The sequence below is a fragment of the Nodularia sp. LEGE 04288 genome (assembly GCF_963896525.1).
Classification (GTDB): domain Bacteria; phylum Cyanobacteriota; class Cyanobacteriia; order Cyanobacteriales; family Nostocaceae; genus Nodularia.
Window position 1 is genome coordinate 1 of the sequence record NZ_CAWQOY010000077.1, and the last position, 88,856, is coordinate 88,856.

Annotated in this window: 84 protein-coding genes, 1 tRNA gene and 1 pseudogene; 36 read left to right on the plus strand and 50 right to left on the minus strand. The window is 41.4% G+C overall.

Translation table 11 applies throughout. The annotated features are described in order from the left end of the window. Positions 1 to 72 precede the first annotated feature (72 nt). Positions 73 to 951, minus strand: a complete 879-nt coding sequence (locus AACX33_RS05365; RefSeq protein ID WP_194000554.1) for a universal stress protein — start codon at positions 949 to 951, stop codon at positions 73 to 75. A gap of 59 nt (positions 952 to 1,010) precedes the next feature. Between AACX33_RS05365 and AACX33_RS05370 the strand changes: the two genes are divergently transcribed. The 3 genes from AACX33_RS05370 to AACX33_RS05380 all read left to right on the plus strand — a co-directional run bounded on the left by AACX33_RS05370 (position 1,011) and on the right by AACX33_RS05380 (position 5,744). Continuing rightward, positions 1,011 to 1,205 (plus strand): hypothetical protein, encoded by a 195-nt coding sequence (locus AACX33_RS05370; protein ID WP_194000556.1) that lies wholly within the window; start codon positions 1,011 to 1,013, stop codon positions 1,203 to 1,205. A gap of 76 nt (positions 1,206 to 1,281) precedes the next feature. Further along, positions 1,282 to 2,025: a DUF561 domain-containing protein gene (locus AACX33_RS05375; protein ID WP_194000558.1), complete on the plus strand. Its 744-nt coding sequence runs from the start codon at positions 1,282 to 1,284 to the stop codon at positions 2,023 to 2,025. Between the two features lie 158 nt (positions 2,026 to 2,183). Continuing rightward, on the plus strand, positions 2,184 to 5,744 hold the full coding sequence (locus tag AACX33_RS05380; RefSeq protein WP_194000885.1) for a hybrid sensor histidine kinase/response regulator: 3,561 nt from the start codon (positions 2,184 to 2,186) through the stop codon (positions 5,742 to 5,744). Between the two features lie 85 nt (positions 5,745 to 5,829). Here AACX33_RS05380 and AACX33_RS05385 read toward each other — a convergent pair whose 3' ends face one another. From AACX33_RS05385 to AACX33_RS05395, 3 genes are all read right to left on the minus strand, one after another. After that, positions 5,830 to 6,720 carry an ABC transporter permease gene (locus AACX33_RS05385; protein ID WP_194001090.1) on the minus strand — a complete coding sequence of 297 codons (891 nt, stop codon included), beginning with the start codon at positions 6,718 to 6,720 and terminating at the stop codon, positions 5,830 to 5,832. Positions 6,721 to 6,768: 48 nt separating this feature from the next. Next, the gene (locus AACX33_RS05390) at positions 6,769 to 7,851 is read right to left on the minus strand and encodes an extracellular solute-binding protein (RefSeq protein ID WP_194001088.1); all 1,083 of its coding nucleotides are present in this window, start codon (positions 7,849 to 7,851) and stop codon (positions 6,769 to 6,771) included. A 76-nt stretch (positions 7,852 to 7,927) separates the two neighbouring features. Continuing rightward, a complete protein-coding gene (locus AACX33_RS05395; RefSeq protein WP_194000883.1) occupies positions 7,928 to 9,058 on the minus strand; it encodes an ABC transporter ATP-binding protein in 1,131 nt (376 codons plus the stop codon). Between the two features lie 221 nt (positions 9,059 to 9,279). Here AACX33_RS05395 and mrdA point away from each other — a divergent pair, with 221 nt between their 5' ends. Beyond that, positions 9,280 to 11,088, plus strand: coding sequence for a penicillin-binding protein 2 (mrdA, locus tag AACX33_RS05400; protein WP_194000881.1), 1,809 nt, complete (start codon positions 9,280 to 9,282; stop codon positions 11,086 to 11,088). Positions 11,089 to 11,786: 698 nt separating this feature from the next. Here the strand turns inward: mrdA and AACX33_RS05405 are convergent. The 16 genes from AACX33_RS05405 to AACX33_RS05480 all read right to left on the minus strand — a co-directional run bounded on the left by AACX33_RS05405 (position 11,787) and on the right by AACX33_RS05480 (position 29,471). Then, the gene (locus AACX33_RS05405; protein WP_194000879.1) at positions 11,787 to 13,670 is read right to left on the minus strand and encodes a CHASE2 domain-containing protein; all 1,884 of its coding nucleotides are present in this window, start codon (positions 13,668 to 13,670) and stop codon (positions 11,787 to 11,789) included. A 125-nt stretch (positions 13,671 to 13,795) separates the two neighbouring features. Beyond that, on the minus strand, positions 13,796 to 15,094 hold the full coding sequence (locus AACX33_RS05410; RefSeq protein ID WP_194000877.1) for an RNA-guided endonuclease InsQ/TnpB family protein: 1,299 nt from the start codon (positions 15,092 to 15,094) through the stop codon (positions 13,796 to 13,798). 215 nt (positions 15,095 to 15,309) lie between these two features. After that, entirely contained in the window at positions 15,310 to 15,987 is a 678-nt protein-coding gene (locus tag AACX33_RS05415) for a response regulator transcription factor (protein WP_194000875.1), read from the minus strand. A 178-nt stretch (positions 15,988 to 16,165) separates the two neighbouring features. Beyond that, complete coding sequence (locus tag AACX33_RS05420) at positions 16,166 to 16,873, minus strand: hypothetical protein (protein WP_227788866.1); 708 nt, start codon at positions 16,871 to 16,873, stop codon at positions 16,166 to 16,168. Between the two features lie 346 nt (positions 16,874 to 17,219). After that, entirely contained in the window at positions 17,220 to 18,620 is a 1,401-nt protein-coding gene (locus AACX33_RS05425) for an HlyD family efflux transporter periplasmic adaptor subunit (protein WP_194000873.1), read from the minus strand. 25 nt (positions 18,621 to 18,645) lie between these two features. After that, positions 18,646 to 20,796, minus strand: a complete 2,151-nt coding sequence (locus tag AACX33_RS05430) for a peptidase domain-containing ABC transporter (protein ID WP_194000871.1) — start codon at positions 20,794 to 20,796, stop codon at positions 18,646 to 18,648. Between the two features lie 613 nt (positions 20,797 to 21,409). After that, positions 21,410 to 21,700 carry a CTB family bacteriocin gene (locus AACX33_RS05435; protein WP_194000869.1) on the minus strand — a complete coding sequence of 97 codons (291 nt, stop codon included), beginning with the start codon at positions 21,698 to 21,700 and terminating at the stop codon, positions 21,410 to 21,412. 233 nt (positions 21,701 to 21,933) lie between these two features. After that, on the minus strand, positions 21,934 to 22,197 hold the full coding sequence (locus AACX33_RS05440) for a CTB family bacteriocin (protein WP_194000867.1): 264 nt from the start codon (positions 22,195 to 22,197) through the stop codon (positions 21,934 to 21,936). 81 nt (positions 22,198 to 22,278) lie between these two features. Next, positions 22,279 to 22,524: a CTB family bacteriocin gene (locus AACX33_RS05445; RefSeq protein WP_194000865.1), complete on the minus strand. Its 246-nt coding sequence runs from the start codon at positions 22,522 to 22,524 to the stop codon at positions 22,279 to 22,281. A gap of 102 nt (positions 22,525 to 22,626) precedes the next feature. Continuing rightward, complete coding sequence (locus AACX33_RS05450; protein WP_194000863.1) at positions 22,627 to 22,878, minus strand: CTB family bacteriocin; 252 nt, start codon at positions 22,876 to 22,878, stop codon at positions 22,627 to 22,629. A 276-nt stretch (positions 22,879 to 23,154) separates the two neighbouring features. Next, the gene (locus AACX33_RS05455) at positions 23,155 to 23,559 is read right to left on the minus strand and encodes an ExbD/TolR family protein (protein ID WP_194000861.1); all 405 of its coding nucleotides are present in this window, start codon (positions 23,557 to 23,559) and stop codon (positions 23,155 to 23,157) included. Beyond that, positions 23,543 to 24,196 (minus strand): MotA/TolQ/ExbB proton channel family protein, encoded by a 654-nt coding sequence (locus AACX33_RS05460; RefSeq protein ID WP_194000859.1) that lies wholly within the window; start codon positions 24,194 to 24,196, stop codon positions 23,543 to 23,545. Before AACX33_RS05460 ends, AACX33_RS05455 begins: the two co-directional genes overlap by 17 nt. 221 nt (positions 24,197 to 24,417) lie before the next feature. Beyond that, positions 24,418 to 25,599: a catalase gene (locus AACX33_RS05465; protein WP_194000857.1), complete on the minus strand. Its 1,182-nt coding sequence runs from the start codon at positions 25,597 to 25,599 to the stop codon at positions 24,418 to 24,420. A gap of 84 nt (positions 25,600 to 25,683) precedes the next feature. After that, a complete protein-coding gene (locus tag AACX33_RS05470; RefSeq protein WP_194000855.1) occupies positions 25,684 to 27,312 on the minus strand; it encodes a peroxidase family protein in 1,629 nt (542 codons plus the stop codon). A 73-nt stretch (positions 27,313 to 27,385) separates the two neighbouring features. Next, positions 27,386 to 28,408, minus strand: coding sequence for a DUF2235 domain-containing protein (locus AACX33_RS05475; RefSeq protein WP_194000853.1), 1,023 nt, complete (start codon positions 28,406 to 28,408; stop codon positions 27,386 to 27,388). 238 nt (positions 28,409 to 28,646) lie between these two features. Beyond that, on the minus strand, positions 28,647 to 29,471 hold the full coding sequence (locus AACX33_RS05480) for a M15 family metallopeptidase (protein ID WP_194000851.1): 825 nt from the start codon (positions 29,469 to 29,471) through the stop codon (positions 28,647 to 28,649). Positions 29,472 to 29,572: 101 nt separating this feature from the next. Between AACX33_RS05480 and AACX33_RS05485 the strand changes: the two genes are divergently transcribed. Continuing rightward, positions 29,573 to 30,490 (plus strand): AEC family transporter, encoded by a 918-nt coding sequence (locus AACX33_RS05485; RefSeq protein WP_194000849.1) that lies wholly within the window; start codon positions 29,573 to 29,575, stop codon positions 30,488 to 30,490. A gap of 98 nt (positions 30,491 to 30,588) precedes the next feature. On the opposite strand, the gene AACX33_RS05490 is transcribed toward AACX33_RS05485, so the two are convergent. Beyond that, positions 30,589 to 31,443 (minus strand): hypothetical protein, encoded by an 855-nt coding sequence (locus AACX33_RS05490; RefSeq protein WP_227788867.1) that lies wholly within the window; start codon positions 31,441 to 31,443, stop codon positions 30,589 to 30,591. 406 nt (positions 31,444 to 31,849) lie between these two features. Here AACX33_RS05490 and chrA point away from each other — a divergent pair, with 406 nt between their 5' ends. Further along, complete coding sequence (chrA, locus tag AACX33_RS05495) at positions 31,850 to 33,100, plus strand: chromate efflux transporter (RefSeq protein ID WP_194000847.1); 1,251 nt, start codon at positions 31,850 to 31,852, stop codon at positions 33,098 to 33,100. 329 nt (positions 33,101 to 33,429) lie between these two features. On the opposite strand, the gene AACX33_RS05500 is transcribed toward chrA, so the two are convergent. Beyond that, positions 33,430 to 33,984 carry a phosphoribosyltransferase gene (locus AACX33_RS05500; RefSeq protein WP_194000845.1) on the minus strand — a complete coding sequence of 185 codons (555 nt, stop codon included), beginning with the start codon at positions 33,982 to 33,984 and terminating at the stop codon, positions 33,430 to 33,432. Between the two features lie 60 nt (positions 33,985 to 34,044). Here AACX33_RS05500 and AACX33_RS05505 point away from each other — a divergent pair, with 60 nt between their 5' ends. The 4 genes from AACX33_RS05505 to AACX33_RS05520 all read left to right on the plus strand — a co-directional run bounded on the left by AACX33_RS05505 (position 34,045) and on the right by AACX33_RS05520 (position 37,599). Next, positions 34,045 to 35,493 carry an MFS transporter gene (locus tag AACX33_RS05505; RefSeq protein WP_194000843.1) on the plus strand — a complete coding sequence of 483 codons (1,449 nt, stop codon included), beginning with the start codon at positions 34,045 to 34,047 and terminating at the stop codon, positions 35,491 to 35,493. A 185-nt stretch (positions 35,494 to 35,678) separates the two neighbouring features. After that, positions 35,679 to 36,056 (plus strand): hypothetical protein, encoded by a 378-nt coding sequence (locus tag AACX33_RS05510; RefSeq protein WP_194000841.1) that lies wholly within the window; start codon positions 35,679 to 35,681, stop codon positions 36,054 to 36,056. 186 nt (positions 36,057 to 36,242) lie between these two features. After that, complete coding sequence (locus AACX33_RS05515; RefSeq protein WP_194000839.1) at positions 36,243 to 36,749, plus strand: hypothetical protein; 507 nt, start codon at positions 36,243 to 36,245, stop codon at positions 36,747 to 36,749. Between the two features lie 70 nt (positions 36,750 to 36,819). Further along, a complete protein-coding gene (locus tag AACX33_RS05520; RefSeq protein ID WP_194000837.1) occupies positions 36,820 to 37,599 on the plus strand; it encodes a photosystem II S4 domain protein in 780 nt (259 codons plus the stop codon). A gap of 3 nt (positions 37,600 to 37,602) precedes the next feature. Here AACX33_RS05520 and ubiG read toward each other — a convergent pair whose 3' ends face one another. The 3 genes from ubiG to AACX33_RS05535 form a co-directional block, all read right to left on the minus strand. Beyond that, the gene (ubiG, locus tag AACX33_RS05525) at positions 37,603 to 38,361 is read right to left on the minus strand and encodes a bifunctional 2-polyprenyl-6-hydroxyphenol methylase/3-demethylubiquinol 3-O-methyltransferase UbiG (RefSeq protein ID WP_194000835.1); all 759 of its coding nucleotides are present in this window, start codon (positions 38,359 to 38,361) and stop codon (positions 37,603 to 37,605) included. A 35-nt stretch (positions 38,362 to 38,396) separates the two neighbouring features. Next, complete coding sequence (locus AACX33_RS05530) at positions 38,397 to 39,041, minus strand: DUF4142 domain-containing protein (protein WP_227788868.1); 645 nt, start codon at positions 39,039 to 39,041, stop codon at positions 38,397 to 38,399. Positions 39,042 to 39,559: 518 nt separating this feature from the next. Further along, the gene (locus tag AACX33_RS05535) at positions 39,560 to 39,844 is read right to left on the minus strand and encodes a hypothetical protein (RefSeq protein WP_194001098.1); all 285 of its coding nucleotides are present in this window, start codon (positions 39,842 to 39,844) and stop codon (positions 39,560 to 39,562) included. Positions 39,845 to 40,353: 509 nt separating this feature from the next. On the opposite strand from AACX33_RS05535, the gene AACX33_RS05540 reads away from it, so the two are divergent. The 5 genes from AACX33_RS05540 to AACX33_RS05560 all read left to right on the plus strand — a co-directional run bounded on the left by AACX33_RS05540 (position 40,354) and on the right by AACX33_RS05560 (position 45,465). Beyond that, positions 40,354 to 41,481 (plus strand): saccharopine dehydrogenase family protein, encoded by a 1,128-nt coding sequence (locus AACX33_RS05540; protein ID WP_194000833.1) that lies wholly within the window; start codon positions 40,354 to 40,356, stop codon positions 41,479 to 41,481. A 16-nt stretch (positions 41,482 to 41,497) separates the two neighbouring features. Then, a complete protein-coding gene (locus AACX33_RS05545) occupies positions 41,498 to 41,749 on the plus strand; it encodes a TIGR02450 family Trp-rich protein (protein ID WP_194000831.1) in 252 nt (83 codons plus the stop codon). 530 nt (positions 41,750 to 42,279) lie between these two features. After that, a complete protein-coding gene (bchL, locus tag AACX33_RS05550) occupies positions 42,280 to 43,146 on the plus strand; it encodes a ferredoxin:protochlorophyllide reductase (ATP-dependent) iron-sulfur ATP-binding protein (RefSeq protein WP_194000829.1) in 867 nt (288 codons plus the stop codon). Between the two features lie 29 nt (positions 43,147 to 43,175). Further along, positions 43,176 to 43,913 (plus strand): DUF5331 domain-containing protein, encoded by a 738-nt coding sequence (locus AACX33_RS05555; RefSeq protein WP_194000827.1) that lies wholly within the window; start codon positions 43,176 to 43,178, stop codon positions 43,911 to 43,913. A 142-nt stretch (positions 43,914 to 44,055) separates the two neighbouring features. Next, positions 44,056 to 45,465 (plus strand): ferredoxin:protochlorophyllide reductase (ATP-dependent) subunit N, encoded by a 1,410-nt coding sequence (locus AACX33_RS05560; RefSeq protein WP_194000825.1) that lies wholly within the window; start codon positions 44,056 to 44,058, stop codon positions 45,463 to 45,465. Positions 45,466 to 45,581: 116 nt separating this feature from the next. On the opposite strand, the gene AACX33_RS05565 is transcribed toward AACX33_RS05560, so the two are convergent. Beyond that, positions 45,582 to 46,997 carry a hypothetical protein gene (locus AACX33_RS05565; protein WP_194000823.1) on the minus strand — a complete coding sequence of 472 codons (1,416 nt, stop codon included), beginning with the start codon at positions 46,995 to 46,997 and terminating at the stop codon, positions 45,582 to 45,584. 260 nt (positions 46,998 to 47,257) lie between these two features. On the opposite strand from AACX33_RS05565, the gene AACX33_RS05570 reads away from it, so the two are divergent. The 3 genes from AACX33_RS05570 to AACX33_RS05575 are packed head-to-tail and all read left to right on the plus strand — an operon-like array spanning position 47,258 to position 47,888. Continuing rightward, the gene (locus AACX33_RS05570) at positions 47,258 to 47,503 is read left to right on the plus strand and encodes a hypothetical protein (RefSeq protein ID WP_227788869.1); all 246 of its coding nucleotides are present in this window, start codon (positions 47,258 to 47,260) and stop codon (positions 47,501 to 47,503) included. Further along, positions 47,500 to 47,697 carry a PIN domain-containing protein gene (locus AACX33_RS26465; RefSeq protein WP_227788870.1) on the plus strand — a complete coding sequence of 66 codons (198 nt, stop codon included), beginning with the start codon at positions 47,500 to 47,502 and terminating at the stop codon, positions 47,695 to 47,697. Before AACX33_RS05570 ends, AACX33_RS26465 begins: the two co-directional genes overlap by 4 nt. Further along, positions 47,694 to 47,888: a Txe/YoeB family addiction module toxin gene (locus AACX33_RS05575; protein ID WP_194001078.1), complete on the plus strand. Its 195-nt coding sequence runs from the start codon at positions 47,694 to 47,696 to the stop codon at positions 47,886 to 47,888. Before AACX33_RS26465 ends, AACX33_RS05575 begins: the two co-directional genes overlap by 4 nt. A gap of 153 nt (positions 47,889 to 48,041) precedes the next feature. On the opposite strand, the gene AACX33_RS05580 is transcribed toward AACX33_RS05575, so the two are convergent. Continuing rightward, positions 48,042 to 49,091, minus strand: coding sequence for an anti-sigma factor antagonist (locus AACX33_RS05580; protein ID WP_194000821.1), 1,050 nt, complete (start codon positions 49,089 to 49,091; stop codon positions 48,042 to 48,044). Positions 49,092 to 49,298: 207 nt separating this feature from the next. Here AACX33_RS05580 and AACX33_RS05585 point away from each other — a divergent pair, with 207 nt between their 5' ends. Next, a complete protein-coding gene (locus tag AACX33_RS05585) occupies positions 49,299 to 50,096 on the plus strand; it encodes a 7-carboxy-7-deazaguanine synthase QueE (protein WP_194000819.1) in 798 nt (265 codons plus the stop codon). Between the two features lie 231 nt (positions 50,097 to 50,327). Here the strand turns inward: AACX33_RS05585 and AACX33_RS05590 are convergent, their stop codons facing one another. Further along, on the minus strand, positions 50,328 to 50,972 hold the full coding sequence (locus tag AACX33_RS05590; protein WP_194000817.1) for a DUF3318 domain-containing protein: 645 nt from the start codon (positions 50,970 to 50,972) through the stop codon (positions 50,328 to 50,330). Positions 50,973 to 51,814: 842 nt separating this feature from the next. Here AACX33_RS05590 and AACX33_RS05595 point away from each other — a divergent pair. From AACX33_RS05595 to AACX33_RS05620, 6 genes are all read left to right on the plus strand, one after another. Continuing rightward, positions 51,815 to 52,915, plus strand: coding sequence for a glycosyltransferase (locus tag AACX33_RS05595; protein WP_227788872.1), 1,101 nt, complete (start codon positions 51,815 to 51,817; stop codon positions 52,913 to 52,915). A gap of 308 nt (positions 52,916 to 53,223) precedes the next feature. Next, complete coding sequence (gene rsfS, locus AACX33_RS05600) at positions 53,224 to 53,685, plus strand: ribosome silencing factor (RefSeq protein ID WP_194000813.1); 462 nt, start codon at positions 53,224 to 53,226, stop codon at positions 53,683 to 53,685. Beyond that, entirely contained in the window at positions 53,682 to 54,182 is a 501-nt protein-coding gene (locus AACX33_RS05605; protein WP_194000811.1) for a CGLD27 family protein, read from the plus strand. The genes rsfS and AACX33_RS05605 overlap by 4 nt, the downstream gene beginning before the upstream one ends. Before the next feature lie 91 nt (positions 54,183 to 54,273). Further along, positions 54,274 to 55,227, plus strand: coding sequence for an asparaginase (locus AACX33_RS05610; RefSeq protein ID WP_194000809.1), 954 nt, complete (start codon positions 54,274 to 54,276; stop codon positions 55,225 to 55,227). A 51-nt stretch (positions 55,228 to 55,278) separates the two neighbouring features. Beyond that, positions 55,279 to 55,355, plus strand: a tRNA-Met gene (locus AACX33_RS05615). 100 nt (positions 55,356 to 55,455) lie between these two features. Next, positions 55,456 to 56,898 (plus strand): YcjF family protein, encoded by a 1,443-nt coding sequence (locus AACX33_RS05620; RefSeq protein ID WP_194000807.1) that lies wholly within the window; start codon positions 55,456 to 55,458, stop codon positions 56,896 to 56,898. Positions 56,899 to 57,080: 182 nt separating this feature from the next. On the opposite strand, the gene AACX33_RS05625 is transcribed toward AACX33_RS05620, so the two are convergent. From AACX33_RS05625 to AACX33_RS05640, 4 genes are all read right to left on the minus strand, one after another. Then, positions 57,081 to 57,608, minus strand: coding sequence for an NAD(P)H-quinone oxidoreductase subunit J (locus AACX33_RS05625; RefSeq protein ID WP_194000805.1), 528 nt, complete (start codon positions 57,606 to 57,608; stop codon positions 57,081 to 57,083). Continuing rightward, positions 57,601 to 58,338, minus strand: coding sequence for a photosynthetic/respiratory NAD(P)H-quinone oxidoreductase subunit K (ndhK, locus tag AACX33_RS05630; RefSeq protein WP_194000803.1), 738 nt, complete (start codon positions 58,336 to 58,338; stop codon positions 57,601 to 57,603). Before ndhK ends, AACX33_RS05625 begins: the two co-directional genes overlap by 8 nt. Continuing rightward, a complete protein-coding gene (gene ndhC / locus AACX33_RS05635) occupies positions 58,329 to 58,691 on the minus strand; it encodes a photosynthetic/respiratory NAD(P)H-quinone oxidoreductase subunit C (protein WP_194000801.1) in 363 nt (120 codons plus the stop codon). Before ndhC ends, ndhK begins: the two co-directional genes overlap by 10 nt. Positions 58,692 to 58,937: 246 nt before the next feature. Continuing rightward, on the minus strand, positions 58,938 to 59,798 hold the full coding sequence (locus AACX33_RS05640; protein ID WP_227788873.1) for a hypothetical protein: 861 nt from the start codon (positions 59,796 to 59,798) through the stop codon (positions 58,938 to 58,940). 516 nt (positions 59,799 to 60,314) lie between these two features. Between AACX33_RS05640 and AACX33_RS05645 the strand changes: the two genes are divergently transcribed. From AACX33_RS05645 to AACX33_RS05675, 7 genes and pseudogenes are all read left to right on the plus strand, one after another. Beyond that, positions 60,315 to 60,662 carry a rubredoxin gene (locus tag AACX33_RS05645; RefSeq protein WP_194000798.1) on the plus strand — a complete coding sequence of 116 codons (348 nt, stop codon included), beginning with the start codon at positions 60,315 to 60,317 and terminating at the stop codon, positions 60,660 to 60,662. Between the two features lie 90 nt (positions 60,663 to 60,752). After that, the gene (locus AACX33_RS05650; RefSeq protein ID WP_194000796.1) at positions 60,753 to 61,772 is read left to right on the plus strand and encodes a photosynthesis system II assembly factor Ycf48; all 1,020 of its coding nucleotides are present in this window, start codon (positions 60,753 to 60,755) and stop codon (positions 61,770 to 61,772) included. 118 nt (positions 61,773 to 61,890) lie between these two features. Next, the gene (gene psbE, locus AACX33_RS05655) at positions 61,891 to 62,139 is read left to right on the plus strand and encodes a cytochrome b559 subunit alpha (protein WP_194000794.1); all 249 of its coding nucleotides are present in this window, start codon (positions 61,891 to 61,893) and stop codon (positions 62,137 to 62,139) included. Positions 62,140 to 62,148: 9 nt separating this feature from the next. Beyond that, positions 62,149 to 62,286, plus strand: coding sequence for a cytochrome b559 subunit beta (psbF, locus tag AACX33_RS05660; protein WP_194000792.1), 138 nt, complete (start codon positions 62,149 to 62,151; stop codon positions 62,284 to 62,286). Positions 62,287 to 62,295: 9 nt separating this feature from the next. Next, a complete protein-coding gene (locus AACX33_RS05665; protein ID WP_172644234.1) occupies positions 62,296 to 62,415 on the plus strand; it encodes a photosystem II reaction center protein L in 120 nt (39 codons plus the stop codon). Between the two features lie 71 nt (positions 62,416 to 62,486). Continuing rightward, entirely contained in the window at positions 62,487 to 62,609 is a 123-nt protein-coding gene (locus AACX33_RS05670) for a photosystem II reaction center protein J (protein ID WP_006197409.1), read from the plus strand. A 185-nt stretch (positions 62,610 to 62,794) separates the two neighbouring features. Next, positions 62,795 to 63,229 (plus strand): annotated as a pseudogene (locus tag AACX33_RS05675) (MAPEG family protein). 44 nt (positions 63,230 to 63,273) lie between these two features. On the opposite strand, the gene psaI reads toward AACX33_RS05675, so the two are convergent. From psaI to AACX33_RS05730, 11 genes are all read right to left on the minus strand, one after another. Beyond that, on the minus strand, positions 63,274 to 63,384 hold the full coding sequence (gene psaI, locus AACX33_RS05680; protein ID WP_071839278.1) for a photosystem I reaction center subunit VIII: 111 nt from the start codon (positions 63,382 to 63,384) through the stop codon (positions 63,274 to 63,276). Positions 63,385 to 63,495: 111 nt separating this feature from the next. After that, complete coding sequence (locus tag AACX33_RS05685; protein ID WP_194000790.1) at positions 63,496 to 66,015, minus strand: hypothetical protein; 2,520 nt, start codon at positions 66,013 to 66,015, stop codon at positions 63,496 to 63,498. 151 nt (positions 66,016 to 66,166) lie between these two features. After that, positions 66,167 to 66,814: a flagellar motor protein gene (locus tag AACX33_RS05690; protein WP_194000788.1), complete on the minus strand. Its 648-nt coding sequence runs from the start codon at positions 66,812 to 66,814 to the stop codon at positions 66,167 to 66,169. A 17-nt stretch (positions 66,815 to 66,831) separates the two neighbouring features. Beyond that, the gene (locus AACX33_RS05695; protein ID WP_194000786.1) at positions 66,832 to 68,418 is read right to left on the minus strand and encodes a hypothetical protein; all 1,587 of its coding nucleotides are present in this window, start codon (positions 68,416 to 68,418) and stop codon (positions 66,832 to 66,834) included. A gap of 75 nt (positions 68,419 to 68,493) precedes the next feature. Further along, positions 68,494 to 69,729, minus strand: a complete 1,236-nt coding sequence (locus AACX33_RS05700) for a hypothetical protein (protein ID WP_322744537.1) — start codon at positions 69,727 to 69,729, stop codon at positions 68,494 to 68,496. Continuing rightward, positions 69,687 to 71,741, minus strand: a complete 2,055-nt coding sequence (locus AACX33_RS05705; RefSeq protein ID WP_322744536.1) for a tubulin-like doman-containing protein — start codon at positions 71,739 to 71,741, stop codon at positions 69,687 to 69,689. The genes AACX33_RS05700 and AACX33_RS05705 overlap by 43 nt, the downstream gene beginning before the upstream one ends. Positions 71,742 to 71,759: 18 nt before the next feature. Further along, positions 71,760 to 72,893: a VWA domain-containing protein gene (locus tag AACX33_RS05710; protein WP_194000784.1), complete on the minus strand. Its 1,134-nt coding sequence runs from the start codon at positions 72,891 to 72,893 to the stop codon at positions 71,760 to 71,762. A 377-nt stretch (positions 72,894 to 73,270) separates the two neighbouring features. Further along, entirely contained in the window at positions 73,271 to 73,516 is a 246-nt protein-coding gene (locus tag AACX33_RS05715) for a hypothetical protein (protein ID WP_194000782.1), read from the minus strand. 2 nt (positions 73,517 to 73,518) lie between these two features. Then, entirely contained in the window at positions 73,519 to 74,331 is an 813-nt protein-coding gene (locus tag AACX33_RS05720) for a hypothetical protein (RefSeq protein WP_194000780.1), read from the minus strand. 176 nt (positions 74,332 to 74,507) lie between these two features. Further along, positions 74,508 to 75,284 (minus strand): RNA polymerase sigma factor SigF, encoded by a 777-nt coding sequence (locus tag AACX33_RS05725; RefSeq protein ID WP_194000778.1) that lies wholly within the window; start codon positions 75,282 to 75,284, stop codon positions 74,508 to 74,510. A 701-nt stretch (positions 75,285 to 75,985) separates the two neighbouring features. Further along, entirely contained in the window at positions 75,986 to 76,822 is an 837-nt protein-coding gene (locus AACX33_RS05730; protein ID WP_194000776.1) for a photosystem II manganese-stabilizing polypeptide, read from the minus strand. A gap of 206 nt (positions 76,823 to 77,028) precedes the next feature. Here AACX33_RS05730 and AACX33_RS05735 point away from each other — a divergent pair, with 206 nt between their 5' ends. From AACX33_RS05735 to ftsZ, 4 genes are all read left to right on the plus strand, one after another. Next, complete coding sequence (locus AACX33_RS05735) at positions 77,029 to 77,220, plus strand: hypothetical protein (RefSeq protein WP_194000774.1); 192 nt, start codon at positions 77,029 to 77,031, stop codon at positions 77,218 to 77,220. Between the two features lie 55 nt (positions 77,221 to 77,275). After that, positions 77,276 to 77,686: a hypothetical protein gene (locus AACX33_RS05740; RefSeq protein ID WP_227788874.1), complete on the plus strand. Its 411-nt coding sequence runs from the start codon at positions 77,276 to 77,278 to the stop codon at positions 77,684 to 77,686. An 866-nt stretch (positions 77,687 to 78,552) separates the two neighbouring features. After that, on the plus strand, positions 78,553 to 79,365 hold the full coding sequence (locus AACX33_RS05745) for a cell division protein FtsQ/DivIB (RefSeq protein WP_194000772.1): 813 nt from the start codon (positions 78,553 to 78,555) through the stop codon (positions 79,363 to 79,365). Between the two features lie 394 nt (positions 79,366 to 79,759). After that, complete coding sequence (ftsZ, locus tag AACX33_RS05750) at positions 79,760 to 81,043, plus strand: cell division protein FtsZ (RefSeq protein WP_194000770.1); 1,284 nt, start codon at positions 79,760 to 79,762, stop codon at positions 81,041 to 81,043. Positions 81,044 to 81,354: 311 nt separating this feature from the next. On the opposite strand, the gene gshB is transcribed toward ftsZ, so the two are convergent. The 7 genes from gshB to AACX33_RS05785 form a co-directional block, all read right to left on the minus strand. Next, positions 81,355 to 82,347, minus strand: a complete 993-nt coding sequence (gene gshB / locus AACX33_RS05755; RefSeq protein WP_194000768.1) for a glutathione synthase — start codon at positions 82,345 to 82,347, stop codon at positions 81,355 to 81,357. A 107-nt stretch (positions 82,348 to 82,454) separates the two neighbouring features. Beyond that, the gene (grxC, locus tag AACX33_RS05760; RefSeq protein ID WP_194000766.1) at positions 82,455 to 82,715 is read right to left on the minus strand and encodes a glutaredoxin 3; all 261 of its coding nucleotides are present in this window, start codon (positions 82,713 to 82,715) and stop codon (positions 82,455 to 82,457) included. A 143-nt stretch (positions 82,716 to 82,858) separates the two neighbouring features. Continuing rightward, complete coding sequence (gene hflX / locus AACX33_RS05765; RefSeq protein ID WP_227788875.1) at positions 82,859 to 84,424, minus strand: GTPase HflX; 1,566 nt, start codon at positions 84,422 to 84,424, stop codon at positions 82,859 to 82,861. A 516-nt stretch (positions 84,425 to 84,940) separates the two neighbouring features. After that, entirely contained in the window at positions 84,941 to 85,306 is a 366-nt protein-coding gene (locus AACX33_RS05770; protein ID WP_194000764.1) for a type II toxin-antitoxin system PemK/MazF family toxin, read from the minus strand. After that, complete coding sequence (locus AACX33_RS05775) at positions 85,299 to 85,622, minus strand: DUF2281 domain-containing protein (protein ID WP_194000762.1); 324 nt, start codon at positions 85,620 to 85,622, stop codon at positions 85,299 to 85,301. The genes AACX33_RS05770 and AACX33_RS05775 overlap by 8 nt, the downstream gene beginning before the upstream one ends. Positions 85,623 to 85,703: 81 nt before the next feature. Continuing rightward, a complete protein-coding gene (locus AACX33_RS05780; RefSeq protein ID WP_194000760.1) occupies positions 85,704 to 85,961 on the minus strand; it encodes a UPF0175 family protein in 258 nt (85 codons plus the stop codon). A 25-nt stretch (positions 85,962 to 85,986) separates the two neighbouring features. After that, positions 85,987 to 88,856 (minus strand): tetratricopeptide repeat protein (locus AACX33_RS05785; protein ID WP_227788876.1); only part of this gene is annotated, 2,870 nt, incomplete at its 5' end.

Here is an 88,856-nt window from a genome sequence, read left to right on the forward strand (position 1 = left end):
GAGCAGGGAGCAGGGGGGAAAGATTATGAATGACTAATGACCAATGACCAATGACTAATGACTAATGACTAATTAATCTGAGAATGGGAAAAAGAGTACAGGATACCAGCTTTGACGCAATAGTTCCGCTGCAAAACTGGAAACTAACCATTCTTGGAGTTTACCGATTGTTCCTGAAGACACGGCGATCGCGCTAATATCAGCCATGACAGCTGTATCTAACACCTGGGTGACATAGTTCCCCTCTAGGACTTCTGTCTCCACCTGTAAATTTACCTCCTCCAACTCAGCTTTAATCTGAGACAGGGTTTCTTTCGCCTGCTGTGGGAGGATTTTTCTGAGTGTTTCTTTGGGACTTTTATTCTCTAAAACCCAGCAAAGCTGACATTGTTGGAGATATTTATCAGATTGTTTTTGGGCTAAATGTTTAACCTGTTGCACCAGATAATGCGAGACTTTACTATCGTTATAGGGAATTAGCAAAGAGCGAAAAAGGTGCTGACAACGCAGTGTTAATTCTTCTGTAGTGTAGGCAGAAAATAACTGAGGACGCACTACTAGTAGAGGAATCTTGGTTTGGCGGGATAACTCAGCCATCGTACTACCGACTAGTTTCTCCGTCAGTATGCTGCGAGTTGGAGAACCCAGGATAATCAGTTCAGATTGATATGCTTGGGCTACCTTCAAGATTGTCTCAACTGGCTTGCCTGATTGAACTTCTATTTTTACTTCTACATCAGTCGGACTTTGCTCAATCGCTTTTGCCAATCGGGTTTGAGCTTGTGCTATTTTTTCACTATCCACTTGGGGAATAATGCCTTTTTCCCACAATGGCACAACGTGGAGAAAAACAATTTGCTTGATTCCTGCCAGTTTTAGACTGGAAATAAATTGTGATAGACGATGCAACCCGTCAGAAAAATCTGTGCAAATTAAAATTCGTTCAAACATAGATATTGAATAAATAATTTTAAGTGTCGGACTTCTAGATTTTCATCTAGCACCATGATATGAATTATGGTGCTGAAATTTTACTGGTTGAAATTTTATGGTTAATTGCGGCAAAGTTATTTAAATTGTCTCACATTTTTAATGATGGTTTCAATATGGCAGAAATCAATAAAATTTCCAGATTTGATAGAGCGATGGCTCAGAGCGCTGTGCCGGAGGCGATCGCATCTAATTTTTTCTGGAGGAAGATGTGATCTTTGCTCGTCTACGATTCCCACCAACCCAGGGACGGTAGAATAGGTCATATTTCTTAGCCTGAACTGAAAAACTATGACAATGCATTCTCATCTCCAACGTGCATTTGCTGACCGCCGCGTTCTGAAAGTGATTAGCGGCTTGAACAACTTTGATCGCGATCGCGTGGCTGCTACTATTAAAGCTGCGGAACTTGGTGGTGCGACCTTTGTCGATATCGCCGCCGATGCTGCTTTAGTGCAGATGGCGAAAAAATTGATTAATTTACCGATTTGTGTATCAGCCGTCGAACCAGAAAAATTTGTGGAAGCTGTCAACGCTGGTGCAGATTTGATTGAAATCGGTAACTTTGATAGTTTTTACGCCCAAGGACGTAAATTTGAAGCCGAGGAAGTTTTAGCACTAACTCACCAAACCCGCGCCCTGCTGCCAGAAATCACCCTATCTGTGACAGTTCCTCACATCCTGGAACTAGATCAACAGGTACAACTAGCTGAGGAACTGGTAAAAGCTGGAGCCGATATTATTCAAACCGAAGGCGGTACTAGCAGCCAGCCAGCACACCCTGGAACCTTGGGATTAATTGAAAAAGCCGCCCCCACCTTAGCAGCAGCTTATGAAATTGCTCGTGTGGTTTCCGTACCTGTACTGTGTGCTTCCGGTATTTCTAGCGTCACCGCCCCCCTAGCGATCGCCTCTGGTGCAGCTGGCGTTGGTGTTGGTTCGGCGATTAATCAACTCAATAGCGAAGTAGCCATGATTGCTGCTGTGCGTGGCTTAGTAGAAGCTTTAGCCATTGCTAACAGAGCGATCGCTTAGTTGACCAGGGGAATGGGGACTGAGGCATTTATTATTTCCACAACTCCCTACTCCCCACTCCCTACTCCCTACTCCCTACTCCCCACTCCCTACTCCCTACTCCCCACTCCCTACTCCCTACTCCCTACTCCCTACTCCCCAGTACCCAGTACCCAATTATGATTACAGACGCTGAAATTCGCGAGCAAGGCTATATATATTTTCTGGCAGAAGCACCAGATTTATTGCAAATTATTGAGCAAGAACTGTTTAGCTTATCAGAAGAATTTAGTATTGCTAAAGTTCATAAGTTAATGCGGGCAACTCATACCCTTAAAGGCGGCTCTGCTAACGTTGGACTAGAGATTATTAAGATGATCTCCCATTCTTTAGAAGATGTGTTTAAAGCTCTTTATAATCCATCCGTTGTCATGGATGCTGAACTGCAAACACTTTTATTTCAAGCTTACGAATGTCTGAGCCTAGCCCTAACTACAGAACTGACAGATAGTAATGTTAATAATGAAGAACTTCTGCAAAGAGCAGCTTTAGTTTTTGCTCAATTGCAAGACAAACTCGGTGATGCTTATGGTGCTGAAACTCATATTCCTACTTCCGAGGAATTGGGTTTTGATATTGTGAAATCAATATTTGAATCCGGGGTAAATCAACGTTTAGAAAGTATTGCGGCAGCTATTAATCAGCCACCTGATGATGAGGAATTGAAAGATTTTTTAGGTTCTCAGGCTGAAGTGTTTCTGGGCTTGGCAGAATCTTTAAATTTACCGGGTTTGCAAGAAATTTGCCAAAAAATTATCGCCGCACTGCAAGCCAATCCTAAGCAAGTATATCAGATTGCCGAACTAGCTTTTGCTGATTTACAGCAGGCACAAAAAGACGTATTAGCAGGCGATCGCACTTGTGGCGGCGCACCTTCACCAGAGTGGCAAAATTTCACAACCGTTGTAGATGAAGAGTTATCTGGGTCTACTGGTAACTTTCTCACCAATGCTGAAGAATTTTATAAATTTTTAACGGCATCTGGTAATACTAAAAATGAGCCAATTAAACCAACCACTGCCAAGTTATATTTAAAAGTAATCTACTATATTTTTGGCTGGTTTAATCACCAGAGAGAAATTCCCAAACAAGAACTTGAGTTATCTTTGCTGATTCCCAAATCCGAGCCAGATCACCAAATAAATTATATTACTAATTGGTTGAGTGATTTTTTGAATTTTGTCCAAGATGAAGAAGATAGCCATAGTCTTGTCCTTTATCGCCACGGAATCATTTTAATAATTCTGTTAGCAGTGGCTAAATTTGAATATATATCTGATAAATCTGACAGCTATATCCTTTTAATTCAAACATTACAAAACGAAATTCGAGCATTAGCAAAAGAATATAAAAATTATCCCCCTGTTAATACTCAAGAAAAGAATTGGCTTGACAGTGCAAAATTACGACCTTTGCTAGTTTTCAAAGAAATATCAACTTTGGAATTACCTACAAACGATAACTTGCTAGAGTCTATCTGGGGAGGAGAAGCGGATGTAAATATCACTAATGAGGAAATTAATCAATCATTAGCTGTCAGTGAGCAAGTGCTGGCAGATATTCTAGAAACAGACATTGAAGTCGTTGCTGAACCAGCTATCCAAAATAACGATCAAATACCAGAATCCCAATTACCAGAAAGTAAAACATATCGAAAACCAGCATTTATTCGGGTAAATGTAGATAGATTGCAACGCCTGAATTATCTCGCAGGAGAACTACTGATTCATCAAAAACAGCGGACATTATATGATGAAAAAATTAAAGAAATATTTGAGCAATTATTACAGCGATTTAGCAGACACCAAGCAACTCTAAATCAATTAAGAGATTTGCCTTTGCAGATGCCAAATTTGACATCCCAATCTACACAAAATTTTGCATCGGTGAATTTTGATTCTCTGGAAATGGATATATATACAGAATTTCATCTGTCGTTGCATGAGGCGATGGAAGAAACTATGCAATTACAAGAAACCACAGAATCTCTTGACTTACTCCTCAGACAAGCGACTCAAATTAGTGACAAAAAACAAAGTTTGGCTTTTAGTATTATAGATAATTTAGTAGAAGCGCGGTTGTCACCTCTGGGGAATGTCCTGAATCGCTTACCCCAGTTGGTCAAAAAATTGGGGAGTGTCTATGACAAATTTGTAGAATTGAAACTCACAGGGACGGAAGTGCTGGTGGATAAAGCAATTGCGGAAAAGCTTTACGAACCCTTGCTGCACTTAGTCCGTAATGCTTTTGATCACGGGATTGAATCTTCACAACTTCGTCAAGAACGTGGTAAAACAGAGCAAGGATTGATTGAAATTTGTGCCTATCATCAGGGTAGTCAAACTGTAATTGAAGTCCGGGATGATGGACAGGGATTAAATTTTGAGAGGATTCGCCAAAAAGCTATTGAACTTAATTTTATCGCTGATGATGACCCTAGAGGCTATTTGTCTCAATCTGAATTGTTAGATGTGATGTTTTTTCCAGGATTATCCACCGCAGATCAGGTAAATGAAATTTCGGGACGCGGTATGGGGTTAGACATTGTGCGTTCTCAGTTACAAGTACTTAATGGCTCTATTTCAGTTCAATCTTTGCCTAACCAAGGTACAACCTTTATTCTCAAAATACCTTTGTCTATGACCACTGATACATTAATGTTAGTCCAGGCGCAAGGGGTTGTTTATGCCCTACTTTTGGACGGGATCGAAAAAATCTTGATTCCTTCTACTCAGCACATCAGGGACTTTGAAGGCAAAAGAGTTTTACATTGGAATACAGATGGCAATGAAAATATAGTCAGCCTGCATCAATTGTCTGATTTGATTGACTATCATGGTTCTTTGTTCAATGGTGCTAGTTTACTAGACGATACATCAATTACCCATGAAGCCGGAGTCATGAAAAATCCTGTATTGCTACTACGGCGAAATCAGGGGGTTTTTGGTTTAGAAGTTGACCAAATAATTGGTGAGCAGGAATTAGTAATTAGACCTTTGGGAAATGCGATCGCTCCCCCAAAATATGTTTATGGTTGTAGTAGTTTAGCCAACGGTAACCTGATCTTAGTCATTGACGGTACACTGCTGATGGAGTCGAAGTCAAGCCCAGCCCAGGGTGATATGACCGCACTGCTGCCTACAGCTTATAATTCAGACCAAAAAGCCTTGGCGATGTCAGGGTATACTGCTCCAAATATGCCTTTATTAACTGCCTCTGCGCCTACAAATACTCTGGAAAAACCACGAAGTCAGGCTCTAGAATCAACTCACAAAGCTCCAAAAGTGATTTTAGTCGTAGATGATGCCATTAGTCTCAGGCAAACCCTTTCTCTGACGTTGCAAAAATCTGGGTATCAAGTCATACAGGCACAAAATGGTGTAGAAGCTCTAGAACAGTTGCAACGCCATGCTGAAATTCAGGTGATTATCTCTGATTTAGAAATGCCGCGGATGAATGGTTTTGAATTGTTAAGTAATCTCCGTCAAAACCCCAATTTCGTCAATATACCAATAGTAATTCTGACTTCTCGCAGTGCGGACAAACATCGTCAGCTAGCCCATGAACTCGGTGCAAATGCTTACTTGACGAAGCCTTATTTAGAGCATGAATTTCTCTCTATTGTCAATAATTTGATTCATCAAGAAGAGCCAGATTCCACTTCTTTGGTAATTGTATAGAACCCATTTAGTATTATTGGTGAGCAAGAAGATACCCGACTTGTTTCAGAAGTTGGGTGCTAATAGGTGTTCTTGAACTACAGCATTAGCCATTGTCTCTAACTTCACCAAACTTAATTAAAAGGGCGATCGCAATACTAATCACCAAAATTAATGTCATACTCAAGGCTGAACCAAAGCCCCAATTTTGGGTAGCTCCGAGAAACTGATTATATACCAAACGGGCTGCTGTCATACTAGAAGCTCCACCCAATAATTCTGGTTCAATAAAATCCCCTAATCCGATGATGAAAACCAACATTGTCCCAGCTGTAATTCCTGGCAAAACTTGGGGTATGGTGACTTTGGCAAAGGTTTGTCGGGAATTTGCCCCTAAATCGGCGGCGGCTTCTAATAATCGCTTGTCTAGTTTTTCTAGGGAGGCATAGAGGATTAATACCATATAGGGTAATAAACTATAGCTCATGCCAATTAATACGGCGGGAATCCGGTTAAGTAATTCTAATGTGGGTAAGCCTAAACTGCTGAGAATACTATTGAGTAATCCTGTGGGACGTAAAATTGTAATCCAGGCATAAGAACGCAGCAAAGAGGATGTCCATAAAGGTAGGACAAAGGCTAACAGCAGCAAGTTTCGCCAGCGCTGTGGTGCGATTTGAGCAATCCAATAGGCGACGGGAAAGCCTAAAATTAAGCAAATGATCGTTGTCCCCATTGCCAATTGTAGCGATCGCCAAATAACTTGGAGGTATAAGGGATCTAGTATCCGCAGATAGTTATCGAGTCCACTGGGATTGACTATATCCCCTGGTCTAATATTGGGAACTAGGCTCAACTGCAAAATCAGCAATGTCGGTAGCACGAGCAACAATAATAACCAAAGTCCAGATGGTGCTAGTAATACTAAAGGTTGCAGCCAATTAATGGGGTGAAAATTGACTTTTTTAATATCGGCACTTTCATCGGCTAATTTCATTTCAGTGGGACGATTTTTGCTAGACACAATAATTAATTTTATCAACTATTAACTAATACTTAATTTAGTCCAATAACGCTCATAAACATCTTCAAAATCACCCAATGGCTCAATGCGTTCGCACTTTTCTAGTAGCACTTCCGGGGGAAACCAATTCAGATCCTTTTGGATATATTCGGGTAATTGTTCAAAACCGGCAATATTAGGAGTAGCAATGCTGAGACGTTGACTGATGCTGGCGGCTACTTCTGGTTGCAACATATAGTTAATCCAAGCATAAGCACCATCTAAATTAGGTGCTGTTTTCGGGATCACAATTGTATCAGTCCATAGTGAAGAACCACTGCGAGGAATGACATATTTAAATTTGGGATTTTCCTGGGTAATGCGGATAGCATCTGCTGAGTAACACATGGCTAAAGTTAAATCTCCGGCTAAGAGTTGGTTTTGCCAAGCGTCAGTATTAAAAGAGGCGATCGCAGGTTTTAATTCTACTAATTTTTCATAAGCTTCTTGGATTTGCTTTTCGTCCTGAGAGTTGTAAGAATAACCTAACATTCGCAAGACTGCACCCATGACTTCCCGGACATCATTTAACAAGGTGATCCGGCGATTCAGGAGTTGTTGATTTTGCCAAAGATAGTCCCAATCTTGGGGTGGATCTTTCAATAGGGCAGAATTGTAAATAAAACCCGTGGTTCCCCAATTAAAAGGGATACTATGACGGTTGTTCCGGTCATAACTGGGACTTTTAAATTGCGGAAATAAATTATCTAATCCAATTAAGCGATCGTGATTAATTTCGGTTAATAAATCTTGCTCGTTCATCTTCTGCACCATATAGTCTGATGGATAGATCACACTATAAGCACCACCACCACCAGCTAACAGTTTAGCCAGCATCACTTCGTTGGAATCATAAATATCTACCAACACTTTCATGCCGATTTGGCTGGTAAATGTTTGGAGTAATTTTTGATCGGAATACTGCTCCCAAGTGAATAGATACAGTTGATCACTAGGACGAGATAGAGTAGTAGATTTGACATTACCCAACCGCCAGCCACAACTAGCTAAGGAGAAACCAGAAAGTGTGGCGATCGCTTGTAAAAATTGCCGTCTGTTTTTGATCATTACCGATAGTTCCTTAATCGTACAAGCTCCCAGATTTATCTGTGGGGTCAATCCAAAATCTAAAATTGTGGGACTACTGATTAATAGCTACACAGTCACTTTCTGCCCACCAAGCATAAATAGGTGTGTCACGGTCTGGCAAATTCCCAAAGGTATTGGGTTGCAAAACATTGATACTCATACCGTTAGTCAATTCCACTAGATAATTAACATGAGTTCCTAAATACATGACATTTCCCAACCTCCCTTCAAAGCAGTTATTCAGGAGATTAGGCTGATACAGTGAGAGTTGAATTTTTTCCGGACGCACACTCACCACGACGGCTTGGGATAATTCTGATGGTGTGTCTGCACAACGGGTAACAACTATTTTCCAGCCAGCTTTTGACTCAATTGTGACTGAGGAAGATTCTACGCTCGTGATTTCACCACTAAATAAATTAGTATCACCGATAAAATCAGCGACAAAGGCTGTTTGGGGATGTTCGTAAATTTCTCTAGGAGTACCGACTTGCTCAATTTTGCCTTGATTCATCACGGCGATGCGATCGCTCAAGGATAGCGCCTCTTCCTGATCATGTGTCACCATGATAAAGGTCAATCCTAAATCTTGATGTAAATTGGATAACTCAACCTGCATATCTTTACGCAGTTTTAAATCTAAAGCCCCCAAAGGTTCATCTAGCAATAAGACAGTGGGGCGATTGACTAAAGCCCTGGCTAAAGCTACCCGTTGCTGTTGACCACCAGAGAGTTGATGCGGAAAGCGCGATCGCAAATTTTCCATTTTTACCAGCATTAAAGCTTCTTTAACTCTGGTTTCGATTTCTGATTTGCGGAGTTTTTTGTGGAGGCGCAGTCCAAAAGCAATGTTATCCCACACATTCATATGGTTAAACAAAGCATAGCTCTGGAAGACTGTATTCACGGGTCGGCGATAAGCAGGGACATGAGACATCGACTCACCCTGAATCAAGACCTTACCAGCATCAGTCATCTCAAATCCAGCGATTAAGCGTAGTATGGTAGTCTTCCCACAACCAGAAGGGCCTAAAATGCTAAAAAACTCTCCCTGTCTGACATCCAAATCTACTCCATGTACTGCTGGTTCTTTGTTAAAAAACTTGAACACGTGACGCAGTTCCACATCCAGTGTCCCAGACGTTGTGATTTTATTCTGATTTTGCGCGACTGTTTGAGCCATAATCCTCAGTAGAATGCTCTGATTTTAGGTGATGTTATCCGTTAATGTAGTCTATTAAAACTTATAATTCAGTAGTTAGGACTGGAGACTAAACAAATTATGCAGTATAAAAGATGATTGACAGTTCAGAGGTCAGGCGATCGCTTTGGTACTAAATGCCTACCGGGGATTTAGCATAATTCTATACATATTAATCCTAGTTTAGAAAATTTCTTTGTCTTATGACTTTATGGCAAACATCTCCACTTGGCGGAGAAAAAAATACACGAACAGTTGGACGAAGTTTTCAGTCCGTATTTTTAATTGCATTTACCCTATTGATGACCACTGGAATCGGCATTCGTTTGGCATACTTGCAAATTGTCGAAGGAGCGCACCACCGCTCAAAAGCAGAGGCTAACCGGTTGCGGATTATTCCCAAACAACCAGAAAGGGGTAATATTTTTGACCGGAATGGCAAACTTTTAGCCAGTACCCGTTCTCCTCGTTCTGTATATCTGTGGCCAATGGCCCATACCAAAGCCGAGTGGTCGGTTGTCGGTTCACGTCTAGAGAAAATTCTGGATATCCCCAAAGAGGAAATAGAAAAAACATTAGAAGAGGCTGGCCCCAACTCTTCTTCACTCATTCGCATTGCTCGTGACTTGACTGAAGCCCAAATTACTGGTCTAAAAGAGTATGAAAACGAATTACAAGATGTCGAAATCCATACAGAAGCCGTTCGCTATTACCCCCACGGCAAAGAACTAGCTCATGTGCTGGGCTATACGCGCGAATTAACTCCCGAACAGTTAAAACAGAAGCAAGATTCAGGCTATCGATTAGGAGATGTGATTGGTCAGATGGGGTCGGAAAAGGCTTACGAAAAGCTTCTCCGGGGTGAATGGGGCGGTCAGCAAGTAGAAGTCGATGGCGCTGGTCGTCCGATTCGGGTATTGGGAGAGAAACAGGCAAAATCCGGTCAAGATTTAAATTTAACCATAGATTTAAATCTGCAAATAGCCGCCAACAAAGCTTTGGGCAATTACAACGGGGCTATTGTGGCACTTGACCCCAAAAATGGTGCAGTCTTAGCGATGGTGTCTCGCCCCACCTTTGACCCCAATATCTTCTCTAAACAAAAACTCACCGAAAAAGATTGGGAAACTGTCCAAGGTGCAAACAATCCTTTAGTTAATCGCGCTCTGAGTGCTTTTCCTCCCGCCAGTACCTTCAAAATTGTGACTACGGCGGCTGGGCTGGAATCAGGTAAATTTTCTCCGAATACAGTTCTCCAAACCTACGGTTCTCTAACTATTGGTGGGAGGAGATTTGGTGAATGGAACCACGCCGGATTCGGGCCTTTAGGTTTTGTGGGAGCCATGCAGTGGAGTAGTGATACTTTCTTTTATCAAATAGGTAGAGCCGTGGGTGGTCCCACTTTGATTGAATGGACTCGTAAATTTGGTTTTGGTGAAAAAACTGGCTTTGAGTTTGCCTCGGAAGAAACAGCAGGCTTAGTACCAGATGACCAATGGAAGCGAAAAGAGTGGAAGATGCCTTGGACTATCGGCGACAGCATTAATATGTCAATTGGTCAAGGTGCTTTATCAACTACTCCGTTGCAAGTTGCTGTCATGTTTGCCGTTCCAGCAAATGGCGGCTACAGAGTCCAACCCCATTTGCTCAAAGATAATGAAGAAGCCAGAAGCTGGCGAGAATCTGTGAACATGAAGCCGACAACCGTTAAAGTTCTCCGTGACGGACTCAGGAAGGTCATAACTCACGGTACTGGTCAAGTTTTGAATAAGCCTACACTTCCCCCTGTGGCTGGTAAAACAGGTACAGCTGAAGCATGGCAGCGTGGGGTGAAAAGAAATCATGCTTGGTTTGGTGCTTACGCCCCGGCAGATCAACCAGAAGTTGTCATCGTAGCTTTTGCCGAACATTCTGGTGGTGGTGGTGGTAGTCTTGCAGGCCCAATGATGTTAGAAATTATGGAAGACTACTTTCAACGGAAGTATCCTGGCAAGTATCAGAAGCCACAGTGATTGGGGATTGGGGACTGGGGATAATTTATGTTTTGGGTAGTTTACCTGACACCTGATGAATCTGAATAACCACTAGGGGGTTTCTGATCTGAAGGTGGCTGATATGCCGTTGTTACAGGGTAATTTACAGCCAGTGTCATGATCAAAACACAAACCGTTAAAACTTTGGCACTAAAAAGTTTGTGCAAGAGCCTATCAATACGAGTCATCATCTTTATTCGTGCGGCATTGCACTGACGAAATGAACCAAAAAATTTACAAGTTTTACTTTTTATTTAAACCAACCAGCTTTGTTATTTATTCAGTTTGATTATACACTTTAAATTCAGCATATTTTCTGAGTTACGATTACATTAATTTATCTATTTTCAGTAACTATTCAGGTTAATACAAGATTAAGGAAGCTGATCTGGTGACAATGGGATGTATTCACTATTTTTACACCAATTGCTTTGCAGTTATTCTGATGACAAATAGCTAGTAACAAGCAATTTGAGATAACTAGATATCATCACAGTCAAGGATTACAGTCACTTGAGACACTAAAATAAGTTGAAATATTCTCAATATTCTGCCTTTAGATATATAACATATCTGACCTTTAGTAGTATGTGTACTTTTGATGAATGAATAATCAAAAAAATACATAAGCTTCACATAAAATCAGAATTACTAAAAAGGACATTTATTGCAGTTGTTTATCGCCACCAAAACTTGGATGCAGTCCAAGATAATTCACACAGATATCCTTTGGGAGAAAGAACTACTCGCCGAAACTTCCCCTTCAGTTGTCGCTCTAAATTTCTGAACTGTTGAGTTCCCCGACCTTCTTTGGATGAATTGTTGCCTAGTCCATCATCTACAATGCTCAAGGTGTACCAGCCTTCAGATGCAGAGCAAGTAACTTCAAGACGAGTGACTCCTGTGGCGTGCTTACCGACATTACACAAAGCTTCTTCGAGAAATCGGCATAGTCCTCGCTTGAGTTCAATATTCAAGAAGCGCTCATCGATAGGCTCAAAAGTGCGGATTTTTACCCTGATGGTTTTAAAACCGGGAAGGTCTCGCTCTAAGGTATAGCTGTAAACTTGATAAAGAATTTCATGCACAGGATCTTTTAAATTCAGAATGAGGCTGTTGCCTAAATAAAGACTGTTATCTTGAGCGAGGGGTTCACGTTGTAAAAATTCATAGATTCCCCGGAGTTCGTGGTTCAATTTCTCAATTTCTTTTTCTAGTTCTGGTCGTAACTCCTCTATGGGCAAATCTTGGCTGCGAACTAACTTTAAAACTGTAGCCAGGCTTTGTAGTGGGCCATTGTGAATCGTTTCAAATGTGCGTTCAATGATGGCTTGGCGAACTTGGATACCAGACCTTAAGGCAAAATCATATTGATATAAAGCTGTAAGTTCTATACTATTTAAAGCTAAAACTATAATTGCTGGTATGACTGGAACCCACCAACCCCAAATCAAAAGGAAATAACTCCACACCACTAGGCTAAGGCTAGCCAGACTAAAAAATCCCAGATTTGTCAACGGTGATTTTGTGAGTCCAGCAATGATAATTCCTAAGCAGCCCCAAGCAATAATCCACAGGTATTCCCATATATCATGCCAGGTCTTTAAGAGTGGCCGAGAGTCCAAGACAGCACTGATAATTTGACTTACAGTATGAGCTTGGATTTCTAAACCATAAACGCGTCCTTTTGCAGGTTTGCTGGATTTAACCGCAGCAGTAGTGATAAAGTCTTTGCGACTAGAAGCAGTTATGCCAATAATCACAATGCGATCGCGTATCCAGTCAGGATTAAAATTATTGCTGGTGATATCCCTCAAGGAGACAATTCTAAATCTTTCTTTACCACTGCGAAAATTCAGTAGTCCCTGAACTCCACCGGCATCAGTTAGTACATAGCCTCCAGTGTTGGATAAAAACCGGGGTAGTTCTGTATTGCCAAACCTCATCGTAGCGCGATCGCGGATGCCATTTTCTAACTTCAGTCCTGCATCAGCTAAGTAAGCCTTGGCTAGGCGCAAAGACAACGATAATTTGTAGGCTTCAGGCGTTGGTGTCCCCAACAAAATACGTCTTAATTTGCCATCATTATCCAGAATCTGATCAGCAAAACCCAATTGTTCCGGTGGTAATGCTGGTGGGGGAGAAATTTGTTCCGGTAAGACTTTTTCAATAGCAATTAAATTGCGGAATTGTTGGAAAACTGCAACCAGTTCAGTATGTCCAGGATTAACTGGTAAGTCTCGATATATATCCAAACCAATCACCCTGGGGTTATAACTCTGCAATTTTAATAACAGTGCAGCCAAGTCGCGATCTGATATGGGATAATTGTGCAGACTGCGGATATCATCTTCATTAATCCCTACCAGTAGAATTCGCTCATCTCTGGGTTCTTCCGGGCGGATACGCAGAAAGTTATCCAAGGCCAGCCACTCCAATGATTGGATTGCACCTGTGAATCTCAGTATAATTACTAGGGCGATAATCACCATTCCTGGTAAAGTCCCTACACGCCAAATAGAAATTTCCTCTTTGATTTTTCTCCAAGCGCCAGGATACATAAGCTTTTGCCGTAGACTTTAAATTTCAGCCTGTCAATCGTCATCAGTCAGTAATCAGGTGAGACTGTTACTTCAGGTGAGTTAGACAATTACTGTATTAACCGATTCAAAAAAGCTAACAAATGCTAACAAATGCCAGCTTTTTCTTCCTGCTTCATCCTATTCGTGTCGGCACTATCTAGTCCACAGGCTAACACGGTCAATCTGACCGCTTCTTGTTTGAGGTTGATGGCAGCATTTACATCTCTGTCACACTCAAAGCCGCAGTGATCACATTGAAACACTCTTTGAGATAATGACAGAGATGTTTTTTTCTGTCCACAGTGGGAGCAAGTCTTACTACTGGGATAAAATCTATCCACAATTACTAACTTACTTCCATAGAGTTGGGTTTTATATTCTAACTGCCTCCTCAATTCATAAAAACCCATATCAGCTATAGCTTTTGATAACTTTCCATTGGCTAACATCCCGGATACATTTAAATCTTCTATTCCTATAACCGCGTGGTTTTTGCTGATATAAGTCGTTATTTTATGTAATGTATCTTTTCTGATATTGGCTATCTTCTGGTGTAATCTCGCTATGTTTACACAGGCTTTTCTATAGTTATTTGAACCTTTTTGTTTATGTCGGTGCAAATATTGTATTCTGGCTAATTTAGACTCATACTTTTTATAGCTTCTGACTCCATCAAATATTTCTCCTGTTGATAATGTGGCTAGATGATTTATTCCTAAGTCCACGCCTACAAACTCTTGCTGTTTAGGTGTCTCATGGTTAGTGAGCGACCTGTCCTGAGCGCAGTCGAAGGAAGTCGAACTACTGGTTTCTACTTCTATTTTCCATGAGATAAACCATTTATCAGCTTGTTTACTTATGGTGACTGATTTCGGTTTATATCCTGTGGGGAGCGTCTCATAGGTTTTTATCCAACCGATTATGGGAACTTTTACTTTTCTCTGGTGAATGTGAATGGCACCATCTAAGGTAAATGAGTCTTGTTTCCCTTTTTTCTTAAATTTAGGAAATCCTTTGGTTTTCTTAAAGAAGCCTTTAAAGGCTTCTGAGAGATATCTTAATGCGTATTGAGGAGCGCATTTCGATACTTGATAATACCAAGGATGGGTAGATTTAATGGATGCTACTAACCATTTATGTAAATCTATGGCTGTGGGAAATTTAATTTTTTGAGAGAGTGCTACAGGTGGGTTTCCCTGTGTAGGCGACTGCGTTAGGGCAGCGTTAGCGACGTTAGGAGCATCACCCTTCGGGTGTTCTGAGTTATGTTTGTTATGTAGTAATACTTGCTGACAAAGTGCTAAACCACAATTCCAAGCGTGTCTGGCTACTCCTGCGTGTTGCGCCAGTAGTATTCGTTGTTGCTTGTTTACTTTGAGTTGGGTCTTAAATCCTAGTAGCATGAAGTTATTTTACTGCTAATTCTGTCACCTAGTTGGTAGATGACAGGAATTTTGGCTCAAATGTGAGTGTTTATTCGCGTTTGTCAGCTTTAGAGAGCAAAACTCTAACTAGCTACTAACCTCACCAGATTACTAAGTCAATTAATAGAGCTAGTTGATTCTCAAAACATACCTGTTCAAGAGAATATATCCTATTGAGTCAACGAGCTTCACGGCTAATCAATCAAACCTTCTTCTCTGGCGCGCATTTGGGTTTGAATGCGGATATTTCTCCCTTTTTCCGGATAAACATTGAGAGCGTCTTGCAACTTACTCCAGTAATGACGCACCATGCGTTCAGATATACACATCCGTTCGGCAATCGTCTTATCTTGCAATCCTTCTTCAAATGCCAGAGTTAGCACTCGCAGCCACACTGGTTTTACCTCCAATCCAGAGTGTATTCCTTTGATATCTTTGGTATGAGTTAATCCCTGTAATGCCCAATCTGCCCTGGTTAACATTTCTTGGGTGGTCAGGCTTTTATCGGCGATTGTAAAACCTCCCTTATGACTGTCAATGTCAGGCCGAACCCTTACCAAGGTTCTCACATGGGCGCTTTGAACAACTAAATTTAGGTTTTGATAGTCTTTCATCAGAGTTCTGAGCAGCTGCACACCTGTTTCAGGTCGCGCCGTCGTTCCGGCGTGTTCTGGGATAGAAAGATCCATCACCACTAAATCGGGTTGCGATTTTGTAATTTGATTCAGAGCATTTTCAGCGTTGATGGCAGTGATAAATTCGGCATCAGGATAATGATTTTTCAGTACTGCAACTGTGCCACCTAAAACTAGTTCGTGGTCATCGATTACCAAAATTTTGATTAATGCCTTTTCTGTCAACGTTTGTTTCATAATTAATACCCTGTCAATTTGGACTGAAATATTTATTTCGCAGCTATAATTAATAAATTAAAATAAATAGTCAACAAAAATATGATAATTAATATATATTAATTACCTGGGGTTGCAGATATCATCAGAATTGCCTATAGATTTTGTGCCAATATTAATAAGTCCTTTTCTGGTTAACTTACCAAGAAAAGTACCAAATAGCATTGAGGTTTTGACTACTGTAAAAGCAATTTCCCCCAGTTAAAACCCGAAAACTTTGACCAAGATAATCTAATTCAGGTAGATGGGAATAAAACACAAGTGTTGAGACATCTGGATAACTAATTGTTACTATTAATTGAGCTAACTTTTCCTGTTGTTTTAAACTAATATATATAGATGCTGGGGTAACAATTTCTGGTATGGTGATGATTAGCAGTTCCTCTAAAGCCCGTAAAACGATCATGCTGCGTTCCGCTGGTTCATCTCGCCAAGATGCTGGCATATCGATATAAAAATATCGGCAAGGATGGGATATTAGCCACGGTCTTAATAAATATTCAATCGCTAAAGGTAGACTATCTTGTAGTGATGTGGGAAATAGGCGATCGCTTAATTTGACTAAAGAATGATGAAAATCATCAACTTTTTTTAAACATTCCTGAGTTTGTTTGGGTGACAAATTTGGGTGTTCTATGGTCAACAAATCTAAACTACGACGGATAATAAATGATTCCTGTAATAAGTCGTCACGAATTTTTTCAGCTTCCAAAAAAAGCTGAATAGACTGCCTGGAAGACCACCACTGTAATGCTTGCTGAATTTTATAATAAGACTTCAGAAAGTAGAAGAAAGTCATTAAGTAGGCAGCTAGGAGTATGATTTGCGTACATAATGTTATGCTCATGTGAGACTCGTAGACTCTTGATTTTACTAGCAGAAGAGAAAAATGCTAGGAAACCTATGCTATAAAGAAGCCATACAAACTTGATAAAAACTACCAGATTTTTTATAAAATACACCAGAGTAATTTATGCAGTTTGTATGGTGAATAACTCAATAGCACAACTATTTTAAGTCAACGAAAAGCCTAGAGAATAAGCTTTTTTAATTTTGACTATTCACTAATAGTTCCCTAATGGTAGAAGCCCCTTTATCTGTGGAATCAAGCGACAATACTCGCTGCGCTGCATACGCTTCGCTAACCCAAATCTAAAATCCCCAATTGTTTGACTTCTGTTTTGGGAATCAGCTTATAAATCAGTCATTAATCTAGCCCTTCTCAGGACAAATTGCAAAGCTGTCTCCTGTTTAGAAATAATGTCAGCTTTCGTATTCATCCCTGATTGGATTCGACATTGGCGATCGCCATTCCCAAATGTCATCGTTTCAGGTTGTACAGTAGCTTCAAAGAAACTAGCAGCAGCAGTAGCAGCAGCACCCGTGCTATTACCGGGAATTGTCATCACATCTGGAGATATGTTACTAACCACAGCTTTGAGAGTGCCATAATCAGGATATGGACAAGCATCAACCCGTAAGATTACCTCTTGACCCACCTCAACTTTTTGAATATCTCCAGTGGGAATCATCGCTTTAATCTCTAGAGGGGCATTTTGAGGAACTATTTCTGCCACAGGTTCGCTAGCACGCACAACTTGTCCGGGGTTGCGTAAATTGAGCTTGAAAATAATCCCGTCACTGGTAGCACGAATAATAGTACCTTGCAGTTTGTTCTGCACTTGTTGAAGTTCTTTTTGCAATTGGTTGAGTTGATTCTGCATATCAACCCGCCGTTGAGTTAAAGCTTGTTTTTCTTTTTTTAAAGTAGCGATAGTGGCTTCACCCCTAGCAGCTTCTTGATCAATCCGGTTTTCAGCAATTTCGACAGTCGCCTGAGAAGGATCGATCGCCGATTGGGCTATGCGGACTTTAGTTTCCGCAATCTGCACACCTTCTTTGGCGGCTACCAGCGTCGATTTTGTTTGATCAACAAACAGCGCTTTTTGCTCATACTGACTGAAACTAACCACGCCACTTTTCGCTAATCCCTCGTAGCGAGCGCTTTCCTTTTCGGCTTGTGCTACCACAGCATGAGCTGTTAGTAATTCTGCTTGTGTTCTTCGCAATTCAGCTTGTGCTGCTTGTAATTGATTTTGAGTCGCAACTTGTCGTTCTTGATAATCTCTTTGATTACGTGCTAAATCAGATTCCGCAGCAAAAACCGTCTGTTTTATGACTCTTTCCTCAGCCATAATCTGAGTATCTAAAGAGTCAATTTGGGCATTGATTTGAATTAGTTGTAAATAGTTTTGTTGGAGATTTCCTTGTAATTGACTCTTGATAATTTGCAATTCCTCAGAATCAAGGCGAGCAATCACATCTCCTTCTTTAACAATCTGATTTTCTTGAACTAAGATATTTTCCACAATTCCTTCTGTTTGTGGCTGTACTAGTCTAACTTCTCCGGCAGGACGAACAGTAGCCGCCGTTTTCACTGTGACGTTATACTGCACCAATGAAGCCAGCGCCACACCAGAAACAACCGTTCCCATCAGACTTACTGCCGCTAAAGACATCCATATGCTAACAGGAGGCAGAAAATCCTCAGTTCTAACTGCGGGAAGAATTTTTTCGCTATGAGTATAGAGCATATTATTCTAGACCAATTACTACTAATTAAGAGATGAAAAAATCTAAATGTTGTCCTGGTTTTTCGCTCAAATCTGCTAAATTTCCTTGCTCCTTTAACTTGCCATTTTCCAACAAAACGACCCAATCAGCCCGATTAATTACTTTAGGGCGATGAGTAATTAAAATTGTAGTTTTTCCCTGACGATGCTTAAATAATTGATCTAAAACTTGCGCTTCACTTACCGGGTCAAGTCCACCTGTCGATTCGTCTAAAATCAGAATTGGTGGATCTGTAATTATCGCTCTTGCTATTGCCAATCTTTGGCGCTGTCCCCCAGAAATATTTGCCCCAAACTCACCTAAAATCGTTTGATATTTATCAGGGAGTTTAATAATAAATTCATCAGCCTCAGCAATTTTGCAAGCTCTGACAATCTGCTCAAAGGAAGCATGGGGCGCTCCTAAGCGAAAGTTTTCCACTATAGAACGACTCCAAAAATGGGCATCTTGAGGAACAAGTATTACCTGTTGTCGGAGACAATCTAGAGCCAGGTCTTGGAGATTATATAATCCTATCTGAATATTACCAGAACTTATGGGGTATAACCCGGCGATGAGTTTTGCTAAAGTGCTTTTACCACAACCAGATTTGCCAATTATAGCAGTAACCTTACCACCAGGAATAGTCACAGAAAAGTCTTCTAACAGGTCAAGTCTGCCAGCATAGTGAAAGTTAACATTGCTGCAAACAATATCCATGTCACCGGGAATTTTCTCAAAAGGTTTTTTCCCATCATTTTCATTTTCTGGGGTAGCGTCAATAACTTCTGTAAGACGTTGAGTGGCAGTTCTCACAAGAGTGAATTGTTGCACAAAACCAATCACAGTAGCAATTAATCCCAGAAAATTAGCATTCATGGCGTTAAATGCGAATAGCTGCCCGATGCTGAGATTTTCCGCTGGATTAATCACCAAATAGCCGCCAAACCACAGTAAAAGTACACTACCTATACTAGAAACAAAACCAGAAAAAGTATTATTAATAATTCCAATCTGCATGGTGCGGAATGCTAAATTACTCAGTAATCCAAATTCACCTTGCAATTCATCTTTAAATTGTGGCCCTGATGTGGTGGTTTTTAGAGTCAGCGCGCCTTTAAACGTTTCTACTAAAAGCCCCTGTGCTTCTGCATATTTAACTAAAAAGTCCCGGTTTTTTTGCTGTAAAGTCGGTAGAAAAACAATTGTAGATAGAGTCATGACCACAGCAATAATTGCTGCTAATGCCGTCAGTTTCCAGCTATAGAAAACCATCAAGCAAAGAGAAATAACCGCCACAAAAAAGCGACTAGGTAAGCTGACAACTACTTGAGATATTAACTGATTAATCTGGTCAATATCCCTGAGCCTACTGACAATTTCTCCACTCCGCCGAGCTTCGTAGTAAGACAGAGGTAGTTGCAAAATTTGTCGCCCAAAATCTAGAACTAAGCCTAATTTCAGCCGTTGGGCAAAGTGGGCGATTAAGTTGGACTGCACATAAGAAAGGCTACTAGAAATAAAATTCATCACTACTACAGCCATGACCACAGTAGTGAGTAAACTCATATCACCTCTAACCAGCACATCATCAGTGAGGATTTGCAGCAAGAAAGGAGAAGCCAAAGACAGCACCCCCAACATCAAGTTAAGAGGTAAAGCTTGGGCGAGAATAGTCCGATAAATCCAAACGCGCTTGAAAAAACGCAAAAACCCACCAACTTCATCATCTTTTTGGGCAAAAAAGCGGATGGGATCTGGTTCTAGTAATAGCATTAACCAGTCTGTCCAACCCTGGACTAAATCTTGGGTAGACAGATAACGCATTCCCACAGCCGGGTCAGCAATGAGATATTTTTTGCCTTTTTTGCCGTATAAAACAACCCAGTGTTGTCCCTTCCAGTGAATAATTGCTGGTAAAGGAGCTTCATTCAACCGCTCAAGTAACTCTGATGAAGTTTTCACAGGACGAGCATTGAAACCAAGTGTTTCTGCACCTCGCCTCAGTCCCAACAAAGTTGTGCCAAATTGTCCAGTACCTACAACTTCGCGGATATGGCTGAGGGTAAAATTGCGCCCGTGATATTTAGAAACTGCGGCCAGACAAGCCGCGCCACAGTCTTCTTCACTATGCTGTCGAACAAATTGGTATTTCATAACAATCTCCGTGGGATATGTAGAAACCCATCGCCTTTAGGTATGGGAGGTAACATGAGTCAAGCATTTTTAATTGCCTTCATTGTCCATGTTCCGTAAGATTTGAATTTGCAATCTGTTGATATTGCATTTTGTGTGAATCGATTTTCTGTGCGGAGACTGTGCAAATTAAGAGTTTTTTTACTTGGTTATTTTTGAGTAAGCGATTCTTTCCCACCTTCCACATGACAAAACCCGGATTTTTAAGGCTTTACGACTGAGTAATCAGCAAATTAACCCAGAAACAGCGAGCTGTTTCTTTTCTGCTAATTCTATGAATAATTCAGGATTTTGTAGTTGTGTGTGGTTGGGCAATATTTTAAACTACCATGATTTTTGATATGACAAATGGTCAGCTATTCATGGGCAGTCTATAAAAGACAAGATAATTATTGCTAATTATGCGACCCAATAATAAATAGCTGACCATTTCTAAAGCTTGACATTTAAAAGTCAGGGCAGGATTTTTAAGCTATAACTTTTATTCACAATGTATTTATGAAACACTGATGTAGATATTTCAGTTAATATCAGTTAAAAGCTGTAAAAATCTCTAGAATCCAATTTTATCTGCCTATGGATTTACAGGTCCTGGGGTTGGGCCTGGATTGGGATTGGGATTGGGATTGGGAATTGGTGGTGGTGGTGTTACACCATTAAAGTAATTTAAAGTCAAACCAGTTGTGAACACTGTCAGAGAAGAATTACTACCGCCTGCTGTACTACCTCCAAACCCAGATTGAGCGCCAGTAGTAGAGTTAGTTTGTTGGGCAAAAAATGTAGTCAAAGACGCATTAAGATCCAAACCACCAGTTACGGTTTCTTGATCTTCAACAGATATTTCTGTAAATAATTGGTCAAACATCGTGTTTATTTCTTCGTATTAGGAATCTTTACTAGAAAAATACTCTGTCCAAAGGTTTTTAGCTATTAGGTTTATCTAAACCTATAGGAAAACTCAGGAAAGACAGAGCTATATTTGATAGATTCACACCAAAAGAAATCCATTAGACATGGTTTTATCTCTTGGTGCAAACAAGAATTACCAGAGTTGGCAGATGTTTTGATCTATCAACTCTGGTGCTATTCATCAGCTATTTAAGCACCGAAGAATGCAGAAAAGAAAGATGCCAGGTTAAAATCTGCGGGTAGATCCAGTCCGTTAGCAGTTGTACCTGTTGTATCAACTTCTATTAAAGCATTTTCGCTAAGTGTTTGACTACCAGCTGGAGTAGAGGTAGAGCCAGTTCCTGTAGCTGTTTGTAGTCCTAAGAAAGTAGTTCCACTAAAATTGAAGCTGAATCCACCTGCTACGGTTTCTTGTTGCTTTGCGGATACTTCGGTAAACAATGAGTTTGACATGATTTTTATCTCTTGGTGTTAACAAAATTTACTTAAGTTAGTAGTCGTTTTGACTACTCAACTCAAGGGAGGCTATTAGTACTAAAATAAAGTACTAAATAAATCTTCAGTTAGATCGAATCCAGCAAACACGATACCAGATGTCTCAACTGTTGTGTTGTCAGTTTCGCTGATTGTTTCGCTACCACCGTCAGGAAGAGACGTAGTGGTTGTGGTGGTTATGCCGATACTTCCAAAAAAATTGGTTGCACCAAAATTAATCGTAATTCCACCGGCAGTTACTTCTTGTTGCTCAGAGGATACTTCGATAAATAATGGGTTTGACATGATCTTCATTTGTTGCGATGAGTATTATTACTAATGGAAAATTTTACCTGAGTGGGTAGTCGTTTTAGCCACTCAACTCAGGGGGGGGTTAATTAATTAACCTTATGGTGTTACACCGCCGGACAAGAAGTTAGCAGGTAGATTGAATCCGTTGAAGGTTAATCCAGTGGTGTTAATTTGCACGTTTCCAGTGGTGCTGGTTGTGGTGCTACCACCATCAGGGGTAGAGGTTGTGGTTGTGGAAGTATTTTCTTGGCTGCCAGTAAAGAAAGTGTTACCAAAGTTAAAGGTAAATCCACCAACTACTGCTTCTTGTTGCTCAGAGGATACTTCGGTAAATAATGGGTTCAACATGGTTGTTATCTCTTGGTATAAGGAATATTTGCTTCGATTGGTAGTTATTTTGACTACACAACTTTTGCTTCGATATTATAATAACCGCCTCCTATCTATAAGTCAACTGATATTTTTAACATCCTGAATTACCTGAAACTACATAAACAGATTACACTTTTCGGTAATCAAGCCCAAAAATCGCCAAGAATTGTTGGCTCAAAAATATGAAGAGACATAGGAATGCTACGTCTCTTCATCTAGCGGAAATAGGAAATATACTGGGCTAAGTGGTGCTTAAGGTTTTTGTGTAGAAATGGCTAATTTCGCCCCTTTTACCTGACGCACTCGATCCATAATTGCTACTACCTGACCATGACCTACTTTTTCATCAGCATTAATAATTACCAACGCTTCTGAGTTAGAACCAATGATAGTCCGCAGTTGGTCTGCTAATGAATCAACTTTACTAGGTTGACGATTGACGCTAATTATTCCTTGTTCGTCTACCGTTACGGTAATTTTCATGGGAATTTGCTGCTGTGTGGCTGTGGTCGCCGTAGGTAAATTAACGGGCAAACCTTCAGACCTAGTTAAAAACAGCGTTGACATGATAAAAAAGGTTAAAATCGCAAAGATCACATCAATCATCGGTAAGATGTTGATCTGTGCTGGTAAATCTGCTTCATCTGGTAGGCGCATAACTTTTCTCTCCTCGTTCGTAGCGTCGGCGGTAAAGTAACTCTAATTGTCCCCCGTACTCTTGGATGAGTGCTATTTGACGGACATATAAACCGCGAAAAGAGTTGGCAAATAAGAGTGTAAATATCGCAACTACCAATCCTGTCGCTGTAGAAACCAAAGCTTCACTGATACCAGCAGTTACACCTGCGGTTTTCGTACCTCCCACATCACCGATATCTAGGGAAGCAAAGGAAGCAATTAATCCCAATACAGTACCCAGTAGACCTAATAGTGGGGCTAAACCGATAATTGTCTCAAAGATGTTTTGAAAGCGTTTGAGTAAAGGTATCTCTGCTTGAGCTTCACTTTCTAGTGCTAAACGAAATTCTTCGGGGTTCGGTTCTTCCAATTCCAGAGGGGAAAGAAAAATGCGCGCTAAAGGCAAATCTGCATTTTTCCGGAGTTTATCCATTGCGCCCACTACGTTATCTAGTCGATAAAGTTTCAATACCTCTCTAATCACAATGCTTTGACGGTTATTGATTCTCACCCAAAACCGAATACGTTCAATAATCAGGGCTACGGCTAACACTGAAAACCCGAATAGCGGCCACATGACCACACCGCCAGCCGAAAACAGATTATTAATTCCCATTTAATGCCTCGTCACAAATATGTAATACACAGCCAGATGAGTAGAATCTTCAGGTAAATTGATACTTTTTGTCAATAGAGTCTAAAAGATATAAGAAAGAAATATAAAATATACGTAGGGTGTGTGATGACGTAGCTCTATAGCAGCTTAAATTTTTGATGGTGCGTTGCGCTGCACGACAACACACCCTACAGGTCAATAGATCAGCATTCCTGTGAAAATTAGACTGTTGGTTCTTGGTATTTGACTCCTCTTTTTTTATGTCGGTACTCAGCAACGATAGGATACACTATGCTACGTAACCGATTAATCGCGCCGACAGGACGATGTACTGCTAGACCATTCCAAACAGAAAAGCGGAGATTTTCTCCAAAGTCATCTTCTTGAGGAGAGTGAATGTTTTGATGCTTAACTGTCAGACGACCAACTGTAATGAAGGGTGATTCCTCTTCATTCCACGCTATGGTAGTATCATCGATGGACATCGTTGGGCTAGTTTGAAATTGGATTTGAAAGTCCCAATGGTATTCAGCATCAGGTTTTGCTAAAGCTTGAGTTAGATCCTCTCGGTAGTAGTTGTCCTCTGAACCTAATGCTTTGGCACTCTTCAGTTCGCTTTCTGGTCTTTCCTGGAAAGGAAGCTGTTGATGAGGTGCTTGATTGGAAACCGGAGTAAATGCATATTTAATTACAGCCGGATATTCCACAGGAACTAGACTCGTTTTGGTGGGGTCAAAATCAGATTTGAGTCCCAGGGAATAGGCTGAAGCACTCCAATAGCGTTCTGTGAGCAAACTCTTGGGAGTCCGTTTGAAACCATTTTTTAGAAGTGAGAATTCATGGGGATTGAACAGTAGCCATAAAAGCGTGGACAGCTTCAGAAATGGAGATAGCCCAGATCGATAAACCGCTAAAAAAAAGCTGTAAAACTTTTTAATGGTTTTAACAAAAAAGAATTCGACATTGTGGACAATAATATCCTGGGTTTTTAACTCGTGACTTTGCGGTAGTCGTTCTCCTTCTACCCCAATCACTTTTACAGCCATCGAGCGTGTGTCTGGTTCATAATCATTTTTTACGGAAAAGGCACCATTAGCAAATCGTAACCACACCGGATATTGTTTCTGTTTGGCAAATAAACCTTGTTTTAGGGAAATGGCTGAAAGTTGAGCTGCTGTTAATGAGGTGCGTTTGCTCAATTCTTGTTTAATTGCTGCTTCATCAAAGTCAAAGATTTCCAGAGTTCCTTGAACAGCAGCGTGGGTTTTAGCATGAGTATCTCTTTTGGCGGGTTCTTTTTTCTCATCCCCGTAAAGATTTTCCATTCGCTTTGTAGCTAGGTCACTCATGAGATTGGAATATTTGAGTTCGTCTTTTTCTGGATATTCGGTAAATAGTTTCATTTTGGGATAGGATTAATTGAGTTTATTTTTATGGTGCGTTACGCTTCGCTATAACGCACGCTACAGAATGGCTATTACAATTTCTTAAAGGTCAAAAGTAACTTTGTACTTCTTGTCTGATGCCGGAACATTCCGATTAACTAAATCTGAGACTGTTTTGGTATTCTGAATAATTTCCCAACCCACAGGAGAAAAAGTCTCTTTATTGAAGATATTGGGTGATAGTAAAGGATTAGTTAGCGCCTGAGAAAAGGCATCAATTCCAATTAAGCGTGCTACTAGAGGCGGAATCGTGGAATTTTCTCGCCCATCCTCGGCATAAAGCCCGACAAAGAACTCAATTTTATCAACATGACCATATAATTCTTTGAGTTTCTTTTGAGCAAATTCATCGCTGGTAACTTGTTCAAATTTAGTCACTCTGGGAAAACCACACATTTGGCGATAATCGTTGTAGCTTGCTAATTGCAGCTGTCTTCCTAGTCGGATTGAGGGTAATTCAGTTAATTCAACCAATATATCAGGGGTGTTAAATAAACCAATTTTTGTCCCTGGTTGAGAACAAGTTTCTTCCATCAATGGCCCTAAACCCTGGTCAATAAACATCTTATTGTTCCACAGGGATGCTGCAATATGGGTTGGTTTACCGTTATAGTTGAAAGTTTCTGGAATGGCACTATGCCAGCGATAAACGAAGTCGAACTCAATGGCCATATAATTGGTACGATACCAACTTTCCTTTGTAAAAGCTTCAGGATCGGCAAACAATTTAAAGTGATATGGAGTGATGTGGTTAATGTACTCTTCCATGATGATTTTAAGAATCATCGCCATGAGAATATTTCTCGATGTTTGAAAGAGCCGTTCATCATCCCAATCTGGATAATTGCTTGCTAGTTGATCACAAAGACGATTATGTTCCCGAAGACAGAGAGTGTTGAGCATGACATAGCCAATTTGGACATTGGCTCGTTCTACTCCCATCGCAAACATATATTGTTTTTTTTCTACGGGCTGTCTTTTTTCGTCGTTTAGGGGTTGATAAAGACCTTCAAATTCAGGGTTAACTTGATCTTGTGCTGCATCAGCATAATAAAACAAGGGATATTCTTCTTCTACACCGTCTTGGCGTTTGAGTTTCTGAGTTTTTAATTTACCTCCTTGAAAACTTCTTAAAAGATGTGTTTGTTTCCTGGTTAAACCATAAACGTTACACAAATCAATTTCATGATTGGAAGTATTTTTTAGTTTATTGTGGTGATCAATCCGAAGGAAGCTATCTGTAAACCACTGTACCCAATAGGGAAACAACATGGTTGATTTGCTAGAATAAATGGTTTTACCGTCTTTTTTCCGGAATAAAATAGCCAGGTCTTCAACTTTGGGAAGGTTCCCCTCGGCGTTTAACTTGGGATCGGGTGGTAGATGTCGTCCTGTATAAGTGCGATCATTGAGTGATTCCCAGGAGGTATAAGTATCAGTTTTTTTAGGAATTTTAGTATCAGGAATATACTCATCTAGAGTCATCATACTGTAGGGATTAGGACGAGTCGGAATTTTATAGATGAGACTATTAAGTAGAGTTTTGTTAACTTTACGTTTTAGAGATTCGTTGCTTTGGAGAAGTTGCCAAAATCCTTTAAAATTGGTTAAAAGTAATGTCTGAAGTTTGTTACCTAACCCGTCTTTGGATGTATCTCTTTTTCCAGCCATAATTATTTTTACCTGCTTTTTTTCAATTATCTCTGCAATGCATCCGAAATTTCTCGGCTGCGATTAACCAAATTTATTCTAAATCTTGCAGTTTAGAAATAATCTTTTGGAGATTTTTGGGTCGATAATCTTTGCGATTTTTCAAACGCTTGATCGTGCTGTCATGAACGTCTTCAATGACATCGCTGACTTCACGAAACTTGATTCCTGCAAGTTTAAAAAATCCAGGATCATTTTTAAAGTCACATTCATAATTGGGGTTAATACCTGTGGGAATTACACTTATATCGAAGTCAAGCCCCAATTTCATTTCACTGATGGAGTCAATCATCCACTGTAAGGCAGCATCTGATAACCCAATATATTCTTCGGTTCCACCACCAACGCAACCGTGGCTACCTGGGAACCACTTTTGAATCACCCTCTGGCTTTGGTCGTCGGCTTCAGGATGCTTTTGCATGGGGGTGATATCAAAAATTTTGCGGATTTCGTCGATCGCCATAGCGTGCAATGCATTCTGAATACATCTGTTTAAGGTAGTGTCATGGAATCTGTACCGCTTATTCAGATGTCCGGGCAATATACTGAAGAAGGGTAGCGTAGGAATACCCAGGGAGCCAACGGTGTCAAAACAACCGAGCAAGGTGATCGGGACGCGATCGCCGTAAATTTTACGGTATGCCGTTGCTTCGAGATCACTGGGTTTAATACTCCGGTTACGGTAAAGCTCGTAAGCTTCATGTGCTTTGGTGATATTGCTGCGGTTGAGAAGACCAGAACAATAGATCATCCCTGCGAGGCTTCTAACTGTGTAGGCACCACGGCTGAAACCGAACAGATAGATTTCGTCACCGGGGGTATAATTGATACTCAGAAAACGGTAGCCATCTTCTATATTTTTATCAATTCCGGCTCCGGTAACTCCCCCTAAAATTTTTTTACTCTCGGTGCCAATGCCCGCGTCATAAAATACGATCTGTGTAATTCCATCATTGGCGATCGGTTTCACAGATTGAGCTAACTTAACTACATTGCTTGGGCAAGGACTGGCTAAATTTTGCCAAGTTCCATCACAGCAAACCACAAGACGTTTCATATTTTGTTACCAACAATAAAGCGGGAAACAAGACAATATCTGCCAAACTGTTGACATACTCCCCCGAATTCTATCTGGGGAATTTACGCGTCACGAGTCCTAAATTGGCGGTTTGTCAGCAATATTATACTATATTCCATAAATTTAAGGCATCCACGAGATTTTACAATACTTCTCTCATGGATGCTTTTGAATACAAGTTTATCGCTATGATCTGACCGACCACTAGATGCGATGGTCATTTAGATCCTGGTTCTGTGGAGTTTAAATTTTTGGCTTTGTAGAATAATTCTAGGCTATGGCGATCGCCTACAAAACGCCAGTGCCAAGGTTCATAACTCACACCTTGAGAATTATTTTCCGGAAAGGAAATTTCAAAGCCAAAACGCGCCGCATTTCCTTGTAACCAGTTAAAAGCCTTGGTATTTTCAAAGTTGGTTTGCAGATTAGTGGCTGGGACTGCGCCATCACCTATATCCACAGCGTAGCCTGTATGATGTTCACTGTGTCCAGGAGGCGCACTGACGGCTGCTCTTTCGGCTGGGGTTTGATTGCGTCTAGCACCAACTCCAAAAAATAACTGTTCTTGCTCTTTTACTGAGCGAAAACCAGAAATTGCCACTAAAATTACACCCTCACGCCGCGCTGCTTGCGTCATGGACTGATACCTTTCGGCGGCAACTTTTCTGAGTCTAATGCGCCCATCTGCGGTAATTGGTAATAGTTCTGACTCTGGCGCTTCTGGGTATCTCAAATGACCCAACAGGGCATCAAGATTATTATCCTGACTATTGACAGAATTACTAGATTGTGAGTCTGTGGGAGTTGTGACATTAGATGCAAGTTGAGGGTCAATGGTGTTTCTGGGTGCGATGACAAAGAACCAAAAACTAGCAATTAAACCCAGCAGGATTAACCCAGATATTCCTGCGATCAGCAAAATTAGAGTTGGGGAAAGTCGCTGAGGTGCTGCGTCAGGGCTATCGCGTAAAGCCACTGGAATATCTTCACTAGAGTCACCTGATAAGTGATGCGGTTGTCCAGAAAACCGGGCTTTATTCAAGAGACATCTCCTGCTTTTGTGCAATGTTGATCAAAAATTGTAGACTGGACAGAAATAAAGATTTTCTGTAGTATTCACATCTATTATTCTTCGGCACAATCTTGGCTAACCTCCTAGAACTATACGTCAAACTGGTGGGATTAGTCCTAGTAGGCTTTATTCTGGGACGCAAACTACCTAACACAGTTCCTACTCGTGTGGCTCAATGGTTATTTTGGGTAGGAGTACCTATAAGTATCGTAGCTTTTTTACGTCGAGCCGATTTGTCGGGACAGATTTGGATTGCCCCGGCGATCGCCTATTTAGCCATTTTACTAGGGGCATTTTTGGCTTGGTGGGGAATGAAAGGGCAAGCCTATTTCCGCAAAACCATTTATCAAAAATCAACTCAAGGTAGCATACTCCTGGCGGCAATGGTGGGCAACACAGGTTATCTGGGGTTTCCCATCACCCTCGCATTAGTCGGGCAAGAATACTTTGCCTGGGCTTTATTCTACGATATGTTGGGATCACTCTTTGGTGCTTATGGCTTCGGAATAGTTTTGGCATCTCATTTCGGCGGAAGTGCGGGGAATCATTGGCAAATAATCAAGTCCATTGTGATTAATCCGGCTCTGTGGAGTTTCGGCTTTGGCTTGCTATTTCGAGCGGTGACGCTCCCCTCTTTCCTTGAATCTAGCCTAGAAAAATTAGGTTGGGGCGTTATTGCTTTAACTTTAATATTAATTGGAATGCGACTTTCTCAGCTCAATTCTTGGCACAGGCTACCGGAGGCAGGAATCAGCTTAATAATTAAAATGTTGATTGTTCCCCTAGTTCTAGGTAGCACATTACCATTTTTTGGCGTAACTGGTGAACCAGCACAGGTAATTGTCCTACAAATGGCTATGCCTCCAGCATTTGCCACATTAGTCATTTCTGAAACCTTTAATCTTGACCGCGACCTGGCAGTTACTTCTTTAGCCGTGGGGTCTATGGTCTTACTGGTTACTCTCCCAGTTTGGCTATGGCTGTTTTGATTGAGATGAAGCGCCTTGGGCTGGGACTGTTCCCCACAATCAAACCCGCGCCAGTCCTCACCCTATTTATTGCGATTGTGGGGAATAAGTGGCTAATTTTATTGGGAAACTGCCGATGGATAAACGCCTGTAGCAACTATCACAGGTTTGTTGCTGTACTCAACTTCTAGCTGTTTCTGGACATTTAAATCCCAAGTGAGGTCGTAATCTCGCTCTAGGTCAGCAACGACAAACGGACGCAGCACACCTGTAACAACGACACTTTCTCGATCACCGATACTCGGTTGTGGATTGCTACGCAGCACTAGCAACTCTTCTCCACCCACTAATTGGTCTTCATCCAAGGTAAATGAAACTTCATTTTTCGTGTCTGCTACTTCACCTGCCACCGCCAGAGTTTTTCCGTAGTATTGGCTGGGGTTGGAAATGATATCTCCTGGTTTTGGTGCTAGTGCCATTGACTGGGCAATAATCACAGGCTGGTTTTCGTATTCACTGTACAAGTCTGACTCCAAGTTCAACTTGTAATCTCTATTGATGTCTGCCAGTACAAATTTGCTAACCTGTCCTGTAGCTTGAACTTCTATATTCTGCTGATCAGGCAGAGTAAAAGGTTGACCCGTAGCATTAACCACTAGGATAGTTTCGCTACCGAATAATTTTTGATCCGTGACTGTAAAGCTGGTGGGACTAACTAAGCTGATTGGTTGACTTCTAATGGTTACGGTTTGACCAATCAGTTGATCTGTCCTGTCTGCAACTTCTTCAGTGACGACATTTTCTGGCGATTCCGGAGCAATTGCTTCTCGGAACCCACTATTACAAGCAGAAAGCAGCAAAGTCCCCAGTGCTAAAACAGTAATACCTTTGGACTTCCACAGCTTTTGCATCAAGCTACGATCGCGAAAGCTGACACAACTGCTCAAGTGATTTGTGTTGAGTCTATTCACCATGAAAAAGCTCCTCATACTTGTTGTTCGTTCTCTTGAATAAGAGACACAATTTCTGCTCATCACTGGTTGATTTATTTACACCGATGAATGATGTAGTAGATAAACCAGGAGCAAAAATTACATACGACTTTTGCCGACCTTGCTATTTTACAAACTCAAATTTGTCTTTTCTTCCATCCTTTGAATCATTTATTTTTTCCAACTTATGAAAGATAAAAAATTACTTAAAATAATATATGGGATGATCATCAAACGTCGCTCAATTTTAGATTTTAGATTTTAGATTTTAGATTGACCTCATACCTGAAGGTAATTACTCAAAATCTGGAATTTTTGATTTGAGATTTTAAATGTGATTTTGAATTATTCACTTTTTATTCTGCATATCTCCACAAAGAGGTTGAGAATGAATCAGCAAAGTAATCATGACTCTCTGGAAACACAGCCTAGTTTATCTGCCAGATTGCTAGAACTGGCTCAACTTTTTTTCAAGCTAGGCTTAATTGGCTTTGGTGGCCCGCAAGCTCACATTGCCATGATTAATGATGAAGCTGTTGTGCAGCGAGGCTGGTTTACCCAAGAACAATTTTTGGAAGGAGTCGCGGTTTGCGAGATGTTACCTGGGCCTGCTTCTACGCAGATGGGAATTTATACTGGGTATGTCCGGGCGGGACAGTTGGGAGCTTTAGTGGCTGGGATTTGTTTTATTTTGCCTGCTTTCTTAATTGTGCTAACTCTGTCTTGGGCATATTTTCGTTTTCAGGGTATACCGCAGATTGAAGATTTGTTTCTGGGGATTACACCTGTTGTCATTGCGATTATTTTTGGGTTTTGCTGGAAGTTAGCAAAACGGGGAATTACGGATAGCAAAGGTGTGGCGATCGCTATATCTGTCCTATTTGTCACGTTGCTATTTCAAGTCAATATTCTCTTGCAATTCATCCTAGCGGGTATTGTCGGGTTAATCTTATATCGACCACCATCCACTCCATCAAATCTCAACAGTGCTTGGCTAGTTCCGCTTTTACCTATGATGCAGGTGCTGCCCAAAACACTGGCGACTGTATCTACTGACACATTAGCATTGTCTAGCTTTTGGGGACTAGAACGGATTCAGGAGTATTATTTAACGTTAACATTGTTCTTTTTGAAAGTCGGTAGTTTCATCTTTGGGGGTGGGCTAGTGATTATCCCCTTGCTGGAGTCAGAAGTAGTCAATCAATTTCATTGGTTAACTCGGAGCGAATTTCTGGACGGTGTGGCTATTGGTGAATTTACTCCGGGGCCTGTGGTGATTACGGCGGCTTTTGTCGGCTATAAGGTGGCTGGTGCAATGGGTGCTTTAATTTCGGCGATCGCCATTTTTACCCCATCCTTCCTCTTGATCATGGGAGCTGCACCGCTTTTAGTTCGCATTCGCCAAAACCCCTGGATTCGCAGCTTTTTGAAAGGCGTTACTCCTGCGGTTCTAGGTGCGATCGCAGCTGCGGCAATTCCCCTAGCACAGACTGCTATCATCCAAGATACTCTAGGGCGCTCTATCTTAGCAGCCATGATCAGCATTTTAGCTTTAGTGGCGCTGATCCGCTTCCAGCGTCCCACATGGCAGTTAGTCCCTGCTGGTGCAATTATTGGCTTGATTGCTGGCGCTTTTTAGTGGTTTGAGTGGAGTGAACGAACCGCAGAGGCACAGAGTACACAGAGTTATGAGAATTTGAGAGATTTTTTGTTTAATACCAATTTAATATAAAGATGCATAAATAGAATTTAACCAGAAATTCAGTTCCCCTCCTCGCTTGCGGGGAGGGGTTAGGGGTGGGGTCGAAATAATATGCAGCTTCACAAGTAATTGGTATAAGTTCTGTGATTCATCAGCAAGGTTGACTTACCTGATTTATTAGAGATTTCCAGAAAATAAATTGCCCCATTTCATCAGACCATCTTTGTTCTTTATCCCCCCTGCTCCCTGCTCCCATTCGGCTACGCTCACGGCAAGCCTGCTCCCCTGCCTACCTCAGCAATGGGATATTTTTTTAATTGGAAGTCCCTTAGTTCTGCGGGATTCATATTTTCATAATGTTCAAAGGGTTGATGAATCCAGGGATTATCTGGCAGATAATCGACATAATAATCAGGTTTGATCTTAGAACAGGCTTTATACCACAGTACAGCCGTGCGAATTTCTGCCACAGCGAAATTACTACTTTCCTTGAGCCAAGGTATAGTTTGCTCAAGTGTGATTCCAGAATCTACCAAGTCATCAACGAGGAGAATGTGGGAACCTAACTTTTCTGTTGTCATTGTTAAGTGGCGAGAAAAGATTAAATTGCCTCTTTCTTGCTTACCGGGTCCACTGTAAGAAGATGTTGCTAAAATTGCCAACGGCTGCTGATATATACGGGAAATAATATCTCCCACTCGCAGTCCTCCTCTAGCGAGACAAACAATCTGGTTGAACTCCCAGCCTGATTGATATACCTGAGCCGCTAAGTGTTCGATTTTTTGGTGATAATCTGACCAAGAAACGTAAAGGTCTGGCATAAATCAAGTGCTTTTTAGGTGATACTTAAACAACTACAAACTTTTGATTTTAGTACGAGCATGAACGATTCTGTTGATGAGTTTGCCCGAATGAATCCGGAAAATCCCAAACTGGATTTGAAAACCAAACTAGCTTATGGCGCAGGAGATTTAGGCCCAGCAATTACTGCCAATATTTCCATATTTTTTCTGCTGGTTTTCTTTACCAATGTGGCGGGGATTCCGGCTGGTTTAGCTGGTAGTATTTTAATGATTGGTAAAATTTGGGATGCCATCAACGATCCAATGATCGGGGTGTTGTCAGATAGAACTAAATCTAGTCGCTGGGGTCGTCGTTTGCCTTGGATGCTTTACGGAGCAGTTCCTTTTGGCATTATCTATTTTTTGCAGTGGATCATACCACGTTTTAGTGCCGACCCAAGTAGTAATATTTGGCCATTGTTTTGGTATTATGTCGTCATTGGGTTACTATCTCAGGTGTTTTACACTGTTGTGAATTTGCCTTATACGGCAATGACTCCAGAACTAACTCAAGATTATGATGAACGTACTAGCCTGAATAGCTTTCGCTTCGCTTTTTCCATTGGTGGTAGTATTTTATCGTTGATTTTAGCGCAAATTATTTTTTCGACAATTAGCGATCGCGAACAACAATATCTCGTATTAGCCGCAATTTGTGCGGTAATTTCGGTTTTGTCCTTATATGTGTGTATTTTTGGAGTGCGCGATCGCGTCTTAGCTTTTGAAGCCAAACGTACCCAAGCCGAACAACCTGCATCGATATCCTTCTTTGAACAACTAAAAATTGTCTTTAGCAATCGACCTTTTCTATTTGTGATTGGTATATATCTTTTTTCTTGGTTAGGAGTGCAAGTGACAGCCACCACTATTCCTTATTTTGTCGTCAACTGTATGGGTTTGAAGGATGCAGATGTCCCCACGGTGATGATTGCAGTTCAAGGAACAGCCTTGCTGATGTTATTTGTTTGGAGTGCTTTGAGCAAGAAAATCGGCAAAAAAGTGGTTTATTTTCTGGGGATGAGTTTATGGATTATCGCCGCCGGAGGACTGTTTTTTTTACAGCCTAATCAAATCGGTTTGATGTATGTCATGGCTGTGATGGCTGGTGTTGGCGTGTCCACAGCTTATCTCGTTCCTTGGTCAATGATTCCAGATGTGATTGACTTAGATGAACTCAACACTGGACAGCGCCGAGAAGGGATTTTTTATGGCTTTATGGTTTTGCTGCAAAAGTTAGGTTTAGCTTTAGGAATATTTTTAGTCGGAAACGCTTTGCAAGCCGCCGGTTTCCAAGCAACCTTAGCAGGACAAACTACACCCATACAACCCGAATCAGCCCTAACAGCCATCCGCATCGCTGTTGGCCCATTACCGACAATTTGCTTAATTTGTGGTTTATTCCTCACGTATTTTTACCCAATTACTCGTGAGATGCACGCAGAGATTATGATGAAACTTAAAGCACGTCAAGAAAATAGATGCTTTTAAGTAGGTCGGTGGAAATAAAGTTAACTAGCTAGGGTCGTCATTTGTCATTGCTCATTGGTCAGGGTTTCAGGAGTGGTCACGCCTAACTCATGACTAGAAGTCACAAGAGTGTGGCTTGTAGAAATCAATCATCAAAATTGGACTACCATAGCTGAGTATTGCAATATTTGGATTGTAAAAACTCTATGACTACAGTTACATCACAGGAAATTGCCTTGTTTCGTTCTCAATTAGCTGATGATTCTGAGGCTATGGAAGCGCTGGATTTGATAGAGGATTGTGATGGAGATTTGGAAGATGCAGCCATGACTCTGGCTATTCGGGCGGGACAAGAACCAGGTATGACTAATTCTGAGTGGTTGGATGCTATGGCCAGAAAATGGCGTGCGGTTATTTGTGAACAAGAATACCGCGAAGATTTGCTCAGTAACTCTCTGGGAGGGATCATGGAACGTCTCAAAACCATGCCGACATTTCCTCAGATTTTGGCTACGCCAGTTCTCATATATATTCTCAAGCAAGGTGTGAAGGATTTTTGTGAGCCAATGGATGCGCTCCAGTGATATCTGCTCCCAGAAAATGAGATAATAGGGAAATGCCAAACACAATTCTACATTTCCCATACTACAAACGTTTTGTGTCTTCTACCCTGTCTATTTCTGAATCTCTGAATTAGACACAAAATTGATTCCATTAGCACTGATAAGCTGTTAATCAAGAACTTTTATCAAACAATTATTATTAAATCAATGAATTACGTTGTTGCTGTATTACCAGACCGTATCCAAGCCGAAGGCGCTTACTTAGCTCTAGAAGCAGAAGGCATCAAAAGCACTATCCTGGGTAGGGGTTATAAAACTGCTGATGAATTTGGCTTGGTTGATCCCAAGGAGCAAGCCAAAAAGCAAGCCAAGCTGATGTCATACTGGTTGATACCATTCGGCTTTTTTGCAGGTTGTGCTTTCAGCCTGGCTACAGGTTTAAATACCTTTGCTTGGGCGGGGGAAATTGGGAATCACATCATTGGCGGACTGCTGGGCGCTGGTGGTGGCGCTATGGGTAGTGTGTTTGTTGGTGGTGGTGTTGGTTTAGTCCTGGGCGGTGGTGATGCTTTACCCTACCGCAATCGCCTAGATATGGGTAAATACATAGTTGTCGTTCAGGTTTCGGAAGCGATTAGTCGGCAAGTCACCCGGATATTACGGAAATTTGAGCCAGAAAATATCCAGGGTTATGCTGATTCAACAAACACATAGAAATTCAAAATTTCAGCATAGGTTAGTAATTTTGAACTCAAAGTTTAAAAAATAACTCAACATTGGGATCATGTTACCAAGAGAAGAACTTTTAAAGGGTGTTGAAAATCGAGATAGTGTAGCTCGTGTGATTGATCAGGCAGAACAAGCAATTAAAACTTGGGAAGTAGTTTTGACTGATTTTTTGTCTCCGCCGGAATTGGCAGAAATTAACAGGGTATTCAGTCGGTTAACAGACGTGCAATTAGTAGCCTGGGGCGGCTATCCCCAAGCAGAACGCCAAAAAATTGCGATCGCTCGTTCTGAACTTCCCCTAGATCAATCTCAAGTCTCCCTTGTCGCCCTAGAATTTGCTGGTAATTTTCTCTTTGATACCGCCTCTCACCGCGACTTTTTGGGCGCAATGCTGGGGACAGGAATCGTCCGTGAAAAGACAGGAGACATTATTGTTCTCGGAGAACGGGGAGCGCAAGCCATTGTTGCGCCGGAGTTGGCGGAATTTTTAGAAATGAGTCTGCAACAGGTGCGATCTGTACCGGTGAAAACTCAGCGCATTGATATCAACGAATTAAAAGTTAGGGAACCAAAGAAAAAGGAATTAACGACAGTCGAAGCCTCTTTGCGGTTAGATGCGATCGCATCGGCTGGTTTTGGGATGTCCCGCAGCAAAATGGTTAACTTTATTGAAAGTGGTGATGTCCGCGTCAATTGGAAAGACGTTAGTCAAGCTAGTTCTCAAGTGAAATCAGGGGACTTAATCGCTATTCGGGGTAAAGGACGTTTAGAAGTAGGGGAAATTGCCGTTACTAAAAAAGAACGTTACCGAGTTCAATTAACCAGATATATGTAGATTTTAAAGCTTCACAGCCTTACCAAGATACCAAACTGAAGTATTTTCATTGATTTTGATGGGAAATAGTTCTGATTTTTTGCCTTGATTTTTATAATTTAAACCTTTAAACAGGATATTTGTAAATGTTTGGAAATTCATCCCTCCTGTCAAGTCAAATCCTTTAATCACAACATTACTTAAGCCATTCTTTTCCATGACATCAGTTAATTCTGCGGGTTTAATAAACTTATTCCAGTCGTGAAGACCTGGTGGTATTTGCTTGAGAATATCCTCCAAAAGCCAAATCATAATCAATTTGGATTTAAAAGTTCTATTAATTGTGTCAAAGAAAAACAAACCATTTGTCTTTAACACTCTATGAACTTCCGCAATAACTTTACGCCAATCGGTGACGTGTTCCAAAACATCACAACACAAAACAGCATCAAACTTGTTGTTAGCAAAAGGCAGATTTTCAGCAATTCCCCAATGATAATCAATGTTTAAGTTATTTTCTTTAGAGTGCGCTTGAGCGACTTTAATTGATGGCAAAGATAAATCAATCCCAGAGACACTAGCCTCTTGTTTAGCTAAAGTTTCAGATGCTAATCCACCCCCACAACCAATATCTAAAACTTTAATTCCTTGCCATCTAGAAATATAACTTGAAAAAAAATCAATTCTAAACTTATTCAAGTGGTGAGATAAATTTAAAACTTCACCTTCTCTCCACCAATTATCTGCTTTTAAATCGTAGTATTCTAGATCATTTTTTTTCATTTGTGTGATAAATAGTCTGAATAAATAACTGTTTTTTATGGCTGAGTGGGTGGCATTAACAGCATATCAACCAATTGCAAGTGTGCATCTACAATGGGGAGATTTTTCACAGCAAAAGCTTGCAAGTCAGGGTCTTGACCTAGCTGTAACTGACGAGTATGGATAACTAAATTTTCCATGTGTCCGTTAATCCCAGCTTCATTTGTATATGCTTGGTCAAAATTTTTGCCAGAAAGTTCTGATAGTTGAGCTTTTAAGGCTTGATATTTGGGGCCAATATTGGTTGCTAGAGTAATTCCCTTTTGTTGAGCCAATTGCATTAATTCCTGATTCAAAGGCGTATGATCCTGAATCATTTGCTGGGCATATTGTTTGATGTTTTGGTTGTCTGACTTTTCTAGTGCCAGTTTTGCCATTTCCACTTCTGCCATTCCCGCTTGCGCGGCTTCTTGCAGATATAATCTGTCAACCCCACTCAGGCTATTTTGTGAGTCCTTAGCTCCCAAAGTTGTCGATATATGGGGTGTCGTTTGTGCGACTGCCCTTTGATTAATTTGAGCATAGCCAGTCATCGCGATGGGCAAAGCCCCGCCTCCGGCGATCGGTATCGCAGTAATAACTCCCACAATTCCCATCAGATGAATAAATTTTTTTGCCAAATTTCCATGCCATAAATTCATTTGGTTCACTTTCCTATACTTTTACTTATGTCATATATAGGACTACTATTTGATTTTTGAACAGACACGTAGGGTGTGTTAGCGGTAGCGTAACGCACCAAAGCCTTAATAATGGTGCGTTACGGACTTCATCCTAACGCACCCTACAATACTTAATTTTTTCATAAATCAAACCGGATTCCTATAGCTTTTCCTCGTCTGCTGAGGTACGAATTTATCTGTGTTGATCGGTGGTTGATTAATTCTTGTAGTATCTATTGAGGTGGGAATCGCTATATTTATTACTTTTATTATTCATATTTTCATGATTTACTGAAACTAAGTCAGACCCATGATTTGAGGCAAAAAACTCTTGTTTAGGAGCCACAGCATATACTAATAAACTCAAATATAGCGGTTCTCGGTTGAGTGAGATACAAGAACCCCACCCGCAAGCGATGAGGGGACTATAATGTACTCCATTCAAGTGCATACCGCTATAGCAAATACATACTGCGGCTCTGAATACTTTACTATTACTATTGTCCAGGAACTGGCTCACCTGGCGGGGTATCAGTATCAACTGGCGGGGTATCAGTATCAACTGGTGGGGTATCAGTATCAACTGGCGGGGTATCAGTACCAACTGGTGGGGTTTCGGTTTCCCCATCGGTGGGTGGTACTTGGGAGTTTATAGTACCAGTTGTAGACCTAGTTAAATTGGTTAATGCGAATGCTGGGACACTGATCAAAGCACTCACACTAGCGATTCCCACAAGGCTAGCAAGTATTTTGAAAAAACTTGTATTCTTGTTGACTTTCATTGGTATTTCCTGAGATTACAGCAGCCAATCTTTTAGATTGTCAAGGAATTTGATATAAATTGCACAAAATCCCGCAGAATTTTTAACTGTAATTAACTCTTATTCAGTCAGAAACACTGAATTTGGTTTGTGCATTTATTTTTCAAGATTAATTCTGTTAAATTTCCCAAACGTCTGTCTAAAGAATAAGATGATGTTAAACATCAAAGTAATGAAAAATACCAATATGTTTGATGATTTAACTTTATTTATGCAAATAAATATAATTATTTTATAAAAATAAAGAGCTGGACTATTGCAATCCTAAATAAGTTACGAACACGCACAAAAATTCTTCGGTAAAATATATCAGTTTAATTAGAAAATCTCCTAAATTTACCGAAAAATTCAGCCCATTCACTTCAAAAACTACTTTTTGCTGTGGTTTTTCGGCGAGTCATACTTGTAACCGATGACAAATAGGACAAAAAGCTGCTCAAATAAGAGTTGGTGTTGCCTATACTGGAGTAATGACAGACCGCATTTTGATACTTGGTGGAAGAGGGCGGATCGGTAGCAATGTTGCAGCGGATTTAGCCACCCACACACAGGCACAAATTACCATTACAGGACGTTCGCCAGAGACATCAAGCAGCGTCAGCTTGTCTTTGGGGAAGAATGTGGAGTTTTTGGTGTTGGACTTGGCAGAAGTGGATAAATTGAGAAAAGCGATCGCTAATTCCAATTTAGTTATCCATTGTGCCGGGCCATTTCACTACCGAGATGCTAATGTTCTCAAAATTTGTATCGAACAAGGCGTTAACTACATAGATGTCAGTGACCATCGTTCTTATACTAACAAGGCTCTAAATTATCACGAACAAGCTGTTGCTGCTGGCGTGACAGCAATTATTAATACTGGAATTTTCCCCGGAATTTCTAACAGCATGGCGCGTCAGTGTGTCGAACAATTTGATCAGCCAGAAAAAATACATTTAAGTTATTTAGTCTCTGGTTCTGGTGGTGCGGGAATTACAGTGATGCGGACAACTTTTTTAGGACTGCAATATCCTTTTGAAGCTTGGATAGATAACAAATGGCAAAAAATCCAGCCTTATAGTCAAAGAGAAGTCGTTGATTTTCCCTCTCCCTATGGACGCAGTGGCGTTTACTGGTTTGATATGCCAGAAACCTTTACTATGCCCCACGCCTTTCCATCAGTTAAAACTGTAGTTACCAAATTTGGTTCTATTCCTGACTTTTATAATCACCTCACTTGGATGACCGCGCATATATTTCCTAAATGGTTAATGCAGCGTCGTTACATGATTGAATTTTTGTCGCGCGTCAGTCATTTGATGACAGATTTCACCAATAATTTCAGTGGAATTGGGGTAGCGGTGCGTTCAGAAGTTATAGGTAAAAAAAATGGTGAAATAGCCGTTTATTGTTCCACTCTAGTGCATGAAAATACAGCCGTAGCTGCTGGCTGTGGGACAGGTAGCATTGCCCAACTTTTATTAGAGAACAAACTGAAAAAACCAGGTGTTTCACCTGTGGAAGAAGCACTACCAACAGATTTATTTATCCAAGCCATGCAAAACCGAGTGATTCAGATAAATTACAATTGGTGTGACACTCCCCCCGCGGAAAAATGACTACTTCTGATGATCAATGCCTAAAAAACAAAAATTTCCTCACCTAGTTGGTTCTAAATGGACAACACAGACAAAAATAGACGGCTGGCGGCACTTCCAAGTGGTCAACCGGAAAAATCAGAGTAAGTGGGTGTATGCCGAAATGGTGGCTGCTTGTGACCCTAGTGTCCGCTTTTGGTTAAATGCTAAATTGTTACAAGATAACTCTCAGTGGCAAGCTGGCTGGCAATCGCTACAGGAATTTGCGGCACTAGAATCTGAAATATAAGGCAATTTTGGAAAATTAATAATTTATTACAAACAAATTTATCAGGACTCAAAAGTATAACTCAGATAGTCTTGGTGGTGACTTGCGTTGGACAATATACCTGTCTATGGCAAATTACAGTCGTATTTTTAGCAGTGGATAGCGAATTTGTCTCTTAAATTTGCAAAATTAGCCCATTTTTCTGGCGTTCAGCTTGCTTGAAGCTAGTTTAAATCAATAAAAACTATATACAAAAGTACATAGATTTTTTTGTCTTTTGTAACTAATTTACTAAATAAGTTAATAAAAAATTTATTTTGTGAATTTATTTAACTAAATAACGGGATTCTATGTAGCTAAAACTCGAAATTAATCTTTGATAATCCTTAAGAAAATCAATAGTTTCGTTTTTCATATTTACCACCCCTTTCTTTTCTGTGTAATTTCGACAATAATGACAATCACACAGCTCAAACATCGCTATCCGCGGCTAGGTGAAGGCAAAAGCTTGAGCCACGAGTTTGACAACAAATTATTAGAGGCAAACAACAGTGAAACTAGCAGTTTACGGAAAAGGTGGTATTGGTAAATCCACAACTAGCTGTAATATATCCGTCGCCCTAGCCAAACGCGGCAAGAAAGTTCTGCAAATCGGTTGTGACCCCAAACACGACAGTACCTTTACTCTCACAGGGTTTTTGATTCCCACTATTATCGACACCCTCCAAGAAAAGGACTACCACTACGAAGATGTTTGGCCAGAAGATGTAATTTATAAAGGCTATGGCGGTGTAGATTGCGTAGAAGCCGGTGGACCACCAGCGGGTGCAGGATGTGGGGGCTACGTAGTAGGCGAAACCGTAAAATTACTGAAAGAACTCAACGCTTTTGATGAGTACGATATTATTTTGTTTGATGTGCTAGGTGACGTTGTTTGTGGTGGTTTCGCCGCCCCACTCAACTATGCTGATTATTGCATGATTGTGACTGACAATGGCTTTGATGCCTTGTTTGCAGCTAATCGGATTGCGGCATCAGTACGTGAAAAAGCCCGAACTCACCCACTGCGTTTAGCTGGTTTAATTGGCAACCGCACGTCCAAGCGGGACTTGATAGATAAATATATAGAAACTGTTCCTATGCCAGTTCTGGAAGTCTTACCTTTAATTGAAGACATCCGTGTTTCCCGTGTCAAGGGTAAAACTTTGTTTGAAATGGCAGAACAAGACCCTTCTCTGAACTACGTTTGCGATTATTACCTCAATATTGCTGACCAAATTCTGGCGCGTCCAGAGGGTGTGGTACCAAACGATACTCCAGACCGGGAATTATTCTCTTTGTTGTCTGATTTTTATCTAAATCCGGGTAAACCCCAGGTTCCTAAATCCGAAGAGGCACTAGACTTGATGATTGTATAACAACATCAATATTCAGGATGAGGAAAAATATGGCTTTCTTTAATAGCTTTACAGATTCAATAAGACAGAAGTGGTTGCAATTCTTTCAGGCCAACCGGGAATGGATTACCCTGCACATGACAGCAGAGTCGGTTTACACTCCTGATGGCGGAAAACGACCACCTTCATACCTCATCCTGGGCGTTGTCAATGCGCTAGAACCAAAACTGGCACAGTTAATGATGCCCTTTTCCCGGCTGAATCCTGACGCTGATACCCTGATTGAAGTGCTGGATTTGCATTTTGACCCAGATATTGCTCTGGGTAACCGTTTTATTCCTCCAGCCGAAATAGCAGCAGCAGAAGAGATCAATCACTACGAGTCAGCTGTGACTGTGGATGAAAACACTGAAGATGAAGCTCTGGCTATGTCTTATTCCAATGGCTTTGAGATGGATTCTGATCTGCAAAGTCTAGTAGTCGGCGAAGCCCAGTCCAGCGAAAATGATCTGGGTGATGAGTTCAGTGAAGGACTAGGTACGGAAGTAGATGATTTTGGTGAGATTTCTTTTGATGCACCCACTGGGTCTGAAGGAATGCTGGATGATCAAATGCTAGATGATCTGAATACATCAGACGAGAACGCCTTTAGAGACGTATTGTCAGATGTCTGGAGTGAGGAAACAGCACTGCACAAGAGAGAAGAAAATAACGATTTATTAGGGGAAGAACTGCCATCAGGAGTTTTTGATGAATCAGAAATTGCCCGTCTCTTCCCCAATGCTTAATTATTGCCGTTCCTGTTGAATATAGGGACTGCTAACTGGCACTATATGCCACAAACTACGGTATTCAGGGGGAAAGATCATCTCCCCCTCATACCTGCCCTATATTCACCTGCTATTAAATATCAAGGGGAGAAAAATTAAAATGACTGTCGCTCAACAACCAGAAGCTTTAAACTTTGAGTGTGAAACTGGGAATTACCACACCTTCTGCCCAATCAGCTGTGTAGCGTGGTTATACCAAAAAATCGAAGATAGCTTCTTTTTGGTAATTGGTACGAAGACTTGTGGGTATTTCCTGCAAAACGCGATGGGGGTAATGATTTTTGCTGAACCTCGCTATGCAATGGCAGAGTTGGAAGAGGGAGATATTTCGGCACAGCTGAATGATTATGAAGAGTTGAAGCGGTTGTGTTTGCAAATTAAACGCGATCGCAACCCTAGTGTGATTGTCTGGATTGGTACTTGCACTACAGAAATTATTAAAACTGATTTGGAAGGTCTAGCACCGAAGTTAGAATCAGATATTGGGATTCCTATCGTTGTCGCCCGTGCAAATGGTCTAGATTACGCCTTTACCCAGGGGGAAGACACTGTGTTGGCTGCAATGGCTCATCGTTGTCCTACTCATGCTCCGGCGGCGGAAACAGAAACGGAAAAGAGCGATCGCAATGCTATTCAAAAGCTGCTGAATTTCGGCAAAAAGAAAGAAGAAGTTATCAAAGATGAATCTGAGTATGTGGATCATCCACCTCTAGTTCTCTTCGGTTCTCTTCCTGATCCTGTTGTGACACAGTTAACTTTAGAACTGAAGAAACAAGGAATTAGAGTTTCCGGCTGGCTACCTGCAAAGCGCTTCACTGAATTGCCAGTCATTGAAGAAGGGTATTATGTCGCTGGTGTCAATCCTTTCCTCAGTCGGACTGCGACTACTTTAATGCGTCGCCGCAAGTGTAAACTGATTGGCGCACCTTTCCCCATTGGCCCTGATGGGACTCGCGCCTGGGTAGAGAAAATCTGCTCTGTGTTCGGTATTACTCCCAAAGGTTTGGATGAGCGTGAGGCGCAAATTTGGGAAAGTGTGGAAGATTACGTCAAACTGATTCGCGGTAAGTCTGTCTTCTTCATGGGTGATAACTTGCTGGAAATCTCCCAAGCGCGGTTCTTGGTACGCTGTGGGATGACAGTTCAAGAAATCGGCATTCCCTACATGGATAAGCGCTATCAAGCTGCTGAGTTGGCGCTGTTAGAAAAGACTTGTCAGGAGATGGGTGTACCTCTACCCAGAATTGTGGAGAAGCCGGATAATTACAATCAACTGCAACGGATTTATGCATCGAAGCCAGATTTGGTAATTACTGGTATGGCTCATGCTAATCCATTGGAAGCACGCGGTATTAATACGAAGTGGTCTGTGGAGTTCACTTTTGCTCAAATTCACGGTTTTACTAATACCCGTGACATTCTGGAATTGGTGACTCGTCCGTTACGTCGGAATAATAATTTGCAGGATATGGGTTGGGATAAGTTGGTGAAGGAAGAAGCGAAGATTTAAAGTTTGGGCTTGAATCAATGAACACCATAACACTATGATGATTAGGCGAACCAATGTTCGCCTTTTTTACTAACCGCAGAGGCGCAGAGGACGCAGAGGAAGAGAGGGAAATTAATTCAAATAGCAGATTGTAAGCTTAGGGGTTGAGAGGGAATGATGTACATTAATTCTGCACCGTCTGGTTTAATTTCTGTAGATGGAGTTAATTTAAGCCAGTCATGGAAGCTGATTCCTAGTTGGGATAAGGCTTGTATTTCTGTCTGGAAAGATTCAAATCGACGACTGGTTTCAATCATCGATTCCATTATTTCAAATACTTGGGGAAGACGTTTGTAAGCTTCTTTTTCAAATCTCCCTGTTAATGGAGTTGGATTACCTCCAAATAATCCCCATTTAATTTCACTACGATCTACAATTGCTGATGGAAGGGATGAGAGCCACTCATCATGATTTTGAGCCAGTTTTAATATATTCTCTCGGTGCATCTCAAAAACTGTATTTTCATTGAAATTCGGATCAATCCATTGGTAAATTTTGGTTAGTTTACGCAAATCAATCTGACCTTTAAACTGAGGATGTAAATATGCTGCTGGATTAGAAGTAAGCATGATTTCAATATATTTATTGAGCAGCAATCTAATAAATTTTGTCCCTTCCTGAAAACGACGAATTGCTGTTTCATGTTCTTTTAGTTCTAAATGACAACGTGCTTCTGCTATATACGCTAAACATAACGTCATGATATATTTGTCAATCATTGGGCTTTTCTGGGAAAGTTCATTAACTGTCAAATCTTTGTAAATATGTTCCGCTTCTAAAAATCGGTTAATCGCTTGGAGGGCGCTACTTCTACGATTTTCAGGTTTAGTCATAGTGAAGGCATTAACTGCTAATTCGATTCCAGCATGGAAGTTAGCATAGAAACTAAGGTCTATTTTGCGATTAATTTTATTTAATAGTTCTTGTGCTTGTTTTAGTTGTTGTTCTATTTCCTGGAGACGTTGTGCAATGACGGCAAAACCCATCACTGAGACACCAAGATTAAGTACACTCGCAGCAGTAGTTATCTGCAAAATTCCTTGATTTCGCAGTATATTCTGTCCAATATCCCCTATTTGAGTTTCAATACTACCTAAACGCCCATTAACATCAGCGAATCCTTTTCCTGAAATAGCTGCATTAGCAACTCCTGCTACCAAGCCAGCACCTGAGACAGCGAGATTTCCCAAACTTGCTTGTTCAACTCCCCCCAAACGCTGGTTGACATCAGCAAATCCTTTTGTAGTCACAGCAGTATTAGCTCCTGAAGTCAGCAGATTTGCCCCTGAAACTACAAGGTTTAGTAAATTCTGAGGCGAACCACTCGACGTTGGTACTAGAGAACTATTTGATCCATATTCACGTAACCAGGTGACGACTTGTTTGTTCCCTACTTCTCGAATTACACCGCCGACTCTTTCAAAAGTTCCATCCGCCAAGCCTTTCGCAATCCAATCTGCAAGCGCAAAAGTTACTGTAAGTGCTAAACTCATAATTTTTTATTCGTTGGTAAACCCTCAGCAGCGCGATGTCCCGTGAAAAGCTGCTTTGTCGATAAAAGCCGCAAATATACGCACTTTACTCAGTATTCCCAATTAAAGTTCTAATATCTCTACTAAACTAGCGCCTTTCTTTTTGTTGTCTACGCCTCTGTGGTATGCGCTACGCGAACGTTAAAAAGTGCGATCGCTACGCTTGCCAAAGGCATCGCTCAAATATCAGACCAATCAGATATAGTTAAACTAAAGAAAAGATGAATATTAAGAGTCATTATGCTATGGAACAATTAATAGTCCGAGTGGCTGATAAGGAAAAAGCAGAGATGCTATCGAAGATTCTTTCTAGTTTAGATTTTGTTAACTCTGTAGAAGTAATGGAAGATAAGGCGACTATATCTGATGATGAGCCAGATTTTTTTTCTTTGGCGGGGCTGTGGGAAAATAGAAATGTTACTATTGAGTCGATTCGTCAAGAAGCATGGCGAGAAAATGTTAAATGATTTTATGTGATACAAATATTCTTATAGAGTTTTATAAGAATGACTCTAGGGTTATCTATGAGCTTCGTTGTATTGGGATAAATCAATTAGCTGTTAGTGCCATTACTCAAGCTGAATTATATTATGGTGCTATTAATAAGCTCGAATTGGGGAAAATTAAGAAACATTTAGGATTACTTCATAAGATAAAATAACTTCTAAAAAAATATTGGGATTAATTAAATATATACAAAGAGATGCTTTTTCAGGAATAGGCAAGCCAGAAGCTTTGAAATATAAACTACAAGGTTACTGGTCAAGGCGTATTTCAGATGAACATCGATTAGTTTACAAAGTAGAAGCAAATTTATTAATTATTTTGTCCTGTAAATATCATTATGACTAATAAATGTTATAATTTTAGTGCTTTTGTTTTCACAATAATGCCTTCATAAATTAAGCCTAAAAAAGCAATACCCAAACTTATAGAAAGCTTAGGCATTGCCAAAGATAAAATTAGACGGCAGTGTACTAACAAATTAGAAATTAAACTAATGAACTAAACAGCACCACTATTTTTATGAAATAGAATTGCTACAGTTTTGCAAATTAATTTCAAATCATATAGTAAACTCCAATTTTTTTGATACTCCAAATCTAGGCGAATTACATCTTCAAAACAGCGTACCTTAGACCGGCCATTGACTTGCCATTCTCCAGTCATACCGGGTTTAACGTCTAAACGTTGCCATTCCGGTACTTCATAGCGTTCGACTTCATCAGGGGTGGGTGGTCTAGTACCCACTAAGCTCATATCTCCTTTGAGGACGTTCCAAAATTGTGGTAATTCATCCAAGCTGGTTCGGCGCAAAAACCGCCCTACCCTGGTCACTCTGGGATCTTTTTCGTTCTTGAAAAAAGCACCTTGGACTTGATTTTTTACTTGGGATTTTTTCGCTTCTGCATCGACACACATAGAACGAAATTTCCAAATCTTAAACCGTTTTCCCATCCAACCACAGCGAATTTGACCAAAGAAAATGGGACCAGGATCATCAATTTGGATAGCCACCACAATGGGAATCAATAAAAATCCTGTAATTACCAAACCTACGATTGCGCCCACAATGTCTATCAACCGTTTCATCCAAGATGCTACAGAGGAATGAGTGGTTGGTAGTTGCTCTACTTTGCGAGAATTACTTTTTTGGATATCTATAGGTTTGTTAGTTTCTCTTGGCGACCTTTCGCTGCTAGACTCAATAGGGAAAACTTCATCTAATCCTGTAAGGTTTAGCACTGCCATCACTTGAGGGGTAACATTCCGCAAAATCAAGGCAATGCCTTTTTCCTGGGCATTTTTAAAATTACTTACCAGGGAACCCAAACCACTACTATCCATAAAAGTAGTTTGGTGAAAATCAATAATAATTTGCTTGGGAGGTGTATTTTCTTGAGTTAAATCTTGGCAGGTCTGCTTAAAACTTACTGCCTCAAGCACGCTTAAGCGGGCTGATACCTGTACTATTACAGTTTCCTGGAAGGAAGTGACTGGAAAGTCTTCCTGTATGGGTTGGCTAGTCATGAAGCTCTGCACTTTCGTTGCCATGTGAATTTAAACTGCAAAAAATTATTTTATTCTGGGAATTTACTTAACTTCTGACTGAGGTGACAGTTCCTGAGTAGGCATAAACACTAATAGTTAGTTATTGAGGATAGGAGCGGAGATTGCCAGCGACGATTCACAATAGAACAAGAAGTAAAAAAATACCCCCTTTTTTGTGCCGAGGCAGCGCGATCGCGTTGCTACTATCCCATGACTGTTAAAACTACGGTTCAACCTACAGCACGCCTGATTGAGGTCTTTTCTGCTATTCAAGGGGAAGGACTGAATGTCGGGACACGTCAACTTTTTATTCGTTTCGCCTTTTGTGACTTGCGCTGCCACTTTTGCGATAGCGCCCACACTTGGGATGCACCGGCTACTTGTCGGATAGAGCGATCGCCTGGATTGCGCGACTTTGAAATCCACTCTAATCCTGTCCCACTACCCATCTTAATCCAATGGGTTGAAAGGCAAAATCTACCTTGTCTACACGATAGCATTAGCTTAACTGGCGGCGAACCCCTTCTTCATGCAGCTTTCTTAAAGGAATTTCTGCCCCAAGTGCGATCGCTTACCAACTTACCCATATATCTAGAATCCGGCGGACATCGCCCAGAACAGCTGGCAATGATTTTACCCTATCTCGACTCTGTGGGCATGGATTTAAAACTACCTAGTGTGAGTGGTGAAAGCCTCTGGCAAGAACATACAAACTTTTTACAATTATGTTTAGAAGCACGTTTAGAAGTTTTTGTCAAGATAATTATTTCTGACCATACAGATCCCGCCGAGTTGGAACGTGCAGCAGTAATGGTGGCAGATATCAGCCCAGATATCCCCGTTTTTTTACAACCTGTGACACCTTTACCAGCCTCTCAACAACTGACTGAAACACCTGTACTCGCACCTGCGCCCGAACAAGTCTTGATGTGGCAAGCTTTAATGAAGCAGTTTGTTCCACAGGTGCGAGTCATACCTCAAACTCATAAAATGTTAAATCAACTGTAATCAACAAGACTTTCACCTTTGATTCCTACCTATCTTGACTCCTTTTGAGCCAGTGGTGATCAGTGGCAAGGCTTTGTAGAAACCACAAAATTTCCAGAACCAATAGCGAGTTCTGGACTAATTTTCCGAGGATTTAGCGCTTTCTAGCTGAAGCGACAGTCTCAACTTGTTTAAAAGTAATTAAATATTTTTTGGGGGTGGCAAATACCCACCCCACCGACTGAGTGCATTCTACAGTCCAGTTTCATCTGTAGTTCTAGATTTAGCTTTGGCTTTGTTGGCACTGCGTTTCAGGGCAGAAAGTCGTGCTTCGTAGCGAGACCGTTGGCGTTTGCTAGGTGTATTATCAATCATAGTTTTTAAGGCACTACCCAGACTCTTATAGGCGTTAGGGAGACTATAACCAAAGCGAGTTGCGAGAGCGATCGCTTTCTCATCAGCCACTAGCAATTCTCTGATTTGCTTTTCTCCATTATTCTTTTGATACAATCGCCAACCAGAAACACCACATAAAGCCAAAGCTAATACCAGCAATAATCCATCCTGTACCCACAATTCGCCGACAGCACCACCTAAACCAATGGCCAATGCTGCCATTTCCCAGCCATCTTTGGGAATAGTATCATTTTGAATGCGAGCAACTTCATGCCAGAACAGCAGATTACGCTGATCCATTGCCAGAGCATCCCATTTCACCAAGTCAATTTGAATTTCTACTTGGTCTTTACCAATTTCTTCGCAACGGATCATAGGTGGATTAACCTCGGTCGTACCTTCAACCGTGACCCAGCTCTGCAATTCTGGCGGTAATAAGCCTTTTAACCGCCGGAGTTCACTCATTTCCGCCTTGGCAAAGGAGGTTGCATAGGATGTCATAAAATCCAGCCCTAGAAAACTTCAGTATATAGTGAGGGTATCACTTTGCAGTATAGCTATTTCAGTGATGATTTGCCTCACTCCTTGGGAAAACTTCCCCTTGGCAATTGCAACTCATGATCGTGGTGGTATTGCCGTGGATCTCTGTGGAGCGATGGACTAAGCCCCGCCTGCGGCGATGGCGCGGAGCGCCCGCTAAAAGCGATCGCCGCAGCTTTGTTTAACGCCATCCGTATTGTTTACAAAAACTTCATAGCTTTTTGCCATCTATCCTGCAACCGAGGAAAATACACCATTAATAAAAACAGCCCTAGTCTCGCCGCAGGACTTATTATACTTCAGATCAAGTCGTAAATTTATGCCAACTTAACTAAAATTATACGTATATACTTACTGATTCTAAAATTTACCTATGCAATTTCCAGACCTTAGAGCAAGAATGTTCGTAACTCCTTCATTAACAGAAATTTTTTGGATGTTCAACATAGCAATAAAAATCAGGTTAAAAGCATACACTATATTTTTATACTCCTCATAAATTTCTGTGAATTATTGCTCAAAATGTATTTGACACATCATTAGCAAGTATAATACTTAGACAAAAACTGCCACAAACAGCGAAAGCATACATTCTATACCAGGTCTGAAGCAACAAAAAACACAACTATTGATGGTACTTAAGTAGCTGATACAAAATTTACTGAATCTTCAATGAAAACCCCTGTTATTAGAGAAACTCTGAAGAGAGAATTAAATATAGCAGCATCAAAGTGAGAAAATTACTATTTCCCACGAGTATTCTCATTAACCGCAAGACCCAGGAGACTTCTGAATAAATTTTTATGCGTATTTTAATTTACTCCTATAACTACTATCCAGAACCAATTGGCATCGCCCCACTGATGACAGAATTAGCCGAGGGACTGGCCAAGCGTGGGCATCAAGTGCGCGTGATCACCGCTATGCCCAACTATCCTGAACGTCAAGTTTACAAGGATTACCAGGGTAAGTGGTATTTGAATGAATACAAAAACAATGTTCAAATCCAACGCAGTTATATATGGATTCGTCCACAACCCAAACTCTTAGATCGAATATTGTTCGATGCTAGTTTTGTGGTCACTAATAAATTACTGATCAAAATATTTGCCGCATTAGAAAAATTTGCTTATCACACAGCCTCAAAAATTAGCGTGATTGCCGATGGATTTGTCGAAAATTTGATATCTAAGGGTGTAGCACCTGAGAAAATCGAGCAAATTCCTAACTGGGTTGATGTGAATTTTATTCGCCCCTCTGCCAAAAAAAATAATCCTTTTCGGGCGGCACATAATCTGAATGGCAAATTTGTCGTGCTATATTCTGGGAACATTGGACTGACACAAGGCTTAGAAACAGTTGTGAAAGCAGCTTCTGAATTGCGCCACGTTCCAGATATCGCCTTTGTGATTGTGGGTGAAGCTAAAGGTTTGCAGCGATTACAAAAGTATTGTTTAAACTGCGGCGCAGATAACGTCTTGCTGTTGCCACTTCAACCGCGCAAACAGTTGCCAGAAATGTTAGCAGCAGCAGATGTTGGTTTGGTAGTGCAGAAGAAAAATGTGGTGTCTTTCAATATGCCATCGAAAATTCAATTGCTACTTGCCAGTGGTCGGGCATTGGTTGCATCTGTACCCGAAAATGGCACAGCCGCAAAAGCTGTCAGACAAAGTGGTGGGGGAGTTATTGTGAGTCCAGAAGACTCTAATGCTTTATCAGCAGCTATTTTAGACTTGTACAAGCACCCCGAAAAAGTCAAAGATTTAGGTGTTCATAGTCGTCATTATGCTATGGAGCAGTATGCCTTTGAGCAAGCCTTAAATCAATATGAAGATTTATTTTATTCAGTGATCGCAAATCGTCAAGGAATGGAGTCTCAAGTAGTGACAAAGCAGGAAGTATGACCAATAGGTCCTGAATGCTACTGTTCTCCAAAATTATCTGTGGAATCATCAGACTGATAAGTCTTCAGCATCTCCTAGCCTTGAGGCCGGAGAGTCTCAAATATGAATATTTAGGATGAGGCGGCTGGGATAGAGGAATGTCTCAGCAAATATATTATCCGTTATTACTTTTGATCCCACCCCATAGACAGCTGTTTTTTTGTTAGTATTCAAAAAAACCAACACATACACTTGCGATTCAATTTTTGGGTTTGCAAGCCAGTGATTGGGGAAAATTGTCACACAAGGGATAAAACACCTGAGGTTTAATGTCTGATTATTTCCAAGGAAATTTCCCATTACAGTCTGTCTCGGAGATCAAAAATGCACTCAGAGGACTAGAGGCTAAAACCAAAGAGGTGAGTGATTATTTAGCTTTGACTGTAGCCGAAGCAGCTTCAGACCGCAAAGCGGATGACATCTTAGTGCTGAGGGTAGCAGATGTATCTTATCTGGCAGATTACTTTGTGATCATGACCGGCTACTCTAGGGTGCAAGTCAGGGCGATCGCCGAATCAATTGAAGCTAAGGTACAAATAGATTGGCAACGACGACCCTTTCAAACCGAAGGAAAAGCCGATGGTAGTTGGGTACTGCTAGATTATGGCGAAGTGATTGTTCACATCATGATGCCAACAGAAAGAGAATTTTATAATTTAGAAGCATTCTGGGTTCATGCAGAACGCATTTCTCTGGCAAATTCTGATGAGGGCGGGGGTAAGCCAAAATGATCAGGCCTTCGGTTGACCATTGTCCAGTTCCGACAGACCAACAACCGCTCAATGAATACGAAGAGTTAAAAACATCCTGGCTATTTTGTGATTGCATCTTAAATTGGCGAGAGTACATCACAAAAATGCTTTGGATTTGGAGTTTGTCGTGGCTGGTAGCGGGTCCCATAGCAGCAGCTAGTTTTCCCCCACACAAGCAACTCGTCCACTTTACCCTCTGTGGTGCAGCGGTCGCGAGTGTAGGGGTAATTTTGGTACTAGTACGGTTGTTCTTGGGCTGGCTATATGTACGCGATCGCCTCTACAATCCCACCGTATTTTATGAAGAGTCAGGGTGGTACGACGGTCAAACGTGGACGAAACCGCAGGAAGTGATCGCGCGCGATCGCCTGATTGTGTCATACGAAATCAAACCGATTCTCCAGAGGTTAAAATTTACCTCTGCTGGCTTGGCGGGAATGTTTCTTATTGGTACTATAGTTTGGCAATTGTCGTAAATCGTCATTAGTCATTGGCGATTAGTGATCAGCTACTAATTCCCAATGACTAGAAATTAAATTAATAAAAAAAGGTAATAAATATTAACCCATGACAATGGGAAAACGAACTCAAGCCACAGCCCTAGAAGTCCGCTTGTTGCGGCAAGGAATTATTGAATCCAGGCATATAGTCCAGGCTGTTGTCTGCGACGAACGAGGACGGGTGCTATCCGTTGCCGGCAACTCTGAAACTGCGGCATTTGTGCGTTCAGCACTTAAACCATTTCAGGCACTGGCTGTCACCACCACAGGCACACTGGAACGCTATCATCTGAGCGATCGCGATTTAGCCATTATTACCAGTTCCCACAAAGGCACAATCGAACAGGTAAGACAAGCATTTAATATTCTTTGGCGGGCTGACCTTGACCCGACCGCACTCCAATGTCCGATTCCAGAAGGGAAAAAAAGCCCCCTGGAATATAATTGCTCTGGTAAACACGCCGGAATGTTAGCTGTTTGTCAACAACGACATTGGCCTTTAAACAACTACTTGGATCGCAAGCATCCAGTACAGCAGTTGATTTTGGGCAAAGTCGCAGAATTATTGCGAATGCCCGCCGAGGAATTTCTCAGCGCTCACGACGACTGCGGCGCACCCACTTATCTGATGCAAATCAGTCAAATGGCATCTTTGTATGCGCTCTTAGCCTCTAGTACCAATGTGGATATGGAGCGGATTGTCCGTGCCATGACTCATCATGCAGCTATGGTGGCAGGAGTTGGGGAATTTGACACAGAACTGATGCGTTTAGCTCCAGGGGAACTCGTAAGTAAATCTGGTGCCGAAGGAGTGCAATGTATTGGCCGACTCGGTGAAGGTATGGGATTGACGATTAAAGTCATGGATGGAGCCAAACGCGCAAAATATGCCGTGGCGATCCACTTGCTCCAACAGATGGGTTGGATTAGTCCCAGCGCCGCCGACAGCCTCTGTGAGCAGTTTATGACCTTGGGAAAATACAAGCGTTTAGAAGTAATTGGAGAATTATCACTTTTATAGTTGCCAAATTTGTGACTTTGTGGTTATACTATAGAAGTCAAGAGGCGACGACGCGGGATAGAGCAGTCTGGTAGCTCGTCGGGCTCATAACCCGAAGGTCAGTGGTTCAAATCCACTTCCCGCCACCAAATAAAAGATCAGATAAAACCCTGAACTGTTAAAAGTTCGGGGTTTTGTTTTATTTTGATCTATTCTAAAAGAGGAACTTGACAAAAAGCGCGGAGAATCATGGTTGTGAAGTTGCAGCGACCGATTTTGGTGGGAGGATTGGGACTATCCTTTTCCCTGTGGATATTACAAAGCTGGCATGATTCCATAGTGCAGCTGAGTGAATTTGGTTTATTTAGTGCCTTGGCTGTGGGTGGTGGTTTGTGGTTATTCCAGAAAAATCGCCCGAAAGATAGTTTAGAGCAGCTAGATGGTATTGTTGTAGATCGAGCAATGGTGGAAAGTGCGATCGCTACAACTCAAACCGTAATTAACCAACTGGCAATAGAAGCAGAAAACCACATAGCCTTAGAGACATTACAATCACAAGTTGCCCAATTGCTGCTGGAATTAGACAGGCAAGAAATTAAATTGGCTGTGACTGGTGGTAAATCTGTGGGTAAAAGCACTTTAATTCAAGTCCTGGAATCTAGCATTTGGCAAAAACCACAGCCAAAAGTCAGTTTTTGGGAAACACCACCTTTGTTTCGAGAATCGGCTGACAATTCAGATGCAGCTGTTTTAGCAGTAGTTCAAGAATCTGATTTTGTTCTGTTCCTGACCAACGGTGATTTGACAGACTCGGAATTTCAAAGCTTACAGCAATTAAAAGCCGCAAATCAGCCTGCTATTTTAATTTTCAACAAACAAGACCAGTATTTAGCCGATGAACGTGCTAGTGTTTTGCTGTCATTAAAACAGCGAATCCCGGAAAATGTAGTTGCAACGGCGGCTTCTCCCATTGCGATTAAAGTCCGGAAGCATGAAGCTGATGGTGATGTCCACGAATGGATGGAACAACCAGCACCAGATATCCAGCAGTTAACACACAAATTAACTGAAGTTCTGGCACAGCAAGGACAGCAACTGGTGTGGACAACTACTTTGAGAACAGCCAAAGTGTTGAAAGCCGAAGCGAAAAACTGGCTAAATGAAACTAGACGCGATCGCACCACCCCAATTATTGAACAATATCAATGGATAACTGCGGCTGCTGCCTTTGCCAACCCAGTCCCAGCGCTGGATATTCTCGCCACTGCGGCAATTAATGCTCAGATGGTCATGGATTTAGGTAATATTTATCAGCAGAAGTTTTCTTGGGAACAAGCGCAAACTGTCGCCGGAACAATGGGAAGTTTGATGCTGAAACTGGGTTTAGTGGAACTTTCCACAAAAGCTGTGAGCATCGTTTTGAAAAGTAACGCTGTCACCTTTGTTGCTGGTGGAGTAGTGCAGGGTGTCAGTGCAGCTTATCTTACCAGGGTAGCCGGGTTAAGTTTAGTGGAATATTTTGAACAGCAGGAAATAGCCCTAGATTCGGGAAAAGCCTTAAATTTGGAGAAATTGCGGCAAACTTTGCAAAACGTCTTTCAGCGCAACCAGCAGATGGGTTTTTTGCCAGGATTTGTTCAGCAAAGTGTGAAGCGTTTATTGCCACAACCACAGCCTGAAATTATTGGATAAAGGAAAACCCAAAAAATAAATTACCCAAAAATTGTAGGGTGGGTTAGCGCAGCGTAACCCACCATTATTCTTATTACTCTGCCTCAGCGAACCTTGGCTTGAAAAAACATTACCCCTCTCCGATATCGGAAAGGGGTTAAGGTGAGTTGACCAAAATTCTCACTGCTGAAACTCAGCGCTACCTAATAAGCATCTTGCAACTCGTAGAAATCAGGCGAGATATAATCCTTCCGCAAAGGCCAACCCACCCAATCTTCCGGCATCAAAATCCGCTTGAGATTCGGGTGACCTTCGTAGACAATGCCAAACATATCGTAAGTTTCGCGTTCTTGCCAGTCTGCGGTTTTCCAGATCCAGTAAACTGAAGGCACGCTGGGATTTTCACGAGGTAAGAACACCTTCACCCGAATTTCTTCAGGTTTAACAGCATCATCACCGACTTTAATCAAGTGATAGACACTGACCAAATCCTCTCCTGGGCCAAGGTCAATCCCAGATTGAAACTGAAGATAATTAAACCCGTAAGCATAAAGGGCGGTAGAGATAGGGAGCAAGAAATCTGACTCCACCTTAATGATTTCTACCCCAAGCTTATCAGGTGCCAAAGACTCATGATCAAAACCATTTTCCGTTAACCATTGGGAAATCGGTCCGGCTTTAACCAGAGACTCTTCTGCTGCTGGTACTGGTTGGGAATCTTCTTCAGCCACGGTTTTGCTCCTTCTCTTGTGTCTTTGCTGTCAGCAGCGCAGGTGGAACTGGCAGACCAATCGCTTCTGTCAATTCTTTCGGTGGTGTGTAGCGAGTTTCTGACTGCAAATATTTACCAGTTAAAATTTGCTCCGTAGGCTTGAGATTGTGAGTTGTACTGTAGAAACGGTGGGTTTGCTTCAGTTGACCCCGTTCCTGCATAGAATCATTAGCTATCTTTTTCCGCAATTTAATAATTGCGTCGATAATCGCTTCTGGACGGGGGGGACAACCAGGCAAGTAAACATCTACAGGAATCAGTTTATCAACTCCACGTACAGCCGTGGGAGAATCCATGCTAAACATCCCACCAGTGATTGTACAAGCACCCATAGCGATCACATACTTTGGTTCCGGCATTTGTTCATAAAGACGCACCAATTGAGGTGCCATCTTCATGGTAATTGTCCCTGCTGTAATAATTAAATCGGCTTGACGGGGGCTAGAACGGGGAATGAGACCGAAACGGTCAAAATCAAACCGGGAGCCGATTAAAGCGGCAAACTCAATAAAGCAGCAAGCTGTACCAAACAACAAAGGCCACAAACTCGAAAGCCTCGCCCAGTTATAGAGGTCGTCAACTGTGGTCAGGATAACGTTTTCTGATAAATCCTGAGTGATGGCGGGACGTTCCACCGGGTTGATGATTTGCTCTTTGTCTGAGGTTGTTAAATTTGAATTCAAGACCATTCCAACGCTCCTTTACGCCATGCGTAGACTAGGGCAACTACAAGAATTGCAATGAAAACTAAGGCTTCAATGAATGCCAAAAGCCCCAGACGGTGGAAGGCCACTGCCCAAGGGTACAAGAATACAGTCTCCACATCAAAGACGACGAAGACGAGAGCAAACATATAGTAGCGAATATTGAACTGAATCCAGGCTCCCCCAATTGGTTCCATGCCAGATTCGTATGTAGTGAGCCGTTCTAGGCTGTTACCTCTGGGTCGCAGGAGCTTGGAGGCTGAAAGTGCAAGGGCAGGAACTAGGCTACAGATGATGAAGAAGCCTAGAAGGTATTCGTAACCGCTGAGGACAAACACAATGAATATCTACCGCTTATGGTGTAAGGGGATCAGTTGTCAGTGAACAACGAATAGTTATCGGTTTAATTACTTGATAACTTTTCACTAAACTAGAGATAGTATTCGCTGTTTGCTGTTCACTGACATACATGGACAATGTTCTTTTACATTATATCTTTAAGGCTGTTCTGAAATCGTGGAAATAGACACACTGATGGTAGTGTGTGGGTCTTATTCTCCATGAGGTCAAAGTCTCATCGCTATTTACTGGGAAACATTAGGTTTATTGAGACCTAGTTTTTCAGCAAGACTTTTAAGTGTATCTCTAGGATACCAAATCATAAAAATGCCTCCTTTATCAAATACTACCAAGTTCCAGATATAACCAAAACCTGGGAATTGCCTGAGTATTGACAACTCAGATAATACGTAACGGCGATTTTTTCTGGGGTAGTTTGGAGGATTGTTTTCAGTGCGAAGTTGTTCTGGAGATGATAGCCAATGACCTGCTATTTTCCCAGGCTCAAAAAATTTTGCCTGTACAGATAATCCCATTAATCTATCGGCTGTCCAAAAGGGAATATATTTCAATGGACCAAAGATAGTAAAAGTGGGGACAATACCTTTTAGCGTTTCCTGAACTAATTCATTTTTCCAGACTTTTTTGTCAAAGTTTTCTTGATGGCCGCCTAAATGATCTTTACGTCCTGTAAAAAATCCCAGAAAGTCCGGTTTATTATTTAAAGGAACAATGGGAATCTCTCGCATCGTATATTCCTTTTCTGATTGAGAGTACGTTTTTTCTGTATTAGGTTTGTTTATTTCGATATCTTTAATATTATTCAGGGAAGCCCAGGGCTGATCAACGAGTACTTCACCAAAGGGAAAATCTACTTGTTTTAATCTAAAAAAATAACTATCAGGAAAGTTACTAAAATAATCTTCGGCAATTTCTACAATATTCGGATGAAGATACTCATCACAGTTAATGGAAAGAACATATTCACCTGCTGCATTTAGCAAAGCTGTAACTCTTTGAATGACTTCTCCCTGCAAAGGACTTGTAATTTGGCGTAAACGAGGCTCAGTAATCGGTATAAAAGGGACATGAGGTGGATAAACCAAAATAAATTCAGCATTACCTCGGATTTTTAACAGTTCTTGTAGCCAGGAGTTTTGAACACCTCCCCTCATGGGGATAATGATAGAAAGCTGAGGCTTTGTCATAAAATTGCCATCCCCTGGTTGAGTAAATTTTCACGCAAGCTGATTAAAATGTTTAGGAGAAACTAAACAAATCTTACTGCTAACTATTGCAGTGACATAGACCTTGATTTAATCTGCCTAATTATTGATTACAGACAAATTTTTTGGCTAATTATTTGCTTGACGACGAAATTGAACCATAATAACTAGTTTATGTCAATATATGCATAATTTTTCTAGATGATCGAATTGGCTACTACAGGATGATGCCAGTAAAATCAAGAAAATTCTCCAGAAGCTTGTATGGTCTGCTTTTTTAATGTGTAATTTCTAATTACGTCCAGGATAACTTTGGGATTAGTGATAGAAAAGTCTCACAGTTATGTCATAATTTGTAACGTATATTTAATATTTCTCCTCTGTGAGGATTTAGCCATGAGCGAACAAGCTAGCGAACAAGCTGTTGAAACTCCGGCATTAGACCGTTATGAATGCCGTGCCTGTGGTTATGTTTACGAACCTGAGAAGGGAGACGATAGCCATAATATTGATCCAGAAACCCCCTTTGCTGAACTGCCCATAACTTGGCGTTGTCCAGTCTGTACTGCCAAGAAGACGGCTTTCGCCAATATTGGCCCTGCTGGTACGGTATCGGGTTTTAAAGAAAATCTTGGTTATGGTCTGGGTGTTAATCGGCTGACACCAGGGCAAAAAAATATCCTGATTTTTGGGGCTTTAGCTCTTGGATTCTTGTTTTTTATCAGTCTCTACGGCTTACAATAAGACCCGTTATCTTTTTTAACAGGTTTAGAGGGCAGCGATCGCCATTAAGATGAAAAATTTAGAAAAAAGTCAAAAATACTGATGCATTCAATGGGTATTATGAAAAGTTGGCAGAGAGTATTTGCCTTGTTGATAGTAGTTTTCTTGTGTATAGGTTGTAGCAAAGTCCCCTCTACCGTCTCCAACCCTTGGGCGATTATTTCTGTGCCAACAGACTCGAAGCTGCTGGATATTGCCTTTACTGATAACCCTCAGCATGGTTTTCTCGTAGGTAGCGATGCTACCCTTTTGGAAACAAATGATGGTGGTGATACTTGGCAACCCCTGACATTGGCACTGAATGATCTTAAGTCTCGCTTTGACTCAGTAAGTTTCTCTGGTCAAGAAGGCTGGATTTTAGGTGAACCTTCACTACTGTTGCATACCACTGATGAAGGTAGTTCTTGGACACGCATTGCTCTAAGCGAAAAGCTACCTGGTAATCCCATCGCTATTTATGCTTTGGGAGAGAATTCGGCGGAAATGGCTACCGATGTGGGAGCGATATATAGAACTGAAGACGGCGGGATCAATTGGAAAGCTCAGGTAGAGGGAGCCGTTGGTGTGGTGCGGAATATGGAACGCTCGCCTGATGGCAAATATGTTGCTGTTTCGGCTAAGGGTAGTTTCTATTCCACTTGGGAACCAGGACAAAGTACTTGGGAACCCCATAACCGCAATAATTCTCGACGCTTAGAAAATATGGGTTTTGCTGACAATGGGCAGTTGTGGTTGCTCGCACGAGGGGGTCAGGTGCAGTTTAGCGACCCCACAAATCCTGAAGAGTGGCAAGAACCGCAAAATCCTGAGTTGGCTACTAGCTGGGGTTTACTTGATTTGGCTTATCGCACTCCCAATGAACTTTGGATAGGTGGCGGTAGCGGTAATTTATTGTTAAGCCCTGACGGTGGTCAAACTTGGGAAAAAGATCGTGATGTGGAAGGAGTCGCAGCTAATTTGTACAAAGTTGTGTTCTTCAATCCGGATCAGGGATTTGTGATCGGCGATCGCGGCATTTTGTTAAAATACCAACCAAATATTGCTAAAACTTCCTCACAAGAGGCAGCTTAGTGGGATGATTGGCTTCAGTATTCGCTCTGATTTCTGAGAAGGTCGTTGCAACTTGTAACTCTTTCTAAACTTTGTAGGATAATAGACAATAACATTCTTTGTGAAGGTAGGAATCTAAATGTCAGGTACCACTGGAGAACGTCCGTTTTCGGACATTATTACCAGCATTCGTTACTGGGTTATTCACAGTATCACCATTCCAGCATTATTTATTGCCGGATGGCTATTTGTCAGCACTGGACTGGCTTATGATGCTTTCGGCACACCCCGTCCCAACGAATACTACACACAAACACGGCAGGAAGTGCCGATTGTGAAGGATCGTTTTGGCGCTAAACAGCAAGTTGAACAATTTATCGGAAAGTAGTTTGAGATCATGACTAGCGGAAATGACATAAATCAACCAGTTTCCTATCCCATTTTTACGGTGAGATGGCTGGCAATTCATACTTTGGGTGTACCCTCCGTCTTCTTTTTAGGCGCGATCGCCGCAATGCAGTTTATTCAACGCTAGGAGAAAATTATGGATAGATCACCCAATCCGAATAATCAACCGGTTGAACTCAACCGGACTTCACTATACCTGGGACTACTTTTAGTCTTTGTTCTAGGAATTCTGTTCTCCAGTTACTTCTTTAACTAACAGAGAATGACTGTTGTAAATCTTTGTTTATTGAATCAGTGTTGATTTGTTATTAAGGGAGGAGAAAAGCTGTGTCTGCTGGAAGTGGAAGAATTCCCCTGTGGGTTGTCGCTACAATCGCAGGTTTAGGTGTAATTACAGTCGTAGGTATTTTCTTTTACGGAGCCTACTCTGGAGTCGGTTCTTCAATGTAAAAATAGCTGGAGCCGAAGACGATTGAGTCTTTATTTTCTGGCAATTGTTTAAAAATTAGCATTAACAAACCGCTTGTTTCTGAGAGACAGGCGGTTTGTAATTTTAGATGATATCTGTCTGTAACTACATTCAAGCAAGATAGCGTGTAAGTAGCAAATAACAGGTAATCTCTATGCTTGGAACTATGGGAACCGCTCTTCACTGGTATTCGTTGTGCGTTGTCGCACTATTTCTGAAAATGTTTGCGCTTTCAGCTTATCAAGGATTTTATCGGATCAGCAGACGTGAGTTTGTCAACCCAGAAGACTCCGCAGTATTCAATCAGCCGCCCGCCAAGGAGGATTTACCACAAGTCCAACGAGCGACTAAAGCTTGGCTGAATGACTTGGAGAACATTCCCATATTTATTGGTCTGGGAATAGCCTATGTGCTAACCGAAGCATCGCCTGGGGCTGCAATTTAGCTGTTTTCTACCTTCACAGTCGCGCGGATACTTCATACCTTGATGTATCTGATCGGCTTGCAACCTTGGCGATTTTTTGCGTATGCAGTGGGAATACTTTGTCTACTAGGAATGAGTTGGAATATAGTAGATGCGGTTTTATACCAAATCATTTAAACGCGAATCCCACGCCAGGAAGACGTGGGAAGTTAATCAACTAATTAGCTGATATCATCGCGTTCGATGTATAACAACAAAAACGCCATGGTCACTGCTGGAAAAACTAGACCAGTCAGAGGAACCAAGATAGAAGGCAAAAATGAAGCTGCCATAGTTAAGTTTCCTATTGAATAATTAGACAATCCTCGAAAACGAGCTTACTGCAAATTTCGCCTGATTTTTTAAATTCTCAAAATTATTAACACAACTCTGGTGTGAGATGTTCAAATCCCCAGTAATTCATCAAGCCGCAAATTCGGCAAGTCTGGCGGAATCACACTCCGCACCACTGTGGCTTTGTGACTTTCTTGTTGGGTAGCCTGATTAAATGCGATCGCCTCCAAGCGAATTTCCAAGCAGCCAAAGGGAATATTGAATTGCGTGATCACGTCCAAACACCCCAAAGAGTTAGGTAGCAAGTCTGTGAGCAAATGGGGGCCATCTAACAACCAGCGAGTTTGGCAATCTTCCACCCATAACTTGACAACTATTTCCGGGGATACCACAGGTAGTTCTACCCTCACCCTGACAGAAGTCCCAGCAATGAGTTCACCATCTGGAACGTGTAATTGCGGAACTGGCAAAGGTTCAACAATTTGCCCTGACATCAGTGGAGTATGGGATAAATCTGAGATTGGTTCCTCCTTCTGTGCAGAGGAATGGCTGTCTATCAGATCCACCGTCGGTTCACTATATGTATCTTCTATAACAAATTCTTGTGTCAACCAAGGCGGAGGTGTTGTGAGATCATCCGCAGGCGGTAATTCTGAATCTGGAGAGGGTAGAGCAATTTGTACTGAAATATTTTCTGCTTCTGGCTGTGCTAAGATTTCCGTCTCCTCTATTTCCACAGCACTATCCGTTATCTGATCGGCGGCGATATCCGTTTCCAGTTTTAGGTCTAATAATGAGTTAATTTCCACAATTTCAGTTGAAGGTGGAACCGGCTCATCGGGTAATTTCTGCTGATCTAAAATCTCAATAATCGAATCAGGTAGGGAATATCCTTTGCTTTGTGTCCACTTTCTAATCAAAGGCGATGAATAGAGATGAGCGTCTGCATTTAATTCTAAATCTGGGGAAAGAGATCCTGCTGCTTCTGAGTCATCCTGGAACTCTGCATCATCAGTCACTAATTCATCTGTATCTATCTGCGGGGAATCCTCAGCAGCTGTAAGTAACAACGCCTCTGCTGTATCGTCTTGGAGTTCCTCCGATTGATCAGGTACAACTTTCAGACGTTTCAAATAACGAAAACTGTTGTGCAGCATCCCCAAACGATGATGTCGAATCACCAGTTGAGCTAAGTTAATGGGGGCGATATTCTCGGTTTTCTCGACTAGCTTTTCATCTATAGAAGATTCTGTAACTACATCAGCAGTGGCTAAACCTTTACCAGTATTTTGGTTTTCCGGTAGCTTTGGTAGTTGCGGCCAAGGAGAATCGGCTAATTTATTTAGGTGAGACACTCGTAAAGAGGCGGCTGCTAGTTTTTCGCGGTGAAGTTGCGGCGGTAGTGACTTGTTGAGGGAAATTTGAATAGATTGAGCCGAGTCTGTTTGTGCAGTTTTAGCCAGATTGAAAAGTCCTAAATCAATGCTTAAAGATGGTTCTGGCTCTGTTGCTGCTTCTATGGGCTGATCTAATAAATTTTCTTGATTAAATCTAGCTGCGGCTGTGATTGCCAGCAATTCTGTGACATCTGCTGTAATTGTAAAAGATTTAGTCGCTAATGGTATGACTTCACCCAATTCAGTGAGTGCGCCATACAAAATGATATCTGCCAAAATTAGCTTAGATTCACAATTCAGGGGAATATCAATGGTCGAGCTGATGGTAATGGGCAACGAGCTGTTTGGTAAAGGCTGCCGAACTTGGGTTAAAATTTCTGAGCTTAAAGGCGATCGCAGATCAATTAGTAATTCCAAAGCATAAAGAGTTTCTGGGTATGGAATTTCACCGGCTTGATTGCTCTGTTCTTGTAGCTCTACTAGCCCATGAATGACAGCTATTTCTCCCCAATAAGCAATATAGGTTTCCCGATCTAAAGTCAACGATAGTGGTGTCCGTGGTTTCGTTGCTAAAGTTTGCTCCACTTTGCCATCCTCTAACAAAGTTTCAGAAGTGGGTAAAGCTAAATTGATTAAATTCTGTAAAATCTGTTCCGCCGTTTCACCTTTGAGGCCAACTGGGCTAACAGGCTGATCGATCACTGCGTCGTCCGTGACGGCTTCAGTTAATAAATCGCTGGAATCTGGGTCGCTTTTGAGAGTAGGCTGAGGTTCTGGTGGAATAACGGATTTCTGGTTGCCGTTCTCAGTACTATCTCGATACTGAGCTACATTTGAGGCTACATTTTCGCCCCTGTGCCATTGTCCCCATATCTGAGTAGATTCTTGAGACAATACTTGTAAATAGATGCCGTATTGCCAAGATTGACCGAATAAATCTGAGATTAAATCCCCAGAGCATTGCAATTCCCAAATTCCCGGCTTCAGGTGGGTAAAAGGAATTACCACCATTAAACCTTCGGCATTAGTGCGGTGCGATCGCTTTTCACTTCGCCGCTTTGGGGGAATTTCTTGAATCGAGGAGTGGGTTATCCGTATTTCCACGTCAGTATTACGTAGGTTAGAACGAGCCAAGACTCTGTACCAACCTTCCGAAATTTCTAAGTTGGGCGATTCCAGGTTACGCCAAGAGCGATCGCCTTGTTTCTGAATTAGAAATTGCCAGTGTTCCATTATGAGTTATGCCCAGACCGAAGAGCAGCTGAGTAAGATTGTGCATGATCTTGCTTGCAAGTTTAACTCAGTAACTAGCAATTGCATCCTCCAATTTGACTATTCGCTGCAAATTCCGGCAAAATTAACCTCTACTTCACAAAAAATTTAACTATTTTACTTCTTGCACCTTCCCCAGCCGGGTAAAGCGGATTTCAATCCGTCGCCGTGTCTGATCCTCTTGACGAGCGATGGCCGCAAATTCCCCACTAGGTAATATTAACTGCGCCGCCGAATAAGCACGAAACGACAAACCCTTGAGTCGTTGTTCATTCACCTGAATATTCCGCAGCACTTGCACGATTGCCAAAGCACGCATCAATCCTAAATCAGCATTAGAACCAGCTTGCAATTTACCTACTGGCAAAGTACCACTGGCAACATCTTCTAAATTCAGGTCTAGGTTACTCGTCAAATTACCATTCGGCTGACCGTCAGTATGTCCAATAATCTCGACAATATTAATATTATACTCTTGGGTTCTACTTTCTATTTCCGGTACTATTTGCTGAGAAATATAATTAAACATTGCTTGGGGAATAGTTGCACTTCCCGACGCAAACCGATAAGCACCTTCATCTTGGATCACAATAATTGGCGGCGTGTCTGTTAACCCGACATTATTATTCATAAACGACGTGACCATCGCCAATAACAAAAACAGAATCAAGATCACGAAGGCATTAGACATCAAATCTGTAAAAGCCGTGTAAATATTTAATTCTTCATGATAGTCATGATTACGCAAACGCCGAGCCATATTTTCTTATTACAATATTAGGTATGTGTCAAACTATCTGTGATTTTCTCTGGAGGCGCAGATGGCAAACTTTTTTCTTTCTGCCGCCAGCGATAAATTTCATGTTTAGCATCATTGAGATGCTGAATACATTCTTGCAAATTAGTATTAATATTTTGCAGATTATCTTGACTTACTGCTGTTTGTTTACTCACCCCTGTCAGCAAGAGATTACCCATATTTTGATATTCTGTAGCCAAAGTAGAATTACCACTGGCCATTAGCTGTGATAAGTTTTGATGATTACCATCTATTTTTTGAGAGAGATTAATCAGTGCTAAATTAACTTCTACGGCGTAACTATTCCCTATATCTATTAATTCTTGTAAAGCTGCACCAATTACCTGTAAACTTTCAGATTTATCGATAATATTATGTTCTAATTTATCAAGTCTATTAACTGCTTTGCGAAAACTATTAGCACCTTGCTGGAGTTGGGGAATAATTTCACTGAGAGAATTTTGGTTAACTTGATGTAACTCCAATACTTGAGATGAAGTTTGATTCACAACCTTAATTTCTGCTCCCAGTTCCTTAACTGCAATCACGAATGTTTCCAGCGATTGAGTTGTATTAGCTAAACTTGCAGCCGAGGCTGAAAATCTCTCCTGTGTCTGCGTTAAATTTGTAGTAGCTGCTGATAACTTTTCCGGAAATTGACTACGCTCAAATATTTCCGCAGATTCTTTAAATATATATGATTTAGCATTGAGTTGATAAATTGCAGTTTCAAATTGACTAGCAGCAGCAGATATAGTCCCAGCCGCTTCTGTAAATCGCTCATACACTTGTCTTGCTAAATCTGTAACTTCCTGATTACCTGCGGCGATTTGTTGTGCTACTTTACCCATAGACTTTTCGACAGCATCGCGCACAGTATCACCAAATCTAGTTAAAAATTCATCCTGCTGGGATACCATTTTATTGACTATTTTATCAAGTCGATTATCACCCTGTACTTGAGGCAAATAAATATTATCGAGATAATCTTCTAAAGAACTCAACACTTGATATTTTAAAGCGCCCGTATTCAATTTAAAGTTGACTATTGTTAAGAATGCACTAAAGAACAATCCCGTCAAACTCGTCACAAACGCAATACTCATTCCTTCTAATGGTTTTTTTAATTGTTCAACTAAACCACTAATATCGGCAGCATTCGTTTGATTAATAGCTTGACTCAGAGTATATAGATTAAATGTAATTCCAAAAAAAGTGCCAATTAAGCCAAAAGCCAAGAGCAAATTGGGCATAATTCGACAAAAATAATCAATTTGATCCAGAGAAAATATTTTAATCTTTTCTTGGCTATAAACTTGGTCAATTAAAGCTGCTGTATTAACTTGATCTAACTGACTACTAGCACGCTGAAATCTCCTTTCCAGTGTTGCTATAATTTTTGTTTCTTGTAATCCCCGTGATTTATTATGAATTAGTCTTTGAACTTCCTTGGCTAAATTTTGCAAATATTGATATAAAGCCCAGCGAAACAGGATTGTAATTATGGATGGAAGAACAATGATCACAAGAGTGATCATAATCAAGGACTCTAGTATTGGTGGCATGATACTTCCCTAGATATGCAAGAATATGAGAGGATGATAAAATTACAGTCAATATTTACCACTCAATAAATGAGCCTAAATTGAGTATTGATTCAGGATTCTTTGTTTTTCGCGATCGTAATCTTCTGGAGTAATCAAATTATCCGCTAAACAATGTTTTAAATTCTCCAAAGCTAACCGCATTTTTGCCATATTATCAGTAGATTCTACCGGATAACTATCTACTATCTCGCCAACAATCGCCTTTTGAGTTGCAGAGTTTTGTGGCGGAGCAAGTTGAGGAATTGCAGAATTAAATTGCTGATTCATTTTTCTGCGGAAACGAATAATGATTCCTTCCTTGGTTGTCGGGTCATTACTGCCAATCACTGCTATTTTGTAAGGAGAATTGGGATGATCTTCTGGTAATCCATCAACTTCTTTGACAAACTTTCTTAGTTTAGGTAAATATTCATTTTGCCAAAGTTCAGGTTGTCTTTGAATCACAGCAATTTCCTGATCTAAAATCTCTTGTAAAGTCTTATTCATATTCTGATGGTTAGCAAGTTCCTCCAAAGCTTGACCCCATTCACAACTAAGAGCAGCTATATAATAATCATCACGCAAATCATCATAATATTTAAATTCTAATTGCTGATTTTGCGGATTTATTTGCAATAGTTCTAAAGCCAAACAGGGATAGAAGACATCTTCTAATTGTTCTATGGTGATGGCATCTGGGGGAATAATATCAGGAAACGTCACCCGATAATCATTATGTAAAAAAGATGTTGCTGAATTTTGTTCTCTCAAGTAATAGTTTCCCATTCTTTCCAGACTACTAATTAATCTCAGAGGAAACCCAGCATACTCATTTAAAAATAAAATTTCATCGTCAGCTTGCATTGATTTTAAAACACTTGTGGAAACTCCTAAATCCTGAGTCAGCAAAGTTGTAAACTGTCTCACTTCTAATTCGTCGGTATCCTTAAATCCCACTAATTTACTACTTTTAGCTGGGTCATCCCGAAAATAGGGGTCACTTAAATTTAAACGCAGAAGTGGTTCAGCTTCCTGCATAATTTGTGCTAACCGAGTCGAACGTGCTGTTGAGTAGTTTTGGATAAAGCGTTTAATCACTGATTTGACAATATTACTACCGCGCAACGCAAATATACTGTCAACTTTCAGATCAATGTCTGCTTGTAGTAGTTCTTGAGTAGTGCGTTCTTTGTCAATAAAACTTGCTAAAGAATTTCCCCTCCCAGTTTGTTCTGTAATGGCTGAACTCACCAATACCAAAGGAGAACGGACATCATCTTCTGGTAACATAGTTTGGTGACAGCATTCAACATTTCTGCCTCATTATCAAATATGGCTTCACCACTCATTTCATCGAAATTAAATTGTCTTAAGTCTCTATCTTGCTTTTCATAAATATTTTTCACATCTTCTACTAAGCTACTAAAAGCAGTCATTTGCGTATTTTTGTTTTGGACATATTTACGCAGTGTATTAACAATTTTTAGTGTTTCTTGAAGTACAGCTAACTCAAAATTATGCTTGATAAGTTTACAAATTTCCTGTAAACCTTTTTTCGTTTCTGCTTGGAATTGGGTATTTTTCGTATTTAAGAATGGCAGCCCCAATTTATCCTCAACATCTGCAATAGTTTGTTCCGTATCTCGCCAGGATTTATCTATATTTTCTAATCGATGACTGTTACCCAACCCTGTAATTGCTGCTTGTAAATTACGTTGATAGTTATTGAGTTCATGTTGCAACGCATCTAACCAGTCGCGGCTACTTTTTATGGAAAAGTTAGGTTCTATGGGTGTAAGTAATTGACTTAAATAATCATCAATATGACTCTGAAATTCTTTAGTCAGTTGAGGAGAAGCTTGGATTAATCTAGTTAACCAAATACCCCTACTACTTTCAGTTTCACCAGGTTGAACTTTGCGAAATTGTTCGCGGAATTCTCTGGGTAACTTTTGCCGAAGACTATGGCGATCATCTTTATTTTGAGATTCGGCAATTAATCTATCTAGTCTAGTTCTCCAAGTGTTAAGACTACTATGAAATGTCTTGTTATATTCCTGGACAGTTTCTGCTAGTTTAGTAGTTAAACCATTTCTGGTAGCTAGGTCATTATGCCAATGATACTGGATAAGGAATTGCTCTAGTAAGTTCAAGGGATCTGGACTTTGATTTTTCCCATTTAACCAAAAATTGACTAATTCTAAACTAACTTGGTTTAAGGAAATTTGGATGACGATATCACGAGGAAAATAAATCGCGGCTAATCCAAATGTGAGGTAGCGCTGAGTATTGGGACGTGGGTGTTTATCCCATTGGATAATATGTTGTAAAAAGTTGTCTCTATTACCTTTGATGATGGGTGCTAATTCCCCAGTAAAGTCTAAAGCAATCTTATGAGCAATGACATTGCATAACTTACCTTGTGTTAATATTGTGTATTCGCCGCTTGTTTGATGAGAAACCAAATAGGAATAATCGAATGGTGGGCGTTTTTCTTGAAAATATACGGGATTTTGAATATCATAACAAGCTGCAAATTCTGTACCAGGACTGCTATAGTAATTTAATTCTTTCAGGGCGGCATAAGTGTTAGCATTCATGCTGGGAGTATTACCATACAATTCTGGACTAATCACTAAATAACCGACAATTTGCGGACTTTGATCACCATACATATGTCGCAGACTATAAGCAGTATCCAAAAACATTCCACTTCCTGTGCCACCGCACAAGGAAGCAACAACAAAAATACTCAATCCTGATTCTACTTTTAAACCTGCTTTCAGCAAGAAAGACTCGTGTCCTCTGGTGCGTCTTTCGGCGTTTTCAATTGCTGATTGAATTTTGTGATGATTGTGGAAAAAAGCCAGCCTTCCTACTGGTCTAATGCCTTTTGCACCTTCTTCCACTGCTTTAATATTTCGTAATAACTGAGGTGGAAACCATCTAGCAATATGATCATAAGGCCCATATTGAGTATATTCGGAACGCCGCTCTATTCCTTCTACAAACATTGTCACTTCTTTCGATGACATAGTAGCGGTGACTTTCTCTGCTTCCCGGAAACTCAGGTCAACACCATGATAAATACTACCTGTGCGAATACCAGTGACTTGAGTGGAGGCTTTGTCAGTATCAAGGTGGACAAAACTGATAATTGGTAGGTTAGTTAAATCTCCATAACGGTCTACAATTAACCTCCGAATTCGCATTAAAACATCTCTTCCAGTACCACCTAATCCTATACAAATTGTGCGATTTATTCCCCGGTATTGCTGGTGATTGGTAGTTGCTGAATTCATAAGATGTTTCCTGAGATGCTATTTTTTAATTTGAATGATAATTTCGTAATCGAGTTGGGGAGTATTGGGAAAATTTAGCCTAAATTTAGAAGTTGATATTAAGGTATTTGAAGTAATTTGTTGACCGTTATAATGAATATTTTCTATATTAGGTACTAAATAAAGTTTATCTCCTTTTCGTTCTAGATAGCCTCTAACTTTTGTCCCTGGACAGTCGATAAAATCTGTACAATTTGCATCGTCTTCACCAATGGCAATTCTTTGATTATTTTTTAATGTACATATTTGTTCTTCATGTTCTTCAACATAAATGTGCAATTGCCACTTTTGACGCAATCGAGATAATTTAAATATTCCCCCTAATAAACTAGCAAGTATTAATAGTAAAGTTAAACTGGGAAGCCATAGTTGCTGCCTTAAATAAAGGTTGACTAAGCAAGTTTCTTGATTACCTGGTGCGGGTGTACAACATTCTTGAACTGTGGCAGCAATATCAACGACAGTTAATGTATATGGTTTATTTTCCGGGGTGGTGATGGAGAGCGATCGCTTGTCAATAGGTAAGATGTTTATCCAAGCCTGTCGCTCTTGACTTTCAGGAGAATCAGCAATTCGCAATGGACTATCAGCAGGAGTTTCTATCCATACTTCTGAAGTAATCCCTGGTTGTGTAAATAAAGGTGCATCTGTTAACCAAACAACAGATTGTGGCTTAATTGCTTGATTTTTTTGCAGGCGATTGTGATTAATCTGAGCGACACCTTGATAAATAGTTAATTCGGCGCGCTGAATATCTGTACCATAATAGTTTTTATCAGATGTTAAGGGGATTTTTGCTAATAGTTGTGCCAGATTTTCTGGACTTTTATGAATATATTTAATTGGGTTAGCTAAAGGATTGACACTAGGTGTTACTTCCCCTAAAACTACATCTTTAGCAAATGGCACAATATAAATTTCATCTCCTGGTTTAATGCTGTCTTCAATTATTTGACGCAAGCGAATCCGACCTTCATTATTTAAGCCGACGCTTTCTGTCAAATCAATTGCCAAGATGACATCTCGACCACCACCTAGCCTAGAAACTAAACTTAATCCAAATTGTTGTTTAGGAGTTATTTGTTGTCCAGGGGTAATTTTTGTTAAAACCACAAATTAAACAGCCCCGAAAATACTATGTAATAATTTTTGCACGGTATGCAGTCCACTCTTTCAATATAAGACAGCCCGCAATTCTGTTTGTATAGTTTAGTATATGCGGATATTCTAGTGTTTTTGGCAGTAATTTTACATTACTAGTGTGTTACAGCCTATTTCATTTGAGTAGGTAGGCAGGGAGGGGATATTTGCCCTCCCCCAGAATATTTATAATATTAAGGTGTGTACTTCATTTACTTGCAAAGTGCTGGATGTAAAAAAATTACGTAAAAAAATAGACCTGTATGATTAACAAGGTCACTTTGGAGAAGAAAAAGCCTAATTTGATCTACAGGTTAAGGAAAAAATTCAGCGATGGTTTGTCGAGGGTATTAAACACCGTAGCGGTTGCGATAATAAGCCAAAATTTGCTGTATGCGTTGCTGACTTTCGGAATCAGAACTGGGTATTCCAGAAATCCATAAGCCAGCAATTTGGCTTTGATTGTAATCAAATTCTGAGGATGCTTGGGGAATTAATCCAGCTTCTATCCCTGCGACTTGGCGTAAATGAGCGGCTATTTCTCGATAGACAGCGAGAGATAAACCAGGGAATTCAATTTTTTCTTGAGTTTCCATCTTTAAGAAGCTTCAGGATTAGTAGCTGATGATGCGGAGTTGACAGGCTCTTCACCTACCATCCTGGCAACTTCAATACCATATTGTTCCAGAATGACAATCGGATTGGAACCTTCATTCATTTCAATACGTTTAATTAACAAACCACTACCCAGGCGCTGTCCCGCCTGTACATAACGACTTGTGGCTTCATTCGGTACTTTAATAATTGCTTGAAGTTTTTCTCCAATTAGCACTACACCACTCACCATTACTCCCTCAGCTAATTCAGGTTGTGGTGGTGGTGGTAGCACAGTTCCTATAGTAGGATTAGCAATCACTCCGGGCATAACGTTTGGTAGAACTGAGGGCGGTCTAGTATCAGGCTTAGGTACATTTGTCCCTGGAGTTGAAGCCGCAGTAGTTGGTGTAGTTCTAGTAGCAGGAGCCGCGCTGGGTGTTCGCAGTCTACCGATGGGAGGAATCAGGGGAGGTCTAGCTGTTGGTAGGGTAGGTATTCCAGAAACCTCTGTGGGAGATGTTGCTGTCGGTATTGTCCGAACAGGCCGCTGGAAAAGTTCGGCAAATGGGTCATTTCGACCTTTTGAAACTATTTGCTCGCGCTCTCTAGGATTAGTGAGTTGAATCAAGTTAGGAGTTGCAGAGGCACTTGTTTCTGGTTCTTTGCTAGGTACTACAGGATTAGTAAAGGATTCAGTGGGTGTTGGAGGTGTAATAGGCGTTGGCTCAACAGCCTGTTCTACTTCTCCGATTGTACATCCAGCGATCGCTAACATTGAAAGAGCTACAAATGCAATTGGGAAATTTTTGTCCATTAGCTGTTCTCAAAAGCTCTAGGAAACGTTGCTGCTTGTGGAAATCAATATTGCCTAGCTATATTTTCTATATTTATAGGCAATCTATGTTACCTTTATAACCTAATTTTGGTAATTTTAAAGGTTATGATTAGCACCACCAGCCTAGCTTCAATGGGACTTCACCTCACTTGGAGTTAATCTTCTTTCGCACTCATCAGGTGCTTTAACAAGCCTAGTCCTTTTTTGACTCTGCGGGAAACTGTAACGACACTAATTCCTAGAAGTTCTGCTACTTGTTTTTGGGTCAAATCCTGGAAAAATACACCCTCTAACACGTCACGAGTACATTTTTCTAACTGGAACAGTGCTTGTTGCAAGCGAATTTGATCTTCTTGCGCTAGTTGAAAGCTGCGGTAACTGGGATCAGGAACTAATTCTCCCAGGCTGGTAGTTCCTTCTTCTCCGTCCAAAACTGGAACATCTAGGCTCAGAGGAGAGCGATTGACACAGGCGAGTTTAATTTCTTGCCATTCGTTGGGAGTAATTGCCAATGCGGTTGCTAATTCAGCGTCGGTAGGTTGGCGATTATATTGTTCGCGCAAAGCACGTGAGACGGCTATGGACTGCTGTTGTAATGCTAAATAGCGCCGAGGAATTCGGACGGTAACGCCTTTGTCTCGGAGATAGTGTTGAATTTCACCCCGAATGTAGGGAATAGCAAAGGAGCTGAAGGCGTGTCCCTTGGATATTTCAAATTTCTCAATGGCCCTAATTAAACCCAAATAACCAACTTGGAGTAAATCATCATAATTTTCATGACATTGATTCATCCAATAGTGGGCTTCTTTTCTCACAAGTCCAAAATTTAGTTTTACCAGTTGATTGCGAATAGTTTCTGAGCGAGATTGCTCGTACTCTCGTAATAGCTGCCAAATTTCGTGCTTCAGTTCGTTGCTGGCTGTAGTAGGCATAACACCGCATTTATTTATTAAAATAAATAGTGAATATACGCTTAGAAAAATCTGCAATTGCAAAATTCCCCAGAAAAATTTTGCTTAATCTCTCTGGTTAAACATGGTGTAAATCACGAATATTCTGGTTAAACACCTTATTAAATTCACAATTGAGCTAGATTTAAATAAGCGCAATTGCTATTTTTATGGTTATTTAGATTGGTTAATTTCTGTAGGTTGTTAGTCTACATATAGACAAAATATAAAATTATTGGTTCATTTACAAACCGAAATTGTACTTAACTTTATTAATTTATTAATTTATTAAGAAGGTTAATTTCCATGATTTCGCTAAAAACTGAAAATTCCCTTCTCAGTAATAATACTAGCTTTAATCAATTCGATTGATGAGAAATTGACAATTATCCAGTAGCTGATCCTAGCTCTATGTCAGGGTTGTATTCATCTCATGCATCAGCTAACTAGGTCGGCGTAAATAAAGTTAACTGGCTAGGGTCGTAATTTGTCCTTTGTCCTTTGTCCTTTGTCATTAGTCATTGGGAAGTTACCGTCTTCTCCCCCCTGCTCCCTGCTCCCCTGCTTCTTCTCCCTACTCCCCGGCTATCCTTGATAAAAAACCCATTTGCTTCCAGATTAAAGGAGACAAATGGGTAAAGTTTTGCGAGCAAGTGAATAATTAGATCATCATTCCAGGGAATTTAGGCGCGATTTGGTTCAACTCGTGCATAAAACAGACCCCGAATCTTGACTTCTTTCGGTTCGCCAGCACCCAAATCAGTATCAGAGGGCTGTTCGCTCTCGAAAGTACCAGCGATTTCACCACTAAGGCTATCTACTTTCGCTATTTGCAGAGAAATTGTGCCATTAAGAGGTTCCACACTTTTGACATTTGCGCGGGTGAGTTCTTCGTCATCAGCTTGGGCAGGAAGAGCCACAGCATTATCGTAGCCACTGACGACACCACGACCTTTAGGATCTAGGAAAGAAGCACCACGGTAGGAGGGAACCTTGAAAGTACCTTCAAAGTCCGTAGAGGTGTTAATACTGGTCAAACCAGCTTGTGTTTGAGCGACTAAATCTTTGATGGTGAAGAGGAAAGGTACTGATTCACCACCAGGAAGTTTGACAGTGATGGCTTGGAAGTCTAGACCATCAGATTCTAAAAAGGTCAAGCTATTATCTGGGTTAACTTTCAAGTCGCCTTGTACTTGGTCAATGGTAGAAGTGTATCTGGTCAACAATTTACCAGGCACAAATTCTGCTATTTGGCGTTTATTAGCAGGTTCTTCTTTGACAAAGTAATTGGTTGGTTCTAAACAGAGTTCTTTGATGACATAAGACTGGCTTGATTCAATGGGAATGGAACCACGGCTGGTTTCTGTCAGTTGGGGGCATTTGTTTGCCAAGCCAGTGCCTCTAATCTGTTCGTAAGTAAGTACATCCCTACTATTGGAAGCAGTGGGAGCATCACTGCAAGCAGTTAATAGCCCCAGGCATACAGCCAAGAATGCAACAATTAAAGCGCGATACCTCATGGTCAACCTCAATCTCAAAAATTAATATCTAAGTTGTAAAACTAATGCCTATGGCATTTTCGGTGTTGCCCAAATGTTTCTGTATTATGTTATGTGTTGCCACTAGATACAAATACAGTCCATTGCTTTATGGGTAAATTAGCCAGATCATACGATTTTTTTTAACTCAAGATCAAAGCTCTCTGCTCTGATCCCAAAATACCTGATTGGATTTAGCTGACTACGAGGTTGTGCGAGAGGTGATGACTCGGTGGAAAACTAGATTATGGTTGCCTGTGTTGTGGACTGAGGAATTAGAGTTCAAAGCCTCTCTGGGACTGACTTATAGCTTGGAAGACTGGATGATTTCCGACTTGATCTACCTATTTATGCACTGGAAAATTTGTGATCACGAATAAAAACCAAGAATCTTCGGTAAATTTGAGTAGGCCTCATTTACACGGAGATAGTTGCATGAGCAACCAAAAAAGTTGGGAATTAGGGAATTTATCGGCACAACTGCAAGCGATCGCCACGGCAGTGCATGATGTAGCTAGCATTTCTCAAGGAGATGCGATCGCTCTTTTGGCCTTGCTGCGGCATTTAGAACAGTTACATCGAGAGATTCGGGATAGTGCTTTTCAAGAGAGTTTGCCTGATAACCGCCAAAAACTCTACTCTTTACTCAAAGATATTGAGTCGGAAGGCGGCTGGCCTTACATTGAACGCATGAGACTGAAAGCCTTTTTAGCGACTTTGCCACCAGCAGCAATGGAAAATTATGGTGATTCCGAAAAGAGTGATCAGGTATTAGAGAGCGATGGGCAAAGCCCCGCCTTTCCTACGGAACCCTGCGCGAACGGCGATCGCACTTTGAGTTGGTAAGCTGAAAAAAAGTTTCGAGTTTTGAATTAAAACTTGATAGCGCTTCACAACTCTTAACTCATAAATCTAAAATTTAGCACCTGCGGCTCATGGGATCACCAAGAAATTATCTATGCAACCACAAACAATCAGGTGGTCAAAATGTAAGTTCCCCAAAATCATCGTTTGGTCTTCACTAGCCGATGCCAGTATTTGACCATAGGGCTAATGCTGACACTTCACACTAGCCAGGATGCCGGCTGAAGGTGGGAATTTATGGGGATTTGCTTTCCTCATGCCCAAATTTGACTGTGCTGTTCCACAGCCAGCAATTCATCCTTGGGATTGAAAGTAACAGCATTGAGGCGATCGCTGTATACCTTGATGAGTGTTTTTAACAACGTCCCATCCTGTCGTCATCACTTGACTCTATTGTCTCAACTGGCAAATGCTGATCATTAGTGATCTCAAATGAAGGTATCTACGCTTCCAGTTGAAAGTCTGTTTATATCCCAAAAACCTCTAGCCAGTAATGCAGACGCATAATTAATCAACTCACTCTTTGCGTCTTCCGGATGTCAGAATTCATAAGGGGGTTGCTGATAGTAGATATTGTGTTATGTTGGTCGATAATTTTTTTGTGAACTTTTTAGCAAATAGTATTAGCTATCATCTGCCAAAAAGGTTACATTCGGTTTAAACTAAACACTGCCAACTGGAATAGAAAAAAATACTAGTACTTTTAGTACTTAAATACTGCTGTAGTTGATGTCAGGTGTGAAAAAAAATCTGGAGGAGAAAGATTCATAAATACTGAGACGTTAATTAATCAATATCAATGATCCGAAGCTACCCCATAATTTGACTGCAACCAGAAAGAGGTTTGAATGGCTGGCATAGTATCAGTTTCCCAAAGGGCTTTAGCCCAGCGCCGTCAAAAAATCCGACGGCAGAGGCAGATGAAAATTATTCAGGCTATTTGGCGAACTCTTGCCATTAGTGGTCTAGCTGGTGGTTTGCTGTGGGTGGCACTGCAACCGATATGGGTACTAAATGATCCCAAGCAAATTGTGATCAAATCAGGCAATCAATTACTATCGGAAGCGACGATTCAGTCATTACTGGTGATCTCCTATCCTCAGTCTTTATGGCGGATTGAACCGAATGCGATCGCCAAATCTTTGAAGCAACAACCGACTATTGCACAAGCAACGGTCAATCGCCGCCTTTTTCCTCCGGGATTAAACATCGAAATCCAAGAAAGAGTACCCGTAGCAATAGCTCAGATTCCAAAAAAACAGTCGCCTGCGGGCTTATTAGATGCTAGTGGGGTTTTGATTCCCTTAGAAAAATACAAATTAGTCAATCCCAACATCAAACTTCCCAGTCTCAAAGTTGTGGGAACACCAGAAAAATATGGCTCCCATTGGAGTCAACTTTATCGATCATTAAGTCAAAGTCCCGTAAAAATCAGAGAAATTGATTGGCAAGATCCCACAAATCTAATTTTGAAAACCGAACTAGGAAATGTACATCTTGGTGCTTTTAGTCCTCAGATAACCGAACAAATCAAAGTCCTCGCGCAAATGCGATATTTATCTGCAAAAATGGATTTTAGTCAAATAAACTACATTGATTTGACAAATCCAGCATCTCCCTTAGTACATTTGAACCAAACAAACCAAAAACTTAACTCCTAAACTCCTGAGAAACATCTGCTAATCTAAAGCATTAACAAGAAATAGTGGAGGGCATTATGTGCTAAATCGCCAACATAGTAGTGAAAATATTAATATTTCCTTGAAGTTATACAGATCAATTTTAAGTAAATCTCAGTATGCTTCTCTAGAATTAGCTGCGCTATGGCTTGCGGCACTGCGCCCTGAGATAGAACCCATAGCAAACTTTCTCACTCACAATCTTGTTAAGGTTGGGAGTCGTGATAACAATAAAGAACAGTGCCATAGATTTTGGCAGTGTCAATATAGTTGACTCTTAGATCAAAACCTCATGTCTAAAGCCAGGGGCTGCCTCGACACAGAGGTTCTGGTGAATCACACCTGAAAAAGTCGTTTATCTACCTTTCTGAATCCAATGACACTTGATAACAACCAAGGGCTTACCTATAAAAACTCCCAACCTGTGGGACAGCAAGGGTTTCCGCTCGCAGTCAACTCGACTAACCCCTTTAACAACTCTGGGCTGAACTTTGGACAAAACCATGACAGTAAAAAGATGTCTACGGAAAATAGCCGCATTGGCGAGATTGTGCCGGGTCGGGTTGCCAACATCAAAGTGATTGGTGTGGGTGGTGGGGGTGGAAATGCGGTTAACCGCATGATTGAGTCTGATGTCTCAGGAGTAGAGTTTTGGTCAATCAACACAGATGCTCAAGCTTTGACTTTGGCAGGTGCGCCTAGTCGATTACAAATTGGACAGAAACTTACACGAGGTTTAGGTGCAGGTGGTAATCCTGCTATTGGTCAAAAGGCAGCTGAAGAATCACGGGACGAAATTGCTACGGCTTTAGAAGGTGCTGACTTAGTTTTTATCACTGCTGGTATGGGAGGCGGTACTGGCACAGGTGCAGCCCCGATTGTCGCAGAAGTGGCAAAAGAAATGGGCGCTTTGACTGTGGGTGTTGTGACACGTCCATTTGTGTTTGAAGGTCGCCGCCGCACTAGCCAAGCTGAACAAGGCATTGAAGGGTTAAAAAGTAGAGTAGATACACTGATTATTATCCCGAATAATAAGTTGCTGGAGGTCATACCAGAGCAAACGCCTGTACAAGAAGCTTTTCGCTATGCCGATGATGTGCTGCGCCAAGGTGTACAAGGTATTTCCGATATTATTACCATCCCTGGCTTGGTAAACGTTGATTTTGCTGATGTCAGAGCCGTGATGGCAGATGCTGGATCGGCATTAATGGGGATAGGTGTCAGTTCTGGAAAATCCAGGGCTAGAGAAGCAGCGATCGCCGCTATTTCTTCGCCTTTATTAGAATGTTCTATTGAAGGAGCTAGAGGTGTTGTCTTTAATATTACCGGTGGCAGTGATTTGACTTTACATGAAGTGAATGCTGCCGCCGAAGCAATATATGAAGTCGTTGATCCTAATGCCAATATTATTTTTGGGGCCGTGATTGATGACAGGCTCCAAGGTGAGGTGAGAATTACTGTAATTGCTACTGGGTTTACAGGTGAAATACAAGCCGTACCACCCCAAAATGTGGCTAATGCGAGAGTACCAGCTACTCCCAAACGTTCAACGACACAGCAACCAGCCGTTAATTCCCCCACACCAGTTGCGGAACCTAAAGAAAAAACGGGCTTGGATATTCCAGATTTTCTGCGAAATCGGCGGACACCACGGAATTAGTTGATTGGGAATTGAAGTTGTCGATCAAATTTGCAGTCTCAGGTTGGTCTGAATGCTTTATAAAATCTAGGAGTTGAGATTTTACCAGGATCAGGGGTAAGCCATACCGTTGCTACCCCCGAAGCAGCAAATTGGTGATTGAACTTGTCCACGCTATCTACAAATTAAATTAACTTAGGCAGGAGTCCACTGACTCAGATGCCTAAATTTGTGTCGAAAATAAAAGTGAAAAGACGTGCCTAAAGGATGCGATGACCGCTTGTTTTTTGATCGTGATAAATAACCAAAGCTGACTGCAAAAGACCAGGGGTTCAAGTCAACTGCGGCAAATGATTTGAGTTTTTTAAAGTTTGCGAAATCCAGGCAATCACCTGTTCACCTAGACGAGTACCATCTAGACGGTCAATTTCACGAATTCCCGTAGGACTGGTGACGTTGACTTCCGTCAGATAACCGCCGATGATATCAATCCCCACAAAAATTAAGCCATCTTGACGTAAGGTTGCGGCTATTTCGCTACAGATTTCATACTCTCTTGGGGTAATTTTCGTTTGAGCCACAGTCCCACCAGCCGCCATATTATTCCGAAAGTCACTGCCGCTAGAAAGGCGATTGAGCGCGCCAATTGGTTCGCCATTCAGCAGGATAATTCGCTTGTCTCCTTCTTTAGCTGCTGGTAAATAAGTTTGTACCATGACTGGTAATCGACCACGCAATGTACTGAGTTCAACAATCGAGTTAAAATTGCGATCGCCTGGTTGTAAAAATAAAATTCCCTCCCCAGCTTTATTCCCCAGGGGCTTGATAATTGCTGCTCCTTTAGCTTCCAAAAATTGCCTGATTAAATGCTGATCTGCACTAACAATAGTTTCTGGAATCGCGTTAGTAAACTGAAGGGCATACATTTTTTCATTAGCCCCCCGGATACCACTAGGACTGTTAATTACTAGAGTTTTCTTTTGGTCAATGCAGTCTAGAACATAGGTGGCGTAGAGGTAAGAATCATTGACTGGTGGATCTGTCCGCATAAACACAGCGTCCATTGCTTCTAGGGAGGTAAAGCCGGGAGCGCTCAATTTATACCAAGGATTGGTGGCAATCCAGCGTCCCTCCACTAACTGCACTGGAACGAGTTCAACTTGCTGTAGAACAGCCCAAGCTTTGCTATCTACCACACTCAGCAGATTCGCCTGAGTTACCCAAATTTCATGTCCTAAAATTTGTGCTGCTTCCATCAGAGCAACGCTCGTATCATGACATGGGTCAAGCTGATGGATGGGATCAATAATAAAAGCCAGTTTCACTTTGTTTGCCTCAATCACGGAGATTTTCTTATATAGATTATCCCCTGATGATCAAACCAATTTACAATCGCTACCGGGAAAAAATCCCATGTTCACACGGTGTCAGTCTACATTGCTAGAAGCTCATCGAGCTTGCCTTGACTTTCTAAAGCGTGGATATCATCACAACCACCAACATGGTAATCATTAATAAAAATTTGCGGTAGTGAGCGTCTCCCGTTAGCTCTTTCGGACATTTTAGCCCGTTCCGCTTCATCTCCATCAATGCAATATTCCGTAAAATCAACGCCTTTTTTGTTTAACAAACTTTTGGCACGGACGCAAAACGGGCAAGTACTCCAAGTGTAAATTTCAACGCTGGCAGCCATAAAGTCCTCAATTTGATTTAATACTTTTTAATTTTAGTGGCTGTCACCGCTCTCTGATTAACAAAGAAGCGGAGCCTGTTCATCAAATCTGATTTGACGACATTAGCACCGCTTTCTAGCTAGTGACTCAAATATGTCTAAATTTACCGAGCGTCTACAACATATTTGATCAGTTGGGTTAGACGTTGACGTAGGGTTTCTAATCCTAATCGCTGACTTGCGGAAATAAACACAGCCAGGGGAAACTCTTCTTGAGCGATCGCCAGTGTGGCGCTATCTACTTGGTCAATTTTGTTGAAAATTACCAGTGCTGGGCCAGGAGTGACGGGCATTTGTGCCAAGATTTCCCTGACTGAACGAATATGGCTCAACCAAGCCGGATGAGATAAATCAACCAAATGTAGTAAGGCATCGGCTTCTGTGACTTCCTCTAAGGTGGCGCGAAAGGCATCCATTAAGGAAGCGGGCAGTTCGTGTATAAAACCTACTGTATCTGTGAGTAGAATCTCTTGAGTTGCACCAGTGTCGCCCTCAGCGATGACTAAACGGCGGGTGGTGGGGTCAAGAGTCGCAAATAACTGGTCGGCTGTATAAACTTCCGCATTGGTGAGAGCATTCAACAAAGTGGATTTACCTGCGTTGGTATAGCCCACCAAAGCCACAGAGGGAACTTCCTGATTTTGCCGTCTCAGGCGTAACCTTGAACGATGCGCCTGTAACTGGTTTACTTCTTGTTGCAGTCGGGAAATGCGTTTTTGAATCGCCCGGCGTTCTGTTTCCAGTTTCGTTTCACCAGGGCCACGAGTCCCAATACCACCACCTAACCGGGACATGGCTAGACCTCTGCCACTGAGTCGCGGCATCATATATCCTAACTGTGCCAATTCTACTTGTAATTTACCAGCACGGGATTGAGCGCGTTGAGCAAAGATATCTAAAATTACTTCGGTGCGGTCAACTACTCGGACACCAATTTTCCTTTCCAAATTACGAACTTGGGCGGGTGAGAGGTCGCGGTCAAAGACAACGAGATTAGCTCCCAGGGTTTGGGCAGTTAAGGCGATTTCTTCAACTTTACCTTCACCAACTACCGTCTGCGGATGAATGCGCGATCGCTTTTGTTGTACTGTCTGCAATACCTCTCCGCCAGCCGTATCCACCAACCGGGCTAATTCCACTATGGTGTCCTGGAATTGTTGGGGAGTCGTTTTATCAGTAATCAGTCCCACAAGTAGGACGCGATCATGGTCAGCATCTACTTCCTGGGCGACAAATTCCCGTTGAAATTCTGCTTCCAGACCTTCCACCAAGTCGATAAAGTCATGCTCTGACAGCATCTCTAAACTCATAGGCGGCGATACGCTAGAGTATAGGGCTGTGTCTTGCGCCAGGGACTTTTCATCGCTGATTGCCAATTGCGGAGTTGATACGAGGTGTTTGATACTTGATACTAGGTGAGCCAAATAAGTTTCTTTGACGTACCCAGTGGAACCACCACCACGCTTTGTAAATCCTGTGCCGGTGATATTTATCACTGCCAAAGCATCTAAACGTTGCAACGCCATCGCTGTCAGTGCCGATTCATTGGGCGGTTCTGGCTTGAGATGGGTAGCTATACAACGAATACCGCTGAGACGTTCTGCACCGTAACGGGGCAGTTCTAGCGGTGGAATTTGCGTTTGACGTGGTGTACCTACCCCTACACGCATCACTTGTCCGCGACGGTTGAGGTAGGCACATATCGGCTGATTGATTTCTGTGCTAATTGCTGCCAGACGCTGGGAGAACTCAGGCGTGGTGATGCGATCGCCTGGTATGCGCTGGTGGTACAGTCGCTGTAGTTGCTTCAGCTGACTGGCTTTTAGTCCTTGGAGATTGCCAACAATAGTTTCTATAGGCGTTTATGACCAGTAAATGGCCCCCCGAATTCTTACTTATGTCTATTTTACAACAGGGTTTTGTCTGCAAGCTCTTTCTTTTGGAGGAAGCAATCTGTATTTTTGGGGAAATTGTAACTTCAGAACCCTCAGACTAGAAGTCTGGGGCTACACAGACAAAACCCACCTACGTGGGTTAAAAAACTTGATTTTCTGTTAGTCCGCGCAGGCGGTCACTGAGCTTGTCGAAGTGCGGACTTAGTTTGTATAGCCGCGTTCGCCCTTGGCGTTGCGAAGCAATATTCCAATCGCCAGGGCTTGGTGCAAAATGTGAGTTAACGCTCCTTTTCAATCATTGCTTTCAGGAGCGTAATCAATACAGATAATTAAACCATTTAATAATTCTTGTTTGACGGCTGTTGATACTTTTCCTAAACACCTGACAAATCTCTCAGTTGTTACACTACGAACTTGCAACACATTACCTGCTGAGTCTGAGTCTAACCCATTTTCATGTTTTTTCTGGATAGGAATCATGAAAGGGCGATTTTGGAATTTAGGTTGCCATGTTGCCACAGGAATAATAATTCGCATTGGTATAGAATTGAAAATATCAGAACTAATTACAACAGCAGGGCGAGTCTTCTGGATTTCTTGCCCGTTGGTTGGATCAAGTTGCACTAACCAAATCTCACCATTTTGAGGATTAGTCATTTTCCATGTCCCAGTCTTCACCATCCAAAACGGCAAACTCTGTTAATTCAGGGTCATTCAAAAAATCTTCGGCTGTGGCGGCAATAAAAGGTGCTAGTATTTTATGCCGTTCTGCCACAGTTAGCCGAGCAATTTCTTGAAGAGATATCTGTTGTTGCTGTTGAGGCTTTGATGAATCTTCTCGGTCTAATTGCTGATGATTTGCCGTCTTTTGGACAAGAAATTCCACAAAGTCTAGGACTTCTTGTTGCTTCTCATTAGAGAGAATGCGTAAATAATTCAATACTGCTTGTTCAATATTAATTGTTTCTGGCATTTGATTTACATTCCTTTCCAGTAATTCAGATCCCTCAGACTAGAAGTCTGGGGCTACACAAACAAAGCCTGCCTACGCAGGCTAAATACAAGCATTCGTTAAGTCAGATAAAAGTTCCTCTTCTGTTAAATCAATCATCGCCACACCATAACGATGTAAATTAAGTAAAAAACTTACCCTATCTACACCTGCCAACTGTGCAGCTAAACCAGAAGAAATTCGTTTCATTTCAAATAATTTGACTGCCATTGCCATTTTTGCCTCTTGCTCAAATTCTTCTCTGGTTTGCTGTAGGGCATCTGGTAAAGTTTCTGGATACTCGATTTTAAGCTGTGACATATTTTTTGAAATAGCTTTTAAAGAATTATTTGGAATAATGTTTAAAACCAATCAGCCTCAATACGCCTTTAACGAATTGGGTTAATTTATTCCAGCCCAATTTTTGGAGTAAACTGTCAACATTTTGCTTTGCCTGAGCCATAACAAAGTCAGGGTTAATCTCATTAGCTTTACTAGTACTGGCAAATGCTTCTTTGAGTCTACCCAATTTTCTTAATGCAATCCCCCGGTTGTACCAAGCTTCGTGTTTATCAGGTTTAATTTCCAAGGCTTTGTCATAAGATGCGATCGCCTCTTCATTGCGTCCTAAATCACTGAGTGCAATCCCCCGGTTGTACCAAGCGTTGTAGTAATCAGGTTTAAATTCCAAAGCTTTGTCATAAGATGCGATCGCCTCTTCATAGCGTTCTAAATTCCCTAGCGCAACCCCCCGGTTGTACCAAGCTTGGTGGTCATCAGGTTTAAATTCCAAAGCTTTGTCATAAGATGCGATCGCTTCTTCATTACGTCCTAAATTAAATAGCGCATTCCCCCGGTCGTTCCAAGCGTAATCGTAATCAGGTTTAAATTCCAAAGCTCTGTCATAAGATGCGATCGCCTCTTCATAGTGTTCTAAATTCCCTAGCGCATTCCCCCGACAGTACCAAGCTTCGTGTAAATCAGGTTTAAATTCCAGGGCTTTTTCATAAGATGCGATCGCTTGTTCATTACGTCCTAAATTAAATAGCGCATTCCCCCGGAAATACCAAGCGTAATCGTAATCAGGTTTAAATTCCAGGGCTTTTTCATAAGATGCGATCGCTTGTTCATTACGTCCTAAATTAAATAGCGCATTCCCCCGGAAATACCAAGCGTAATCGTAATCATGTTTAAATTCCAAAGCTTTGTCATAAGATGCGATCGCTTGTTCATTGCGTCCTAAATCACTGAGTGCATTCCCCCGGCTATTCCAAGCTAGGTGGAAATCAGGTCTAATTTCCAAGGCTTTGTCATAAGATGCGATCGCTTCCTCATAGCGTCCTAAATTCCCCAGCGCAATCCCCCGGTTGTACCAAGCTAGGTGGTCATCAGGTTGAAATTCCAGGGCTTTGCCATAAGATGCTATCGCTTCTTCATAGCGCCCTAAATTTCTTAATGGAATACCCCGGTTACTCCAAGCGTGGTAATCATCAGGTTGAAATTCCAGGGCTTTGTCAAAGGATGCGAGCGCTTCTTCATTGCGTCCTAAATCCTTGAGCGCAATTCCCCTGTTATGCCATACTGTATGGTCATTTGGTTGAAATTCCAGGGCTTTGTCATAAGATGCAATCGCTTCTTCATAGCTTCCTAAATTAAATAGCGCATTCCCCCGGAAGTACCAAGCTTGGTGGTAATCAGGTTGAAATTCCAGTGCTTTGTCATAAGATGCGAGCGCTTCCTCATAGCGTCCTAAATTCCTGAGCGCAATCCCCCGGTTGTTCCAAGCTTGGTGGTAATCAGGTTGAAATTCCAGTGCTTTGTCATAAGATGCGAGCGCTTCCTCATAGCGTCCTAAATTAAATAGCGTATACCCCCGGTTGTTCCAAGCTTGGTGGTAATCAGGTTTAAATTCCAGGGCTTTGTCATAAGATGCGAGCGCTTCTTCATTGCGTCCTAAATTTACTAGCGCATACCCCCGGTTGTCCCAAGCGTTGTAGTAATCAGGTTTAAATTCCAGGGCTTTGTCATAAGATGCGAGTGCTTCTTCATTGCGTCCTAAATTAAATAGCGTATACCCCCGGTAGTACCAAGCGTAGTGGTCATCAGGTTGAAATTCCAGGGCTTTGTCAAAAGATGCGAGCGCTTCTTCATAGCATCCTAAATCATCTAGCGCATTCCCCCGGTTGTTCCAAGCGTTGTAGTAATCAGGTTTAAATTCCAGGGCTTTGTCAAAAGATGCGAGCGCTTCTTCATTGCGTCCTAAATTTACTAGCGCAATCCCCCGGTAGTCCCAAGCGTAGTGGTCATCAGGTTGAAATTCCAGGGCTTTGTCATAAGATGCGAGCGCTTCCTCATAGCGTCCTAATTTCCTGAGCGCAATCCCCCGGCTGTTCCAATATTGGTGGTCATCAGGTTGAAATTCCAGGGCTTTGTCATAAGATGCGAGCGCTTCTTCATTGCGTCCTAAATTTACTAGCGCAATCCCCCGGTAGTACCAAGCGTCGTGTTTATCAGGTTGAAATTCCAGGGCTTTGTCATAAGATGCGATCGCTTCTTCATTGCGCCCTAAATTTCTTAATGGAATACCCCGGTTACTCCAAGCGTGGTAATCATCAGGTTGAAATTCCAGGGCTTTGTCATAAGATGCGATCGCTTCCTCATAGCGTCCTAATTTCCCCAGCGCAACCCCCCGGCTGTTCCAAGCGTTGTAGTAATCAGGTTGAAATTCCAGGGCTTTGTCATAAGATGCGAGCGCTTCCTCATTGCGTCCTAAATTAAATAGCGCATTCCCCCGGTTGTCCCAAGCGTAGTGGTAATCAGGTTGAAATTCCAGGGCTTTGTCATAAGATGCGATCGCCTCTTCATAGCGTTCTAAATTAAATAGCGCATTCCCCCGGTTGTTCCAAGCGTTGTGGTAATCAGGTTGAAATTCCAGTGCTTTGTCATAAGATGCGAGCGCTTCTTCATAGCGTCCTAAATTCCTGAGCGCATTCCCCCGGTTGTTCCAAGCTTGGTGGTAATCAGGTTTAAATTCCAGTGCTTTGTCATAAGATGCGAGCGCTTCCTCATAGCGTCCTAAATTAAATAGCGTATTCCCCCGGTTGTTCCAAGCTTGGTGGTAATCAGGTTTAAATTCCAGGGCTTTGTCATAAGATGCGAGCGCTTCTTCATTGCGTCCTAAATTTACTAGCGCATACCCCCGGTTGTCCCAAGCGT

Bases quoted from the DNA above. Each gene is read 5' to 3' on its own strand.
- AACX33_RS05365 (WP_194000554.1), bottom strand. From the start codon at position 951: ATGTTTGAACGAATTTTAATTTGCACAGATTTTTCTGACGGGTTGCAT.
- AACX33_RS05370 (WP_194000556.1), top strand. From the start codon at position 1,011: ATGAATTATGGTGCTGAAATTTTACTGGTTGAAATTTTATGGTTAATT.
- AACX33_RS05375 (WP_194000558.1), top strand. From the start codon at position 1,282: ATGACAATGCATTCTCATCTCCAACGTGCATTTGCTGACCGCCGCGTT.
- AACX33_RS05380 (WP_194000885.1), top strand. From the start codon at position 2,184: ATGATTACAGACGCTGAAATTCGCGAGCAAGGCTATATATATTTTCTG.
- AACX33_RS05385 (WP_194001090.1), bottom strand. From the start codon at position 6,720: ATGAAATTAGCCGATGAAAGTGCCGATATTAAAAAAGTCAATTTTCAC.
- AACX33_RS05395 (WP_194000883.1), bottom strand. From the start codon at position 9,058: ATGGCTCAAACAGTCGCGCAAAATCAGAATAAAATCACAACGTCTGGG.
- mrdA (WP_194000881.1), top strand. From the start codon at position 9,280: ATGACTTTATGGCAAACATCTCCACTTGGCGGAGAAAAAAATACACGA.
- AACX33_RS05405 (WP_194000879.1), bottom strand. From the start codon at position 13,670: ATGTATCCTGGCGCTTGGAGAAAAATCAAAGAGGAAATTTCTATTTGG.
- AACX33_RS05410 (WP_194000877.1), bottom strand. From the start codon at position 15,094: ATGCTACTAGGATTTAAGACCCAACTCAAAGTAAACAAGCAACAACGA.
- AACX33_RS05415 (WP_194000875.1), bottom strand. From the start codon at position 15,987: ATGAAACAAACGTTGACAGAAAAGGCATTAATCAAAATTTTGGTAATC.
- AACX33_RS05420 (WP_227788866.1), bottom strand. From the start codon at position 16,873: ATGAGCATAACATTATGTACGCAAATCATACTCCTAGCTGCCTACTTA.
- AACX33_RS05425 (WP_194000873.1), bottom strand. From the start codon at position 18,620: ATGCTCTATACTCATAGCGAAAAAATTCTTCCCGCAGTTAGAACTGAG.
- AACX33_RS05430 (WP_194000871.1), bottom strand. From the start codon at position 20,796: ATGAAATACCAATTTGTTCGACAGCATAGTGAAGAAGACTGTGGCGCG.
- AACX33_RS05435 (WP_194000869.1), bottom strand. From the start codon at position 21,700: ATGTTTGACCAATTATTTACAGAAATATCTGTTGAAGATCAAGAAACC.
- AACX33_RS05440 (WP_194000867.1), bottom strand. From the start codon at position 22,197: ATGTCAAACTCATTGTTTACCGAAGTATCCGCAAAGCAACAAGAAACC.
- AACX33_RS05445 (WP_194000865.1), bottom strand. From the start codon at position 22,524: ATGTCAAACCCATTATTTATCGAAGTATCCTCTGAGCAACAAGAAGTA.
- AACX33_RS05450 (WP_194000863.1), bottom strand. From the start codon at position 22,878: ATGTTGAACCCATTATTTACCGAAGTATCCTCTGAGCAACAAGAAGCA.
- AACX33_RS05455 (WP_194000861.1), bottom strand. From the start codon at position 23,559: ATGCGCCTACCAGATGAAGCAGATTTACCAGCACAGATCAACATCTTA.
- AACX33_RS05460 (WP_194000859.1), bottom strand. From the start codon at position 24,196: ATGGGAATTAATAATCTGTTTTCGGCTGGCGGTGTGGTCATGTGGCCG.
- AACX33_RS05465 (WP_194000857.1), bottom strand. From the start codon at position 25,599: ATGAAACTATTTACCGAATATCCAGAAAAAGACGAACTCAAATATTCC.
- AACX33_RS05470 (WP_194000855.1), bottom strand. From the start codon at position 27,312: ATGGCTGGAAAAAGAGATACATCCAAAGACGGGTTAGGTAACAAACTT.
- AACX33_RS05475 (WP_194000853.1), bottom strand. From the start codon at position 28,408: ATGAAACGTCTTGTGGTTTGCTGTGATGGAACTTGGCAAAATTTAGCC.
- AACX33_RS05490 (WP_227788867.1), bottom strand. From the start codon at position 31,443: ATGGTGAATAGACTCAACACAAATCACTTGAGCAGTTGTGTCAGCTTT.
- chrA (WP_194000847.1), top strand. From the start codon at position 31,850: ATGAATCAGCAAAGTAATCATGACTCTCTGGAAACACAGCCTAGTTTA.
- AACX33_RS05500 (WP_194000845.1), bottom strand. From the start codon at position 33,984: ATGCCAGACCTTTACGTTTCTTGGTCAGATTATCACCAAAAAATCGAA.
- AACX33_RS05505 (WP_194000843.1), top strand. From the start codon at position 34,045: ATGAACGATTCTGTTGATGAGTTTGCCCGAATGAATCCGGAAAATCCC.
- AACX33_RS05510 (WP_194000841.1), top strand. From the start codon at position 35,679: ATGACTACAGTTACATCACAGGAAATTGCCTTGTTTCGTTCTCAATTA.
- AACX33_RS05515 (WP_194000839.1), top strand. From the start codon at position 36,243: ATGAATTACGTTGTTGCTGTATTACCAGACCGTATCCAAGCCGAAGGC.
- AACX33_RS05520 (WP_194000837.1), top strand. From the start codon at position 36,820: ATGTTACCAAGAGAAGAACTTTTAAAGGGTGTTGAAAATCGAGATAGT.
- ubiG (WP_194000835.1), bottom strand. From the start codon at position 38,361: ATGAAAAAAAATGATCTAGAATACTACGATTTAAAAGCAGATAATTGG.
- AACX33_RS05530 (WP_227788868.1), bottom strand. From the start codon at position 39,041: ATGAATTTATGGCATGGAAATTTGGCAAAAAAATTTATTCATCTGATG.
- AACX33_RS05535 (WP_194001098.1), bottom strand. From the start codon at position 39,844: ATGAAAGTCAACAAGAATACAAGTTTTTTCAAAATACTTGCTAGCCTT.
- AACX33_RS05540 (WP_194000833.1), top strand. From the start codon at position 40,354: ATGACAGACCGCATTTTGATACTTGGTGGAAGAGGGCGGATCGGTAGC.
- AACX33_RS05545 (WP_194000831.1), top strand. From the start codon at position 41,498: ATGCCTAAAAAACAAAAATTTCCTCACCTAGTTGGTTCTAAATGGACA.
- AACX33_RS05555 (WP_194000827.1), top strand. From the start codon at position 43,176: ATGGCTTTCTTTAATAGCTTTACAGATTCAATAAGACAGAAGTGGTTG.
- AACX33_RS05560 (WP_194000825.1), top strand. From the start codon at position 44,056: ATGACTGTCGCTCAACAACCAGAAGCTTTAAACTTTGAGTGTGAAACT.
- AACX33_RS05565 (WP_194000823.1), bottom strand. From the start codon at position 46,997: ATGAGTTTAGCACTTACAGTAACTTTTGCGCTTGCAGATTGGATTGCG.
- AACX33_RS05570 (WP_227788869.1), top strand. From the start codon at position 47,258: ATGAATATTAAGAGTCATTATGCTATGGAACAATTAATAGTCCGAGTG.
- AACX33_RS26465 (WP_227788870.1), top strand. From the start codon at position 47,500: ATGATTTTATGTGATACAAATATTCTTATAGAGTTTTATAAGAATGAC.
- AACX33_RS05580 (WP_194000821.1), bottom strand. From the start codon at position 49,091: ATGGCAACGAAAGTGCAGAGCTTCATGACTAGCCAACCCATACAGGAA.
- AACX33_RS05585 (WP_194000819.1), top strand. From the start codon at position 49,299: ATGACTGTTAAAACTACGGTTCAACCTACAGCACGCCTGATTGAGGTC.
- AACX33_RS05590 (WP_194000817.1), bottom strand. From the start codon at position 50,972: ATGACATCCTATGCAACCTCCTTTGCCAAGGCGGAAATGAGTGAACTC.
- AACX33_RS05595 (WP_227788872.1), top strand. From the start codon at position 51,815: ATGCGTATTTTAATTTACTCCTATAACTACTATCCAGAACCAATTGGC.
- rsfS (WP_194000813.1), top strand. From the start codon at position 53,224: ATGTCTGATTATTTCCAAGGAAATTTCCCATTACAGTCTGTCTCGGAG.
- AACX33_RS05605 (WP_194000811.1), top strand. From the start codon at position 53,682: ATGATCAGGCCTTCGGTTGACCATTGTCCAGTTCCGACAGACCAACAA.
- AACX33_RS05610 (WP_194000809.1), top strand. From the start codon at position 54,274: ATGACAATGGGAAAACGAACTCAAGCCACAGCCCTAGAAGTCCGCTTG.
- AACX33_RS05620 (WP_194000807.1), top strand. From the start codon at position 55,456: ATGGTTGTGAAGTTGCAGCGACCGATTTTGGTGGGAGGATTGGGACTA.
- ndhK (WP_194000803.1), bottom strand. From the start codon at position 58,338: ATGGTCTTGAATTCAAATTTAACAACCTCAGACAAAGAGCAAATCATC.
- AACX33_RS05645 (WP_194000798.1), top strand. From the start codon at position 60,315: ATGAGCGAACAAGCTAGCGAACAAGCTGTTGAAACTCCGGCATTAGAC.
- AACX33_RS05650 (WP_194000796.1), top strand. From the start codon at position 60,753: ATGGGTATTATGAAAAGTTGGCAGAGAGTATTTGCCTTGTTGATAGTA.
- psbE (WP_194000794.1), top strand. From the start codon at position 61,891: ATGTCAGGTACCACTGGAGAACGTCCGTTTTCGGACATTATTACCAGC.
- psbF (WP_194000792.1), top strand. From the start codon at position 62,149: ATGACTAGCGGAAATGACATAAATCAACCAGTTTCCTATCCCATTTTT.
- AACX33_RS05665 (WP_172644234.1), top strand. From the start codon at position 62,296: ATGGATAGATCACCCAATCCGAATAATCAACCGGTTGAACTCAACCGG.
- psaI (WP_071839278.1), bottom strand. From the start codon at position 63,384: ATGGCAGCTTCATTTTTGCCTTCTATCTTGGTTCCTCTGACTGGTCTA.
- AACX33_RS05685 (WP_194000790.1), bottom strand. From the start codon at position 66,015: ATGGAACACTGGCAATTTCTAATTCAGAAACAAGGCGATCGCTCTTGG.
- AACX33_RS05690 (WP_194000788.1), bottom strand. From the start codon at position 66,814: ATGGCTCGGCGTTTGCGTAATCATGACTATCATGAAGAATTAAATATT.
- AACX33_RS05695 (WP_194000786.1), bottom strand. From the start codon at position 68,418: ATGCCACCAATACTAGAGTCCTTGATTATGATCACTCTTGTGATCATT.
- AACX33_RS05700 (WP_322744537.1), bottom strand. From the start codon at position 69,729: ATGTTACCAGAAGATGATGTCCGTTCTCCTTTGGTATTGGTGAGTTCA.
- AACX33_RS05705 (WP_322744536.1), bottom strand. From the start codon at position 71,741: ATGAATTCAGCAACTACCAATCACCAGCAATACCGGGGAATAAATCGC.
- AACX33_RS05715 (WP_194000782.1), bottom strand. From the start codon at position 73,516: ATGGAAACTCAAGAAAAAATTGAATTCCCTGGTTTATCTCTCGCTGTC.
- AACX33_RS05720 (WP_194000780.1), bottom strand. From the start codon at position 74,331: ATGGACAAAAATTTCCCAATTGCATTTGTAGCTCTTTCAATGTTAGCG.
- AACX33_RS05725 (WP_194000778.1), bottom strand. From the start codon at position 75,284: ATGCCTACTACAGCCAGCAACGAACTGAAGCACGAAATTTGGCAGCTA.
- AACX33_RS05730 (WP_194000776.1), bottom strand. From the start codon at position 76,822: ATGAGGTATCGCGCTTTAATTGTTGCATTCTTGGCTGTATGCCTGGGG.
- AACX33_RS05740 (WP_227788874.1), top strand. From the start codon at position 77,276: ATGAGCAACCAAAAAAGTTGGGAATTAGGGAATTTATCGGCACAACTG.
- AACX33_RS05745 (WP_194000772.1), top strand. From the start codon at position 78,553: ATGGCTGGCATAGTATCAGTTTCCCAAAGGGCTTTAGCCCAGCGCCGT.
- ftsZ (WP_194000770.1), top strand. From the start codon at position 79,760: ATGACACTTGATAACAACCAAGGGCTTACCTATAAAAACTCCCAACCT.
- grxC (WP_194000766.1), bottom strand. From the start codon at position 82,715: ATGGCTGCCAGCGTTGAAATTTACACTTGGAGTACTTGCCCGTTTTGC.
- hflX (WP_227788875.1), bottom strand. From the start codon at position 84,424: ATGCGTGTAGGGGTAGGTACACCACGTCAAACGCAAATTCCACCGCTA.
- AACX33_RS05770 (WP_194000764.1), bottom strand. From the start codon at position 85,306: ATGACTAATCCTCAAAATGGTGAGATTTGGTTAGTGCAACTTGATCCA.
- AACX33_RS05775 (WP_194000762.1), bottom strand. From the start codon at position 85,622: ATGCCAGAAACAATTAATATTGAACAAGCAGTATTGAATTATTTACGC.
- AACX33_RS05780 (WP_194000760.1), bottom strand. From the start codon at position 85,961: ATGTCACAGCTTAAAATCGAGTATCCAGAAACTTTACCAGATGCCCTA.